Source organism: Paenibacillus sp. MAHUQ-63, from assembly GCF_028765165.1.
In the GTDB taxonomy this organism is placed as follows: domain Bacteria; phylum Bacillota; class Bacilli; order Paenibacillales; family NBRC-103111; genus Paenibacillus_E.
On the sequence record NZ_JARADB010000003.1, the window covers coordinates 709896 to 825238 of the forward strand.

Annotated in this window: 99 protein-coding genes, 1 pseudogene and 1 riboswitch (1 of these 101 only partly in view); of the genes and pseudogenes, 25 read left to right on the forward strand and 75 right to left on the reverse strand. The window is 48.9% G+C overall.

Annotated elements, in window-relative coordinates; genetic code table 11:
- The 5 genes from PUT07_RS19225 to PUT07_RS19245 form a co-directional block, all read right to left on the reverse strand.
- Nucleotides 1-500, reverse strand: partial view of a Ger(x)C family spore germination protein gene (locus PUT07_RS19225; protein WP_274469978.1) — the 5' portion only. It extends 718 nt beyond the left edge of the window; 500 of the gene's 1218 nt are visible here — the first part of the coding sequence; its start codon is at nt 498-500; its stop codon lies beyond the left edge, outside the window.
- Between the two features lie 53 nt (nt 501-553).
- A complete protein-coding gene (locus PUT07_RS19230) occupies nt 554-2920 on the reverse strand; it encodes a bifunctional diguanylate cyclase/phosphodiesterase (RefSeq protein WP_274469979.1) in 2367 nt (788 codons plus the stop codon).
- A gap of 183 nt (nt 2921-3103) precedes the next feature.
- Complete coding sequence (locus tag PUT07_RS19235; RefSeq protein WP_274469980.1) at nt 3104-4177, reverse strand: dihydrodipicolinate synthase family protein; 1074 nt, start codon at nt 4175-4177, stop codon at nt 3104-3106.
- Entirely contained in the window at nt 4177-5193 is a 1017-nt protein-coding gene (locus tag PUT07_RS19240) for an NAD-dependent epimerase/dehydratase family protein (RefSeq protein ID WP_274469981.1), read from the reverse strand. The genes PUT07_RS19235 and PUT07_RS19240 overlap by 1 nt, the downstream gene beginning before the upstream one ends.
- Before the next feature lie 877 nt (nt 5194-6070).
- Nucleotides 6071-7402: a hypothetical protein gene (locus PUT07_RS19245; protein WP_274469983.1), complete on the reverse strand. Its 1332-nt coding sequence runs from the start codon at nt 7400-7402 to the stop codon at nt 6071-6073.
- A gap of 322 nt (nt 7403-7724) precedes the next feature.
- On the opposite strand from PUT07_RS19245, the gene PUT07_RS19250 reads away from it, so the two are divergent.
- From PUT07_RS19250 to PUT07_RS19265, 4 genes are all read left to right on the forward strand, one after another.
- A complete protein-coding gene (locus tag PUT07_RS19250; protein ID WP_274469984.1) occupies nt 7725-9848 on the forward strand; it encodes a cadherin-like beta sandwich domain-containing protein in 2124 nt (707 codons plus the stop codon).
- A 196-nt stretch (nt 9849-10044) separates the two neighbouring features.
- Nucleotides 10045-10830: a YhfC family intramembrane metalloprotease gene (locus tag PUT07_RS19255; RefSeq protein WP_274469986.1), complete on the forward strand. Its 786-nt coding sequence runs from the start codon at nt 10045-10047 to the stop codon at nt 10828-10830.
- Between the two features lie 392 nt (nt 10831-11222).
- Nucleotides 11223-12215, forward strand: coding sequence for a helveticin J family class III bacteriocin (locus PUT07_RS19260; RefSeq protein ID WP_274469988.1), 993 nt, complete (start codon nt 11223-11225; stop codon nt 12213-12215).
- 205 nt (nt 12216-12420) lie between these two features.
- Entirely contained in the window at nt 12421-14946 is a 2526-nt protein-coding gene (locus tag PUT07_RS19265; protein ID WP_274469989.1) for a heparinase II/III domain-containing protein, read from the forward strand.
- Nucleotides 14947-15000: 54 nt separating this feature from the next.
- Here the strand turns inward: PUT07_RS19265 and arfA are convergent, their stop codons facing one another.
- From arfA to PUT07_RS19305, 8 genes are all read right to left on the reverse strand, one after another.
- Nucleotides 15001-16494: an arabinosylfuranosidase ArfA gene (gene arfA, locus PUT07_RS19270; protein WP_379240361.1), complete on the reverse strand. Its 1494-nt coding sequence runs from the start codon at nt 16492-16494 to the stop codon at nt 15001-15003.
- Between the two features lie 37 nt (nt 16495-16531).
- On the reverse strand, nt 16532-19636 hold the full coding sequence (locus PUT07_RS19275; protein ID WP_274469992.1) for a glycoside hydrolase family 2 TIM barrel-domain containing protein: 3105 nt from the start codon (nt 19634-19636) through the stop codon (nt 16532-16534).
- Between the two features lie 30 nt (nt 19637-19666).
- The gene (locus tag PUT07_RS19280) at nt 19667-21277 is read right to left on the reverse strand and encodes a response regulator (RefSeq protein WP_274469993.1); all 1611 of its coding nucleotides are present in this window, start codon (nt 21275-21277) and stop codon (nt 19667-19669) included.
- 7 nt (nt 21278-21284) lie between these two features.
- Nucleotides 21285-23036, reverse strand: coding sequence for a sensor histidine kinase (locus PUT07_RS19285; protein ID WP_274469994.1), 1752 nt, complete (start codon nt 23034-23036; stop codon nt 21285-21287).
- Nucleotides 23037-23127: 91 nt separating this feature from the next.
- A complete protein-coding gene (locus PUT07_RS19290) occupies nt 23128-24531 on the reverse strand; it encodes an extracellular solute-binding protein (RefSeq protein ID WP_274469995.1) in 1404 nt (467 codons plus the stop codon).
- A 151-nt stretch (nt 24532-24682) separates the two neighbouring features.
- Nucleotides 24683-25534, reverse strand: a complete 852-nt coding sequence (locus tag PUT07_RS19295; RefSeq protein WP_379240363.1) for a carbohydrate ABC transporter permease — start codon at nt 25532-25534, stop codon at nt 24683-24685.
- A 28-nt stretch (nt 25535-25562) separates the two neighbouring features.
- On the reverse strand, nt 25563-26456 hold the full coding sequence (locus PUT07_RS19300) for a carbohydrate ABC transporter permease (protein WP_274469997.1): 894 nt from the start codon (nt 26454-26456) through the stop codon (nt 25563-25565).
- Nucleotides 26457-26645: 189 nt separating this feature from the next.
- On the reverse strand, nt 26646-29819 hold the full coding sequence (locus PUT07_RS19305; RefSeq protein ID WP_274469999.1) for an alpha-mannosidase: 3174 nt from the start codon (nt 29817-29819) through the stop codon (nt 26646-26648).
- A 144-nt stretch (nt 29820-29963) separates the two neighbouring features.
- On the opposite strand from PUT07_RS19305, the gene PUT07_RS19310 reads away from it, so the two are divergent.
- A complete protein-coding gene (locus PUT07_RS19310) occupies nt 29964-30560 on the forward strand; it encodes a uracil-DNA glycosylase (RefSeq protein WP_274470001.1) in 597 nt (198 codons plus the stop codon).
- Between the two features lie 84 nt (nt 30561-30644).
- On the opposite strand, the gene PUT07_RS19315 is transcribed toward PUT07_RS19310, so the two are convergent.
- From PUT07_RS19315 to PUT07_RS19350, 8 genes are all read right to left on the reverse strand, one after another.
- Nucleotides 30645-31805, reverse strand: a complete 1161-nt coding sequence (locus PUT07_RS19315; RefSeq protein ID WP_274470002.1) for a sulfite reductase subunit alpha — start codon at nt 31803-31805, stop codon at nt 30645-30647.
- A gap of 177 nt (nt 31806-31982) precedes the next feature.
- On the reverse strand, nt 31983-32765 hold the full coding sequence (locus PUT07_RS19320; RefSeq protein ID WP_274470886.1) for a carbohydrate ABC transporter permease: 783 nt from the start codon (nt 32763-32765) through the stop codon (nt 31983-31985).
- Between the two features lie 132 nt (nt 32766-32897).
- Entirely contained in the window at nt 32898-33764 is an 867-nt protein-coding gene (locus PUT07_RS19325; protein ID WP_379240365.1) for a carbohydrate ABC transporter permease, read from the reverse strand.
- Between the two features lie 7 nt (nt 33765-33771).
- On the reverse strand, nt 33772-34818 hold the full coding sequence (locus PUT07_RS19330; protein WP_274470005.1) for an ABC transporter ATP-binding protein: 1047 nt from the start codon (nt 34816-34818) through the stop codon (nt 33772-33774).
- A complete protein-coding gene (locus tag PUT07_RS19335) occupies nt 34800-35672 on the reverse strand; it encodes an HAD family hydrolase (protein WP_274470007.1) in 873 nt (290 codons plus the stop codon). The genes PUT07_RS19330 and PUT07_RS19335 overlap by 19 nt, the downstream gene beginning before the upstream one ends.
- A 134-nt stretch (nt 35673-35806) precedes the next feature.
- Nucleotides 35807-37120 carry an ABC transporter substrate-binding protein gene (locus PUT07_RS19340; RefSeq protein WP_274470008.1) on the reverse strand — a complete coding sequence of 438 codons (1314 nt, stop codon included), beginning with the start codon at nt 37118-37120 and terminating at the stop codon, nt 35807-35809.
- Between the two features lie 204 nt (nt 37121-37324).
- The gene (locus PUT07_RS19345; RefSeq protein ID WP_274470009.1) at nt 37325-37957 is read right to left on the reverse strand and encodes a glycerol-3-phosphate responsive antiterminator; all 633 of its coding nucleotides are present in this window, start codon (nt 37955-37957) and stop codon (nt 37325-37327) included.
- 43 nt (nt 37958-38000) lie between these two features.
- Entirely contained in the window at nt 38001-38843 is an 843-nt protein-coding gene (locus PUT07_RS19350) for a metallophosphoesterase family protein (RefSeq protein WP_274470010.1), read from the reverse strand.
- A gap of 268 nt (nt 38844-39111) precedes the next feature.
- A riboswitch (SAM riboswitch) is annotated at nt 39112-39241 on the forward strand.
- A 93-nt stretch (nt 39242-39334) separates the two neighbouring features.
- On the opposite strand from PUT07_RS19350, the gene PUT07_RS19355 reads away from it, so the two are divergent.
- Both PUT07_RS19355 and PUT07_RS19360 read left to right on the forward strand, forming a co-directional pair.
- On the forward strand, nt 39335-39847 hold the full coding sequence (locus PUT07_RS19355) for a hypothetical protein (protein WP_274470011.1): 513 nt from the start codon (nt 39335-39337) through the stop codon (nt 39845-39847).
- Nucleotides 39848-40186: 339 nt separating this feature from the next.
- A pseudogene (locus PUT07_RS19360) lies at nt 40187-40400 on the forward strand (IS3 family transposase); the annotation flags it as partial.
- A gap of 56 nt (nt 40401-40456) precedes the next feature.
- Here PUT07_RS19360 and PUT07_RS19365 read toward each other — a convergent pair.
- The 5 genes from PUT07_RS19365 to PUT07_RS19385 all read right to left on the reverse strand — a co-directional run bounded on the left by PUT07_RS19365 (nt 40457) and on the right by PUT07_RS19385 (nt 47492).
- Complete coding sequence (locus PUT07_RS19365; protein WP_274470012.1) at nt 40457-41494, reverse strand: glycoside hydrolase family 88/105 protein; 1038 nt, start codon at nt 41492-41494, stop codon at nt 40457-40459.
- A gap of 107 nt (nt 41495-41601) precedes the next feature.
- Nucleotides 41602-43815: a helix-turn-helix domain-containing protein gene (locus PUT07_RS19370; protein WP_274470013.1), complete on the reverse strand. Its 2214-nt coding sequence runs from the start codon at nt 43813-43815 to the stop codon at nt 41602-41604.
- A 129-nt stretch (nt 43816-43944) separates the two neighbouring features.
- Complete coding sequence (locus tag PUT07_RS19375; protein WP_274470014.1) at nt 43945-45537, reverse strand: extracellular solute-binding protein; 1593 nt, start codon at nt 45535-45537, stop codon at nt 43945-43947.
- A 99-nt stretch (nt 45538-45636) separates the two neighbouring features.
- Nucleotides 45637-46524 carry a carbohydrate ABC transporter permease gene (locus PUT07_RS19380; protein WP_274470016.1) on the reverse strand — a complete coding sequence of 296 codons (888 nt, stop codon included), beginning with the start codon at nt 46522-46524 and terminating at the stop codon, nt 45637-45639.
- 11 nt (nt 46525-46535) lie between these two features.
- Nucleotides 46536-47492, reverse strand: coding sequence for an ABC transporter permease (locus PUT07_RS19385; RefSeq protein ID WP_274470017.1), 957 nt, complete (start codon nt 47490-47492; stop codon nt 46536-46538).
- A 294-nt stretch (nt 47493-47786) separates the two neighbouring features.
- Between PUT07_RS19385 and PUT07_RS19390 the strand changes: the two genes are divergently transcribed.
- Nucleotides 47787-48650 carry a helix-turn-helix transcriptional regulator gene (locus tag PUT07_RS19390; RefSeq protein ID WP_274470018.1) on the forward strand — a complete coding sequence of 288 codons (864 nt, stop codon included), beginning with the start codon at nt 47787-47789 and terminating at the stop codon, nt 48648-48650.
- 17 nt (nt 48651-48667) lie between these two features.
- On the opposite strand, the gene PUT07_RS19395 is transcribed toward PUT07_RS19390, so the two are convergent.
- The 7 genes from PUT07_RS19395 to PUT07_RS19425 all read right to left on the reverse strand — a co-directional run bounded on the left by PUT07_RS19395 (nt 48668) and on the right by PUT07_RS19425 (nt 59499).
- A complete protein-coding gene (locus PUT07_RS19395) occupies nt 48668-49495 on the reverse strand; it encodes a carbohydrate ABC transporter permease (RefSeq protein WP_274470887.1) in 828 nt (275 codons plus the stop codon).
- Nucleotides 49496-49568: 73 nt separating this feature from the next.
- The gene (locus PUT07_RS19400) at nt 49569-50450 is read right to left on the reverse strand and encodes an ABC transporter permease (RefSeq protein ID WP_379240052.1); all 882 of its coding nucleotides are present in this window, start codon (nt 50448-50450) and stop codon (nt 49569-49571) included.
- Between the two features lie 226 nt (nt 50451-50676).
- A complete protein-coding gene (locus PUT07_RS19405; RefSeq protein ID WP_274470019.1) occupies nt 50677-52488 on the reverse strand; it encodes a cache domain-containing sensor histidine kinase in 1812 nt (603 codons plus the stop codon).
- Nucleotides 52485-53501 carry a response regulator gene (locus PUT07_RS19410; RefSeq protein WP_274470020.1) on the reverse strand — a complete coding sequence of 339 codons (1017 nt, stop codon included), beginning with the start codon at nt 53499-53501 and terminating at the stop codon, nt 52485-52487. Before PUT07_RS19410 ends, PUT07_RS19405 begins: the two co-directional genes overlap by 4 nt.
- Before the next feature lie 91 nt (nt 53502-53592).
- Nucleotides 53593-55155, reverse strand: a complete 1563-nt coding sequence (locus PUT07_RS19415; protein WP_274470021.1) for an extracellular solute-binding protein — start codon at nt 55153-55155, stop codon at nt 53593-53595.
- 112 nt (nt 55156-55267) lie between these two features.
- Entirely contained in the window at nt 55268-57574 is a 2307-nt protein-coding gene (locus tag PUT07_RS19420) for a glycoside hydrolase family 95 protein (protein WP_274470022.1), read from the reverse strand.
- Between the two features lie 191 nt (nt 57575-57765).
- Nucleotides 57766-59499 carry an ABC transporter ATP-binding protein gene (locus PUT07_RS19425; protein WP_274470023.1) on the reverse strand — a complete coding sequence of 578 codons (1734 nt, stop codon included), beginning with the start codon at nt 59497-59499 and terminating at the stop codon, nt 57766-57768.
- A 201-nt stretch (nt 59500-59700) separates the two neighbouring features.
- Here PUT07_RS19425 and PUT07_RS19430 point away from each other — a divergent pair, with 201 nt between their 5' ends.
- The 5 genes from PUT07_RS19430 to PUT07_RS19450 all read left to right on the forward strand — a co-directional run bounded on the left by PUT07_RS19430 (nt 59701) and on the right by PUT07_RS19450 (nt 65752).
- Complete coding sequence (locus tag PUT07_RS19430) at nt 59701-61143, forward strand: ABC transporter permease (protein ID WP_379240056.1); 1443 nt, start codon at nt 59701-59703, stop codon at nt 61141-61143.
- Nucleotides 61144-61155: 12 nt separating this feature from the next.
- The gene (locus tag PUT07_RS19435) at nt 61156-62670 is read left to right on the forward strand and encodes an ABC transporter permease (RefSeq protein WP_274470024.1); all 1515 of its coding nucleotides are present in this window, start codon (nt 61156-61158) and stop codon (nt 62668-62670) included.
- A 114-nt stretch (nt 62671-62784) separates the two neighbouring features.
- On the forward strand, nt 62785-64614 hold the full coding sequence (locus PUT07_RS19440; protein ID WP_274470025.1) for an ABC transporter substrate-binding protein: 1830 nt from the start codon (nt 62785-62787) through the stop codon (nt 64612-64614).
- A gap of 87 nt (nt 64615-64701) precedes the next feature.
- Nucleotides 64702-65157 (forward strand): hypothetical protein, encoded by a 456-nt coding sequence (locus tag PUT07_RS19445; RefSeq protein ID WP_274470026.1) that lies wholly within the window; start codon nt 64702-64704, stop codon nt 65155-65157.
- 166 nt (nt 65158-65323) lie between these two features.
- Entirely contained in the window at nt 65324-65752 is a 429-nt protein-coding gene (locus PUT07_RS19450) for an SRPBCC family protein (RefSeq protein WP_274470027.1), read from the forward strand.
- Between the two features lie 279 nt (nt 65753-66031).
- On the opposite strand, the gene PUT07_RS19455 is transcribed toward PUT07_RS19450, so the two are convergent.
- From PUT07_RS19455 to PUT07_RS19490, 8 genes are all read right to left on the reverse strand, one after another.
- The gene (locus PUT07_RS19455) at nt 66032-67747 is read right to left on the reverse strand and encodes an adenine deaminase C-terminal domain-containing protein (protein ID WP_274470028.1); all 1716 of its coding nucleotides are present in this window, start codon (nt 67745-67747) and stop codon (nt 66032-66034) included.
- A 21-nt stretch (nt 67748-67768) separates the two neighbouring features.
- Nucleotides 67769-68830, reverse strand: a complete 1062-nt coding sequence (locus PUT07_RS19460; protein ID WP_274470029.1) for an ABC transporter ATP-binding protein — start codon at nt 68828-68830, stop codon at nt 67769-67771.
- A 15-nt stretch (nt 68831-68845) separates the two neighbouring features.
- Nucleotides 68846-69634 (reverse strand): ABC transporter permease, encoded by a 789-nt coding sequence (locus tag PUT07_RS19465; protein ID WP_274470030.1) that lies wholly within the window; start codon nt 69632-69634, stop codon nt 68846-68848.
- Between the two features lie 4 nt (nt 69635-69638).
- Nucleotides 69639-70460 carry an ABC transporter permease gene (locus PUT07_RS19470; protein ID WP_274470032.1) on the reverse strand — a complete coding sequence of 274 codons (822 nt, stop codon included), beginning with the start codon at nt 70458-70460 and terminating at the stop codon, nt 69639-69641.
- A gap of 27 nt (nt 70461-70487) precedes the next feature.
- Nucleotides 70488-71420 carry a nucleoside hydrolase gene (locus PUT07_RS19475; RefSeq protein WP_274470033.1) on the reverse strand — a complete coding sequence of 311 codons (933 nt, stop codon included), beginning with the start codon at nt 71418-71420 and terminating at the stop codon, nt 70488-70490.
- Nucleotides 71421-71492: 72 nt separating this feature from the next.
- On the reverse strand, nt 71493-72590 hold the full coding sequence (locus tag PUT07_RS19480; protein WP_274470034.1) for an ABC transporter substrate-binding protein: 1098 nt from the start codon (nt 72588-72590) through the stop codon (nt 71493-71495).
- Between the two features lie 266 nt (nt 72591-72856).
- Nucleotides 72857-73207 carry a DUF2294 domain-containing protein gene (locus PUT07_RS19485; RefSeq protein ID WP_274470036.1) on the reverse strand — a complete coding sequence of 117 codons (351 nt, stop codon included), beginning with the start codon at nt 73205-73207 and terminating at the stop codon, nt 72857-72859.
- Between the two features lie 409 nt (nt 73208-73616).
- A complete protein-coding gene (locus PUT07_RS19490; RefSeq protein WP_274470037.1) occupies nt 73617-74291 on the reverse strand; it encodes an O-methyltransferase in 675 nt (224 codons plus the stop codon).
- A 130-nt stretch (nt 74292-74421) separates the two neighbouring features.
- On the opposite strand from PUT07_RS19490, the gene PUT07_RS19495 reads away from it, so the two are divergent.
- Nucleotides 74422-75309, forward strand: a complete 888-nt coding sequence (locus PUT07_RS19495; RefSeq protein ID WP_274470038.1) for a LysR family transcriptional regulator — start codon at nt 74422-74424, stop codon at nt 75307-75309.
- On the opposite strand, the gene PUT07_RS19500 is transcribed toward PUT07_RS19495, so the two are convergent.
- A complete protein-coding gene (locus PUT07_RS19500) occupies nt 75281-75862 on the reverse strand; it encodes a cysteine hydrolase family protein (RefSeq protein WP_274470890.1) in 582 nt (193 codons plus the stop codon). The genes PUT07_RS19495 and PUT07_RS19500 overlap by 29 nt on opposite strands.
- Before the next feature lie 151 nt (nt 75863-76013).
- Between PUT07_RS19500 and PUT07_RS19505 the strand changes: the two genes are divergently transcribed.
- Nucleotides 76014-76436 (forward strand): Lrp/AsnC family transcriptional regulator, encoded by a 423-nt coding sequence (locus tag PUT07_RS19505; protein ID WP_274470039.1) that lies wholly within the window; start codon nt 76014-76016, stop codon nt 76434-76436.
- Nucleotides 76437-76496: 60 nt separating this feature from the next.
- On the opposite strand, the gene PUT07_RS19510 is transcribed toward PUT07_RS19505, so the two are convergent.
- On the reverse strand, nt 76497-76949 hold the full coding sequence (locus tag PUT07_RS19510) for a GNAT family N-acetyltransferase (RefSeq protein WP_274470040.1): 453 nt from the start codon (nt 76947-76949) through the stop codon (nt 76497-76499).
- Between the two features lie 139 nt (nt 76950-77088).
- On the opposite strand from PUT07_RS19510, the gene PUT07_RS19515 reads away from it, so the two are divergent.
- A complete protein-coding gene (locus tag PUT07_RS19515; RefSeq protein ID WP_274470041.1) occupies nt 77089-78003 on the forward strand; it encodes a hypothetical protein in 915 nt (304 codons plus the stop codon).
- Between the two features lie 56 nt (nt 78004-78059).
- On the opposite strand, the gene PUT07_RS19520 is transcribed toward PUT07_RS19515, so the two are convergent.
- Nucleotides 78060-78818: a cyclase family protein gene (locus tag PUT07_RS19520; RefSeq protein ID WP_274470892.1), complete on the reverse strand. Its 759-nt coding sequence runs from the start codon at nt 78816-78818 to the stop codon at nt 78060-78062.
- A gap of 103 nt (nt 78819-78921) precedes the next feature.
- Nucleotides 78922-79356: a protein-tyrosine phosphatase family protein gene (locus PUT07_RS19525; RefSeq protein ID WP_274470043.1), complete on the reverse strand. Its 435-nt coding sequence runs from the start codon at nt 79354-79356 to the stop codon at nt 78922-78924.
- Nucleotides 79357-79452: 96 nt separating this feature from the next.
- Between PUT07_RS19525 and PUT07_RS19530 the strand changes: the two genes are divergently transcribed.
- Nucleotides 79453-80088 (forward strand): peptide-methionine (S)-S-oxide reductase MsrA, encoded by a 636-nt coding sequence (locus PUT07_RS19530; protein ID WP_274470044.1) that lies wholly within the window; start codon nt 79453-79455, stop codon nt 80086-80088.
- Nucleotides 80089-80103: 15 nt separating this feature from the next.
- Here PUT07_RS19530 and PUT07_RS19535 read toward each other — a convergent pair whose 3' ends face one another.
- Nucleotides 80104-80703, reverse strand: coding sequence for a TetR/AcrR family transcriptional regulator (locus tag PUT07_RS19535; RefSeq protein ID WP_274470046.1), 600 nt, complete (start codon nt 80701-80703; stop codon nt 80104-80106).
- Between the two features lie 178 nt (nt 80704-80881).
- On the opposite strand from PUT07_RS19535, the gene PUT07_RS19540 reads away from it, so the two are divergent.
- Nucleotides 80882-81535 (forward strand): peroxiredoxin-like family protein, encoded by a 654-nt coding sequence (locus PUT07_RS19540; RefSeq protein ID WP_274470047.1) that lies wholly within the window; start codon nt 80882-80884, stop codon nt 81533-81535.
- Between the two features lie 60 nt (nt 81536-81595).
- Here the strand turns inward: PUT07_RS19540 and PUT07_RS19545 are convergent, their stop codons facing one another.
- Nucleotides 81596-82477: a putative RNA methyltransferase gene (locus tag PUT07_RS19545; RefSeq protein ID WP_274470048.1), complete on the reverse strand. Its 882-nt coding sequence runs from the start codon at nt 82475-82477 to the stop codon at nt 81596-81598.
- A gap of 272 nt (nt 82478-82749) precedes the next feature.
- On the opposite strand from PUT07_RS19545, the gene PUT07_RS19550 reads away from it, so the two are divergent.
- Complete coding sequence (locus tag PUT07_RS19550) at nt 82750-83304, forward strand: DUF3231 family protein (protein WP_274470049.1); 555 nt, start codon at nt 82750-82752, stop codon at nt 83302-83304.
- Nucleotides 83305-83427: 123 nt separating this feature from the next.
- Here the strand turns inward: PUT07_RS19550 and PUT07_RS19555 are convergent, their stop codons facing one another.
- A complete protein-coding gene (locus PUT07_RS19555) occupies nt 83428-84159 on the reverse strand; it encodes a DUF4253 domain-containing protein (protein WP_274470050.1) in 732 nt (243 codons plus the stop codon).
- 300 nt (nt 84160-84459) lie between these two features.
- Here PUT07_RS19555 and PUT07_RS19560 point away from each other — a divergent pair, with 300 nt between their 5' ends.
- Both PUT07_RS19560 and PUT07_RS19565 read left to right on the forward strand, forming a co-directional pair.
- Nucleotides 84460-84861, forward strand: a complete 402-nt coding sequence (locus PUT07_RS19560) for a VOC family protein (protein ID WP_274470051.1) — start codon at nt 84460-84462, stop codon at nt 84859-84861.
- Between the two features lie 158 nt (nt 84862-85019).
- Nucleotides 85020-86306 carry a galactokinase gene (locus PUT07_RS19565; RefSeq protein WP_274470052.1) on the forward strand — a complete coding sequence of 429 codons (1287 nt, stop codon included), beginning with the start codon at nt 85020-85022 and terminating at the stop codon, nt 86304-86306.
- A gap of 198 nt (nt 86307-86504) precedes the next feature.
- Here PUT07_RS19565 and PUT07_RS19570 read toward each other — a convergent pair whose 3' ends face one another.
- From PUT07_RS19570 to PUT07_RS19645, 16 genes are all read right to left on the reverse strand, one after another.
- A complete protein-coding gene (locus tag PUT07_RS19570; protein ID WP_274470053.1) occupies nt 86505-87506 on the reverse strand; it encodes a type I glyceraldehyde-3-phosphate dehydrogenase in 1002 nt (333 codons plus the stop codon).
- A 32-nt stretch (nt 87507-87538) separates the two neighbouring features.
- Nucleotides 87539-88105: an NADPH-dependent FMN reductase gene (locus PUT07_RS19575; RefSeq protein ID WP_274470054.1), complete on the reverse strand. Its 567-nt coding sequence runs from the start codon at nt 88103-88105 to the stop codon at nt 87539-87541.
- A 163-nt stretch (nt 88106-88268) separates the two neighbouring features.
- Nucleotides 88269-88493 carry a DUF896 domain-containing protein gene (locus PUT07_RS19580; protein WP_274470055.1) on the reverse strand — a complete coding sequence of 75 codons (225 nt, stop codon included), beginning with the start codon at nt 88491-88493 and terminating at the stop codon, nt 88269-88271.
- A gap of 170 nt (nt 88494-88663) precedes the next feature.
- Nucleotides 88664-90523, reverse strand: a complete 1860-nt coding sequence (locus PUT07_RS19585) for an FtsX-like permease family protein (protein ID WP_274470056.1) — start codon at nt 90521-90523, stop codon at nt 88664-88666.
- Nucleotides 90513-91268 (reverse strand): ABC transporter ATP-binding protein, encoded by a 756-nt coding sequence (locus PUT07_RS19590; protein WP_274470057.1) that lies wholly within the window; start codon nt 91266-91268, stop codon nt 90513-90515. Before PUT07_RS19590 ends, PUT07_RS19585 begins: the two co-directional genes overlap by 11 nt.
- A gap of 161 nt (nt 91269-91429) precedes the next feature.
- A complete protein-coding gene (locus PUT07_RS19595; RefSeq protein ID WP_274470058.1) occupies nt 91430-92425 on the reverse strand; it encodes a sensor histidine kinase in 996 nt (331 codons plus the stop codon).
- Between the two features lie 13 nt (nt 92426-92438).
- Nucleotides 92439-93131, reverse strand: coding sequence for a response regulator transcription factor (locus tag PUT07_RS19600; RefSeq protein WP_274470060.1), 693 nt, complete (start codon nt 93129-93131; stop codon nt 92439-92441).
- 89 nt (nt 93132-93220) lie between these two features.
- Complete coding sequence (locus tag PUT07_RS19605) at nt 93221-93943, reverse strand: class I SAM-dependent methyltransferase (protein WP_379240069.1); 723 nt, start codon at nt 93941-93943, stop codon at nt 93221-93223.
- 39 nt (nt 93944-93982) lie between these two features.
- A complete protein-coding gene (locus tag PUT07_RS19610) occupies nt 93983-94201 on the reverse strand; it encodes a hypothetical protein (protein WP_274470062.1) in 219 nt (72 codons plus the stop codon).
- Between the two features lie 467 nt (nt 94202-94668).
- Nucleotides 94669-95181, reverse strand: coding sequence for a hypothetical protein (locus PUT07_RS19615; protein ID WP_274470064.1), 513 nt, complete (start codon nt 95179-95181; stop codon nt 94669-94671).
- A gap of 61 nt (nt 95182-95242) precedes the next feature.
- On the reverse strand, nt 95243-95770 hold the full coding sequence (locus PUT07_RS19620) for an RNA polymerase subunit sigma (RefSeq protein ID WP_274470065.1): 528 nt from the start codon (nt 95768-95770) through the stop codon (nt 95243-95245).
- Between the two features lie 281 nt (nt 95771-96051).
- Entirely contained in the window at nt 96052-96213 is a 162-nt protein-coding gene (locus tag PUT07_RS19625; protein WP_274470066.1) for a hypothetical protein, read from the reverse strand.
- 255 nt (nt 96214-96468) lie between these two features.
- Entirely contained in the window at nt 96469-96951 is a 483-nt protein-coding gene (locus PUT07_RS19630; RefSeq protein ID WP_274470067.1) for a hypothetical protein, read from the reverse strand.
- Between the two features lie 211 nt (nt 96952-97162).
- The gene (locus PUT07_RS19635; RefSeq protein ID WP_274470068.1) at nt 97163-97678 is read right to left on the reverse strand and encodes a hypothetical protein; all 516 of its coding nucleotides are present in this window, start codon (nt 97676-97678) and stop codon (nt 97163-97165) included.
- Nucleotides 97679-97928: 250 nt separating this feature from the next.
- Nucleotides 97929-99359, reverse strand: a complete 1431-nt coding sequence (locus PUT07_RS19640; protein WP_274470069.1) for an aldehyde dehydrogenase family protein — start codon at nt 99357-99359, stop codon at nt 97929-97931.
- A 61-nt stretch (nt 99360-99420) separates the two neighbouring features.
- On the reverse strand, nt 99421-100596 hold the full coding sequence (locus PUT07_RS19645) for an MFS transporter (RefSeq protein WP_274470070.1): 1176 nt from the start codon (nt 100594-100596) through the stop codon (nt 99421-99423).
- A gap of 324 nt (nt 100597-100920) precedes the next feature.
- Between PUT07_RS19645 and PUT07_RS19650 the strand changes: the two genes are divergently transcribed.
- Nucleotides 100921-101586, forward strand: coding sequence for a TetR/AcrR family transcriptional regulator (locus tag PUT07_RS19650; RefSeq protein WP_274470072.1), 666 nt, complete (start codon nt 100921-100923; stop codon nt 101584-101586).
- A gap of 221 nt (nt 101587-101807) precedes the next feature.
- A complete protein-coding gene (locus tag PUT07_RS19655; protein WP_379240074.1) occupies nt 101808-102677 on the forward strand; it encodes a hypothetical protein in 870 nt (289 codons plus the stop codon).
- A 57-nt stretch (nt 102678-102734) separates the two neighbouring features.
- On the opposite strand, the gene PUT07_RS19660 is transcribed toward PUT07_RS19655, so the two are convergent.
- Both PUT07_RS19660 and PUT07_RS19665 read right to left on the reverse strand, forming a co-directional pair.
- Entirely contained in the window at nt 102735-103877 is a 1143-nt protein-coding gene (locus PUT07_RS19660) for a sensor histidine kinase (protein WP_274470074.1), read from the reverse strand.
- Nucleotides 103874-104566 carry a response regulator transcription factor gene (locus tag PUT07_RS19665; RefSeq protein WP_274470075.1) on the reverse strand — a complete coding sequence of 231 codons (693 nt, stop codon included), beginning with the start codon at nt 104564-104566 and terminating at the stop codon, nt 103874-103876. Before PUT07_RS19665 ends, PUT07_RS19660 begins: the two co-directional genes overlap by 4 nt.
- 171 nt (nt 104567-104737) lie before the next feature.
- Here PUT07_RS19665 and PUT07_RS19670 point away from each other — a divergent pair, with 171 nt between their 5' ends.
- Complete coding sequence (locus PUT07_RS19670) at nt 104738-105136, forward strand: DUF6223 family protein (RefSeq protein WP_274470076.1); 399 nt, start codon at nt 104738-104740, stop codon at nt 105134-105136.
- A gap of 76 nt (nt 105137-105212) precedes the next feature.
- Nucleotides 105213-105602: a DUF6223 family protein gene (locus PUT07_RS19675; RefSeq protein WP_274470077.1), complete on the forward strand. Its 390-nt coding sequence runs from the start codon at nt 105213-105215 to the stop codon at nt 105600-105602.
- Between the two features lie 417 nt (nt 105603-106019).
- Here the strand turns inward: PUT07_RS19675 and PUT07_RS19680 are convergent, their stop codons facing one another.
- The 9 genes from PUT07_RS19680 to PUT07_RS19720 all read right to left on the reverse strand — a co-directional run bounded on the left by PUT07_RS19680 (nt 106020) and on the right by PUT07_RS19720 (nt 115286).
- A complete protein-coding gene (locus tag PUT07_RS19680) occupies nt 106020-106601 on the reverse strand; it encodes a histidine phosphatase family protein (RefSeq protein WP_274470079.1) in 582 nt (193 codons plus the stop codon).
- Nucleotides 106602-106710: 109 nt separating this feature from the next.
- Nucleotides 106711-107697, reverse strand: a complete 987-nt coding sequence (locus PUT07_RS19685) for an aromatic ring-hydroxylating oxygenase subunit alpha (RefSeq protein WP_274470080.1) — start codon at nt 107695-107697, stop codon at nt 106711-106713.
- 427 nt (nt 107698-108124) lie between these two features.
- Nucleotides 108125-109417 (reverse strand): histidine--tRNA ligase, encoded by a 1293-nt coding sequence (locus PUT07_RS19690; protein WP_274470081.1) that lies wholly within the window; start codon nt 109415-109417, stop codon nt 108125-108127.
- Nucleotides 109418-109776: 359 nt separating this feature from the next.
- Entirely contained in the window at nt 109777-110283 is a 507-nt protein-coding gene (locus PUT07_RS19695) for a DinB family protein (RefSeq protein WP_274470083.1), read from the reverse strand.
- Nucleotides 110284-110625: 342 nt separating this feature from the next.
- Complete coding sequence (locus PUT07_RS19700) at nt 110626-111000, reverse strand: YciI family protein (RefSeq protein ID WP_274470084.1); 375 nt, start codon at nt 110998-111000, stop codon at nt 110626-110628.
- 833 nt (nt 111001-111833) lie between these two features.
- Complete coding sequence (locus PUT07_RS19705; RefSeq protein ID WP_158082244.1) at nt 111834-111998, reverse strand: hypothetical protein; 165 nt, start codon at nt 111996-111998, stop codon at nt 111834-111836.
- Nucleotides 111999-112164: 166 nt separating this feature from the next.
- A complete protein-coding gene (locus PUT07_RS19710) occupies nt 112165-113358 on the reverse strand; it encodes an acyl-CoA dehydrogenase family protein (protein WP_274470087.1) in 1194 nt (397 codons plus the stop codon).
- A 341-nt stretch (nt 113359-113699) separates the two neighbouring features.
- Nucleotides 113700-114260 carry a GNAT family N-acetyltransferase gene (locus PUT07_RS19715; protein WP_274470089.1) on the reverse strand — a complete coding sequence of 187 codons (561 nt, stop codon included), beginning with the start codon at nt 114258-114260 and terminating at the stop codon, nt 113700-113702.
- 168 nt (nt 114261-114428) lie between these two features.
- Nucleotides 114429-115286 (reverse strand): aldo/keto reductase, encoded by an 858-nt coding sequence (locus tag PUT07_RS19720; protein WP_274470090.1) that lies wholly within the window; start codon nt 115284-115286, stop codon nt 114429-114431.
- Between the last annotated feature and the right edge of the window lie 57 nt (nt 115287-115343).

The following is a 115343-nucleotide window of genomic DNA, read 5'->3' on the forward strand; positions in this document are numbered from 1 at the left end:
GCAAGCCCTTTGGATACGACCATCCAGACCGTTCTTCGAACTTGCGGCTGCCGGCGAAAGAAATCGTTCTCGTTCTGAATTCCCCTCTTGGCTACGGCTTCCGAGAGTACAATAACCCGCAAATGTCCGTAAAATAAACGATGCGAAAGCTGCTGCTGGAGATTCATCAGCGCATCATCAACCGTATGGCCGACGCTGCCCAGCACCCAAACCGGTTTCTGTTTGGACGGATTGCCGCCATCGCTGCCCGTTCCTAATGGAATGCGTCCCGGAACGGCAATTTGCACCGTTATTCGAATGAGATCCCTATTCGCGCCTTCATCCTGTTTCCGGATATGCGTAGCATTGCTGCTCTCCTTCTCATCGCCAGGCTTCGCCTCATCGATCCCGATCGCCAGAACGACGGCACGATCTTCGATTTCCAACCGGTCCCAGCAGCCTCCAAGCAAAGGAGCTATCAACACGAAAACAAGAATCTGTTTGATCAGATTTTGCCGCAAGTTGATCACCCCATCCAATCATCTATTCCATAATGTTATCTAAAAATGGAATTCTATGCATGGGAGGCGCCGACCAGCATCTTCATCAATTGATCCGCTTCAAGCGGCCTGCTGATCAGATAGCCCTGAATTTGATCGCAATGATACCTTTGCAGCAGTTGAAGCTGCTCCGGCTGCTCGACGCCCTCAGCGACGACAAACAGCCCGAGCTGATGCGCCATCAGGATAAGCGTAGAAACAATCACTTGACTGCGTTCGTCGTGATTCACGCGATCGATTAATGTTTTGTCCAATTTCATGCATTGTACGGGCAGCATGCACAAATATTTCATGGAAGAATAACCCGCCCCGAAATCATCGAGCGAAATAAGAAAGCCCATGGACCGCAGCTTGCCGAACACATCGATCACGCGCTCGACCATACCGATGGCCACGCTCTCCGTTACCTCCAATTCAAAATGAAACGGCTGTACCCCCTCTTCTTCAAACACATTCTGGATACACGCCAGAAAGTGGGGGTGAAGCAGTTGGGCGCCGGAAATGTTGATCGCGATCCGTATGCATACATGCTGCTGCTCATGCTCCCATCTCTTGAACTGCCGGCAAGCCTCACGCATGATCCATTCACCGACTTCATGAATCATGCCGGACGATTCCACAATCGGGATAAATTCAGCAGGAGATACCTGCCCAAGTACCGGGTTATTCCAACGCAGCAGCGCCTCTGCTCCCGTTATTTTTTTGCGCTCCGGTTCCCACTTCGGCTGGTAAACCAGCCGAAACTCTCCAAGCTCCAGCGCACTCTTCAGCTGCCTTTCGAGCAGCGATTTGCGGGCCCGCGGCGATTCGAACGCCGCGGAATACCATTGGTAATTGTTCTTGCCGGATTCCTTCACGTCCAGCATGGCCGTATCGGATTGCTTCAGCAATTGCTCGGCCGTAGTTCCATGATCTGGATATAGACTAATTCCAATACTGGCAGAAATAACGACATGTTGGCCCTGTATCAGGAACGGGTTGTGCAGACACTCCTTCAAACCGGCCGCCAGCTGCTCGATTTCCGTGGAAACCGAAATGATGCAGAACTCGTCGCCGCCCAAGCGGCACAGCCTTTCGCTATCCTTCACGCAAGCCCTCAGGCGCCGAGCAACTTGAATTAGAAGCAAGTCACCGACACTATGCCCCATCGTATCATTAATTGTTTTGAAACCGTCCAAATCAATGAACAGCACAGCGAACTGCGAACTTGTCCCCTTAGAAGTGCCAATCAGCTGCTCAAGCTGAAGATAGAACGCTTTGCGGTTCGCCAAGCCTGTCAACACATCGTGATGGGCTTGATACTGAATTTCCGATTGCGCATGCTCCAAGGACGACATCATATGATTCATAGACTTCTCAAGCTGCGAAATTTCATCGTTGCCGGAGACCCGTATGCGGATGGAAAAATCCTTGTCCATTTCAATCTTTTTCATACCGCCGATCACCCGGCTGAGTCGAATGAATATATTGTGTTCCAACAGAGCCATTGCAACGATGAATAGGGCAATTCCGGATAAGGTAAGGAAAATCAAAAAAAACTGCGTGTTTTTGCGCGCTTGCATATAGAGCTCTCTTGGAACTGAATAAGCCAGTAAAACAGCAGGTTTGCCCTCAATGTCGCTTAATAAAGCATAGCTCTTCATTGCATCCCCTTCGGTTGCCGTCCAAAATGGAATGTTCTGATACATCCGGATGTTCACGGTCGTACTAGAAGAAGGAACTTTGAACAAAGGTTCCACTAATGTGTACGTCAAGGGAATATCCGCTTTGGCCGAAATATACTGGATGTAACTGTCGTCCAGGAACCGGGCAAACAGCAGCGCCCCGCGGACAGGTCCCGCGTTATCGCTCGTCAAGATCGGATAGGAAGCGGCAATCATCGGCTTATGGTCAATCACGACCAAGCCTTCTTTGCGCGAATTGATATCCGAATGGGTTAGGAAAGAAGCATATTCTTTCTGTAAAGTTTGTATGTATGTATCCGTATTTGGCAGTCTCCTATTCCCGCCGAAATCATACGCTTTGGCAAAATAGACTTGCTTCTGATTATTCAACAGCACCGCAAGGTTGAGCCGGCTGGAAGTAAACAGAGCATCCGGATAATTGGCTGCCAAATAAGGATCGTTCATATCGGAGGGCGTTTCCTTTTGGATAAATTGATACGTTTCGTCCCAGCCTGAATAATTGATGGTCATAGCTCCAAGATTCGTATACTCGTCCGATAAAGCGATCAGCGCCCTTTTCATCCCTTCAAGGGAGTATTCCCGCTCCATCATCAAATAGTTACGAAGCATCATTCTGTCGGAAATGGTATAGAGGATCCCCATCAGCACGAGGGCGACAACTCCAACATACAGCATGAATTTACGGCGAAGTGACATACTCACACGCTTCCTTATTAATATCTGAAGGTATTTATATCGAGTGTTAGAGTTTCTATGTATAGGAAGCGCATTCCTCCAAATTTCGACAACAGCCATTATTATCCATAAACAAAGTATGAAAGAAGGGATCCGTGTGTTAGACAGAAAAAAAAGCCCCTGCAGCAGCAGGAGCAACCTCGTCTATTCGGACAACCAGTTAGCCAAATGGGTTTGCACGAAGGCATCATCGTTCAAATGCGGGTAGTCGCGATACATCCGGTCGATCTCTTCCACTTGCCCCGGGGACAGCTGTTCATGCGGATTGAGGCACCACGTGCCTTGCATCAGTCCCTGACGCCGCAGCACCTCATGAATGCCGGGGATGCAGCCCGCGAACGCGTGAGCCGGATCAAAGAAAGCCGCGTTCGTATCCGTAACTTCGATGTTGCGCGTGAACCAATCCAGCGCTATCCGTTCGTTTTTCCTCGCTTGTTTGATCTCATCCAGCAGCTCTACCGCTTTTTTCGTCCAAACCGCCCAATGACCTAGCAAGCCTCCGGCAATTCTTTTCTCAACCGGCTGGCCGTCGACCTGGAATCGGAATACGGTTAGCAAGTCATTCACGATATTATCGTCGTTGCCTGTGTACAGCGCGATTTTGTCGCGACGGTCCGAATAGCAGACGGCACGGGCCACATCAATCGTCTGATAGCGATTGAACGGCGCGATTTTGATCGCGATGATGCCGGGAATATTGGCAAACGCTTGCCAGAAATCAAAACTGAACACCTTGCCCCCGACCGACGGCTGCAAGTAAAAGCCGATTACCGGCATGCGCTCTGCGACCCTCGCCGTGCGCTCTAGAATTTGAGCCTCGCTCCACCCGCCGAGACCGCCCATCGACAGCAGGCCTGCGTCGTAGCCCAGCCCCACCGCCAAATCCGCTTCGTACAACGCCTGCTCCGTAGGGCCGCAAATGCCCGCTACTTGGATAAAAGGTCTCGCCAATGCAGCTCGTTTCACTTCTTCAGCCGCCATGCCCAGCACCTTCTCCAGCAAACGATGCTTCGGATCGCGAATTTCAAATTGCGTGGAATGAACCCCTACGGCGATGCCGCCTGCCCCGCTCGCGATATAATAACGGGTCAACGCCCGTTGGCTTCGTTCGTCCAGCAGCCTGTCGGCCCCCAATGCAAGCGGATGTGCCGGAATAACCAGACCGTCATGAAGCGCAGCTTCCTGCTGCACGGTTAGCTCCCGCCGAGTCGTCGCCATCAGAATTTCCCCTCTCTTTCCTGAAAATGCGTCGGCTTATTGATGGTCGCTCCGCCGTGCTGCACCCATTCCGCCACCCAGTCGAACATTTGCAGAAGCGAGACCCGCGGATATCCGTGGAGCTGCATGTTCTTGGACGCGTTACTCAGGAGCGCCGTAGACGACTCTTCGCCTTTGAATACAGGCTCGATGCCTAGTCTGAGGCCGAGCTGCTGGGCTGCATATTTAACCGAAATCGTTTCCGGTCCGGTGACGTTCAAGAAATTGGCCGGGCTCTGCGCCGCATCCAGGGATCGAAGCGCAATCTCATTGGCATCTCCTTGCCATATGCAGTTGAAATGGCCCATGGATAGGTCGATAGCGCGTCCATCTCGAATAGATTTGGCGATTTCTAGCAGCACGCCGTACCGCAAGTCAATGGCATAATTGAGCCGGTATATCAGCACTGGAGTGCCATTCTTGTGACTAAAGTGCTCGAACACGCGCTCACGCCCCAGACATGATTGGCCGTATTCGCCGACCGGGGCCGGGGCTACGCCTTCATGAGCGCCGCCGTAAGCGACGGGCGTGAAGGGGTACACATTGCCTGTCGAGAAGACAACGATGCGCGAGTCGCGGAATTTCTCGGCAACGCGTCCCGGCAAATACGCGTTCATGGTCCAGGTGAAATGTTCCTTGCCCGTCGTTCCGAACTTCGTTCCGGCCATATAGATAACATTCCGGACTTCGGGCAGCTCCTGCAGCGCTTGATCGTCAAGCAGATCGCAGGCAATGGTCTGAACGCCTAGCGCCTGCAGCTCGTCTTTTAATCCGGGTTCCGAGAAGCGCGATACGCCGTATACGGTTTTGTTCACGCCTGCTGCCGCAATGGCGTTCATCGCCAGCTTGGCGAGACTCGGCCCCATTTTCCCGCCGACGCCCAGCAGCATGATATCCCCTTGCAGCTCCTGCATAAAAGCGATTAATGCCGGCGACGGCTTCGCCATAACTTCGTCCAGTTCCTGCAGTGTTCGCATCCTTGCATTCCCCTCTCGTCATAACCAATTGGTGGTAATGAGGCAAGTATACAGTGGGTTTTATATAAAAGACAAATCTTTTAATTGTCTTTAAATGGACTCTTGGTAGACTGGTTACTGGTGGGGTACGACACTATTTGCGGCGATTGGATACTAGCGGGTGACGGCACTATTGGCGGGTGTTGGCACACGGGGCGGAACAGAATACTGGCGCGATAAGCTACTTTGGGTGGAAATTCGGATACCGGCGGGGATAAGGCACTCTTGGCGGGTGACGGCACACTAGTAAACTAGCTAACGGACACAGCGGCCGTTATTCGATGATCTTGCGACATTTGGGAATTCTAACGGACACTAGTGCCGCTATTCACCTGTTTTCACTCGATTTTGGCTGCGAAATCGGCAAATAAAGCCTTGGGTGTCCGTTAGAATCGGCACACCACGGTTTTCACGAGAATAACGGCTCCCGTGTCCGTTAGAATGCGTGCTGCATGAACTAACGGCTTATGGAGCAGGCAGCTGCCATGCCAGAATCTATATACTGGCGCGATAAGCTACTTTGGGTGGAAATTCGGATACCGGCGGGGATAAGGCACTCTTGGCGGGTGACGGCACACTAGTAGACTAGCTAACGGACACAGCGGCCGTTATTCGATGATCTTGCGACTGTTGGGAATTCTAACGGACACCAGTGCCGTTATTCGCCTGTTTTCACTCGATTTTGGCTGCGAAATCGGCAAATAAAGCCTTGGGTGTCCGTTAGAATCAGCACACCTCGGCTTTCATGAGAATAACGGCTCCTGTGACCGTTAGAATGCGTGCGATTTCAGGGGCACAACAACAAGCCCCTCCCGAAACTTCGCATAGGTGCGACCCGTCACACGTCCTCCAGAAAGGACAGCCGGAACAGCTGCTTGGGCCGGCCTTTGGGCACTTTGACCGATCCCGCTATCGTGATAAGGTCATGATCCATCCACTGCAGCAGCAGCCGGTGCGTGCTGCGAACGGTAATGCCGAGAATCGCCGCCAAATCGTGCACCTCGTATTCCAGCTTGCTCGTTCGCGCGACCGTAGCCAGCAGCCTGCTCAAGTAAGCGGAAGTCATCCCCGCTTCTTCGGCTTTCCGCAGCAGCGCGGGATCCGTCATCGACAAATCGCGGCTCAGCGAGTCCGCCATCTCCAGCGGACCGATCAGCGTTTTGTCCTCGCGCACGATGAAACAAGTGTTGCCGCCGGCCTCCTTGCAGCGGCGCAGCGCCAAGCGGGCATGCGTCCCCGCCTCATTCGCACTGCGTCCAAAGCCGATGCCCATGCTTAACGACAGCCCGAGCGACTTCCAAATCTCCCGGGCCAGAGGAACCGTTTTGTAACCGACGGTTTCCCGCTCAAAGATGCCCCGAGTCGTAAAAAACAAATACTCATCCCCGCCAAGAGGGGTCAAATAGCCGTCCAGCGATTCGACATAGTCGATCAGCATCCGATGAATGTCCAGCTTAAAGCGCTGAATATCATGCTCGGATCCTTTGAACCGGAGCCTTCTGCCGAAGTCGTCCACATTCAGCATGCCGACCAGAATTTGCGCTTCCTTGCTGCGCCTTGTTTCCGTGGAGAGCAGTGCGCGCTCCAGGACAACGGTTATATTTTGATCCGTCGGCTTAATCCATTCGCATGGAATTCCCCGCTCGCCAAGCTTGGCGGCAACCTCGCTCTCCGTCGTCAAAGCTCCCTGCGACACACCGCTTAGGAAAGCCTCCGCATGATAACGGACCAGCTCCTCTGCCGGCGGATAAGGCGGACCGTCATAAACGCGAAAAGCGCCGGGCGATTCCCCAATGTCTGCGGCGATGCGCCCGACAGCCGAAGTGGAGAACGAGTCGATGCTGTACGCCGCCTCGCTTCGCCCGGGCTGCACCCGCTTCTGGAGCCGGTACAGCGCACTGATGAAGCCCGTATCCGTTAACGGAACCGCGTGTACCGGCAGGTGCGTGATCACCTGGTCTTTGACTCTCCGGTACAAAGCCGGTCCGGTAACGAGCAGCGCCTCGACCTGATCCAGCAGAGCCTCCGCCGCAGCCGGCGCTTCTTCCTCCGAACAAATCCGGGCAACCGGATGAAGGGAAGGAAATGACGAGGTAATGACATGCAGCACCTGGTTAACCAAATCTTGCGATCCAAGCACGCCGATGAGAATCCGATTCGCATTTTCCATGACAGACGACTCCTTAACATGGGTAGTTAACCCATTATAACCATTAGCATTAAGTATGAACAAGGTATATGTGGGGCGAGCATCTTTGCGTAGGAACAAACAGGGTTGCCTAGAAGCTGCGCTGCAGCAACAGAGCGCAAGGCCACGACATGCCAGCCTATCGCTCTTGTTCATGAGGGCAACGCCGGTTACGACGCCTGCGGGTCGCGGGCGGTCTCCTCTCCTTCAAAATTTCTACCAAAAATTACCCGTTTCTATGCTATAATTAGACAATAAACAACATTATTCGCCAAACAGAAACTGAACGATCAGGAGGGAATTTGTGAAAGCTGCAAGATGGTTGATAACAAGTTTGACACTCATCATCGTTATGCTCGTCATTCCTTGGCAGGCGCGAGCGAACGGTGATTCCAATGCGGATTTACAAAGTATTTATCAAGGCTCGGGAAGCCTGTCGCCGGGCTTTTCTTCCGGCGTTACGGAATATTGGGTGCGCATGCGCAGCACGGATCCGAACTATTACACGGCATTCATTTCATCCAATTCTTCTGCTTCAATCGCCTACTCGATGAATGGCAGCGCTTGGACACCGATCGGTTACAACGTCTCTACCGGCTACCTCTCTACCAATCGCGGTGATAATACGATGCAGGTGCAAGTGACGGCAACGGACGGTACGACAACCAAAACGTACACCATTCACATCTACTATCCGCAGGCGGACGATGCCGAATTATTCACGCTATCCCTAGATCAAGGCACACTGAGCCCTCCCTTCCAATCCGCCGGCACGTCCTACTCGGCGACGGTTCCTTATTCGACCAGCCATGTCGCTCTGACAAGCGTACTGAAGGACCAGGCTGCCACGATGGAAGTAAACGGTATCGCTGTATCCAGCGGAACGGCAACCGCTCCGATCCCATTGGATGTTGGCAGCAATACCATTACGGTTGTTACTCGCTCGCAAGACACGACTCAGAGCATGACCTATACGGTTGATGTCACTCGTTCAGCCCCGAGCACGAATTCGAATTTAAGCATGCTGGCCGTGACGGATTACGAGTTGACGTATCCCTTTCAGCCCGCTCAAACGGCCTATTATTTGCCCGAACTGGCATATGCAGCTGACCAAATCATTTTAACGCCTACGGTTTCGCATCCGAATGCGACGGTGGAAGTCAAAGCTAACGAAGCAGCCTATGCCGCTGTAAGCAGCGGTTCTCCAAGCTCGCCATTGCCTCTGGAAGTGGGCAGCAATGTGATTTCTGTGAAAGTAACAGCACAAGACGGCTCTTCCAAGGTTTACACCATAACGGTGAAACGGTTGAACAATGAAGCGCATCTAAGCAATTTAACCGTATCTCCAGGTAACTTAAACGAGCAGTTCTCCAGCGACAAGCCGGATTATACAATGGCGGACGTTAGTTATTCCACCTCTAGCATAACCGTCACGCCTACGGCTGTTGATCCGGCAGGGGCTTATATCCGAATGAAGAACATAACCAATCCCAACTTCATCCCCGTAACTAGCGGGTACGGCATGAGTCTTCCCTTGGAGGAGGGAACGAATACGATTCTGGTGGAAGTTTGGGCGGAAGATACGAGCATCAGGAAGCAGTACACGATTACCGTAAAACGCAGAACCCCTTCGGGGAACTCTTTGAGCGGTCTAACCGCATCCTCGGGCAATCTCCAATTCGCCGAGCAAACGTCGGCGTATTCCATTACTGTCGGACAATCGGCTTCTTCATTGACGGTGCGCCCCGTGCTGTCGGCGGACAATCCGGATGCTTCGATCCGGGTCAGCTTGAATAACGGGGAATATTCACCCGTGCAATCCGGAACGGACAGCGATCCGTTATATTTACTGCCGGATACTCCGAATGTGATCCGTGTCCTGGTCACCGCGGAGGATGGGATAACGACACGTCTCTATACCATCTATGTGTCCCGGGCATATGCACCAATACTCGAACGTTGGGAAATGGAAGGAACGCAGGTCAAGCTGACGTTCTCAGACCCGCTGCTTAACGCGGTGACGGATGTGACCTATTATCAAATCTACAATGGGAATACCCCGCTCACCGTAACGGGAATTGTATACGCCGAAGGTGCTGCCGAGGTCAACTTGACGATCAGCGAGCAGCCGAATCCGACGGACCAACTCTTGTTCAATATCCTAGCCGGCGCGGTGACCGGCTCGAACGGCGAGACGAATGCGCCGATTCGGTTTTCACATGTGTATGGAACCGCACTGGAGCAGGCGCTCTATAGAATCCAATCATTCGACCACTCGCAGGACGGCATCCAGGTGAATGAAATCATCCAATACTTGATATCCCCTTATGGTCAGCTTGATGTGACCGGTGACGGCCAATTCGACAGGACCGACGTGCAGCAGCTGCTTCCGCACATTGCTCCGCTTCACGGCCATTCATATGAATAGATAGAAAATGACCGGCAAGCGCTCCCCGCTTGACCGGTCATTTTCTTTTGCCTTTGTGTCCAACATCTCAAAAAATAACTTGAAGTTATTTCCAAAAGTGATATCATATCAATATCACACTTCATGGGATTTCATTCAGATCGTGAAGCGAGCCCCCTTATTGGGCGGCAAATACATAGAACAAGGAGTGAAGGACATGGTCCATCAAGGCTCGATCATGGCAATGATCGTTCAAGTCATTATTGGAATTGCACTCATTCTTTTTCTGCTCCTTTACTACAAGCGAACGCTTCAAATCTCTTTCCGTGCGGTCGGTGCCGGCATCGTTGTCTTCCTTGTATTCTCGCAGGTTCTGGAACAACTGCTGCATGCTTACATGTTCTCAGGCAACCGCACCACAGCGCAATGGCTGGCCAACCCTTGGCTCATGGCCGTCTACGGCGGTCTTGCCGCAGGTATTTTCGAAAATGCCGGACGTTGGGTCGGGTTCTCGCTCCTTCTGCGAAAGCGCCAGGAGCGCAAAGACGGCATTGCGTTCGGGATCGGACACGGCGGCATGGAGGTGCTGCTGATTGGCGTCTTGCTGGGTATCGTCGGTATCGTGCTTGCTACCATGATGAACGCCGGTGTATTCGAGCAGTCCTTCGGCACCGAAGCGACGTCCGAGCAAATAGCGCTCTTCCAAGCCCTGAAAGACAAAATGCTGCAAACAACGCAGGTTGAATACTGGCTTGGGGCGTTCGAGCGCATTCCGGCGATAAGTATCCAGATGGCCTTATCTTTGATCGTTCTGTATGGCGTTCGGACGCGCAAGATCGTGTACTTGCTGTATGCGGTTCTGATCCATGCGTGTATCGATTTTTTTGCCGGCCTGTATCAAGCCGAGATGCTGCCGTTATGGTTCGTCGAAGTCATCGTGTGGGCCTGGGGGCTAGCCGCTATCTTCCTTGTCGGCAGATCTAAAGTCTGGTTCGCCCGATAACCGGTGTTCAGGTATCCCGCCCTGCGAGGCTCAAAGCCGAGGAGCCGGCCGCTCGATCGCTCGCTGCTAAGGCATGGGTATCTGCCAGCGGGTCCAGGTCCCTCGTGACGACCGAATCGCTTGACTTTCAGAATTCAAACTGATAGCATGAATTTGTAATCGCGACCATTCGCGTTGCGATACACCCCTAAGTAAATACTAAGGTGACGGTTGGAGTCCTTGAGAAACCCGAACAATTGGATTGGCTCGTTAACGAGCTGATCTTATTGCTCGGGTTTTATTGTGTTCACCGGACTCGTCCGACAGGAGGAGGTGCCGTTCGCAGCTTACGGCCAAACAGCATGCAGCATAGGATCAGTCGTAAAGAATTGCCCACCAAAGGAGGTATTCGAATGTTTCGAGTTCAAGCATTGAGCCTTATGAAATGGCGATTGAAACTTCTCTTCTCTGTTGTTCTCTCCATCCTGATTGGGGGAATGTCCGTTATGCCCGCGTTCGCAGCAACACCTCAGAAAACCGTCAACGCTTCGGCAACGCTCGCTTATAACCTCAAAGGCCTTAAACACAACGTGGCCGTTCAAAAAGCCTATATTGCGTCAACGTATCTTTACGTAACCCAGCGGTCCGGGGGCACCTGCTATCTGTCCAGATTGCTCATTAACGGAACCGACGCCAACTACGTTGATGAAATGACCGTCACCAATGCGGGGCACTGCCAAACGCTGGATATGTACACCTACAACGACATTAATTATTTCTACTTCAGCTCCAAAGCAGACCCCGATACAACGAATTACTGGTCGCTTCAAGTAGCCAGACTTCAATACGCAGCCGGTGCGACCTATGATTATACGGATCTTCACCGCTTCACTTATATGAATTATGCCAATAAGACCGGCACGAGCTTAGGCGAGACGTACCGTGTGGACGCCGGCGGCAACAGCACGCATACGGTTTTCCGTGTGCAAACGAAGAACGGCGACGTCACATGGTCCATTTATGACACGGTCGCCTTGAACCAACTGCTTGACGCCAACGAGCAGGTCCGCATGGACAGTGCGGCGGCGATGAGCGCGTGCGTGACCAACTTTACGCAGTCGGGCACTGCGATCGTCAGACCGAACGAATCTTTCCAAGGCGCCGATCTGTTAGGCAGTACGGAAATCTATACGTCCGGCGGAGCGGAAACCGAAACGCCGCAGATTGCGATGATGTCCAACACCGGCGCATTCAAGACGCTTGTCCGTATTACAAATGTGGGAACGCATGAGATCGAAGGCGTACAGACGAAGAACAGCAACGTCTACTTTACCATCGTTACTGACCCCGTGAATAAAACAAATACCCAAAAAATTTATTACGTGCCTGACAGTATATTCCGGTAACCCGAAAGTTAGAAAGCCATCACAGATAAGCATGCTGGATTTGCAGCATGCTTTTTGGTTTGGGCTGAGTTCTAACTAATTGGCGTGAACTTTTCAGTTGCTTTCCCCCACTTCCATCCGGGATTTGTCCCTCTCTCTCGCTCACAAGCTGATGCTATATTGGTAGAAACGAAAGTGAATCAACGTGATCGGGAGGTCCATACACATGAGAAGCCACACTACGAGGAAGACGGTCAAACGCCCTTTCGCCTGCTATGAGGCCGGGCAGTTGGCGAGCATCCGCAGCAGGATTGCCGCACAGCCGGAGCTGCGGGAGGAATATGAGCGTCAGGTGATGCTATCCGATGCCTACGCAAGAACGGAGAAGTCTTTGCCTATTCACCTGAGAGGCGCTTTCCGAACGGATCCGTTCGTCTTCCGAACACCGGCGAACGCCGGATGGATCCGGATCGCTATCCATATTCGGGGGAAGGGCGAAGCCCGAATCAAACGGCTGCAGCTGACTCATTCGGAACGGGGACTTTCGATTCCGCTGTCGAACGGCGGTTTCGCGCAAGGGCTAGCCGGGTGGTCCGTTACGTCGCGTGCCTCTTCTAGCTCGGCTTTCCTCCAACCATCCGAGGCCCCCGGACAAGGGCACATCTTCTGTGCGGAGAACACCACCCATGACGACTGGGTTACTTTGGCTTATGCTGAAGCGGTTCCCGTACGTGCTCTGGAGCATTACAGCATTCAGAAGATGCTTCGCTTGGACGAACCTTTATCCTTAGGCGTGTTCGTGGAAGTCGAGTTTCTGGATGCCGCAGGGCTGCCCATGACCATGAAGCTTACATCGCCGCCATTTAACCGCAAGACGCCTACGATCTGGGCCGCCCTGCTGGAGACAGCCGGAGCGGATGCCAATGTCTATATGGTGACGGGGGATGCGGCATATGCGGAGCGAGCCAAGCGGAAGCTCCTGTACATGCTGCCGGATATGTGCCAAGGCATGGATATATTCAAGGCGACAGGCTGGCATGTGGATGATAACTACGGAGCGGTCCATATCGGACGGGGCATCGCGGTGCTCTCGGTCATCTATGACCAGATCGCGGATTCCGGGGTCATTCCGCAGGAGGAAGACGCCGGAATCCGGTCGCACTTCCGTTACATGGCCGGACTGATGATGGATACCGGCTATTACCGGTTCGATCTGGAGCAGTTTGCGGATGAGAAGGGAGGCAAGCGCAGCAACTGGAATGCGGACCGCGCCACGTGCCTCGGCATCTATGCCTTGGTCTTCCCCGAGGAGGAGCAGGCGGACGCTTATCTGGCGCATGCCTGCGCCGTCGTCGATTGGCAGCTGGACCATGTGGTCGATCGGGACGGCGCATGGCCGGAAAATATCCGCTACCACGGCGCTGTGCTGCACCGCTACTTTCTATTTTTCACGCTGCTGCAGCGTCTAAGGGGGATTAATTATTGGTCCCGCGACAAGGTCAAGAACATGTACCGGTTCTTAATCGGCACGGTGACCCCGAAGGATGCCGTTCATGGCGGTCCGGGACGGGCATCCGCCCTCCTATCTCCTGCTGTCGGCGATTCGACGGTAGATGACCAGTGGTTCCGATTGTTCGCCTATGCCGCCCCTTTCTACGCGAATTCGGATTCGCGGCTAAGCCGGGAGATGATGTGGACTTGGCAGCATGGCGGCGGCGTGGTCCGGGATACGGGTGCACATCCCTGCACACTGCTCGCGCTTCTCTATCCGCAGCCGGAGCTTGCGCAGGAAGCGCCGGATCTGGCATCCGTTCATTATGAGGGGATCGGGTATGTCATCTTCCGGCAGCATTTCGGTAAGTGGAACCGGGAGAACTATGCTATTTTCGAGACATCCCCGCTCACCTATCATGCTCATCATGATGAAGGCCATTTCTCCCTATGGGCCAACGGCACCCCTCTGACCCTGGATCCCGGAACGGGCGGATATTACAACGGAGACCGTCACTGGTATGTGAACGGCCATGCGCATAACGTGGTTCAGTTCACGGACGAGGCGGGCACTGTGCAGAACGGACCGTTTCAGAGCATTTGCGAGGAGGTCGTCTTCTCGGAGCAGCTGGATTATGTCCGCAGCTTCATCCCGGATGTGAATGCCGAAGCCTACCGCCGCCACTTCGCTTATGTGAAAGCCGGCGCCGACGTCTATATCGTCTGGGATCATATCCGCAGCCAGAGAAGCAGCGTCTGGAATCTGCATACGATGAGCTCCTCGTCGGAGGTACAGGGGAATCGCATCACGGCACACGGCTTGAATGATATGAAACTGGAAGTCACCTTCCTGCAGCCGGACAGCCTTTCGGCAGCTACGGATTTGGGAGCTGTATCCGGCGGTTATCCGTTAGCGGCGCAGGAACATTTTCGAATAAGCGGCGATAACGGCAACGATTATTTGGCCTTGCTTTATCCGAGATCGGGTGCATCGTCGGGGCTGACCGTTACCGTACTTGATAGTCCGGTTGATCCCGAATCATCAGATTGCAGGATGTACAAGGTGCTCCGGGACGAGCAAGTATTGTTCCTCCTGCTTGTGAACGGAGCGGAACATGCACAAGCGTATTCCGTTCCATCCCGTTCTCCGGTATGGAGCCTCCATGACAAATCCCTTCATCCTCCGGATGCCAACGGGCACTGCAGCATTGAAGTAGCCGGCGGTAGACTGGCCATTCTTATGGAGTCCATATCCGGATAAACATACGAATAATCAAACAAGGTCAATCGACATCATTGACCTTGTTTGTTTTACCTATGCACGGATAACTTCCAATCGAATTACGTTCCAGGAAGCTTTGGACAGGCGGGCATGAATATGTCCGTCCTCGCATCTTGCGCTCCCGCGATTATGCGGGATAACCTGGTCCGGATGTCCCTTGGTATTGGTCGCTTTCAGATTGTCATGCTCAAGCACCAAATGCTCGACCAGTCTGACTTTACCGAAGCTGCGAAGATTAATATCCAGGTCCAGCGTATCTTGAAGATGCCGGTTCACGGCGAAAACCGTAATTTGATTTTGCTCCTCGTTATAGACGCTAATGGCTTCCAAATACGGTACGTCCGTATAATCTTTGGAGTCGTACTTGGGCGAGCGGATGACAGGGTGCAGCACTTTCCCTCTGCCGTATAGGGAAGCATGGAGGTACGGATAATACGTCGTTTGCAGCCAGAGAGGTCCTCCGTTCTCGGTCATAATAGGCGCAATGACATTGATCAACTGAGCCAAACAAGCCATTTTCACCCGGTCCGCATGCTTGAGCATCGTAATTAAGCAGCAGCCTACCACAAGAGCGTCCTCAAGGGTATACGTATCCTCGAATTCGGGCGGCGCCACCTGCCAGCGCTCATCCGCCCGGCTGGTGCCGATCGAATTCCATACATTCCATTCGTCCAAGGAAAGATACAGCTTCTTTTTACTCCGCTTCTTGGCTTTGACATAATCGCAGATGGAAGCTACAGTCCCGATGAATTGATCCATATCCATCGAACGGGCAAGAAAATTGTCCGATTCGTTCGCATTATTGTTGTAGTACGTATGCAGGGACAAATAATCGACTTGATCATACGTCAGATCCAGAACGGTTGCTTCCCAATCCGCGAAGGTCGGCATCCCGCTGCTGGAGCTCCCGCAAGCGACAAGCTCCAGATTCGGGTCCACCCACCGCATCACTTTCGCCGTTTCATTGGCTAACCGGCCGTACTCGACTGCTGTCTTGGCGCCGATTTGCCAAGGGCCGTCCATCTCGTTGCCCAAGCACCAGGTTTTGAATTTGTGAGGCTCCTTGTAGCCGTGAGAAATGCGCAGGTCGCTCCAATAAGAGCCGGATGGATGGTTGCAGTACTCCACCAGATTCCGCGCAGCATCCACGCCACGGGTACCGAGATTAACCGCCATCATGACCTCTGTGCCGGCAAGCTTGGCCCACTGGGCGAATTCATTCGTTCCGACCTGATTGGTTTCCGTCGTCCACCAAGCCAGCTCCAGCTTGCGCTTGCGCTCCGATTGCGGACCGACGCCATCCTCCCAATTGTAGCCGGAGACGAAATTCCCTCCGGGATACCGAATGATGGGGACTTGCAGCCGCCGAATGACCTCCAAAGCATCTCTGCGGAAACCCCGCTCGTCAGCCGTTGGATGGGAGGGCTCATAGATCCCTCCATACACCGCACGGCCCAGGTGTTCAATGAAAGAACCGTATATTCTCGGATCAACCTCTGCCAGAATGAAGTCTTTGTCTACAATCATGGATGCTTTCAGTGCCACTGCTCATTCCCCCAACGAATTATTGAATAATCCCTTTCAGCGTGAAGCTGTATGCATAGCTGCGGTTTGCGTAAAGCGTAAACTCAGGATGCGTCTTCGACAACCAGCTGTCGTCGCCGCCAACCCCCATCTGCCGGTAGTTCACGCGCAAAGAGACTTTGTCGCTGAGAGGCAGCTTGTACAGATGATCGTGCGCTTCCAATTCAGCCGGCGTATACGGCAGCGCGTTCAGTTCCACGGCCGGGGCGCCTTCGATCCGCAATCCGATGCCGTCGGCACGGGTGAGTTCCGCCCATCGCACCTCCGTTTTGTTCCCGCATTCCTGAGGGCGCAAATACGGCACGTATTGGTCAGCTACTTTCCCCTCATAAATACCTAACCTTGCACTTTCGGCGCGATCCCAATGATTCTCATGCGGGCCTTTGCCGTACCACTTCAGGTTCTCCAGGCTGCCGTCAAGCTGGAACATCATCCCGATCTCCGGAATTTCCGGCAGGTTATGGCCTGGCTGCAGCTCTTCGCGAATGCGAATCTCGCCGTTGCCCAACACGGTATATTGCAAGTGACACAATGAACTGCGTGTCGTCGGCAGCAGATACGATACCGCGATTTCAACCTTATGTGCATAGGTCTGAATATGCATGTCATGCAGTTGGCGCTCTTGTCCGGCTTCCCTCCAAGCGGCGCTGCGTTCAGGGAGCTTGTTCCCTTTATCGTTGTCGATGCTTGCCCGCCAGAAGTTAGGCCTCGGCGACTCTTTCATCAGCTCGACGCCTTGATAACGGTAAGAAGTCATATCGCCTGTCAGCTTGCTGAAAGTCACACGGAAATCCGCTCCGAATGCCATAAATGCGGCTTCCGTCTCTTCCGTCCGGAGGGGATGAGAGACCGCTTGTTGTGCCGGACGCGTCTTAACAGGGAGCACGTACTGTTCGAACGCCACCTCGTGACCTGCAGGCGCCCACGCCTGCTCGGCTTTCTCCACCAGTCTTACGGTCAATGTGCACTCTTCACCGTCGCGCATATCGGCAGGCTGTTCATAAGGAATTATAATTTCTACAGCATCTCCTGCTTCTGCAGCCAGTGCGGCATCCCCTTCCTGGATCGGCAAGCCGTTTCTCGCCACTTCCCACTTACAATCATAATCGATCAGGTTCGTAAACAAATAATTGTTCGTAACGCGAATCCGCCCTTGCTGTAAATCAACCGCCTCGAGCTTGACGTTCTGATAACATTTTTTCACTTCGTACAATTTGGGGGTTACCCGGCGATCTGCGAACAAAAGACCGTTCCCGCAAAAAGTGCCGTCGTTCGGTGTATCGCCGAAATCTCCGCCATAAGCCAAATACGCGGTGCCTTCCGGAGTTGTCGTACGAATAGCCTGGTCGATCCAATCCCAGATAAAGCCTCCCTGTAGAATCGGATATTGATCAAACAAATCGGTATATTTGACAAGATTCCCGCTGGAATTGCCCATGGCATGGCTGTATTCACACAGGATGAAAGGCTTCTTCGGGTTGGAGCGCGCATACTCCTCAACTTTGTGCGGCGGCGTATACATCTGGCTTTCCATATCGGAAGCCGCGTCCGATTTGCGGCAGCGCGTGACGCCTTCGTAATGAACGAGACGGGTCGGATCATTGGATCGGAAGAAATCGTGCATGCGGATGAAATTGTCCCCGCCCCAGGATTCATTGCCTAACGACCAGATGACAATGGACGGATGGTTTTTATCCCGCTGAAGCATCGAATTCGCCCTGTCGAGGACATTAGCCGTCCATTCCGGCTTACTCGCCGGGACGGTCCATCCTTCCTCTTCCTGGAAATTGGACCAGCTGCCGTGTGTCTCCAGATTCGTTTCATCGATCACATAGAGGCCATATTCGTCACACAAATCGTACCACAGCGGATGGTTCGGATAATGGGAAGTGCGGACGGCATTGATGTTATAAGCTTTCATCAGCTGAATATCGCGCACCATATCGTCATACCCGATGGCGCGGCCGGTCTCGCAGTTAAACTCATGGCGATTCACGCCTTTGAACAGGATGCGCTTGCCGTTGATTTTCATTAAGCCGTCGGCCAGCTCGAACCTGCGGAACCCGACGCGGCAGCTCACCGCTTCAACGAGCTCCCCCGAACGATCCTTCAGCGCCAGTACCAGCGTGTACAGATTCGGCGTCTCGGCGGTCCACTTCAGCGGGTTCTCCACGCTTGCGCCTAACTGCAGCTGCCGTTCTTGTCCGTCGTTCAACTCGACGTCCGCCGTCAGCGGCGCCAGTACGCGGTTCCCCGCCTTGTCATACAGGCTGGCTTCCAGCGTGTGGCTTCCCAGACGCTCGCCGAACGCATTCGTCACCGTCGCTTGGATGTGCAAATGGCCGTGCCGGTATGCGTCATCCAGATCGGCAACGACACGGAAATCATACACATGCGCTTTCGGCGTGCTGTACAGGAAGACGTCGCGGAAAATGCCGCTCATCCGCCAAAAGTCCTGATCCTCCAGCCAACTGGCATCGCTCCAGCGATAGACTTCAACAGCCAGCTTGTTCTCGCCGTCAAGCAGATAAGGGGTGAGATCGAACTCCGCCGGAGTAAAGGAATCTTCGCTGTAACCGACCATTTCGCCGTTCACCCAGACGTAGAAGGCGGATTCCACCCCCTGGAAGCTGATATAAACTGGCTGGCCATGCCAAGCTTCCGGTACAGTGAACGTTCGCGCATAAGAACCGACGGGATTATACTTCGTCGGGGCGAACGGAGGCTTAATATCCTCTTTCCCTTCCCATGGATACCTGACATTCGTATACTGCGGATAATCGTAGCCCTGCAGCTGCCAATGCCCCGGCACTTGAATGTCGTCCCAACCGCTCGTATCGAAGCCGGCTTCGTAGAAAGGGACGATCCGCTTGTCCGGGTTCTCGGCGAAGCTGAATTTCCATAAGCCGTTCAGCGAAGCCGTATAGTTCGAGCCGCTTCTGTCCCCCTTCAGCGCTTCTTCCAACGTCGCGAACGGCATTAACGTCGCGTGAGCCTGCATTCGGTTCAATTGGAATATTTCCGGGTTGTTATTCCATTCGGGATACCCGTTCTTCGGGGGCACATAAGAAAACTTATGACGCATGACTTGCACCTCATTTGCTAGATTTGAACTTCAATTTGTGTACAGCTGCTTAAATTCAGACGGTGTCATGCCGGTATGCTTTTTGAACAGTTCGCTGAAATGCCTTCTGTCCTCGTACCCGAGAGCTTGGGCGATCTCCTGCACCTGCTTGCCTTCGAGGAGCATGGCTTTCGTTTGTTCCATGCGCTCGGAGGTGACGAATTGGGTTACGGTCATCCCGGTTACTTTCTTGAACAGATTGGCAAAGTAACTGCCGCTCAAATAGACGAGCTTGGCATAATCATTGACCGTCATATTGGAGGCCACGTTTTGCCGGATATGGGCGATGACCTGCTCTACGACCTGGTTCACATCTTCAACATGGCGCTTCTGAATGATTTCGCAGCCGATCCTGCACATCTCCTTGATGTTATCCTGCAGCTCCTTCAGCTTGTACGAGGAAAGGTTCGTGATATGATACAGCTGCCGTTCGATCCCTTCCATCTCTTCGCGCGTCAATTTCTCCGAGAACACCCGATTGATGAGGAAGGCGAGCTCGTCGCACATTCCCTTCACGACCTCCGGAGCCGGAGGCATCGACGCATTGACGGTTTCCTCGAACAGTTCGTCCACGATACCGCTCGCCTTCTGCAGGTTCCCGGACCTGATGCAATAGAACAGCTCTTTCTCCTTCTCGGGAGAGTAACGGGGCAGCGATTGGGGGACGGGACTCATATGGCGGTAGCTGTACACGGTATTGCCGCCCGTATAGAAGTTATAGGAGAGGGCCGCGAATGCTTGGGAGTAGGAGTAGGAGATCCGGTGGATCTCCTGCACTTCTTCTCCAAGTCCTATCGAAATGGTATAGCGGGAATAGTGATTGACGTTCTCACGGCATTTCTCTGCAATGGCTTCTACGCTGATATGTTCCGGCGGATTGAATATGGCGACAAATCGGTTCGTGTGATCGCGGAATACGAATCCCTTGGTATGCTCCGTCAAGCTTTCTTCCAAAATGTTCTGGACCGTGAACCGGATCAGCTCCACCTCCTGGACCGGAAGCGCATCCGTCTGTTCGGTAAACTGATCGATTTCCATCAGCATGACGATGAATCGTTCCCGCTCAAGCGCGATGTTCAAGAAATCCCAGCGTCTCTGCGCTTGTTCCGGCGTCGTAGGGAATTGCAGCAGCAGCTGGAAGTATTCCTGCCTTAAATACGGCAAGCTTTCCCTCAGCTTTCTTTCCATTTCACGATAGCGCTGCTTCTCGGACATTTCATCCTCAACCGCCTGTTTGGCCTTGAGCACCACATCGATAATTTTCTGAGGCGTGTACGGCTTAACGATATAGTCGAATGCGCCCAAACGCAGCGCTTCTTGCGCATAATCGAAGTCGGTATAACCGCTGAGGAACACAATTTTGGTTCGCGGAAACATATCCAGCACTTGCCGGGTCATCTCCAGCCCGTCTTTTTTCGGCATGCGAATATCCGTCAGTACAATGTGGGGCTCCGTCTCCCGGATCAATTCGATCCCCTGCTCGCCATTGCTGGCCGTGCCCGTAATACGAATGCCGTAAGTCTCCCAATTGATTTGATTCGCGATGCCCTGCACCACGGTCTTGATATCGTCGATTACGCACATTCTAAGTTCGGTCGTCACTGCTTCATCACTCGCCTGTCAATGGTATAGTTAGTTTCACCGTGGTGGAGACGAAAGGTTCGCTGCTAAGCCGGATGTCCGCTTGGTTGCCGTAGTATAGCTTCAACCGTCCATATACATTGCGAAGCGCGTAGCTTTTGGGTGCCGAGTGCTCCCTTCGCATATCCGTATCAACGGACAGCACATCCATGCCTTCCCCGTTATCCTCCACTTGAAGATGCAGTTCGTCTTCGGTTCTCCAAATCGAAATCCGAATGTTCCCCATCCCTTCAATACTTTGAAAACCGTGCAGGATGGAATTCTCCACCAAAGGCTGCAAAATAATTTTCAAAACGGGAACCTCCAGCAAAGACTCATCTTCGAGCTTAATCGTATAATCGAACAGATCCTCGTAACACTGCTGCTGCAGCATCAAATATTGCCTTACATGATCGATTTCCCGGGCCAAAGTCGTCATCTCGTTACCGCCATTCAGACCGAACTGGAACATTAAGGACAGCGACGTAATCATTTCCGTTACATCCCGGTTCTGCGACGTTTCCGACTTCCAAATGATCGTGTTTAACGTGTTATACAGAAAATGCGGGTCGATCTGCGCCTGGAGAGCTTTCACCTCCATCTTGCGCTTCTCGTACTCGGCGTCCTTCACATCCTCAATGAGCGAAGCAATTTCCTCGAGCATCCGGTTGAATTTCAACCCGACCTGCGTCACTTCATCCTCATATTTGCTCGTAAAACGCACGTCGAGTTGATTTTGCTCAACCTTCTTCATCAACCCTTGCAGCTTATGCAGCGGCTTCAGCAGGAAGCTCGACATGACATTGGATAGCACGAAAGCCAATACGGCGCAGCACAGCATGATCAAGAGCGTAATCGTTTTGATCCGATTCACCTGATGGAGCAAATCCGACTGCTTCTGCACACTGACCATCATCCAATTGTCCGCAAGCGTGAGCCGCGAATAATTGACGAGGTAGTTGCTGCCGGCGATGTCATATTTGAAGAAACCGCGATCCTCGTGCTGCAGCTGGCTTATGAAATCGGGATCGCTTTGAAACAGCGCTTTTTGACTGCTTAACGGAAGTACGGTATCCCCATCTCTCGTGATGAGATAATAATTTTGGGATGGATCCAGCAGGTCATCCGTGATAACCCCGCCGATTAACTCCTGATTCACGTTCACCACCACGTACACATCCCGGACATCCGCCTCTGTGACGGGCTTCATCACCAGCGAAATTACCCTCTGTTTCCCCTGGAAAAGAGGATCTTCATGGTCTTCCACCCACACGACGCGGTCGGTTGTATTCAGATAGCGGGCAAAGATCGTCTCCTTGAAGCGCACCTGCCCGTTCCGCAAATCGTTCGTAGCATACATTTCGCCAACCGGTGTGTAGATCAATACGGATTGAATAGAGGGCTCGATCAGTTTCATTTGCCCAAGCGGCGTTTGCAAAGAAGAGAGCCGTGTATAGTAGGAGGCCGAATTATTCGATAAGACATCCTCCATCGCGTTCCTGAACGGATCGCTGAGCATCATCGACGAGGTGGTCACGATAATGTGCCTGAGCTTCTCGTCAAACACGCGCGCCGTTTTATTCAACGTATTCTGGCTGGATATGAACGCTTCGCTTTCTGTCGATCGAAAGGCGATCCAATAAGACATCATCCCCGTTATTGAAATGGAGATGACGGTCAACATCAACACCGAGATCCATAACCGCCGGCGGAGCGAAAGCCGGTAAAACCATGTATGCAAGCTGACTCCCCCTTCTCCGCACAATAATAAGGAAGAGCGCGCTGCTTTCGGCCGCGCGCCCCATTCCTATTGTATCCATTAAACTTTGCCCCTATTTCGCGAGGCTGCCCTGCAATTTGTTCGGATCGAAATTCGGATCCGCCTTCATCTTGGTCTCGCCCGCAGCACGCGCTTTCTCCAATGCCGTATTATAGCGGGTAGTCAAATCACTCAAAATTTTGTCCAAATCTCCGCCTTCGAGCATGTATTTAATCACGACGTTGCCTAATTTCGTGCCTTCCACCTTCGTCTCTACGACACCGCTTGGTGAAGGTGCATATAGAGCGTCATACTTCGTCGGCAAGAAACCTTCGATTCCCGGCATAGCCGGCTTCTGGGCCGCTGCGTTAACGTCCGGCACAATCGAGATCCCGAGACCCTTCTCGTGATATTCCTTCTGGAAGCTCAGGTTATAAATGTACTCCATGAATTTCCACGCTTTGTCTTTGTTCGGCGTGTTGGCGCTAATGCCGATATAGTTACCCGCATTGGCCAGGTTCACAGTCCCTGTCAGTTTCCCGTCAATCGTTGGAGGCAGTGCCGCGCTCCAGTTAATTTTGGTCGGGAATTGGCTTTGGTACACGGCAGGTTCGCCGGAGTGGTTGAAGTACATACCGATCTTACCAGCCGCGAATTGGGCGCGAAGCGGATCGATATCGAGCGATTCAACGCCAGGCAGCATGCTGCCGTCCTGCTTCATCTGCCGAAGTGCATCGACAATCGGCTTATACGCCGCAAAATCGAACTGGCCTGTTTTGTAATTGTAACCGTCGACTACGGAAGTACCGCTGAGCGAACCGATCGGATTGGCAATCCGCGAGAAGGCCGAGCTTGGATTTTTGAAGTTTTCCGCGAAGCCGTAAGCACCGATGTCTTTGCCGGCTTCCGTAATTTTCTTGGCATCCTCAACCATTTCCTGAATCGTTTTCGGCGGTTCGGTGATGCCGGCTTTTTTGAACAGATCGACGTTATAGATTAACCGCCAGTATTGCCCTGTGTTCGGAAGCGAGTAAATTTTGCCATCGACCATATTGCTTTCTTCTACAAGTAAATTATTATACCGTTTCTTCATTTCGTCTGTCATCATATCGTTCAGCGGCAAGAGATACCCTTTCTTCACGAAGCCGGGGAAATCGTTCGTCCGAAGAATATCCGGCGCCTGCTTGCTGGCGAAAGCAATATCGACCGATTGGTTGAAGTTATCGGCCATGACCGTCATCTCAACCTCGATGTTGTCCTTGTTCGTCTCATTGAACTTCTTGATGACTTCTTTCATATAATCGGCATCGTGACGGTCAATCGTCCAATAGCTCAGCTTCGTCTTCTGTCCGCTTGCCGCAGGGGCGGCACTCGCACCCGTTTTGGCAGCGGATGAATCGGTTTGGCTGCCGCATGCCGCAAGTGAAGCCACCAACGTAACTCCAAGCAGTGCGTTCAATACGATCTTTTTACTCATGTCGTGAAACCCTCCTGTTATCTCTTCCTGGAATGTGATGCACATCTCATGTAACTGTTTTCATGATAACTCGATATCCGGCTGAACCGTGAAGGACAAATCAACTTTCCAGGTGGGGGAAAATAACTGTTTTGTATGTTTCTGTATCAATTTAACCTTTCACACTTCCGGCCGTTACCTGGATGAACGACTTGTTCGCAAGCACATAGACGACCAGAATGGGCAGGAAGGACAGACAAGCGCCGGCCATCATAAGCTGCGCCTCCGCTGCTGCGCCAATGCCGTAGCGCAAATTCGCCAAGCCGACCGTCAACGTTTGCAGCTTCGGGTTCGTCATCGTGAAGACGAGGGGCAAAATATACTCATTCCATGCGCCGCGGAACGTGAACAACGCGGTAACGCCCAATGCCGGGCGCAGAAGCGGGAGAATAATCCGCCAATAGACCGTGAAGAAATTGCAGCCGTCGATGTATGCCGCCTCGTCCAGATCTTTGGGAATGGCCTTGAAGAAGCCGATCAGCATGAAATAGATCACGGCATGCGAGCTGATGAGAATAAGGATAACACCCCATAGCGATTTATTTAAACCGAGCTTCACCATGAGATTGAACTGAGGCATCAAAACAACGGCGCCAATGGAAATGAACATCGTGCTGGCCTGCAGAGCTACGTAAAGCCTTTTGCCAGGAAACTGCGTTCGATCCACGGCATAAGCCGACATCGTAGCCACTAGCAGCGTTCCGATCGTTACGATGATGCTGATAAAGAGGCTGTTCCATGTAAACTGGGCAAAATTAGCCTGCTTCCAGGCTGTGGCGTAGTTGGAAAATTGCCAGACGGTAGGCAGGATGGTAGCTCCCGTCGTCAGCTCCGCATTCGTTTTGACCGAACCCAAGATCGCCATAATAATCGGAAATATCGTGAAAAAGGCTACCGCTATCAAAAATATCCATTTGATGCCATGCCCGATGAAACGGCCGCCTCGGAAACCGCCGGAGTTCATGCTAGTAATCATTGTATACCCTCCCTTGTTAATCCTGATTCAAACGTTTGGACATCGCGAAGTACGCAATGGTAATGACCCCGACGATGAGAGCCGTTACGAAGCCTGCGGCGCTGCCGTATCCGATCTGCTGGACTGTCGGAGAAGCCGCCGAAACCGGGAAGAACAGCTTGTACACGTACAGGTACATGACATCGGTTTTACCGAAAGGTCCGCCCTCGGTCATGACCATAATGCTCTCATAGCCTTTCAGGGAGTTGATGATGGCGAGCATCACGATCATTTGCAGAACCGGTCCGAGCATCGGAATCGTAATGTACCAGAACTTCTGCACGACATTCGCTCCGTCAATCGAGGCGCTTTCGTACAGATCGTCCGGAATTCCTTGCAGTCCGGCAATGAACAGAAGCATATAGTTACCGATGGCGCCCCAGACGGCCATAATAATAACGGTTAACATCGCATAATCCGGTCCGAGCCAATCGATCGCTTTGGAGGTTAAGCCATACTTCAATAGAAATTGATTGAGCAGGCCGTTATACGAATTGAATATCGTGAAAAAGACGATCGCCATGACGGAAGTACTGATAATGGTCGGCATGAAATACACGGCGCGGAGCAGCACTTTGCCCCGGATGCCGCGATTCAGAATGACGGCAAGGATGAGGGAAAGCGGCAGGACGATAATCAATTTGCCGCCTGCATATATGAGCGTGTTGTACACGGAGTGCCAATACTCCGTATCACGCAGCAATCTTGTGAAATTATCGATACCGATAAATTTCTCTTCACCGTACCCCTGGTAATCGTAGAACATATAACGAAACGCCCATATAAGCGGGTATATGCCTAGCGCCAAAGTTAGAAACAGACTTGGCAAAATAAAAACATAGGAATTGAACAGGGAACCCCTTCTGCGCATATGACATCTTCTCCTTATACTTAAACTAGTAGTCTAAGCATATTACAAGCTCGCGGCGATGCGGGAGTGGTAATTCAACTGTGTCCGTGTGACAATTCAACTGTCTTCGACAGCCGGTCAACCGCCTGTCAATAAATACCGAAAGCAAACAGGCCGCAAAGGAATTTGCGGCCTTGCTGACGCTACAATTTATTGGAAATGGACAATAAAAGTCTTGATCTCATAAGGCTTCATAGGAACGCCTAGCTGAGCGCTCACCAACTTCCCGCCCTGCGGACGTTCGAGCAGATCGCATTCCTGCCAGGATGCGATCCGGGCATCGCTCGCGATCTCCAGCTGCCCGCTGATGCCTGCGAACTCGTGAATCCGCAAGATGACGCCGCCGCCATCCTCCGCTTCTTTCACCGCGTCGATCATGACATGATCGCAGGACAGACGGAATAAGCTGAATGACGCTTCGGCATCGGCACGCTTACCGCCGGTGCTCGTCAGCGGGTTATTCAAGGACCATGCGGCTTGCACCGTTCGCCCGTCATACCAATCGCCGGCATGCGGGAACAGCGAATAGGTGAAATGATGTTCACCGATATCGGCCGTAGGATCCGGCACCATGGCGGACTTGATCAGCGTCAGCCGCATCACGTTGTCTTTGATGTCATAGCCGTACTTGCAATCGTTCAAGAGGCTGACCCCGTACCCGCGTTCCGACAGATCGGCCCACTGATGGCCGACCGTCTCGAAGCGCGCGTAATCCCAGCTTGTATTCCAATGCGTAGGGCGCTTCACATTGCCGAATTGGATATCGTACGTCGCTTCCGTCGCCCGGATTCGCACCGGGAATGCCGCCTTCAACAGCTGGCGCTGCTCGTTCCAATGAACATGCGTTTTGAAATCTATTCGTCGGCTGTGCGCGTAGACGATCATATCTTGAATAATGGTCGAATCCATATACGCCCATTCGAAGCGGACGATCGCGGCCAGAGCCCCGATGTTCGTCACTTCCATGCGGGTCACCTGGGTCACTTCGCGCTTTTTCTCCGTGTAGAAAATGTCGATGTCCCATGCCTCGTGCCGGCCTTTCGGCTTATCCTCGAACACCTCCAGCCGGTTGCCGGTCTGCCCCTCTGCGAGGATGTCCCGCTTCGCCAGCCGGTCATAGAGCCGTTCGAGCTGACCGTTCGCATTCCATTCGATTTCATAGAAAGGCGTGACCAAACCACGCTCCTTCGAATGGAATACATCGGCATCAGCCTTCGGCGCAGGCGCATGGCTATCCGCGGCTTCCGCCGGATGAATCACCGCGTAGCCCATCGAAGGGATCTCCGCTACTTTCACCCATCGTTCTCCATCCACCAACTGTGTCTCCAGCGGACGATTCCGGGCATCCAACCAGACCTCATGAGCGGCAGCGTCCCCTTGGGGTAAGCGAACGATATCCGTCTGTTCCCAGGAAGCGCTGTTGAACACCGTCACTTCCCGGTCCCCGCCCTGTCCACCATCTGTCAAGTAAGCAAGGGATTGGTTCCGCACTTGCTCTCCGAGGGCAAGCGCTTCGCCATACTCGACCCTGCTGTCCTCATAAACCTCACGAATCGACGAGCCGGGGATGATGTCATGGAATTGGTTTCGCAGAATAATAGTCCAGCCTTTATGCAGAAGCTGAGAGCTTTCGCCGCTTGCCGCATGCGCGGCCGCGTTCGCAACGCCGCTCAACACTTGCAGCCATTCCGTTTCCCTGTACAGCAGCTCCAGCTTGCGATTCATCAGCTTATTGTAAGCTTGACTTGTATACGTACCGCGGTGCAGCTCCAAATACAGCTCGCCGTCCCATGTGTGCACGTAGGAATCGGTGCTTGCCACCCGCTGCTGCAGCTCGCGGAAATATTCGTCGGCGCGCCCCGTCTTCACGGCCGGAATGCCGGGGATTTGGTCTAATCGGCGCCGCATCTCCAGCATTTCCCGGTTGACGCCGCCTCCGCCGTCGCCGAACCCATAGGCAAGGAGCAGAGACGAATTCAGCGACTTATCGCGGTACGCGTCCCAGATACCTTGTACCGAAGCCGGCGTCACTTTCCCATTATACGTATAGTAAAAGGCCCCTTCGCTCGATCCGGGATCCGGCGTCGTAATGAAATGGGTCAGCACTTCCGTTCCGTCAATCCCCCGCCACATGAAGGTATCGTGCGGCATGCGGTTATATTGGTTCCAGCTGATTTTGGTCGTCATGAACGATTCGATGCCCGCTTTGCGCAAAATTTGCGGCAGCGCCCAGCTGTAGCCGAATACATCCGGCAGCCACAGGTACTTGCATTCAACGCCGAATTCTTCCCGGAAGAAACGGGTTCCGTACAGAAGCTGTCTGACCAACGATTCCCCGGAAGCCAGGTTGCAGTCCGCCTCCAACCACATCGCGCCGCCCGCTTCCCAACGGCCTTCCCGCACCCGTTCCTTGATGCTTTCATAAATTTGCGGATAATCTTCCTTGATGTACGCATACAGCTGCGGCTGTGTTTGCAAGAATACGTACTCCGGGTACATCTCCATCAAACGCAGTACCGTCGAGAACGATCTCGCCGCCTTCTCCCGCGTATGCTTCAGCTGCCAGAGCCACGCGACATCGATATGCGTGTGCCCGATGCATTGGACGACAACCGCATGCAGCTTGGGCATGGAAGCGAGCGTGCGGCTCAGCTGTTCCTGCGCCATCGCCACGGAGCTGTAGAAGCCGTCGCTTCCCGGCCTCGACCAATCGAGCAACAGGAAAGCCTGATCCAGCATAGTCAGCAGCGCGTGCCGTTCAGGACGGCTTTCCTCCAAGATCCGAACCGTCTCCAGCAAAGCTCTCGCCGTGTAATAAAGATCGTCGCAAGCTTCGTCCAGCCAGCACAAGGACACCCGTTCCAGCTGGCTTTCCATTTCACGGTAGCTCTGATAACCGCCCAGCCCGGACCATAAACGGAAGCGAAGCTGTACAACGGATCCAATCAGCTCGTCGGGGAAGAAGACTTCCTCATGATTGGAATCCACGCCTTGGAACGGCGCGCCATTCACATAAAGAAGCGATTCAAACCCGCTGTTCGTTCCGTCACCGGTTTGCCCCAGCTTGAACCGGCCAAGCACTTTCTTACCCTGCCACTCTGCCGGAATCTGCGGATCGGCGGCTAACCAATAATACACATCGCGCCCTTTCCAACGGTCTCCGATCTGAATGCCGCTCCATTCGCCGTCTTCCGCCGGGTAAGCGCCAATCGCTCCTTCGGCGTCGCGTTTGATTCGAATCGTATCTATAGCCCTTTCGCCGCGATAGCGGTAAGGTTCAAGTTCAAGAATTCGCGCCTGCAATTTCTCCACTGTCCACAACATGTGACTGCTCCCTTCAATCCTATGGCGATATTATCCCTGAGGGATGGATATGCTTATTCTAATCGATAATAACGTTATGCCGTGATAGGCAATCTGATGATGCATGGGGGGGAAATTCATTTTTATCGAAGAAAGGAGATCGCCATGTCACAGCAAGTGGATACCCCTTATGTGATCCTGCCCGAAGAAGCGGCACCGGTTAATGCCCAGCATTGCGAACGATGTGAGCTATCCAACCAGCGGAGTCGTGTCATTTGGGGGGAAGGCAATCCGGACGCTCCCATCCTGTTCATTCTGGATAATCCGGGAGCCCGGGAGGATCGGCAAGGCAATTCGTTTCTATGCGGTACACGCGAAACGCTGCAGCACGGCATGAGCTTAGCCGGCTTGAACATTGATTCCGTCTATGTGACGTATTTGCTGAAATGCAGACCCATCCGCGCTTATAATAAGCCTGCGGCTAGAGAAGCTTGTTCGCCTCATCTGCAGACGCAGCTCTTGAAGAAGAAGCCACGTCTATTGTTTGGATTCGGGAACGTTGTGGCCGAATCCGTATTTCCAGGGCAGGAGAATGCCACGGTGAAGGAACTTCGCGGGAGCTGGCACGAGTTCCAGGGGCTTCCCATCGGCTTTACGTACCATCCGTTAGCCGTCAGGAGGCGCCCCAATTTAATGCGTTATTTCATCGATGACCTGACCGCTCTCCAAAGAAGATGGGCAGAGATTGAATCCTCCCGTTAGGAAGTCAAGCATCCTTTCGCAAAAAAAGTGACTCCAACCGCCGCACGCGGATTGAAGTCACTTTCTCATTCTCGAACCTATCTATTAATAAACATCACGTTGGTAACGTCCTTGCTCTTGCATACCGTTTAGATACGCTTCGGCTTCTTCGCGAGTCATGCTGCCTTCTTTCTCAATAACCTCCAGAAGCGCATGATGAACATCTTTAGCCATGTTCAGTTTATCGCCGCAAACGTAGAAGTAAGCTCCTTTGTCCAACCATGCGAATAACTCCTGGCTGTTCTCGAGCATTTTGTGTTGGACATAAACTTTCTGCTCGCTGTCACGCGAGAAGGCTACGTCAATTTTCGACAAAACCCCGTCTTTCTGGTATTGCTCCAACTCTTCTTGGTACAGGAAATCCGTTGCCGCATGCTGGTCTCCAAAGAACAGCCAGGATTGGCCTGTCGCTTTGGTCACAGCGCGCTCTTCGATGAAGGAACGGAACGGTGCAATCCCTGTACCCGGTCCCACCATAATAATCGCTTGATCCGGGGACTCCGGCAGATGGAAATGTTTGTTCGCTTGAACAAATACAGGAAGCGTATCGCCTTCTTGGATGCGTTCGGCAACCAAAACGGAACAAACGCCTTTGCGCTCACGCCCATGAGCCGTGTAACGAACCGCACCGATCGTCAGATGCACTTCCTCCGGATGAGCGGCGATGCTGCTGGCAATGGAATAGAGCCGCGGCGTCATTTTTCTTAAAAGAGAGACGATATCCTGCGCCGAAGCTTTCCACGGACCATAATCGCGCAATAGATCAAGCAGATCGCGTCCATTCGTATATTCTTTCAGCTGATTGGCATTCTCCGCCAACAACAGGTTGTGCAGCTCTTGGTTATCCGTGAAAGCCACGGCTGATTGTACAATCTTCTTGGAAAGCAGCGTAATTTCGAAGTGCGTCGTCAATGCTTCCTGCAGGGGAAGTGTCTCGCCTTCTTTCCCCACTGCAACCGGTGTGCTTGCGTCCCACTTCATGACTTCAATCAGAGCGCTCACGAGCTCAGGATCATTCTGCGGGAGAATGCCCAGCGCATAGCCTGGCAGATAGGAAAGATCGGATCCTTGCAGCGACAGTTCGAGATGTCTCGTTTCTTTGTTCGAACCGGCACCGTTGAGGTTGACATTCTTGATCACTTTCGCTTGAAACGGATTTGTTCTTGAGTATGTTGCTGGCACTTTTTGGACATCAGTAGTTTGCATGCTCTTCACCCCGAATTTATATATTAACCTACATTATCATATTAAGACCAAATAATACATATTTTTTTGGAGATTTGTCTACATTTTTTGATAAAGTATTACAAACCGGCGGCAAATAAAAGAGACCCCGAACCGAGGCCTCTTCTCATCAACATTCCCTCCAACAGCAAGGATTATTTATTTAACCCCTGTATAAACAAATGCCCGAATAATATGTCTCTGCGCGAAAAAGAATGCGATCAGAATCGGCGTGACCAGAATCATGTTCCCGGCCATCAGCACGTTCCAGTTGGCTACGCCTTCTTCCTCGCGGATTTTGGCAATTCCCAGAGGCAGCGTTCTCGCCGTTTCATCCGTCGTCATGACGAGCGGCCAGAAGTAATCGTTCCAGTGGGCGATGAAGCTGAACAGCGCGAAGGTCGCGAGTACCGGCTTAGCCATAGGCACCATGAGCTTCATAATAATTTGCCACTCCTTAGCGCTATCCAGCCGCGCAGCTTCAATCAATTCCTCCTGCACCTGCTTGAACGACTGCCGCAGAAGGAAAATACCGAAGGCGCTGGATGCGAAAGGTAGAATCAGAGCGAGATGCGTATTCAGCAGCTTCCAGGCGCTCAGCTGCAAATAAACAGGCAGGAAAATCAATTGCGACGGAATCATCAGAGTCACCATCACGAGGCCGAACAAAACGCCGGAGCCTATAAATTTATAACGCGCGAAGGCGTAGGCCGCCGGAATAATCGTCAGCATCTGCAGGATGAGAATGCCGATCGATATGATGAAGCTGTTCTTAATATAATGCAGGAACGGGCCGGAGCCCCAAGCTTTGGCATAATTACTCCAGATGAAATCTTTGGGAATCCAGTTCGGCGGGAAAATCATCGTTTCAGGGAGCGTTTTGAGAGATGTCGATAACATCCAGACAAAAGGCATGGCGAACACAAGCACTAAGGCAATCATACCGATCACACTGATGACGCGCAGGGCGTAATGCAGGGTTCTCGATAAGATCTCTTCTTTGCTTTTGACATAGATCAAGCTGCGATCGGAATGTTGAATGGTCTGCTCGGCTTTCACGGGTTTCCCTTCTTTCTATTGATAATGAACGCGCTTGGACATCATTTTGAAGTAAATGATCGTCAGCACACCGACAATGAACAGTAAGATGACGCCTGCCGCAGAAGCATAACCGATCTTGAAGAAGCGGAACCCATACTCATAAATATAATAGACGAGCGTATTCGTGGAATTGACCGGTCCACCCTGCGTCATAATCGCAATGGTCTCGAACACCTGAAACGAACCGATCATGTTGATGATCACGAGGAAGAAGATCGTCGGCGACAACATGGGAAGTATCAGCCGGTAGAACGTTGTCCAAGGCTTGGAACGGTCAAGCGCAGCCGCTTCATAGATATCCTTGGGAATGCTTTGCAAGCCGGCAATGAACACCAGTGTGTTGTAGCCAAGCCCTTTCCAGACCGCAACGATGACGAGCGAGATCAGAGACGTATTCTGCGAGGAGAGCCAAGCCAGCTTCCCGAAGCCGAACAAACCGATGAACCAGTTCAATAAGCCGTACTGCGGATCCATGACCCAAGCCCAGATCATGGAGATGGATACCCAAGAGACGATATGCGGACTGAAGATCGCACCCTGGACGAAGCTGGGAAACAAGCCGGATTTATTTAACCAGAGCGCTAACAGCAGCGAGAGACCCGTGATGCACGTGACCGTTAAAATCGTGTAAATCGTTGAATTCGATATCACTTGAATAAATTCTTTTTCCGACAGAAGATCGGTAAAATTCTGCAGGCCGACGAAGTTTTTCGTTGGACTGATGAAATTCCAATCGTACATGCTCAGGTACATCATATAAAGGATCGGATATATAAAAAACAGGGAAAACACAGTAATCGCGGGTGTAACCATCGCGTACGGACGCAGTCTCTCCCACATTGTCATCTTATACACCGCCGCCTTCTATATCGCGAATTCTTTGGCCGTCATGACCGAAATAGTACAGTTTATCGTAAGGAACGACGACTTGGATATGATCTTCCGTTTGCAGCGTGGACAAGAACGCCTTAACGAAGAAAGTACCCATACGGGACTGAATCTGATAAATATTTTCTGCTCCCAGACTTTCTCTTGTCAGGATTTCCCCATGAATCACCCATCCGTCTTCAGGACGATTCGGCGGCATCACGACATGCTCGGCCCGGAAGCCGATATAACCGATCGATGCGGAAGCCCCCACCTTTAATCCTTGAACGTCGGCGAATGGAAAAATATTCATAGCCGGCGTGCCGATGAACTGCGCCGTGAATACATTATCCGGATCATGATAAAGCTTCAGCGGAGAATCCGACTGTTGTATCACCCCTTTGTTCATGACGACGATCTCATCGCCCATCGACATGGCTTCCACTTGATCATGGGTGACATAAACGAACGTGGTGCCCAGCCTTTTATGAAGCTGGATCAGCTCCGTTCTCATCTGGTTGCGCAGCTTCGCATCCAGGTTGGAGAGCGGTTCGTCCAGAATAAACACTTTCGGCTTCTTGACCATCGCCCGGGCAAGCGCCACCCGTTGACGCTGTCCTCCGGATAATTGCTGCGGCTTTTTATCCAGATGAGGCGTCAAGGCTACGATTTCGCAAATATCCCGGATCAACGCTTCGCGTTCCGGCTTCGGCACCTTCCTGTTCTTGAGCCCGAATTCGATATTCTCGCGCACCGTCATCGTCGGATACAGCGCATAGTTCTGGAAGACCATCGCCACGTCACGCAGTCCGGGCTGCGTTTCATTCACACATTTGTCGCCGATCCAGATCTGCCCCTCGCTCTCCTTCTCAAGACCCGCAATCATGCGCAAGGTGGTGGATTTGCCGCAGCCGGACGGACCGACGAGAACGGTGAACGAGCCGTCTTTAATCGTCAGATTCAAACCGCTGATAATCGTTTCTTCTTTATACTTTTTGCCGATATTGACTAGTTGGATCCTTGCCATACGCCCATCTCCTTTTCGTTCTGAATCGCACGCATCAGCTGGGCCAGCTCCTCCAACCGATGCAGGCGAATATCCCATTGCCGTTCGTCCCCGCTCCGGTATGGCGAGATAAAGCAAGTTCTGCCGCCGGCTTCATGAACCGGGTATAAGTCGTTCCAAGGATTATCTCCGATCGATAAAATTTCATGCGCGCGGACTCCCTGTTCAAGGAGCGACTGGATGTAGGTTTGTATGCCAAACGGTTTATCTGCACCACAGTAGATTTCGTCGAACATATGGTGTATTTGCATATAATGCAAAAAGTCGATCCCGGATTTTTCGTACGTATTGGTCATTAATACTTTGCGGTCTACAGCAGTGACATGCTGGATGGCTGCAAAGAGCTCGTGATGAAGCCCGAATTGATAAGGCTTAAGGAGCATCTCTTCGCGCACTTGCACAAAAGCCTGTTTCATTTTCTGTTCGGGAATATCGTACCTATGGCGCAGCGCCCCAACGATGACCCATGGGTCCCCCATGTAGATCAGATTCGAATCATGAATCGATAAGGACGCATACTTCGCTGCGAACTGCTCTCCGTCCAGCTCCTCGCCTTCCGGCGTAAAACCTTGAATCAACCTGCCGGCCCGATGGGCAAGCGCCACTCGGTCCGTTCGATGAAAGAATTGGCCTAACCGTACGTTGTGAGTACCGGATAAAATGTTTCTTGAGGCCGTAACGGCCTTGTCCGTTTCCGCTTCCCATTCGGTTCCTTCCAGCAAATAACGGATATAACGATCCATGAAGGTGTCTTCTTGATACAGCGTTCCATCCATATCGAAGATGATTACTTTAATGTCAGAGAACCATTCCACTGGTGAGATCAGCCTTTCTTCTAGATGAATTGAGAGCCTGCCGGCTTCCGCTTGCGTCCATGTCGGGAAGCCGGCACCTCTCTGCCGGACGGAACCGGAACTCCCTGTCCCTGTCCCTGTCCCGGTCCGGGTTATTATTTGCTGAGCAATTTGTTCGCTTTCTCCGCAGCTTCGTTCATCGCATCCTGCGGCTTGACACCCTTCTCGAGGATGGCTTTCGTCATAGCGTCGATAATCGTCTTCGATACCTCGGAATACGCATTGGCGTTAGGGCGAAGCACGGCATACTGCAATTGGTCGGAAGCTACTTTGTATTGAGGGAACTGTTTGTAATAGCTTTGTACCTCTTCGCTTTGCAGCGCGGACAGACGGTTCGGCAAGTATCCCACATACTTATGTTGATAGATCGTATTTTCCTTGTTGGTCATGAACTTCACGAATTGCCAAGTGGCTTCTTTCTCTGCTTCGCTAAGTTTGGACGTGATAGCCAGCTGGCATCCCCCGGTCGGAACGCCATAAGATTTATTGGCCGGCATGAAGTCGGTCGCCATCTCGAAATTGTTGCCTTTCGCCACTTCCAGGCTTGCCGAGACGCCTGCTGTAGATCCGATTTTGAAAGCGGAAATCTGATTGGTCCAATCCTTCTCGGCGTCAGCGCCTGCTGTCTTGCCTACCGTGAATTTGATAAGGCCGTCATCGGACATCTTCTTCCAGAACTCCACAGGAGCAACGCCTTCCGGAGAGTTGAACGCCGCTTTCTTCCCGTCCTCGCTCAGCACCTTGCCGCCGCTTTGCGCAACAAGCGCCTCGTATTCCCAGACGCCGACCGCCATCGTCAGAGGTGTCTTGCCTTTGGCTTTCAACACCCGCGAATATTGCTCGAGCTCCGTCCAGTTCTTGGGACCGGCAGGATCCAGGCCGGCATCCTTGAGCATCGTCACATTTTTGTAGAAGATCGGCGTGCTTCGCATGAACGGAATACCGTACAGCTTGCCATCCACGTAGGCGTTCCCCATAAGTCCCGGAATAAAATCTTTCAAATTCAGTTCGGCATCATCCCTGGTCGCCATGGGGGTCAAATCCACGAGCATGCCTGAGCGGGAGAAAATCCCCGTGGAGGCAATCTCCAGGTCGAACACGGCAGGCGCGTTGCCGGCGGCAAAAGCCGCTTGCACCTTCGCGTGCAGATCGTCGTAATTCCCTTGGTTCGCTTGCTGCACCTCAATTTTGTTCTGCGACTCATTGAACTTTTTCACCAGGTTTTGCTTCGCTTCTTCAATTTTCCCGCCGTTAGCTGTCCAGTATTTGATCACAATTTTCTTGTCCGAGGACGCGGACGTACTGGCTGCGCCCGAAGCGGCCTTGTCGCCTGCACCGCCTGCACCGCAAGCGGACAGCATGAGTACGGAACTAAGCGTCACGATGGATACGAATTTCTTGTTTAACATGGTTGATTCCCTCCCAATTTTTGAATGCACCCAGCAAAAAAGAAGCCTAAATCAACCGCCGACATGCTGTCGGCCGCTAATCAGGCTTCTCCACTACTCCAACCATTTTGTATTTACTTGTCTGCATTCATCATAATGGCTGAGTATTATCCGTGTGTTAAATGACTATGAATTTTTTGAAAATTTCCGGTCTGTGCCTACGGTTCACACAATGCTGCGAAGCTTCTTCTCATCCGGGGCAAAAGATTCACGCCATAACTCCGACTTGGAAGAAGATACGGCGGTGGCTCCATATTTGAAATCTTCCATGGCATGGCTTCGTTCGAACAGCAAACCGCCGGTAATGATCGGCAGGGAGGTGAACTTCTTGATCTCCCGGATCATCTCCGGAATTCGCGCCGGCATCACTTCGATGATATCGGGCTCGATTTGGGTCAGGCTCTTGGCTATGTTCTCCAACCCTTCGGTATCTACGAGGAAAAAGCGCTGAATGGCGAGCAGCCCCATTTTTTTCGCTGTTTTGACGACATTCGTCTTCGTCGTAATAATCCCGGTCGGTTTGATCACTTTGGCCAAGTAGTCCATGCCGTAGGCGTCCGTGCTTAAACCGCCTATTTTCTCCAAATGCAGGAAGACCGGCAGCTGATGACTTTTGAACACATCCACGTACCCTTTGATGACCCCAATGTGCCCGGTAAGCAGAAATACGCCGCTAAGTTGGTTTCTGAGCGATAAAGCAAGTTCGATCTGCTTCGGCTCCTTGATCGAGGCCACCATACGGTGTGCGCTTAACCGTTGGAAAAACAGCTCGCCTTCATCGTTCTTAAGCTTCTTCATCCATCAGACCTCCTGGTAAACGCCTGTGTTCGAACCGAAACCGCTATTTGTGTTCCGCTGCCAGCCGCAGGGAAACCGTACATGCCCGATCCGATTCTTGGCCGCGAGCAAGAGGGTTGTGTCTGAAGTGCTTCATGTTGTTGTACAGCATCTCGACATTGTCTGTGAGGGCCGCGTCCGCTACATCTACAGCACTAATGCGAATTTCATCCCGGTCGATCTCCACAACCCGCAAACCGTGCTGGTCAAGACACGCCGACAGCTGAACGAACGTCCAGTTCTGCTGATTCACGATCGAATCGATATGCGTATGGCCGTTGAAATAAATGCCGACTCCTTCTTTCTTGCTCAGCACCTTCCACATATCGATGTCCGGATGAATGGAGCCCTTATCCTTATCCGAATTCGTCGTCGTCTTATGTACCGGGTGATGGGCAAAAACTAATACCGGCTTCGTTCCGGATGCTTGGATGACCTCTTCGAACCAGTTCAGCTGCTCTTCGTCAACCCAGCCTCCCCAATCCTCGAAATCCATCTCTTTGGCCGTATCCAGAAACACGAGGTCAGCCACTTCCGTCTTAACGACATGATAGCGGGCTTGTCCGCTGATTGCGAGCACTTCGTTTCTCGTTGACGCATATAGATCGTGGTTCCCTAGAGCATGGTAAAACGTTCTGCCGCCATTGCGTAAGATCTCGTAGACTTCATTCAGTTCCGAGGAATGTCCGTAATTGGTGAGATCGCCCAAAGAAATATGAGCATCCCCTTCCACTTCCATAAATCGTCTCAAAAAGGTTTGATAGAAATCGTTACGGGCTTCCAACCATCCTGGAATTGCTTCATCAACCTCGTGATAATGTAGATCTCCCATTAGTACTAATCGCATGAGTTCTCTCCTACCTTCTATCAAATTTGATGTGACGCCATCTCCTGTAATGATAATGAACAAGTGTAAAATTTATTTACAAGTTTACTTTTATTTTTTGTAAATATTTTACGTTCAGGCGGCTGTCATGCAAAAAAAACGAGCCAATGCCGGTAACGGCATTGACTCGTCTCTTGTTCTTTGACATTCTCGTGTACAGGCATGATGGAAATTCCCTTGACAACAAGGCCTTTTATAGTAAGATAAAAACAATTGAATATGTTGAATTTTCTTATCAAGAGCAGGTGGAGGGACTAGCCCGATGAAGCCCGGCAACCGACAGACCTTCGTAACACGAAGGCGTGCACGGTGCTAATTCTTGCGGAGACGCTACGTATAGCGAATCCGGGAGATAAGAGCGAGGATCTGACATTGTATGCTTAAGACCTTTCTCTGCTTCCGGAGAAGGTCTTTTTTGCTTTATCATCCAACTTGTTTGCAGGAGGGATCCCATGTCGATCACGATGAAAGAACACACACCCCGCGAGCGGGATATTCATCCCCAGCGGCAAGATAGCCGAGAATGGTCTGATCCGGCGAACGGTCTCGACTCATTAGGGGCTTACAGAATTATTCGAATCGAACTATTTCGATATGACAGCGAGCTTGCAGCCAAGCGGCAGCTGGGAGACCAATCGCAGCTTTGCGGGCTCATGGCAATTACCACCACTCTCGGAGTCGTCGGCTTAAGAGAATTCGCGATTCCCTGCAGCAGCTTGAGAGGCGATTTCACGATGTGGGCTTCTCAGTTTCAGCGTTTGAAAGGTCTGAACCTGCCGGATAGCCTGGACTATGTTCAACGCAGGTATGAGGCGCTCGGACCCGAGAGATCCGAGTTCATGGAGTCGGCACTCCTGGATGCTGCCGGCAAAACGAAGCTTACTTTCATTACCGGCAAGGATGGAAGTGACTTCATGGAACGAGCCTACCTCCTGGCACATACGCAAGCGTATGTCAGGTTCTAAAATGAGCCGCAGCGACAAGAAAGCTCGGCTCCTCCAAGAGAGCCAAGCCTCTACCGAGAGTCCCGCCCATAGCGGGAATTTCTCCTGTTACATGCAGCCTGGCGGATCCTTGAATGCTGAATAACAGGAATTCCTCCCGTTATTCAGCCCTAACTCGCAGCCTTTACGCGAAATGGGGATAAATTAACGGGAGGAATTCCCTTTATTCGTACAACTGGGCTAATTTTCACGCGAATAACGGGAGAAATTCCACTTACGCCCTGCGGCTGACTAGGAAAAACCGTCAGGGAATATTAATGTGCCCCCCGTGAACAGGAGACTACGGTTGGCGCCCAAATCAGCATGTCGCGTCGCGGCAATTGTTTAGACAACGCCGTTATGGAAAGCTTCTTCTCGCATCTCAAAGCAGAAGCGCTCTACCCATATATCCGTTCGATTGAAGAAGCTCGACAACGAATTGAGGCTTTTATCCAATTTTATAATGAAGAACGCATTCCAATTAAAGCTAAACAAGCTGACACCGATAGAGTATCGGCACCAGCTTGCCGTATAGGGCTTTTTTTCAATGTCTACAATTTGGGGTCTTGACCAGCGGTCTTCCACGTTCATTTAAATTTTATTGACAATTTCCTTATTCTGAATCAGTGCGACCAGATAAGCCAGGGTCAATCCTTGGCCCCACCCTTGCACTCTCTTCTTGGAGATCACCTTGTAATCGTCAACGGAATACATGACCGCCGTACCTGCGGACACATTCCGGACGGATCCGTCTTCGTCGATATTGGCCAGAATGCCTTCGTACGCTTTGGCCATATAGTTTTGATGCATCGGATGTCCATAGCTAACCAGTGCGGCGGCAATACCGGCGGAAGCTGAGGTTTCTTCATAGGACGTTTCGTCATTCAGTACCGTACGCCACAGCCCGTTCGGGGATTGCAGCCTGACCAGAGCGCTTAATTGGTCGCCGAGCGCTCCCCCGATCTGCATCCACATCGGCATGAACGGATTCAACATTTTGTAAGCTTGTGCCATCGTATAAGCGGCCCATGCGTTGGCTCTGCCCCAATAAATCGCGGACAGATGATCTTGTCTGACATTATCCCAGGCATGATAGAACAGATTCGTCTTCGTGTCCTGCAAGTATTCTTCATGCCAATAAAATTGATTGAGCGCATCGTCGATATATTCTTTTTTGTCAAGCTTAAACCCTAGTCGCAGCAAGAAATAGGCTGCCATGAACAACGTATCCGCCCACGCCTGCTCCGGGAAATCGTTCTTGGAGGAAACCGTATGCTGGAAAACGCCCTCCCCGAACCGAATGGCATCCTTGCGCAAATACTCGGCTTTCATCAGCGCCAGATCGAGGTACTTGGAGTCGCCTGTTGCTTCATGCAGAGTCAGCATCGTATGTCCCATGGCACAGCTATTCACCATCATTGGCGGCAGCCCGAGCTCCAAATACTCGTCCACCCATTTGACGAGAAAGTCGATATAATCTTGGTTTCCCGTTACTTCCCAAGCTTTGCCGATTCCGTAATAAGCCACCCCGCAGGACCAGTTCCAAGTGAAATCCATGTTCATCGTTCTGCGGACTACACGGTCTATAAGTTCTTTGACTTCGTTTTCATTACATTCGAATTTTCGCATATGATCTATTCCTCCTATAGCGTCACTATCAAAAATAACATAATATTGGATGGAATTCTCCGCATTTATAACTGAAAAGCAGCAAACCCCGCATTTATTGCTCTCATCTAGGACAATTGGGATTCCCGGAACTGACCTGGCGACAGGCCGACACACTTCTTGAAGATCCGGCTGAACGATATCGAATTCGTATATCCGACCCGGACAGAGATGTCCTGCACGGTTTCCATCGTCTCGACCAGCAGTTTCTTGGCGAATTCCATCCGCAGCGAAATTAACAGATCGCTGAAATTTTCACCGAGCTCCTCCTTGAACAACTGGCTCAAATACTTGGAATTGATTTGAAAACGGTCGCTCAACAAGGTCAAGGAAAGGTTGGGGTCTGTGAAGTTCTCCGCCACATAGCTGCGAATTTCTCTCATCAAGGCGTGATGCCTGCGGTTCTGGGAAAGCTCGGACAATCGCACGGCCATTTGCTCTAACACGAGGCGGAAGCAAGTCTCGATTTGTTGAAGCGTCTCCGAATGCTCCAGGCCTTGCATCAATTCTAATTTCAAGCCGTTCTTCCAGTAGGCGTCCATTTCCGGTTGAATGCCTTCCAATTCGCGCTCCATCTGGAAGACGAAATATTGCAGAAGCCGTTCGATATCTTCTCTTTGCAAGCGTTGAACCCGCATTTCGTGGAACAGCTTGGCGAACGCGTCCGGCCATCCGGCCTCCGACATGCGAATCTGCCGTACGACGGTTTGGATGAGCTGAAGATAAGTGAACCATTCGTCCGATAATGTCTCATTGTCCTCCACCGTATCGATGATTTGATTAATTCCCAGCGTTACTTTCCGGTTGACTGCTCTGCCGGCCTCTTGATAGGAACGGCGAATCAACGCGACATCCTCAGCAACGCCGCCAACCCCAAAGGTAACGGTAAAATCAAGATGCGCCTCGATCCAGGAACGAATATGCTCCGCCAATTTCAACAGATGGTGCTCGGGGTCCTGATCCTCGTGCGAGATATGGAGCAGAACCAGCCTGTTTTTGGAGATCCATTCCATCATCACCTGCTGCTGATTCTGTTCGGCGAACTCCACGGCCACACTGCTGATGACGAATTTGAACAGCGATTGGTCTTTCTGATTATAGGTCGTCCCGAACTGGACATAATGATCGATTTCGAGCAGTGCGACGATAAAGCGGGTATCAGGCTGAATCCCATAATGCTCGCTTTCCAGCCTCCACACTTCCTGATCTTCCGCATATTCGCCATTGAGCAGATTTTGCAGAAATTGCTGCCTGCGGATCGCCAGATGCTCCACCTGCTTCTCCTGAAAAGCCATATTATTCGTAATGAGCCGCTCGATCGCATGATCGATGAAAGCAAATTCGTTCTTATCGCTCTTCAGGTCGTGCGACATGAAGGAGTGCGAGAACCGGTCGATCCGGTGCAATATCGCTTCGATCGGCCGATAACTCCGGCGGGTGACATAAAAGGTGGAACCGATGGCTAAGGCGATGGCGCCTAATACCGCAACAATCCATACCGCATTGCCGTGAAGTAAAATGCTGTACAGCCGGCCGCCTTTAATCCCGGTCTGATAAGTCCAGCCCGAGTAATCGGAAGTGACTGCGGCATGGACGCTTTGATCCTGGGAATCGAAGGCGATGTCCGGGAAAAAAGGCTGATGCCCTGCATCGTAAATTTGCGCGTTCGTTACCGTGCGGTCAATCATCCCGTCGACGAATTTGCCAATCGCCTCCAGATTGACATTAATGATCATGTAGCCGAGACTGCCCGTATCCAGCGGCACTTTTCTTCCCAGCGTGATCACTTTAAGATTCGTCTTGTTGCTCCCGTTTTTAACGCGTGGCGAGGACCAATTCACAGGATACGGTTGCTTTAACAACTCCAGAATATACGCACGGTCCGGGAATTCGTCAATCGAGCGAATCGTGCTTTGATCGAGCACCTTGCTATCTTTGGTTCGATAAAAATAAATGGAATCGATAAAATTGTGCTGAACCATCATTTCGCTCAAAATGTTGGATGCTGCATAACTGAGCAGCCGGTCGGAAGGCGTATCCAGGAATGCCTGCAGCTCCGCATTCGTCTCAATCACTTTCCTGGCATCGGCATCGATGGTTTTCAGGGAATTATCGATCATGTTGCTGATATATTCCGTCGTCACTTTGTTGGCCTGTATGGCGTTGCGCACATTGAGCTCATTGATGATCGTAACGAAAATCGAAATGAGGATCGAAATCGTAAGGAACAGTATGGGAAGATACGAAAACATCATGCGTTTGATATACGTGTTACTTTTCATCGTTTACTCACCCTGGTTAGCAGCATTTGTAGTTACCTTACTATAACACAATCGTATGAGCATGAGTGCGCTTCCAAATTAGCAAACGACCAACCCCCTATTGCGTCAGGGAGCCGGTCGTTCCTGTTCTTATTTTTTCTTCATTTCTTTATAAGCGGCTCTTTTCTCATCGATAACGGCTTGACCGCCAATTTTCAAATATTCTGCGGCAATGCTGTCGAAGGTTTTGCTGAAATCCTCCGGTTTCGCCAGTACACTCTTGACGACCGCTTCCTGTGCTTTGTCACCCAGCGTTTTGCTGTTCTTGATCTCGGCATCGATCGGACGATCGAAACGCGGATTGGTGTAGCCGTCATTCAAAGCGTTGATGATGGTTTGTTTCGCCAGCTCTTTGTAGTTCGGGAATTGAATGGATGCGGCCTCGATATTTTTGTCCGGCGCCCCGAAGTCCTTCCCGTTGCTTATCATCGCGATATCGGTGTTGTTATAGAACGTTTTCTTCGCTTCATCCGTTGTAATCGCTTTGGGGTATCCGTTCTCAAGCGTATAATGCTGGCCTTCAATCCCGTTCTGCAGCGTGAATAAGACCTCCGGCTTAGACATCCAGTCCAAATATTTGATCGCTTCGGCTGCATGCTTGCTTGATTTCGGAATCATCAGGTAGGCGCCGATCGGATCGTAAATCGCTTTGGGACGTTTGCCTTCCTCATTCGTGAACGGATCCATCCCCACATATTCGGCGCCCGGCACATTCTTCTTGAGCGAATCGAAGACGTTGCCGGTTCCCATTAAGTTCGGATGGGCAGCGAGCGCACTGAAAGCGCCGACCAAACCGTTGGAAACATCCTTCTCGAAATTTTTGCCGTCTTTGTCAAGCGCGAAGTCCGGATTGATCAAGCCCTCCTGGTTCAACTTATTCAGGAATTGAACGCCATCCTTGTAGCCTGGCTTCAGCAGCTCTGGCGTCGCGTAGAAATCTTCCTCCGATATTTTCTTGACGAACGAGCTGATGAGAAGCCCCGGAGAACTTATGTTCGTGCCGTTCATCGCGCTGAAATCGTAAGGGATCACTTTACCCCCGGTTTGCCCGGGATCTTTCTCTTTAAACGCTTTCAATGCTTGGTAAAATTCGTCCGTCGTTTTGGGCACCGGCATGCCCAGCTTATCTAACCAATCCTTGCGAATATAGGAGGTATGCGCATATTGCAGCGGCCGCTTCGCAGGAAGGGTGTACTGCTTGCCGCTAAATATACCGTAATTCAGCACTTCCTGGCCAAGGAACTTCTTCAAATTCGGCCCATTCTCGTCCAGCAGCTTGCCAAGATCCGTCAAACCGCCGTTCTTGACATAATTGTTAATCGTGTTCGTATCGTAAGTGAACACAATGTCCGGCGCATCGCCGGATGCCATCAGCACGTTGAGCTTATCCACCTCTTGGTTGCGCGGGACCGGAACGAACTGCATCTTGATGTTGTTCGGATCACCGAAGTTTTTCTGAATCCATTGCGTCCAGAAATTATTATCCACGGACCCTGCGCCTGCAGGCGCGTTCCCCCTGTCGAACATTTCGACCTTCAAGGTCACGGTCTCTTTGCTTGCGCCGCTTGTTGCGGCTGCCCCGGACGAAGACTCGTTAGAAGCGCTGGAGCAAGCGGACAGCATGCCGGTCAGTACCAGCAGGGCCGTGGAAGCTCCCAACCATTTGCGTTGCTTTGTTTTCATAGAACTCTAACCCCTTTCACAATGAAGATATATCGTATATGTTAACCTCGACCTGACAGAGGTGGTAACCGAGTTTCGTCTATTCCGGCACATGGCCGGCTACCCCTTCACCGCTCCGATCATAATGCCGGACACAAAATACCGCTGCAGCCACGGATACACGATCAGGATCGGCGTGGTGGCGAACATGATGCTGGCCGCCTTGATGCTCTCCGGGACGGACTCGATCTGTGAAGCGCCTTCCTGCGCCGTCAAATCCGTCACCATGCTGTTCATCACGACCTGATACAGCTTGAGCTGGATCGGATACATTTCCGCATGGGTGATGTAGAAGAGCGCATCCATGAAGCCGTTCCATCTGGATACGGCATAGAACAAGCTGAGCGTCGCGAGCGCCGGCAGCGACAGCGGCAGCACGATGCGGATGAGCGTCCCGATGTGAGAGCTCCCGTCCAAATAGGCCGACTCTTCCAGGCTGGCCGGTACCGAGGAGAAGAACGAACGCAGAATGATCAGATTAAATGCGGAGATCATTCCCGGTACGATGAGCGACGCCAGATTGTCGAGCAGCCCGAGCTGCTTCACGAGCAGGTAATCGGGAATTAATCCGCCGCTGAAGAACATCGTGAAGACGATAAGCAGCGTGAATGCCTTCCTGCCCTTCAAACGCTCTTTCGTTAACGGATATGCGGCGCATATGCTCATGACCATGCTCACGACCGTGTAAGTAACCGTCAGCACGATCGTAAGCCCCATCGACCATAGCATCCTTGTATCCGTGAAAACGATCTGATAGGCGTGAAAGTCCAGCTCCACCGGGAAAATGGTCACGAGATCCGATAAGATCGCATGCTTGGAGCTTAACGAGATCGAGATGATATGCAGGAACGGGAGCAGGCAGATGAGCAGCGCCACCCCGATCGTCAGGACGATCACGGCGTCCGTCAGCCGGAACTTCCTCGATTTGCGCAATAGTGTTGAGTTCATTGAGGTTCCTCCTACCATAATCCTTGCTCTCCGAATCGTTTGGCAATCGTATTGGCCAGGATGACGAAGATCAGTCCGACCAGCGCTTGGAACAAGCCCATGGCGGTGGCCAGCGAGAACTGCGCCGATTGCAGACCTGCTTTATACACGAAGGTAGAGATCACTTCCGCATAATCCATCACGAGCGGATTGCCCATGACGAACGGCCGCTCGAAGCCGATGGTCATAATATGGCCAAGCTGCATAATCAGCATTACGACAATGGTCGACCGGATGCCGGGCAGCGTGATATGCCACACTCTCTTCCATCTTCCCGCACCGTCCACCTCGGCCGCTTCGTACAGTTCCTTGTTAATGCCGGTTAACGCCGCCAAATAAATGATGGTTCCCCAACCGGCGCTCTGCCAGATTCCGGTTCCGAGATAGACGAGCAGCCAGTGGTTCTTCTCGGTCAAGAACGGAAAGGCCGGCAATCCGATGTCTTGTATCAGATTATTAACGAGACCGCCCTTCGTGGCAAACATTTGATACACGAGACCGCCGATAATGATCCATGAAATAAAGTGAGGCAGATACAGAATCGTTTGCGCCACTTTTTTGAACCAGATCACCCTCAGCTCATTGAGCAGCAGCGCTAAAATAATGGGAGCCGGAAATGAAAAGAACAAATCCAGGAAGTTCAGCAAGAGCGTATTTCGCACAACCTGGTAAAACTGGCTCATGGCGAACAGCTCGCGGAAATGATCGAACCCGACCCACTCGCTGCCTGTCACCCCTTGGAAAATACTATAATCCTGAAAGGCAATGGCCGCCCCGTACATCGGGACATACTTGAATACAATGAAATACGCAATAGGAAGAATAAGCAATACATACAATTGGTAATCTTTCAGAAACTCCGCTGCCCTCCGGCGCCTCTCGGCTGTCCGGACGGATGTCGGCTTCGTCTGTGCTACGCTCTGGTCCACGTGCATCCCTTCCTTCTCTCTGTCGCTAAGTTGGTAATCACACTATACGCGGACTGCTTATTTCCACACAACAAACTAATTTCAGAACATAAACCGATTTCCGAAACCCCTGCTGCAACGGGCTTTTGCGAGGTTCGGCACAACCTGAAATAAGCCCCGCCGGGTTACGGGGGACTTGTTCAGTTATAGCGCCATATACAATTGTCTTCTCTTCTTATGCTCGCATCCCCGTCTCAAAATCCGTTTATTTTGCTATAATAAATAGACCTAGCTCTTGTTACAAAGGAGTCTGCCATGACAACACCGTTTCTTCCTGACATGCTGCGGTTCGGCTCGGAAGACGACCCGTTACGAATCGAATTCGACCGTAGAACCGGCTATTACGCGATGGAAAACAACCATTACCATATCGAACATGAATTGTACTATCTGTTTCAGGGGGAGCGCAACTATTTCATCAAAGACTCCGCCTACCGGGTACAAGCCGGCGATATGGTGCTTGTCGACTCTAACGCCCTTCACAAGACGTCCGACCTGCGCGAACCCAACCATGAGCGGATTGTGTTATACTACTCGCCGTCCTTCTTCGCCGGTTATCAATCCGCGGAGAAGGAGCTGCTCCTGGCCCCCTTCGCACTTGGCAATCCGCTAATCCGATTGAACCTCCAGGAGAAGATGCATGTAGAAGCACTGCTTGCGTCCCTGTTGAACGAGCTGAACGAACAGCCGCCGGGTTATCAACTGCACATCCGGAACGTAGCCGTGGAGCTCCTGCTATTCACCTCCCGCTACATGCTGAAGCGGCAGAGCGAGCGGGATGACGAGCTTTCGCCGGTCCGGCACAAAGTGACGGATATTATTCGTCATATCAACCTGCACTTCGGAGACTCCCTCCAGCTGCACCTCATAGCCAAACAGTTCTTTATCAGCAAAAGCCATCTGAGCCGTGTTTTCAAACAAATGACAGGCTTCGGCTTCACCGAATATGTCAATATTACTCGGGTGAGAGAGGCGGAGCGCTTGCTGCGGGAGACGGACTGGAGCATCCTGCACGTATCGGAGCACTGCGGATTCGAGAGCTTCTCCCATTTCGGCAAAGTGTTCAAAAAGCTGTCCGGCGTCTCGCCGCGCTCCTACCGGAAGTTCGAGCGCCCATAGAGTAGGGCCGCCCTCGGTTACGATTTAATCGATCCGACCATCATTCCTTTGATAAAGTGCTTCTGAAGAAACGGATAGACCAGCATAATCGGGATCGTCGCCACAACGATCACCGCCATTTTCAGCCCTTCGGGCGAGACGGACAGCAGCAATTCGGAGGAGACGTCTGCCGAGCCCAAGTTGTCCGTAATCACGATTTCGCGAAGCCGTACCTGCAGGGGAATCAGCGATCTGCTGCTGATGTAGTAAATGGCTTGCGAATACATGTTCCAGTTCCCCACTGCGTACATGATGGCCATCGTAGCCATCACCGGCTTGGACAGCGGGAGAACGACGCTCGAGATCATACGAAACTCGCCGCAGCCGTCCATTTTGGCGGAATCGAACATTTCCGCCGGCAGCGTCATGAAGAAGGAACGCATGACGAACAAGTTGTAGGCGCTGATGGCGCCCGGAATGATCAATACCCACAGCGTATCGAGCATATGCAAATTTTTGAGGAGCAAATAATTCGGAATGAGCGGAGCGTGGAAAATCATCGTGAACAGCACAAGAATAAGCGCCGGCTTCCTGTAAATATATTCGGCACGGGACAATGGATAAGCCAAGCTTGCCGTCGCCGCCAAATTCATGAGCGTCCCGAATACCGTGATCACGACGCTGTTTCGGAATGAGACCCATATCGAGGGGTCCTTCAAGATCATATGATAATTCTCCAGCGTAAAGCCCACTGGCCATAGCCCTACGGCCCCGCTGTTAATGGCAGCCGCATCGCTGAAGGATTGCGAGATGACATTCAAGAGCGGCAGAAACATCGTAAGGCCGATGACGAGCAGGATGATCATATTGCATAGCTGGAAAGCACGCTGTCCTTTGGTGAGAATCACTTCTATTGTCCTCCTTCATCATCGAACTAAATTAGTACAAGCCGCTGCCGGTCGCTCTTTTACTCCAAGCATTGCCAAGCATGATGAGCAATAAGCCGATCACGGATTTGAAGAGTCCGATCGCTGTCGTATAGCTGTATTGGCGATCTATCAGACCTGCGCGATAAACATAAGTATCCAGAATTTGGCCGTTCTCACTGTTCAGCGAGTTTAAGAAGACATAGACTCTTTCGAACCCGAAGTCGAGGAAGCTTCCGATGTGCAATAAGAACAAGATCGTTATTGTCGGCATAATCGACGGCAGCGTTATCGACAGCACCTGGCGGAACCTGCCTGCCCCATCGATTTCAGCCGCTTCATAGAGATCCGGATTAATCCCCGCAATAGCCGCCAAATAAATAATCGTTCCCCAACCGCTATCCTTCCATATGCCTGAGGTAATCAGAATCGAACGAATATAGCTGTTCTCACCGAGGAAATAAATAGGCTCAATATGAAACAAGCCCAGGATGTGGTTGATAATGCCGGTCGTTGGCGACAGGATCCCGATGACAATCCCGCCGACAATGACCCAGGAAAGGAAATGCGGCATGTAGATGACCGTCTGCAGAACTCTTTTGTACCCATTGAACCGGATTTCATTTAACAACAGAGCTAAGATGATCGGCACGGGAAAAGCAAAGAGCAAATCATAAACGCCGAGCAATATCGTGTTCTTGAGAATGATGAGAAACTCATCATAAGCGAACATCCGTCGAAAGTGTTCGAAGCCTACCCACGGGCTGCCTGTTAAGCCTTTGAAGATATTGTAATTCTGGAAAGCAATTGACGAGCCGAGCAAGGGAATATATTTGAATATGACAAAATAAATAAGCCCCGGAATCGAAATGACATATAAAGGCCAGTGTTTCATGACAAAGGCTCTTTTCGCTTTTCGAGATGCAAATGTGTACACCGGCTGGCCGGCTGATTCTGTTTTGGACGCCATGATGTTCTTTCCTTTCTCTCCATCGGAATTTGATGGTCTCATCATACTATGGGCATCCAGGTGAAACCATGGAGAAACTTCAATTCCAGGTGTGTTTTTCAACAATCCAGGCATAAAAAAAGAACCGCAGCATGGCGGTCCTTCCCTACAATCAATTACCCCTGGCCAAGGTAGGCATGACCATGATCAGCTTGGTCCCCTTGTCCACTTGACTCTCGATCTGCAAGCCGTACTGTTCGCCGAACACCATCTGAATTCTCCGGTGGACATTCACCATGCCAATGCCGCCGATGCCTGTGGCAGCGTCCTTCTCTTTATCCGCGAGCTGGTTCGTGTGCAGCTTCTCACGCAGCTCCTCCAGCCTGGCCTCGTTGATACCGAGTCCGTTATCCTCCACGCTAACCCAGAACTTATCTTCATCCTCCCCTGCGTCGATGCGAATATAATGATAATCCTCCACGCCGTCTGCGAAAGCATGTTGGAAAGCGTTCTCGATCAGCGGCTGCAGCGTTAACCGAACCATGTTGTACAGCAAATAATCCGGATGAATCCGGACATCGATATCGAACTCCCTGCCGATACGATGCTTAAGAACGACGAGGTAGAACATAACATGCTTTAATTCGTTCGTGACGGTGATCTCTTCCAAATTCGTCTGTACCGAATAACGCAGCATATAGGCAAGCGCCTTGACGATTTCATATATTTCTTTGGAATCCCGGATGACTGCATAACAGACGATCGTTTCCAGCGTATTGTACAGGAAATGCGGATTTATTTGCAGCTGCAAAGACTGCAGCTCCGCCTTCTGGCGCTCCATCTGACTCTTCTGATCGCTTAACTCGGCTTGATAGACCTGATTGATAAGCTCCGAAAGGCGGGTCACCATGAGATTATAACGGCTCATCAGCTCCGTAACCTCATCCCGGTGCTCCGGAAGCGGAATTTGCACCCAGTTCCCTTGCTCCGTCTGGCGCATTGCACCTCGCAGCAAGCGTATCGGCCCCGTGATCGACCGGCCGAACCGGAATGCGATCCACAGCGCAATACCGAGCGTAAAGCACCCGACAACGATCGTCGTCGTCCGAATCGTATCGCTCGGTTTGCGCAGCTCCGCCACCGACATGGCGACAACCAGCCGCCAATCGCCATATGTGGAGCGCTTGCTCATGAACATTTGCGGCTTGCCGTCCAGAATCGCCGTGAAGGCATGCGAGCCTGCCTCCAGCACCTGGCTGCGTATCTCTTCGGGCAGCTTCGTGGCCGTTCGCTCCGTCTCCGGGTGATACACATACTTGCCGTTCTCATCGGAGATGAAGAAGTAGCCGTTCTCCCCCAGATCAATGCCCTTCCACAGCTCGGACAGCTCGGCCGCCCGCAATTCCACCACCAGAATGCCTCGGGGTTCCGTCGAGGAAAGTCCGCGAATCTGCCGGACCAGCGAGATATTGGGTTGTCCGGTCACAATGCTGTAGTTCAGCACGCTCAGGCTTCCACTCGGATCCGTATTGGCTTTGAGAAATTCCAGCTGTTGTTGAGCTTCCAGCTTGTTGAACGAGCCGCCAACGGAATCATTATAGAAATACATCGCATTGTTATGGAAGGAGATCATATAAATATTGGAAATTTCCGGGTTACGGGCGAACGCCGGTTCAATAATAAGCTCTTTAATCAGCTTGCGCAGCTCATAATAAGGGTATCCGTTCTCACCTTCAGGGAGGTCGATGAACCTCTTTACATCATTGCTGCTCAATAATGACACCATCGACCTCTCATAGCTCCGAATATACAGATCCGTATGGTGAGCGGCATTGCCTACCACCTGTGCCAGCTGCTTCTCCACGATTTGATCCAGTTCGTTGGAGGAGCTCCAGTAGGAGAAAACGCCGACGCTGGTCAAAGAAATCAGAATCACAACCAAATAGGACAGAAACAATTTAGGGTATAAATTCAATCTCTTCATTTCATGCCGAGCGTATCCCGGTAATCCGATGGTGAAATACCGAAGATTTTCTTGAAGGTTTTGGTGAAATGGGGGTAATCCTCGAATCCTACCTCTGCCGCAATGTCCACGGTTCGCAGGTGTGGAACCGCCAGCAGCTCGCGAGCTTTGTTCATACGTTTATGAATCCGGTAACTGACGAAGGTTTCATTCGTCATCTTTTTGAACAAGGTGCTGAAATAATTCGGTGTAATCCCTACCCGATCCGCCACTTCCTTGAGAGAAATATCGACGGACAGATGATTATCGATGTAAGATTTGGCTTCCTCCATGGGATCTTTGAAATTGCCCCGGCGCATAACCAAAATATCCGACATCACAGTTTGCAGCCGATCCTCGAATTCTTGATAAAGCTCCGCCTTGGAAGACGCTTCGAAGGCTTCCGTCATCTCGGTGCTGAGCTGCCGGTTCTTCTCTTGGAACTGTTTCTGCAGCAGCGCTGCCGTATCCAGCAGTTGACTCTTCAGCTGAGCCGCAGTCAAATGGGAGCCGGATTCTTTCCACTCCTCCATAATTTTCCGCAGCTCGTCTTCCTGAAGCAGCCAGATACTGTGTTCGATCCGTTCAACCCAGTCCACATAGCGTGTAACCGGAATATACCCTTGCGATTGCGATTTCATCATACTGTCGAATACATCATGCAGATCCGGCGGTGTAACCGGCTTAAGCAAATAGTGTTTGACTCCGTATGACAGGCACTTCTGCGCGTAATCGAAATCGCTGTAGCCCGACACAACGACCATCATAATATGCGGGTAATTCTCATAAACGTTACGGCAAAGCTCCAAGCCGTCCATCTTGGGCATTCGGATATCCGTCACAAGCAGGTCCGGTTCAAACTGCATAATGTACTCCAGTGCGTCCACACCATTGACCGAAGTTTCAATGTGTTGAAACTTGTGCGTATAGCTTTGCGCCATCATCATCAGGCCGTTGCGAATTACAGGTTCATCATCTACGATTAACAGTCTCATGCTGCCCAAGCCTCCGCCTCCGCTCCAAAGAAAAAAGGGACTTGTCCACCGCTTGCGGGAACAATTCCTTTTTTCCTGTGAACTGACCATCTTAATTTACATTTTTGGAAACGATAGCGCCATTGCCTTTCTTATAACGCTCCGTAGCTTCTTTTATAATATCATTGCCGCCTTTATTCTTATACTCTTCAATCACTTTCGGCCAATCGGAGATCGGCTCTTTGCCGTAAATCATCTTAACCATATGCTCGAGGATAAGTTTCGGTCCTACATCGTCGCCCGCAGGGGCTGCGTCCGGATACTTCGAGAACGATTCAAGCTGCGGTACGAAACGGATCGTGCCTAAGCCCTCCTTGGAGACGACCGTGTCCAGGTACTTGATCATATCGCGCCCGTCCGCGGACATCTCTTCTTTGGCTTTGTTGTAGACGACATCATGCACGAACCAGAACATCCCGCGGAATTGATCTTCCTCAATGGCAGCAGTAGCCGTTGGAGGCGTAAATTTGATTTGGCCATTCTCGGTCGTATACGTATCGCCTTCGATGCCGAAGGAGAAATATTTCTCGGCTTCCGGCGTCAGCATCCATTCGAAGAATTGAATAATCCCGATCGCTTTCTCCTTCGAGACCTTATTATTAATGTAATAGGACGTACCGATACTGGAGTAAAGCAGATGTCCGCCGAAGTTCTCCGGACCGCGAGGGGATGAAATAATTTCAATTTTCCCATCCGGCACCAGGTTCTTCAATTTGTTGCGATAATTGGACAAGCTTTGAGCATTCGCCGACCACATACCGACCTTGCCCGCTTCGATGTTTTTGTTATAATCGGTTGAACTGATGGAGGCGAAATCCTTGGGAATCAAGCCTTCGTCAAACATCGTCTTGAACGTCTGAAGCGCCTTGGTCATATTCTCCACATCGAAAAATTTCGGAACGACTTGCTCACCCTTCACTTCGAATTGCGCAGGGAGCACGTCGAACGCGCCGAGAATCGTATCGGCATACTTGAAATTCTCACGCATTTGGTACGGATTCTCAACCCCGTTGGCTTTGAGCGCTCTCATCACATTCAGAAATTCATCCACTGTTTTTGGTGCGGGAAGTCCTGTTTTGGCAAGTAAATCTGTTCGAATGAAGGTGGCACGGCGGGACGGATTGGAGAGCCACGATGGAATCCCGTAGATTTGACCGTTATAGCTGGTCTCTTGCCACGCTTCCTTTGGCACCGCTTTCATGATGTTTGGAGCATACTGCTTCAATAAATCGTCCAATGGCATGAAGACCCCGGCTTCCACCGATCCTGACATCCCCTTCGTCGTAGCGCCACCGACATTTTGCACGACATCCGGAATATCGTTGGAAGCGAACATCAGAGACATCTTCTGGTCGAAATCTTTCAGAGGAATCATCCGAAGATCGAGATCAACGTTCGTCAGTTCCTCCAGCTTTTTCACCCATTTCTCCTTATTCACATCTGGCGTTTGCTCGGCATATTTGAATCCGCTGGTGCTCATGGACATGGAAAATTTCTGTACGTCTTCTTTCTTGGCTGCCTGGCCCGCCTGCGGTTTCGGATCTCCGCTCCCGCACCCCATCAGCGCGCCAGCTGCCAGAACCAGGGTTAATGTAACAACCATCCCTTTTCTCATTCGTTTCTGCCCCATTCTTTATCGTAATTATCCAACGGAATCGGATATCTACATCTTACCCTCGCTGGGGACGATCAGGAATGTGTTTTTTACCACTGATGTTGTGTTTGTATTAACACTTGAGGAGCCGGTACGTATGTCCCCCCTGCACTTGGAAGCTTGTTAACGGATCCTTGCCGGACCGGGCGACCTCCTGTTCATCCAACATCACGACGATAGGGACGGTGCTGCGAACCGTACAGACACCACTCCTAGATGCTTGTATCGCCGCTTCGCTTAATTGCCCTTCGTCCCAAACCAGATCAACAACATAGCCGCCTCGCGCTCTAATGCCCTTGATACGGCCGGACTTCCACTCGTCAGGCAGGGCCGGCAGCAGATTAAGCTCGCCCATGTGGCTCTGGAGCAGCATCTCTGCAATGCCCGCTACCGCCCCGAAATTCCCGTCAATCTGGAATGGCGGATGTGCGTCGAATAAATTCGGGTATGTGGATTTCTCGAACAGATTCGACAGATAGGCGAGCGCCGAGCCGCCATCCCCGAGCCGTGCGAACATGTTGATGATCCACGCACAGCTCCATCCCGTATGGCCGCCTCCGTTCGCCAGTCTGTTTCGCAGCGTCACCATAGCGGCTTCCGCAAGCTCCGGCGTCGCATGGATGTCAATCTGTGTTCCGGGATGCAGCGCAAACAGGTGCGAGATATGCCGGTGGCCGGGTTCGAATTCCGCATAATCCTCGAGCCATTCCAATAACTGGCCGTTCGCTCCGATTCGCGGCTGCGGAAGCTTAGCCATTCGCTCCGTCAATTGGCTGCGAAAGTCTTCGTCGCACGACAACAGCCCGCTGCTTGCGATGCAAGCTTCGAACAAGGCGCGGACGATCTGCGTATCCATGGACGGGCCCATGCACAGAGTACCTTTCACTCCGTTCGGCAATATATAGCTGTTCTCCGGAGAAATCGAAGGCCCTGTCACATAGGTTCCATCCGGGGCTTCCGTCAAATAGTCCATGAAGAACTCCGCCGCTTCTTTTAACACAGGATAAGCCCGCTCCTGCAGAAAGGTCAAATCCAACGTATACGCATAATGCTCCCACAGATGCATGCTTAACCATGCCGCCCCCATCGGCCACAGGACGCTGGTGGCGAGAATACCCTCAGGCCGGGTCTCCCCCCATATATTCGTATTATGGTGCGCCACGAAACCTCCGCAGCCGTACAGCTTCTTCGCCGTTACTCTTCCTGGGACTCGCATTCTTTCCACCAGCCCAAACAGCGGTTCATGGCATTCCGACAGACCACAGACCTCAACCGGCCAATAATTCATTTGTGTATTAATATTAATCGTATACTTAGACTCCCATGGGGGCGTGAAGCTGTCATTCCATATCCCTTGCAGGTTGGAAGGGAGACTTCCGGGACGGGAACTGGCAATGGTCAGATAACGGCCATACTGGAAATATAGTTCCGTCAACCGCTCGCTTTGCTTCGGCCTTCCCTCCGCTGCCGCTTGCATGAGCTCGTCGGTTGCCAGTAGCTGCTCCTCTTCCGGTGACGACAAGCTGAATTCGACGCGTTCGAACAGCGACCGGTAATCCGCGGAGTGCCTCTGTTTCAGCTCGGCATAAGTGTACGCATCCGCTTCCTCCAGCTGGCGCAAGCAGGCTGCTGCCGGATCGGCCTCCCGGAATGTACTGTTGGCCGCAAATAGCAGCGTCACTTCGGAGGCGCCTTCCACGGAAATAAAGTCGCCGATCGTCTTGATCACGCCATCCGGAGACTTGGCTCTAAGCACGCCGCTGAAGGCAACTCCGTCCTTGCCGCATTCGCCGTTCATCACAATGCTGTCTGAGGACCGTGCATAGCTATCTCCCTCATAAGGACGCCGGTTCAAATTCACACAGAACGTAAGCCCGCCCGGCTTGCTGCAGGTCATATGAATGGCCATCACCTGGTCCGGGTAGCTTGCGAAGATTTCCCTGGTGTAAGCCGTATCGCCAACATGGTAAAGAACCCGGGTTATCCCTGTCTGCAGGTCCAATTCACGCAAGTAAGAGTGGACCTCTCCTTGCCTAATGTTGAAAAACAGCTTCATCTCCCCAAGCGGCTGATACGGATTATAATATTTGGGCGATGAGAACATGGACATCCTCGCTAGATAAGTCGCTTGCTCTACATCACCATCGAATAGCAGCTTGCGAATATGCGGGAGGTTCTCCAGCGCGTCCGGATTCTCTCCCACCTTGGGCCCGCCATACCAGATGGAATCCTCGTTTAACTGGATCTTCTCCTCCATGACCTGGCCGAAAATCATGCCGCCTAAACGACCGTTGCCTACCGGCAATGCCTCCGTCCACTGCTTGGCCGGCTTCCGGTACCATAATCTAAGTTTCTTATTCGCCGCTTCCAGGTTTCTCATAGTCTCTCCTTGTCAACATTTGTTATATGGATTAAAAGATAGCTTAACAAAACCTGACCGTTTTATGTTTGGCTGAATTACGATAAAATGTTGCTGCATTATGATTTGATTCTCATCCGCGCTTTCGGTCACCACGATTAAAAAAAGCAGCCATATCGGCTGCTCTGCATCATTCATACTTCTATTCTCCGTTACTCGCTTACCGCCAGCCAATGCCCGGTCTTCACTTCCACGAACCGCGACCGTTCCAGCCCGTACGGATCCTGAGTCGTAGGATCGATAGGCGGCACGAACTTCTTGCGGGACTCCACCGCTGGATCTGGCACCGGAATCGCAGCCAGCAGCGACTTGGTATATGGATGCAGCGGGTTTGCGTACAGCTCTTCGCTCTCCGCCAGCTCGACGATCTTCCCTTTATACATAACAGCCACACGGTCGCTGATATGCTTAACCATCGACAGATCGTGAGCGATGAACAAATACGTCAGCCCCAGCCGCTGCTGCAGTTCCTCCAGCAGCTTGACGATCTGGGCTTGAATGGAGACGTCGAGTGCTGACAACGGCTCGTCGCAGACGATAAACTCGGGCTCGACAGCCAATGTGCGGGCGATGCCGATTCGTTGCCGCTGACCGCCCGAGAACTCGTGCGGGTAGCGCATAGCATGCGATGCGCTGAGACCGACCATGTCCAGCAGCTCCTCGATCCTTCGCTGCCGCTCCAGCTTGCCGGTGGTCATCCGATGAAGGTCCAATGCTTCGCCGATAATATCGGCAATGCGCAGCCGGGGATTGAGCGATGCATAGGGGTCCTGAAAGATCATCTGCATGTAACGCCGCATCGTCTTCATCTCGCTGCGGGACAGCCGATTGATCGGGATGCCTTTGTACAGCACCTCTCCGCCCGTCGCCTCATGCAATCTCAGAATGGTCCGCCCGGTGGTGGATTTGCCGCTGCCGGATTCACCGACGACGCCAAGTGTCTCCCCTGCGCGGATATCGAAGCTGATATCGTTGACTGCTCGAATAATCTGTCCTTTGCCCAAATTGAAGTGTTGTCTGAGCGACCGGACTTCCAGCAGGGGAAGGTTATTGATTGAACGGCTGACAGCGGAGACTGGCTTGGCCTTCTTCTTCTCATCAAGCCGGGGCAATGCCTGCAGCAGACGAACCGTATATGGATGTTTCGGCGAAGAGAAAATTTCCTGCGTCGTGCCGGTCTCGACGACCTCACCGTCCTTCATAACGACAACACGGTCGCACATTCCGGCAACCACCCCCAGATCATGGGTAATTAAAATAATCGATGTACCGAGCTTGCGCTGAATTTCCTTCATCTGGTGCAAAATTTGCGATTGAATAGTGACATCCAGAGAAGTCGTCGGTTCGTCGGCGATAAGCAGTGACGGCCGGCAAGCAAGAGCAATTGCGATCATCACCCGCTGGCGCATCCCGCCGGAAAATTCATGCGGATACTGGAAATAGCGGGCTTCTGCGTCAGGAATGCCGACCAGCTTCAGCATCTCGACCGCATCCCGATGCGCCTGCTCCTTGCCGAGCCCCCTGTGCTTAATCAGACTCTCCTCAATCTGCCGTCCAATGCGCATCGTCGGGTTCAAGGAGGACATCGGATCCTGGAAGATCATGCCGATATCACGTCCGCGAATCTCCTCCATCTCCGAATCCGTCTTATCCGCCAGATTCTCTCCTTTGAACAGAACCTTCCCGTTCTTCACCTTTGAAGGAGGCGCGGGCAACAACCGCATAATCGTACGTGCCGTAACGCTTTTCCCGCTGCCGGATTCCCCTACGATGCCCAGCGTTTCGCCTTCATGTACCGAGAAGCTTACATGGCGAACGGCTTCAACTTCTTTATCCCTGGCATAGAACGAAACAGATAAGTTGTTTACTTCTAAGATTGACTTCATAGGATCACCTTTGTCTTATGAATAATTGGCAAAATCATTCTATTGATCTGAGTCACTTGCAAAAATATAAGTTTATCAAAATCATACAGAAAGAAATAATATTTCAAGTGTTATTGACAACTTTGATTGCTCAATTTAAAATCTACTATATCGATCGGAATAATGCAATATAAAACTAACCAATAAAAGGAGCACACAAACTTGAGCGGGCACACTGTCCCAATGGATTCCCGTTTAGTCGACCGACTCGGGAACATCTTCATCAAAATGCTATTGCATCCAACTTACCGCATCTTGCTCCTGCTGACCGGAGCTCCCTTGCATCCAGTCATCTATCTCGTCTACCTCCGCCGCAAGAAGGAGAGTAGGTATAAGAATGCGCTGGATAAGTTAGAGCGGGAATGGATTGCATCCGGCTGCAGGGACAAGCTGCTCACGGAGACGAAGGAACAGCTTGTACGCAAGCATCAATTTTTCGGACAAGCCGTTATGCCGGAGAAGCTGGAACGGGATGCTGACCGGATTGCGTCGGCCACATTCAAGGAAGCCTTATTAAGCGAGCTCACAGCCGGGTCCAATCGAGAGGACCAAACGCCGGTCACTTATGCGGATACGTTTGTCCGGTTAATCCGACACCCTGTGTTTCTCACGATATCGGTTATCCTTGGCTTCCTTATGTATGCGCTGATGTTCATCTATAGCAACCCTTATCTAAAATATACAATCGAGCGTCTTTGGATGACCGTCTTTGTTATTTTCGGAGTCGCTTTTCTCGTCTTCACCATTCTCTATGTATCGCCGATGAATCCAGCCGCCAACATTATTGGGGAGACCGCTACCGCTGAGCAGATTGCCGCATTCAACAAGGTATACGGACTGGACCAGCCCTATCTCATTCAGCTCTGGGATACGTTCCGGGGTATACTGACTTTCGATCTGGGCAAGTCATTCGCAGGCAATGAAGTGGTCACCACTTCCATCGCTTCGAAGTTTCCCGTGACACTGACGCTGACCGTCATCTCGACGGTCGCAGCCGTATTGATCGCACTGCCCATTGGGCTCATTTCAGCTACACGGCCTAATTCATTCTTGGACTACACGTTCATGCTTCTCGCTCTGATCGGACTATCGATCCCGAACTTCTGGCAAGGACTGATTCTGATTCTGAATTTCTCTATCAAGCTGCATTGGCTGCCCGCTACATATAATCCGCAGAACGCGTTGACAATGATCCTGCCGATTATCGTATTGGGAACCGGTCTTACGGCAGCTGTCGCCCGAATGACCCGCTCTTCTATACTTGAGGTCATTCACGAGGATTACATTACGACGGCGAAGGCCAAAGGACTGTCGCGCAGGCAAGTGCTGTGGAAGCACGCTGTCGGCAATGCCCTGATCCCTATCATTACAGTCATCGGACTTCAGTTCGGCGGAATGCTCGGAGGAGCTGCCGTGACGGAGAAGGTTTTCAATATCAGCGGGCTTGGAAGCTATATCGTAGACAAGCAGTTCATCCCTGATATCCCAAGCATTATGGGCGGGGTCATCTATACCGCCATCACGATCTCGATCGTCAACGTTATCATTGATATTTTGTACGCTTTCATCGATCCAAGAATACGTTCCAAAATGAAACAATATTAGCAGGTGAGCCGCATGATCCGACAACCCACTCTATCGAAACAACACATGCACTTCAGACTACGTTCCTGTGCCGAATACGGGCAAGCCGGCTTCGCCGGAATAGCTTCGTTGGTTATGGCCTTGGTACTGCTCATGAACAGCTTGCAGGGGGGCGAAGCATCGTTCGTGAAGCCTGTCGTCTTCGCTGCCTTTGCTGCCTATTTGCTCTTCGCGCTGCTCCAACTGGGTACAATGGCTCTGATCCGCAGAGACTTGATCCGCCACGGAGAGCTGCGCCGCACCACCCGCCTAACTGGCTATGTGCTGCTAACCAGTTTGCTGACCGTCAATATCTTTGTCGTAACGGCTGCCTTTCAGCTTATCAAGCGCCAAAAGAGCTCAGCTTACACACTCGCGGTCTACGCGCTGTTGACGACCGTATTCGTTTGCGCCGTATCGGCATTGAACGTCTTTAAGCCATATGTATCCAACTTATTCGTGCCCGGTATGTCTCTTCTGCTGGCGGCCGGAGCCGTTCAATTGATTGCCCTGCTGCTAGTCGCCAAATACGCAGAAAATAAGATCTTGCCCAAGTGGATGTGGATAGTCACCGCCCTGCTGTTGGTGACCTCCGTAACCGGTAATTTGTTCGCGCTGACGCTCGGTGTCCTGTTGATAGCCAAGCTTCGGAATACGGATGGTACGTCAGAATCGAAGCTGAATGAGGTCATCGACCGGCTGTCCCGCAGCACCACCTCAATGCTGGGCTTGTGGTTCATTGGCTTTCTCCTGGCTATCTCCTTGTGCAGCTACTTGACGTTCGATTATGGAATCGCCATCGACAATAATTACGGGGCGATCTTACAAGCTCCAAGCCTGGCTTATCCGCTAGGGACAGACAATTTCGGACGCTGCTTGTTCTCCCGGATCGTATTCGGCGCTCGCATCTCGCTCTTCGTCGGCATCCTCTCCACGTTGATCCCCGTCATCGTCGGCGGGGCATTGGGGGCGGTATCCGGTTACTATGGACGCCATACGGACAATCTCATCATGCGGGCGCTCGATGTTCTGTACGCCATTCCCGGCATCCTGCTGGCCATTGCGATCATCGCCGCTTTCGGCGCCAGTACGGTCAATCTCATCCTTGCGCTGAGCATAGGGGCCATCCCTACGTATGCCCGAACGATGCGAGCTACCGTACTGCTCGTCTCATCGCTTGAGTATGTGCAGGCTGCACGCGCCTTCGGTGCAGGAGATCTGACTATCCTTCTCAGGCATATCGTACCGAACGCCATTGCGCCGATGATTGTCAAGTCCACGTTGACTGTCGGCGGAGCTGTCATCTCAACGAGCTCCTTGAGCTATCTCGGGCTAGGCGTTGAACCGCATATCCCGGAGTGGGGCAATATTTTGAAAGTAGGCAGTTCCTATCTCGAAACACATGCCTATACGGCCATATATCCCGGCCTTGCCATCATTGCGTTGGTGCTGTCCTTCAACTTTCTAGGAGACGGATTACGCGATGCGCTTGATCCCAAGCTGGACTAAAGTTATGCTTCAGGAATTTCCATTCTTACTCCATAGCCGCTACGTTACGAAACATGCAGGATTTCGGTATGAATGTACGTTCATATATTAGATATTAATAGGAGGGCAAGTTCCATGATTAAGAAAAGTAAGATTATCTTCCCCGTTATCCTCAGCGCCACTATGCTGCTAAGCGGATGCAGCCTCACAACCAAGAATGAGGCTGCCGCAACGCCAGCACCAGGAAGTGAGAACGCTGCCGTCAGCAACACTCCCGTTGATATTGAGCTGTTGGGCACGAGCGCGAATGAGACTGACCTTAACATCGTCCGCGATCAACTGACCAAGAACGGCTTCAACGTCAAACTGAACATCCAACCGGATTACGGCACGTTCAAAGCCCAGCAGGACGCAGGCAATTTCGATATCGCCCTGTCCAGCTGGACTACCGTAACCGGCAATCCGGACTATGCGGTGCGTTCCCTCTTCAAAACTGGCGGCGACTACAGCATCATGAGCGATCCCGAGATCGACAAATTTATCGATCAAGCCGCAGCGCAGACACCGGAACAGTACGCGGAAACATACAAGAAATTCGAGCAGCAGCTCGTTTTTGACAAAGCCTATATCGCGCCGCTCTACAACTCGCTCAAAGCCCAGGCGTTTAATCAGGATATTCTAAAGAAAGAGTCTGTACGCCTCTCGAAATCACGTTCCCTTCCATGGGAGGAGCTGGACTTCAAGGATACCTCCAAACGTGCCAAGGATCCTATCATATTGCAATCATCGCTTCCTTCATTAACGTCCCTTGACCCGATTAAGGCTAACGATGGCTCCATTAATATTATCAACACGAACATGTACGTGCGCTTGCTGAACTTAGCAGACGACGACAAGCTGACCCCCGAAGGTTCCCTGTCGTATAACTTTGCAATCGCCGAAGGCAATTCCGACTATTATTTCATCCTGCGGGACGATATTCGATTCGCCGAGATTAAGGACAAGCTCGCGGCCGATTCCGGCGAACGCGTAGGCGGAGAAGATGTCATCTTCTCACTGAATCGCGCTAAGGACAAAAATTCCGTTCCGAATCACCGCACCTTCACTTTACATGAACATATCAAAAACGTTGAGCTTGTAACGGACCCCGCCGTTCTCGAAACCGTCAAAGTGTCAGGCAGTTCTGACACGGTCAAATCCGCATTGGAAAAAGGCCTTGATGCGAAAATTTCGTCATTGGTCTCCGACAAAGCCAAGGCCAGCAATAAGGAAGGCAAGTATCAGATCGTTAAGCTGACAACGACGGAGCCCTTCCCGCAAGTATTGAACTATCTCGCCCACCAATCGGCGGGTATCGTCTCGAAGAAGCAAGTCCAAAGCATTAATACGTACGATGTGGCGAAATACGACGTGAATAAAGATATCTCTTACGGCGACCAGGTAACCGTTACCGAAGGCGCCAAATACAATAATAAGTTGTATACAAGCGGTCCTTATATCCTGTCCTATAAAAACGATTATGAGGCTGTCTTCTACAAAAACCCGGGATACATGAAAGGCACGAAATACGAGCCCAAAGTAGACTCGATTAAAGTTCGCTTCATTAAAGACGCGGAAAGCTCCCTGTCGGCGCTAAGGAGCGGTGAGATTCATCTGTTCTACGGCGTGTCCGAGATTAAATTCGACGTTGTGAAAGCCGATAGCAAGCTTTCGCTCCAAACGATTCCTAGTAACGCTGTGTCTTACCTGTTGTTCAACACCAAGAATCGCGAAGTGGCGAAGAGTGCCGACTTGCGCAGAGCCTTGCTGTACTCTCTGAATCAAGACGAGTTCCTGGCTTATTACAAAAACAATAAGTTCAAAGCCGTATCGACGTTGAGTCCGCTAGTCAAAACGGGCTTGGAAGTCAAAGCCGATCCGGCTAAAGCGAAAGAGTTCCTGAGCAAATATAAAACTAGCAAGTAAACCGCATGCAAAAAAGACTGCCTCATTCTGAAAAATGACGTAGCAGTCTCTTTCTTGCATCGTACTCGCAGATAGGAGCGATTAAGGATGTCCTCTTCCGAAACAAACCTGGTTAAACTGTCCCAATGGGATGCGCTTATCCTGGAGTCGCTTAAGAGTCTAGGTTGGCAGGCCGATGAGCTGCTTCGCCGGGTCCGTGACGGCGAGCTCCCCACAGACGACAGCAAATTCAAATTCGACTATACGCGCTTAACCGAGCTGGCGGGCAGCGATTCGGCTGCCTTCGAACATGCCGTCCGGCATGGGTACCGAATCAAATACAATACACTTCGCGGCATCGCCAGCTGGCTGCTGCTCGCTTACGGGCATGAAGCCGAACTAAACCTGGAGCCAAGTCGCGAATCCGTCGTGGCTCATCTTACCGAGAAGGAGCGCGACGGATTGAAAGCTGTGCTTTCCTATGGATGGGTCGTACACGGCAAACATGACGCTTCACCCGAAACGACATCTACTTACATCATCGAGCCATTGGTCCGAGGTTGATGTTAGATATGACTAGACAGCCCTTTCGTCATTCATGGCGGAAGGGCTGTCTTGCGTATCCAACCGATTTCGTTATTGTTATTATTATTGTAAAACTTTCGATTCCCATCCTGGTAATGGTATAATTAGTCAGAAGTCCAAATCTCTATAGTGAGGCGGTAGGATAATGGAAACAGGTAACAAAGTGACAATAACGGTTGAAACCACAGTCCATGCACCGGTTGAGAAAGTATGGGCCAATTGGACGGAACCGCAGCACATTACGCAATGGTCTTTCGCTTCCGATGACTGGCATGCGCCGAACGCTGAAAATGATTTAAGGGCTGGCGGTAAATTCCTAACCCGAATGGAAGCTAAGGATGGCAGCTTTGGCTTTGATTTTGGCGGTGTGTATGATGAAGTGAAAACAAACGAATTGCTTGTGTACACGCTCGGAGATGGCAGACAAGTGACCATTCATTTTACTGCGCAAGGTAATGACACCAGAATTGTTGAAGAGTTTGAAGCGGAAGGAACGCATCCCGTCGAGCAGCAGCAAGCAGGCTGGCAGGCGTTTCTTGACAATTTCAAGAAATATACGGAGAATGCTAAGTAATCTTGGGCATACCCATAGAAATAAACCTTCCTTTCGGAAGGTTTATTTTTATGGCTCGAACACCTTAATTTTCCTTAAGTTCGCGCTGATTCTATCATAAATAAGTATATTGCCTGTGGAATCAATCGCATATTCGGGGGATATGCCTAACGTAAATCGTGATTCTTGGGGATACCCCGCCTTAGTAGGCATAGGTTCATAGTTACCGGTCAGATTGTTATAGAGTTCATCCGGATTCAACGCAAAAAGCCGCGATTGACGCAGCGGCTTCCTGCTGGATTATATACGATTGATAAGGAGAGGCACGACAGCCCCCTGATTCACGTCGATTAAGCCGAAGTCGGTGATTTTCAAAGCCGGACTGACAGGCAGTGAATGCGTGCTGATGGACATGATCGGATTATAATGGCTATAGCCTAACGACTCCATCGCTTTCCGCAATTGTTCCACTTCCGACGCAACCTCTTCGAGCGGCGCTTCGGTCAGAATCCCGCCAACCGGCAGCTTCAGACCGGCGATCACTTTGCCATCCTCTACGACGCTGAAGCCCCCTTGATTGCGAATCACTTCATTGGCGGCGATCATCATATCGCGGGCATTGTGTCCGACAACGAGCAAATTATGATTATCGTGGGAATAGGTCGTCGCCACTGCGCCGCGCTTAATCGTATCGCCGCCAATCAAACCGTAAGCGCGGTTGCCGTTTTTCCCATACCGTTCGAATGTAGCAATAAGTCCCTTGCCGCTTTCCTGCCAGCGGAGCTCCCCCGCGTGAACATCCACCTCAACGTGCTGTTCTTCCGTGAACGTTGATCCGTTCTTCACCATCATGGCGCGGCAAGCATAACGGCCATCCGCCGCTTCCGCCTTGACAGCGAAATCGGCTTCCGTTAACAGCGGCATATGGACGCTCTCATAATAATGCGCAGGAAAAGCTGGAGAGCTTGCCGTATACGTGTACGCCTCCTGAACATCATAGACCTTGCGTCCGTTCTTGAAGACTTGATCGATCGTCAAATGATCAAGATCGGTTACTAATTGAAAGTCACCGATTTTGCCCGGCGCAATTACGCCGCGGTCATACATTCGCATTCTTTTGGCCGGCGACAGCGTACTGGCATAAATCGCATGCTCCGGTTTCATGCCCATCCGGATCGCTTTACAGACAATATGGTTCAAGTGCCCCCTCCGCTCGAACGAATCTGCCATCACATCGTCGGTTACAAAGCAGTAATGCTCGGACACCTCATGCTCCATCAAATACGCCATCACTTCAGGCGTCATGGATTTCTCCTGAATCTCAATGAACATACCTGCCGCGATCCGGGCCTCCATGCCCTCAATCGTCTGGTGCGTATGGTCGGAATCGACCCCGCTGTAGATCATCCGGTGCAAATCCAGATCCAATAATTTCGGCACATGCCCCTCAATAATGAGATGAGGATAATTCTTACGAATATGGCGCAGAATTTGGTTCGTTTTGCAGTCCGGATCCGTGATCACGTCAACATAATTCATAATCTCGCCCAAACAAATAATTCGCTCCGTCCGCAGCAGCTCATCCAGATCCGCAATCTCGATCGAGCCCCCGGTCGTTTCCATCGAAGTGGCCGGTACCGAGCTTGGAATGGCATAGAACATATCCGCCGTGCAATTCTTGCTGGCCTTGATGAATTCCTTAACCCCGTCAAGACCGAACACGTTGGCGATCTCATGAGGCTCCGGCACGATCGTCGTCACACCGTTGCGAATGAGACCGTAGGAGAACGTCTCCGGCGTGACCATCGTACTTTCAATATGCAGATGGATATCAATGAGACCGGGGATCATGTAACGCCCGTCCCCATCTACGGTTTCGGCCGCTTCGAACGTGTCCGCGCCATTCTTCCCGATATATAGAAACTTGCCATCCAGCAAGGCGGCGTTGCCCTTAATGAATGTCTTGAAGTAGCTATTGTATATCTGTACATTCTCGATCAGCAAATCTACTTGCATATGTCTTAACCTCCAAGTACACTACTCAACTAATACCAATTTCTCGCTTGGAAAATGAAGCCCTACCTCTTGACCGTTCGCATACGGAGTTTCCATCTCTTTATTCACGGTGAAATCTCCCAGCGGCGTTTCAACGACATATTGATAGCTTCTCCCCAAGAAGGTGCTCACCTTCACACGGCCCGTCAAGCGATTCGGCCCATCCTCGATTTCGGCAGGCAGTCCGATCCCCACGTCGTCCGGGCGAATAGCCCCTTTCAGGCCAAGCTGCTCGCCTTTACCGGCATCCTTCGTTACCGTGAACATGCGTTCTTTCACCTTCAAGGCGATATGTTCGTTGGTATCAAATCTTGTATCAAAGGTGATGAAATTCGTAAACCCGATGAATCTGGCAACGAACTCCGTTTTCGGATATTTGAAAATCGTCGCCGGTGCGCCTAATTGCTCGATAATCCCTTTATTCATAATGGCAACTTGATCCGAGATCGAGAAACATTCCTCTTGATCATGGGAAACATAAACCGTGGTGATCCCCAGCTCCTGCTGGATCCGCCGGATCTCGACCCGCATGTTGATGCGCAGATTGGCGTCCAGGTTGCTTAGGGGCTCGTCGAAGAGCAGCAGCTCGGGCTCGATGACTAGTGCTCTGGCGATGGCTACCCGCTGTCTTTGGCCTCCCGAGAGCTCTTTCGGATAACGCTTCTCGAATCCGGACAAGCTGACGACATCCAGAATCTTCCGGACACGACGATCCAGCTCGGCGCCGCTCACCTTCCGAAGGCGAAGGCCGAAGGCGACATTATCATAAATCGACAAGTGCGGAAACAAGGCGTAGCTCTGGAAAACGAAGCCGAAATTGCGCTTGTTAACAGGGATGCGTGTGTAATCTTTGCCGTTTAAAGCGAATTTGCCGGCCTTAGCTTCCAGGAATCCGGCGATGAGCCGTAACGTCGTCGTTTTGCCGCAACCGCTTGGCCCTAGCAGCGAAATCAAGTTTCCTTTGTCTACTTGCAAGTTGAAGTCCTTCAAAATATATTGCTGATCATAGGCTACAGAAATATTCTCCAGCGTAAGCAATGCCATGGATGTAACCCTCCGTTATCGTTTGGTGAAGTAGGATAATCCCATCAACCGTTCAATGATGAACATAAGTACCGCGGTGAAGATCATGAGCAGGACCGAAATAGCGGCAATCGTCGGGTCAAAATGATTCTCCACATAGGTCAGCATTTGGATAGGCAGCGTGCTGACCCCCGGCCCTGTCATGAAGACCGAGATGTCGACATTATTAAACGATTCCAGGAAGGCAATCAGAATCGCCGCAATAATACCGGATTTGATGTTCGGCAGAACGACTGTGAAAAAAGTTTTCAATTGGCCGGAGCCCAGACTTAATGCCGCTTCTTCAATGGCAAAATCGAAATTCGCCAAGCTCGAGGCAATGACTCTAATAATGAAAGGTAGCATAATCACCGTGTGCCCGATCAGCAAGGCTGCATAGATGGGAAGGTGATAAGTGACGATCAAATACTTCAGCATCGTGAACCCCAGCACGATACCCGGAATAAGCACGGGAGAAATAAAAACGGCATTGAGCGCCTCTTTCCCCTTAAACGAAAACCGGCTTAACGCATAGGCGGCCGGAATGCCAAGCAGCAGAGCGAACAGATTGCCGATCAGCGATACGATGACAGAGGTGACCGCGGTCGTCATGAACATCTTGACTTCCAGAATGTTGCGGTACCACTTCAACGAGAATCCTGTCGGCGGAAATTTCAATACGCTTCCCGGCTCGAATGAAGCAAAAGCTATAATAACGAGCGGCCCGAGCAAGAATACATAGACAAGAAACGTAAATAAGGCCAGTCCTCGATTCTTTTCCCGCATATTACTACCCCTTCGGATTTAATTTGGTCGCCAGCTTGTTCATCAGTGCGATGACGACGAAGGTAATCACGATCATAATGACGGCGATGACGGAAGCAAGATACCAATCGTTGAGCGTAATCGCATTCTGATAGAGGAAGGTGGAGATGACCCGCTGCTTGCCTCCGAGCAATGCAGGCGTCGTGTACGCCGTCAAGCTTCCGACAAAAACAAGAATACTGCCTATGATTAGGCCCGGCACGCTGAGCGGCACGATGACTTTGACGAAGGCCGTGAACCGGTTAGCGCCCAAGCTCTCCGCCGCTTTGATCAGATCCGGATCAATATTCTCAAGAACGCCGACCAGCGTAATCAGAATGAGCGGCAGGAACAAATGGATCAGACCGATCATCATCGCTGCCGGCGTGTACAAAATATCAAGCGGCTCTTGAATGAGACCGATGGCAAGCAGCACATTATTAAGCAATCCTTTTTTTCCCAAAATGATCATCCAGCTGAACGACCTGACCACAGAGCTCGTCAACAGCGGAAATATCGCTAAGGCCAGCAGAACCGCCTTCATTCTCGGACTCTGCTTAGAAATGTAATAAGCGACCGGAAAGCCCAGCAAGATACAAAGCAGCGTGGTTACGAGGCTGACACGCAGCGTCGTCAACACGATCTTAAGAAAATAAGGGTCTTTGAAGAAATTCATGTAGCCACCGAACGTAAATGACCCTTTGTCAAAAAAAGTTGAACCTATCGTCAGAAGGATCGGGACTACCATGAATACCGTCAGGAACAAAAGTCCCGGCAGCAAAAGCAAATATAAGTACGTTTTTTTCATGCAGCTTACTCCTGTTCCTAAGGTTCGCTAAGCACGCAGCGTGCGGATGAAAAGTTGGAGAAATTCGTCGGCCGATACCTCTAAACACACATGAACATTAGCTTCTCGCGCCAGACGGCCTTGGAAATCGCAGACCGTTTGCCCGTCGCAGAGCTCGCTTCGCGTTTCAACATCAACATAATACTGTTTGGTTGTAACCAGCCCTTTATTCAGTGCCACCCCGACAGCAAGCGGGTCGTGCAAGGCACAAGCTCTAACTCCGTTGCGTTCATAGTAACGCTCCATATACGCCGCTGTGCTTTCTTTGACATACCGGCCAATCGGCGAGTCCCCGAGCTGGCGGATATGCTCCTCTGTCAGCAGCGCTTTCCGGGTTACATCCAACCCAACGAGCGTTAACGCCGGGAAACCCGCTTGGCAGACGATCTTGGCGGCTTCCGGATCGACGTACATATTGAATTCCGCCGTAGGGGTTACATTGCCGAAGCCTTGGACGACGCCGCCCATCACGATGACTTCCTGTACCTGATGAACGAGTTCAGGATACTTCATAACAGCCAAAGCCAGATTCGTTAACGGTGCTGTCATGACCAGCGTGACTTCTCCCGGATGGCGCTTCACTTGGTCGATGATGAAATCAACGGCATGCCCTTCTGCAGCCTGTATATGAACCGGCATATCGCTTAATGCGCCGCCAAGCCCGTCATGACCATGAACGCGATGCTCGAAAAAAGTTCCCCGCATCAAAGGCTTGTTCGCTCCTTTGATAACCGGGATCTCATGCTCCATGCCAAGCAGCTGCAGGATCTTGCAAGTATTCTTCGTTGCTTGGTCCAATGAGACGTTGCCGTTCACCGTCGTGATCCCAAGCACATCCATCTCTCCGCTGCGGACGGCGAGCAGAATGCCTAACGCATCGTCGATTCCCGTATCCACATCGAGGATGACCTTTTTTTTCATGACTGTGCCCCCTTCTAGTCCATTTGAAAAAACAAGGGTATATCCTGTTCATATACCCTTGTGTGCATGTATTTATTGAGCGACTTCTTTGTTCCAGCGGTCAATCCACGATTTGAGATGCTGATTGACGAATTTCATATCCAATTTGTGCAGCCCGCTCACGACATCGGCGCCGTAAGTAATCCCTTGCGCATCTTCAGCCGAGAGTTGAAGCGTCGTGTTCACCGGTGAATCCACTTTGGCCTTCGCCGATTTCTCCTGAACTTCCTTGCTCAAGTGCCAGTTGATGAAATCTTCCGCCAGCTGCTTATTCGCGCTTCCTTTGACTACGTTGACCGTATTCATGATGGCATAGGCCCCTTCGGTCGGGGAGATGAACTTCGTATCCGGCACGGCCGCCTTCAGATCCTTCACGTACATTTCCATAATCGGGCCGGCGGCAATTTCACCTTGGGAGAACATATTGACGAATTCGGACGTTTGGCCGTAATACTTCACGACGCTTTTGTTCAATTCTTTCACTTTGGCGAAAGCTTGATCCTCATTGAACGTCGTGTTCCCGGCTACCAAAGATGCCGCATCCAGGACCATCGGCCCCGTCGTGGACGTAATGTTAGGCATCGTCAGCTTCTTCGCGAGTTCAGGACTCCACAGGTCGCTCCACGACTTGATCTCTTTGCCCGCTGCTTTGGGGCTGTAGGCAATCCCCAAACGGCCTACCGTATAAGCCGGACCGTAGTCCTCTCCGAGCGGAGCTTTGGCGATATCGTAGATATCTTTTAAATTCGGAATGCGGCTGCGGTCGATTTTCTCGAACAATCCCGCTTCAATCCCTTGTTGGGCATAATAATCGGATAAATAGATAAGATCCACTTTGGAAGTGCCTTGTTTCACTTTATTCAAACGTTCGGAGTTATTCCCGATCTCCAGGACAATCTTCACATTATGTTCTTTCTCAAACGGTGCGTAGACTTCTTTCTTGAAGAAATCATCCGAGAACCCCCAAGTAGAAATAACCAATTGCGTAGGCTCCCCTTTGGCTGCTCCAGCAGGCGATGCCGCTGACGTACTGGCTCCCCCTTGTTCTTGCGAAGGCGCAGTTCCGCACCCCGTCAACGCCAAACCTACTACTGATAAAGAAATCAAACCTCGAAGCATTTTTTGTTTCATCTTCAACAACCTCCCAATTTCTTGTTCATATATAGTTTGATGCGTAAATCCCGTGTAAAATTTTACTAATATTCTACCCTTGTCATCGGCAGATCTATCCGCCTTGTTCCCAGCTATAGCTATAAAAAAACAGAAAAGTGCCCTTGGTAGAAGAAAAACTTCTAACAAGAGCACTTTCCATCGTAAACAATGTAAAGAGACATCTGTCTAAGGATATGAACCGGTTGGCTCTTAAGATAGATCAAAAGAGAATAACCGACATCTGACTATTTCGCTGGTTTGAGAATAATGTTCGTTATAGCCCATTGAGTCGGTGGATCATAGTCTCTTAAAACCGCCTCCATGGACAAACCGAGTTCCTGCTCCAGCCTTTCCCGGATTCGCTTCTTATAGATCGAGGACATATAGAAGTCGACCTCGTGCTTCAGCGTCGGGGCCTCGCCCTCCAAAGCAGTAGAGCGCGGTGAACGGCGATGCTTGGCATGAAAGGTAATGATGTTCTGTTCTATCGATACCTTGAGCAGCGTTGTGCCAAAACCGAATAATTCCTTGGATATCTCGTTATACAGGTGACATAGCTTCTTCTTAAATTCATTCGAATCATCCGGCAAGGACATGATATCACCTTCAAACACAAATAATAAACAAGTATGTGGGGCAACTATATTCATAATACAGAGATTTCTCGAATTTATCAAGACAATCGTTCGTGATTTTATCTGAATCATGCTTGCATTTACCTTCAGCCATTCAAAAACCGCTCGATTTCCGAATGTCATGACAAAAAAAAGAAGCTGAAACCATCAATTTCAGCTTCTTGCTTGCGTTTTACCTGAAAGGAGAACTCAACAAATTGCAGGCGATACTTCATTTCATTTTCAATTCCACAATGGATACACTTTATATAACGAACATTATCCGGTAAATCAGTCTTGCTTCCCGTTCCATTCATAACGCAATAAATGATAGTATGGCCATTGAATTAACGAATTATACATGATGCCGCAACAAATTTGATCGTTTCGTTTACGCGCTTGTCACGATCCCCATGACGAACCCGTCATATCCTTTACTTCCGACAGTCTGAATGGCGGTTGCCGTGATCCGCGGCTCATCGGCCAGCAATTCATAAAACGCTCTTACCCCCTTCACACGCGGATCCTCCGTATGTTCGTTAATGATTTCACCATCACGAATGACATTATCGCCAAGAATGACCGTACCGGGATGCGAGAAATGAAGCGCCCATTGCAAATAGTTAGGATTATTAGGCTTATCGGCATCTATGAAAATGAAATCAAAAGGAGCGACGCCCTCGTCTTTCATCCGTGCCAATTGTTCCAACGCATCGCCGACCCGAAGCTCGACAAGTTCATTCAACGAAGCGAGCGCCAGATTGGCCCGCGCCACCTCGGCATGATGCGGATCCAGCTCCAAGGTGACCAACTGGCCCCCGGCAGGCAGCGCTCGGGCTAACCATATTGTACTGTATCCGCCCAAAGTACCGATCTCCAAGATCCGTTTGGAGCCATGCATGCGAACCAACAGGTTGAGAAATTTCCCTTGATTCGGCGTAACGTCATAAGGCGGCAATCCTGCCTGTTGATTGCTTCGCAGAACGGACTCCAGAATATTATCCTGCGGAATCAATTGCTGAGTAATATACTGGTCTACATGTTCCCATACGTTGGCTTGATTCATTCCGATCACGTCTCCTCTTCTTTTGTACTTCTGCTATCAGTATAGAGGAGTTATAATCATAAATATAATATAAGATTAACGACTATTTATATATTATTTGTATAAGTCGCAGAGACAGGGGAAGATCGCAATGAACCTCCATGCCTTACGCTTGTTTCATGTCATCGCTACGACCGGAAGCGTGACACGCGCCTCCAAAGAGCTGAATATAAGCCAGCCTGCCATTACCGCCCAAATCAAAAAATTCGAGAAAGAGCTGCGTCTCACACTGCTGGAACCTCAAGGCAGAGGCGTAGCCTTAACCGAAGCCGGGAGCGAGATTGCTAATCTGGCGAAACGGCTTTTTGCCGTCGAACAACAAATTGAACAGTTCTCCCAGGATTACCGCAACGGGGTCAAGGGCTGCATTCGGATAGCCGCAACCTATTTGCCCGCTCATTTCCTGCTGCCTGTCTGGATCGCCAATTTCAAACAACAATACGAGCTGGTTGAAATGATGATTACCACGACGAATTCAACGGATGCTCTGAAGCAGCTGTTGCATGCGCACGTGGATATCGCCATTTACGGGGGAATCCCCGAGGTATACCCGGATACGATTCAGTCCGAAGAATTGTTTCAGGACGAGCTGTGGTTTGTCGTCGCACCTGCTCATCGCTATGCCAACCAGCGGGTTTCTCTGTCCGAGATGATGAAAGAACCCTTTGTCATGCGTGAGGAGGGGAGTTCGACGAGAGAACGATTATTATCTCTCTGCCGGACCTACAATTCCTGCACGCCGACGATCTCTTTGCAATTCAACGGGCTATATGAAGCGATAACGGCCGTTATCGCGGGTTACGGCGCAAGCTTCGTCTCGTCATTAGTTGTACGTGAACATGTTGAGCGCGGACAGCTATGCCGGGTTCATGTCGATGGAATCAACCTCATCAATTCGATTGCAATCTGCACGCGCAGAAACGAGCCATTATCTGCTTCTGCCATGAATTTTATCCATATGATTCGTGATAATCTATGATCGCAAGTACATCTTTGGTTGTACTAATCTGTGCGAACTCTTCATGCAAGTTCACTAGAGTCATCTCGTGAATGTTCTCTGGCGTGTGATAGGTTCCATCAGGTCCGCTGCGACCGAATGTCGCACAAGCATCTTCGACAAGGATAGGATTAAATCCTAAATTGCCGGCCATACGGGTTGTCGTTTCCACACAATGATTCGTCGTTAGCCCTACGATCACTATTTGCTCACACGCCATCTGCCTAAGTACTTGCTCTAGATTAGTGCCAATGAATGAACTGTTCACGTTCTTAAGGAAAATGTGCTCTCCACCCATCGGCTCGATCCCCGTTTTGAATTGGCAAGTTGGTTGATTGTGATAAAAAAGCGATGATTCTATTGGCGATACGTGCTGAACGAACATGACGGGTCTCCCTGAAGATCTCCAAGCTTTCAGCAATACCTTCATATTATCCTCTGCATCCTTATTATTTCGTTCCCCCCATTTGGGGTCGTCAAATGCTTTCTGTACATCAATCATGAGTAAGGGTGTTTTTGGTGCTATCAAGCTCATCGTCACAGTTTTGCTACCTCCGTAAGTTAATGCAATCATTCTACCGAAAAGATCAGCTCATTTACACAAGGATATGAATGTGTTTTAATGAATCGACTTATGAAAGCAAGGAATTTGCGAGGATATACTTATTAAAATAAAGGAGGCCCTCATGGACCAGGTTGACCTTAAAATTGTGTTGGAACTTCAGATGAACGCGCGCATTTCGATGACGGAGCTAGGCCAGCGCGTTGGCCTCACAGCCCCAGCGACTGCTGAACGCGTCAAAAAGCTTGAGGATCGTGGCGTCATCGAAGCCTATCGGGCGAAGCTATCTGCGGAAGCCTTTAATAAACGGGTAACAGCTTACATTTTATTTGAGACGGAACGCTGCAAAGCTTTCGCAGAATTCTGTAAGGAGCATCCAGAAGTGATGGAATGTCATCGACTTGCGGGACAATACAGCTACCTTGTTAAACTTGTCACCGAATCGGTACAAACTTTGGAAGCTTTTATCGACAATGCCATGCCCTATGGCAAATCGTCTACACATATCCAGCTCTCTTCCCCAGTTGACTACAAAAGCTTTCGCTAACTGCAGGATTACACTCCAAAAAAGGCAACCGGTCTGTTCGGCTGCCTTTGCTTTATAAACTTATAAGTCTTGAGATAATCGAATCATATCCCTACACGGAATTCCGTTCTCATAGATCTCTTCTTCGTAGTGTCTAATGAAAAAGTCCACATCCACACCAATAATTCTAAAGCCACACTTTTGATAGAGGGCTAATTGTCCAATGCCAGAATTCCCTGTGCCAATTTCAATTGTTTGATATCCTCTCTCCTTGGCTGCATGAACGGCATGTAAGACTAACTGCTTCCCTAGACCTTGTCCTTGCCTATCTTCCGTAACCGCAACGTTCACCAATTCAACCGTGGCAGGTCTTGTAGGTAAAAGCACATAAGTACCAATTATTCGGTTATCCTCTTCGGCTACAACACACTCCCCTCTTTTGACATATTCCTCTACGAGCTTTCGGGATGGGTCCGCTAATAATAACAATTCCATTGGATAATTTTCGTTCGAATTCAGTTTTCTGATGTTCATTTCTTTCTCCTTCTAGATTGGTAAAAAGCAAGATGATCGGGTTGTGCCTATCAATCTCTTTATTTTGCTCTCCATTCAATATTGAGGTACCATGAATTGTGGTAGTAACACATATAAGCTTTCAGTTAGGAGAACTGATATGAAAAACAAAGCAGGAAATATGCTAAAGGCGGCAGTACTTGCGTTTGCAGTCATTCTGGCGGCAGTTCCAACCTTCACCCAAACCGTTTCAGCGAATTCGTCCCTCCAGAGAAACCAGAGAACATCCTCAGTTTCTGCCGATCAACCGATCTACAAATACCCGTTTGAAGTGATGAAGGCAGTTAGAATCTATTTAGGCGCTAAGCCAAATTCGACAGAGATGGATCGTCAGATTAACACAATGTCAAAAACAGAAATCATGGATATCTACCTTGCATCCAAACACAATAAAGCAAAAGGGAAAGTCATAAGAAAAGCTGTAGATGATATTTTCAACATAAGTCTGGATACCATCTCCGCGAATGGGGAAGGAAATATCATGGCTAGCTACCCTGCAGACATCATGGAGGGCGTCCGTAAATCGTTGCATATTGATCCTTCATCTACAGAACTCGATGCCAAAATCATGTCTATGGCCAAAGTCGCCGTTATGGACAAATTCCTTCAATCCTTTGGCAAAGAAATTTCCGGATCGGAAAGCAGAAGGATGATTAATGAAATATTCGGTGTTAATCTGAATGGAATTGATTCATTAGCCAAAGCCCGTATATCTCTTTTCTCAAAAGGACAATGGATCACTCAAACTCCTACAGATATCTTCGTTATTCTTACAGGAAAAGGTGACGTCGATATAAATGTTGGTGTTACAGATTACTACAAGCAAAAAACAGGATCCGATCAGCTGCCGGTTGAGGTTCAGGACTTCCTGAAAAATCTTGGTTTTACATATCAAATTGAAACTAACTTCTATACGTACACGAATCCTAGCGGCGAATCAGTGCCTGATTCGTTCAAAGGTCAATTGATTGGGAAACTGGTTTCATACATCCATGATCATTATTTAACACTGTAATATGAATTACAAGAAACCAGCAAACTCAAGGGTTTGCTGGTTTTTTCATAACAAATTCATTCCTCTACGATTGCGACCGGGCGTGACCAGCCCGCACTCGCCTTTTCCACTTTGACCGGAAAGCAGCATACTTTGAAGCCGAACGGCTTCGGAATTTTTTCCAAATTGGCCAGTTTCTCGATCTGGCAATATTCCCGGTCCTTACCGACATAATGTGCGGCCCACAGGACACCTTCCCTTGGCTGCTTCTTGTAAGCTTCCGCTTGCAGGTTGAGCGGGATGTCCCAGCCCCAGCCGTCCGTACCGACTACCTTGATGCCTTGATCCAGCAGCCAAAGCGTAGCTTCGGCCGATACACCGGCGTGAAGGAACGCATAATGCTCGTGATACAACCGCTTGTCCGCATCGCTCCGGATGAGAACAATATCGTACGGTTTCAACGTGTACGCGATCCGTTTCAGCTCGGCTTTCAAGTCATCCGTCGTAATCTCGTAACCCGGCGGCTTCGTGCTGAAATCGAGCACGACCCCGTCGGAATAAAACCATTCTAACGGCAGTTCGTCAATGGTTCTTGCCTCTTTCCCTTCCGAAGTTGGCCAGTAGTGCCATGGTGCGTCGATATGAGTACCCGCATGCGTATTCAGGGTTACCGTTTCCGTCGCCCACGCTTTACTTTCCGGAAAATCCTCCTGCTTAAGCCCAAGTGCCGCCGCCGCTTGCTGTGCCCCGGCCTCATGGTTCGAATACTCGATCTTCGCCGGTAAAGGCTCGCGGATACGCGGGCTAATCGGCACGCTTAAGTCGATAAGCTTCATCATTGGTTCCTCCCTTGTCTCCCGATTCAAGCCCATTATAGCATAATCATCCAAATGCAGAACCTCCACCCTTGCGGGATGGCCTCTTCTCCCAAGAAAATGATCAATTCCCGTCAAATATTTTCTCTAGAGCTTCACGCTGCGGAGGCTTAATATTTACTTTTGGACGTATGCTTTTTGCCATGGCCTCAGCTTCGTCAAGGGTATTCGCTATACCTAAAGTGATGAGGGTTCCAGCAGCCACCGCGCCGGCCCGGCCGCCGCCGCCGCAGTGAAAGCCAACCTTCTTACCGCTTTTGTAGGCTTCAACCACATGGTTAATCGCTTTCTGGAACCATTCATCTTGGGGACCTTGTGCATTGTCTCCCAGCGGGACTTTAATCCATTCTACGTTAGCGTTTGGATCCGCACATTCCGTCGCTTCGCCGCGTAGATCTACAATCACTTCCACGTTTTCGTTTTTCACCATGTCTGCAACGTCCGCAGCGCCGCCGAAGAAGATCTTATCGTCAATGAGGCTTTGATAGTTTTTTGGCATGTCATTCTCCTTTAGTTTGGGTTTTCTAAGCAAGCTGTTTTCTCCGTTTTCATTATCGAGCTTCCAAATGGTATGATGAATATGGAGGTGGCCAAGATGAATGATGGCACAATTCAAACTTTAACATTGGGTATGGGTTGCTTCTGGAGCCCTGACGCTTTGTTCGGACAATTAACCGGCATCATAAGAACGCGTGTAGGCTTTGCCGGAGGGACGACGGATCATCCGACTTACCGGCATCTAGGAGACCATAGCGAAATGGTCGAAATGGATTTCGATTCTGGTATCGTAAGTTTGGAGACCCTGTTGAATGTGTTCTGGAGCAACCATAATCCATTGAATATCAACGATTACAAAGGCCGACAGTATAGATCCTTGATATTATTTCGAGATTCCACACAGAACGATGTCATCCAGGAGGTCAAGAGAAGCATCGAGGAACAAGGCCAAGGAATACTGGACACCGAGATTGCTCCTTTTACCGTTTTTTATCCTGCCGAAGATCGACATCAGAAATATTATTTGAAACGGTATCCAGCTGCGGTTGAAAAACTGAGAACGATCCTTCCCACCGATGAAGAACTGACGAATGCCACCTTGGCTGCACGCTTAAACGGTTTGGCTAAAGGTTATACCAATTTGGAGAAAATTATCAATGAAATCCGGACCTGGCAAATGAGCGGTAAGGAACAAGAAGAGATCATCCAGCTAATCAAACAAATAAAATGGTGAGGGCAACCGGGTTGTTCAATGGATCTTCGAGCAGAATTGCTCCAGGTAGGAAGAGAAACTGACCATATTCATTTTCATGTACCTGTTGTCTCCTTCCAGCTTGCTGAGCATAATGCCGCCTTCCAATAACGAAAAGGCAAACGAGGCTAATGCGTCCATATCTAGGTTTTCTTTGAATTCCCCTGTTTGTATCCCTTCATTAATGATCCGCTTCATCATGTCCAAAGCATCGTGTAGACCGTGTTGGGCTCTTTGACGCAATGTGGGATGTGTATCGTCACTCTCTACGGCTGTGTTCTGTAAGGGGCAACCGCCTATGAATGGGGGATTGTTCACAACATCCTCATATACACGGAAGAATGCGAGCAGTCGGCCCGCTGCGGACTCCTCTTTACTAATCGCTTCGGCTAAACTCCTGCCTACAACACTGGCGGCATACTGATAGGCTTCCAGGGCAATTTCGTCTTTGCTGCTGAAGTGGCGATAGATTCCTCCCTTCTGGATCCCGGTAGCGGCGATAATATCGTTTAATGACGAACCGGCGTATCCTTGTTGGTTAAAAAGCTGCGCGGATTTCATGATGATATGTTCCCGTGTTTTTTCCCCTTTTTTCATATATCCTCCCCTACGAGTGAGATTCTGTTTAATCATTATAACAAAATTTAGGATTACACTCTTGCCTTCCGCTCGGGATGTGATAAAATCAAAAAAGATACCACATGGTATCTTTTGCTAATATGTTTATATGGGTGTTGTCACGTCTCTAATGTCCACAAAAAAGGAGAGTTGTGCCATGACGCTTCAAGAACAATTGGATCAGCAAAAAGCGGGCTTTATGACAAGAGTACTTGCAGAGGTTCAGGCTGATATTTTACGGCTCGTGAAGGAGCAGCAGCAATCCGGTATCGATTTCGGCCTGAAGGAAGGGGCCCAAGCTCCGAATTTCACGTTGACCAATCCGCTCGGCGAACCAATCACCCTGTATGACGAGCTTGCCCAAGGGCCGGTTGTCCTGGCCTTCTACCGCGGCAGCTGGTGTCCGTTCTGCAATATTCAGCTCAGAGCCTACCAGCAATTACTGCCTGAGATGGAGAAGTACGGCGGCAGGCTGATTGCCGTCTCTCCGCAAAGCTCTGATAACACGCTATCCCAGAAGGAGAAAGAGGAGCTGACCTTCCAGGTGCTAAGCGATCCGAACGGCCTTGTCGCCGAAAGCTACAACCTTTTGTTTGAATTGCCCGTTTATCTTCAGCACACCTATCAAAAGCTTGGACGGGATCTCACCGGGTTCAATAACACAGACCGTTGGATACTGCCGGTTCCGGCGACGTTGATCATCGATAAGGAGCATATCGTGCGTCGCGCCTACGTCGATCCGGATTTCATGAAGCGGATGGAACCGGAGGAAATCATCGATCTATTGAAGAAAATGAACGGCGGGTATTGATCGTTCAAATTAAATAACGGCAGTCTTGTCAACTGCCGTTTCTTTGTATGCATTTGAGCTCTATCTCTTTCCAATCAAAATTTTAAAGTCCATAGTAACTTGTTTCAGATTCATCCGTGCGATTTTTTCTATGCGCTCCTTGGAAGTCCCCCAGGATAACGGCGTCATGCCGAGCAAAGGTTCGATTAAGGGCCCACTCAAGTTTACTTGATAGCGAATGCTTGCAACATCTAACAACTTGAACTGCTCGCTGAAATGACGAATTGTAAGTGAATTTGAATAAACCTGTTTATCGGATCCCTGATAGAAGATTTCTCTTAGTTCTTTCAGATAATCCCGTTCAGGGACGACTTTAATCACCAAACCATGATCCGTCATCAATCTCTGGAATTCTGAATAATTTGCCGGTGAAAGAATGTTTAGAATGAATTTGAATTGCTGATTTGCAAATGGGGAGTTCGCAATGTCCGCGACACACCAAATCACATCCGAATATTCGGCTGCAGCCAAACGAATCCCCTCTTTTGAAATATCAATTCCTACAGCCAATAGCGGGTTTAGTTTTTTCCGCTTTATTTCTATTAGTATGTTATTTAAGTGAGTGCCTTCCCCACAACCTGCATCCAGTATGCTTATAGGTTCATAGCTCGGGAGTTGACTCCTAATAATGTCACTTACCGCAGCATGTAAGGGATTAAATAAACCCCTTTTGCTGATCACCCTTCTGTCTTCAAAAATTTTTTGATCATACTTTGTATTACTGGCTCGGGACAGCAGGTTCATATATCCTTGTTTTGCTATATCAAAACAGTGCTGATTGCTGCAAACTAGACTTCGTAAATGGATCATTTGCATCTGTTTTTTACATAAGGGGCAAATAAATATCTCTTGAAAGCTTTCAATTTTACCAGCGCTCATCAACTTTTTACTTTTTTCGAACACAAAAAGCACCCTTTCATTCGTATTAGGTGAATGAAAAAAGGCACAGTCAAATAAGCCCTAGCCATTTTTGTAAAAAAAAGCTGGGTTATGTGAGCTGCACCTTACATTACCGTAAACGAATGAATTTGATGATCATGGGTTAACGCTCCTTCATTGTCCTCCATTAAAACATTCTTATATTAGCATGTTTCAGCTTGTAAGAGAATTGAATAAAAAAACCTTTCCTTGCAAAAAATAACTTTCGACATCATTACATATCAGGAGTTGAATCAATGACTAATATATTGGAATCAGCCATCGATACGATTAAATCGCTAACGGATGAAAAAAAGCCTCAACCCCTTCATGTAGGAGAGGTCATGGCTTGTTGGTTTTACTTGGCGGGACTTGAATTGGCCAAAGTAACGGTTCAATCCGGTATGAATACCACGAATGACACGGAACTTCAAAACATGCTGAAACAAGATTTGGAACTCAACAAAAGTCAACGGGAACAGCTCTATACCTTCATGCTGAAAGAAGGAATAACTTTACCGCCTGCTCATGAAGATATGCCCAACTCGGATCCTAACAGTGTCCCGCTTGGTGTGAAATTGAAGGATGAAGTGCTGGCCAATGAGTTATCTTTAAAAATAGCCAGTTTGATTATCCGTGCGGCAAGTGCCAATGCAGAATCGATTCGCACGGATTTTGGCATCATGTTCCTTCAATTCCAGGCCGAAAAAGTCATGCTGGGGGCTAAATTAAAACAATTAATGCGAACTCGCGGCTGGATTAAAATACCTCCGCTATTCATTCCACCCGGTTCCGAGCACTCACAAACGTGAGATTCACCTATACTGGCTCCTCTTTAGAGACGATCTGAAAGAGGAGCCTTCTGCGTTTGTATCCTATTGCCCCTTTATCAATGTTATGAACTAAAGTTTACCGTCAGTGTATTAACAATGTTCTTAGTCCCACCAAAAATACCATCGTGGGGAATTAATAAGTGATCCTGCTAGAGAATTTACTGTTCCCACCCCTTGCCAAACAATGTCACCACAAAACCCAAATTGTTCCCAAGCTAGAAATTCTGATTCTTCCTGTGTTTTAGGCGGTTTCTCAACAAGTAATTCCCAAACATCATGAGTGACTAATCCTGGTCTGGCTCCATATTTTTCATACCAGTATTTGAACACTGCAACTTGCTCCTCTGGTAAAGGACAAGAATTAAATCCGCCCATCGGTATCCAAGCGGCCACTTCCCAAGGTTTAATTGTAGGGATTTTTGCAATCATTATAGTCTGATTACCCACATTTTCGATTGACATAAAATCATTCATCTGTTCCTCTATAGAAAACTCACCAATGATGTCGTACTCTTCCTCCTCAGGCATGACTTCATCAATTCGTTTCTTTAATAATTCTATTGCATCAATATCATTCGCCTTGGCTATGATTGATTCTCTACGATACTTATCAGTCATGGTATCAACGATTTCAATCATAATCTCAGAAGGAATAATTATTAGAGGCGTATATCCTTCGTCTTCTCCCTTAATTAGAGCTTGCTGGTACTTAGTCATAATTCTTTGAACATCGTTTTCTCGAATAATTTGACACTCACAGCCTAATTTAGAAATGATCTCTTTTAGACTATCCTTCTTTTCCGTTTTTTTCCTGAACCTATCGAATATTCCCACGCCTAATTAACCTCCTAAATTAAATCTATAGGTATAGGTCTAACAATATCATTAATCGTTCACCGTTTCGTGGTTCTCTCAATGCCTTAATATCTCTATTGGTTATGCCATACAAGTTCAACACGATATCACGTAATCCTGTCCGTTTGCCCGTTTGACCGTTTCGTAGCCGACGCGAAATCCAGCAGACGCCGCATCCAAGCCCCCTATACAAGATTCGCTTCTGCTGCCAGAAGTAGAGTATAATAGGTGTAGTTGAGATTATTTTCCATTGAGATTATATTCCAGGAGGCTACCGCAATGTCACAGGAGATTTGGATTAACCTGCCGGTCAAAGATGTTGAGAGGTCAACTGCCTTTTTCAATGAGATTGGATTACATGCAGTGAGTTTTGGTAACGAGAGAGCCAAGCTTGCCATCGGCCAAACAACGATTCTGCTGTTCCCGGATGCGGCGTTCGAGAAATTTACAGGTTCAAAAATCGCAGATACTTCCCATAGCGCAGAAGTCATATTTTCAATTGGCGCTGAAAGCCGAGAACAAGTAGATGCCTTCATTCAAAAAGTAGAGTTTGCCGGAGGAAGCATCTTTGGCAAGCCGAGCGAAACGGACGGCTGGATGTACGGTGCAGGATTTGCCGACCTGGACGGTCACCGCTGGAACCTGCTGTACATGGATCAGAGCAAAATGCCGAAACGCTAATAAGGAAACGCCGGTCACCTGCTTAAGGTTACCGGCGTTTTTAGATGTACGTGCCTCCGATGACTTTCATAAATATGCTACCTGTGAGCGCTGCCTTCCGGTACAATGGACATGATAACTACTAACACAAACTGTTAGAACTAGGAGGAACATTCACGATGAACGATCAATTCGAGCAGCTTTTTCATTCGGCTCAGGCCCAACAGCTACTGGACCAGATGTACGGTAGCGAAGAACGAGAGGGACAGATCGACAGGTACAGGAGGTGTAAGGAAGGATACAGTACCCAATATGGAAGTACAGAGTCCTTGAAATACTTCAGTGCTCCGGGTCGCACCGAGATAGGCGGCAATCATACGGACCATAACAATGGAAAGGTGCTGGCGGCTAGTATTCAGTTAGATACGATTGCGGCTGCAGCAGCCGTGGACACCGGAGTGATTACCGTCGTTTCCGAAGGGTATCCAGGCATGTCAGTCATCCATCTAAATGATCTAGAGCCTCAGTCAGGCGAGGGCGGGACGGCTGCTTTGATTCGCGGTATCGTACACGGCTTCCAGCAGCACGGGTACCGAATCGGCGGATTCAATGCATACGTCAGCAGTAACGTGCTTCCGGCATCAGGTCTCAGCTCCTCTGCATCTTTCGAAGTTCTGGTCTGCCAGATACTAAGTACCTTTTATAACAACGGAGAGATGGATGCGGTCATGATGTCGCGCATCGGCAAGCATGCCGAGAATCTTTATTGGAACAAGCCGTCAGGAATGCTAGACCAGATGGCCTGCTCGCACGGCGGTATGATCACAATCGACTTTAAGGAGCCGACAGAGCCTCAGATCGAGCGTATTCCAGGTACTTTCGAAGCTGCAGGCTACAGCCTTGTCATCGTCAGCACCGGCGGTAATCATGCTGACCTGACGAAGGACTATGCATCGATTCCGAACGAGATGCGGGCGGTGGCGCAAGCCTTCGGCGTAGAGGTATGTCGCGATTTGACGGCAGAGATGATCTACGGCCGGCTCGCGGAACTCCGTGAAACTGCCGGAGATCGCGCGGTACTGCGGGCGCTCCACTTCCTGGATGAAAATGACCGCGTAGGGCGGCAGGTAGAGGCAATTCAGGCGGGCGAGTGGCAGAACGTGCTGAAGTATATTACCGCCTCAGGGAATTCCTCGTGGAAATGGCTGCAGAACATCTACCAAGAATCGGTGTCGCGCGAACAGGGGATTGCGCTTACGCTCGCCATTACCGAACGTTTCATCGACCGGTTAGGCGATGGTGCTTGCAGAGTACACGGCGGCGGGTTCGCCGGCGTCATTCTCGCCGTTCTGCCACATGCGGCGGTAGCGGAATACCGGGAACTCATCGCGCGTACGACTGGAACGGAAGTGTTCAAGATCCGGGTACGCGAAATCGGTGCGGTCTGCTTGAATACGCTCTTATAGGTTCCTTGGCTTAATCAACGATTGTATGCTTCCCTTATGCGAAAGGTTATTTATAACTCACCTGTCGTAAGGGGAGCATGCTTTTTTTGTTCAAGCCGAGTATAGACGAAAAAGATGCACCCAAGCATGTATGGGCTGCCACTTTCGGCTCCGCGCATACGATCTTAGATGCATCCGTTTCGTCATCCATTGTCCAGCTTATGATTTTGCGACAAGATAAGCAGCTACCTCAGCTAACCGAGAAGCATAACCCCATTCGTTGTCATACCAAGTAGCGACGGACAATAGTTCACCTTGTACTTGGGTCAATGGCAAGTCAATAATCGAAGAATGTGGATCCGCTACAATACGGGACGAAGCCCATTCCCCTTCCAATACATCAAGAACACCTTTCAATTCGCCTTCTCTTGCCGCTTTTCGGAACATATCGTTAATCTCTTGAACCGTGCACGGCTGTTCCGTTATCAAATTAAGCTCCGCGATGCTTCCCGTACGGGTCGGAATCCGATAGGCTTTGCCTGTGATTTGCAGGTCGTTCCAAATGAATTTCAGCGCTTTGGCTGCACCTGAGGACGACGGAATGATGTTCTCGGCGGCGGCCCATGAATCGCGGCGATCCTTCATCGGCTGATCCGTTAACGATTGCGTGTTCGTATACGAGTGCACCGTGGAGAATAATCCATATTTAATGCCAAAGTTTTCTCTGACCAATTTGACAACCGGTGCAAGCGCATTGGTCGTACAACTCGCCATGCTTATGATTTTATGCTTTTCCGGATCGAAGCTTTCTAAGTTGATTCCTTTCAGTAAGACGGCGTCGCAATCGTCTAAGGTTTTGCTCGGACCGCTGACAAGCACCCTTTTGGCCCCTCGCTCCAAGTGCAGTTCGGCTACGGCTCGCGTAACGGCTCGTCCGGTACAATCAATGACCAGCTCAACGCCAAGCTCACCCCAATTGGGTAACTCGCTGGCCGAATTTAAGAACCGGATCTCACGGTCGCCGATGACGATTGCACCTTCATGTGCAGATACTTGCTCATGCCAACGCTTGTAATTCGTATCCACTTCAAAAAGTGCGGCAAGCGTAGATTCGTCTTTAATATCTGATATCGAATAGGGTGTAAACAAATTTTGTTGCAGAGCTGCCCGAAGGAGCTGTCTTCCGATACGTCCAAATCCAAAAATCGCAATTTTACTCATAATAGCCTCCATATATGTTAGATTAGTTAATCTTACTGCTCATTCAGCCGTTGTACCTGATCCATCCATTGCACAAATGATTGAACGTACCGCTGCACATATTTGCGAGTCGTTTCATCTGTGAGCTTGCGGGTAGTTGAATCAATCTTATCTGTGATTTGCGAAATATACATTTTCTGAGCTGGCATCACATAGGACAAGGTGGCATCCAACGTTTGCCTGATTTGCTGCTGCGAAAGAATCGTCCCTTTGGCGCCAGGTGTTGCGCCTATCACACCTACAGGTTTATGAATTAAGACAGCCGTTTTGGTTGGTGTCGATGCCCAGTCCAGTGCATTCTTCAATACACCCGGTATGCCTGAATTATACTCTGGGCTAACTATGAGAAGACCATCTGTCTTCTGTAATGCCTCGCGAAAATGCCTAACTGAATCCGGCCCGTCCCCATGATCCAAATCCGCGTTATACAAAGGTAAATTAGCAATCGATATGTTTTCATATGCTGCGGAATCTACAAGGTCCGGTATCGTATTTGCTATCATTCGGTTGAACGAGTTTTCTCTCAAACTTCCTACAATAATCCCTATCCTTTTAGACATCAAACAACCTCCAGAATTCAATCTCAAAATAATCATACAATACTTTCCATAGTTCGTGTGAGGTAACTTTAGATAAGCGTACCGCCGCTGTTAACCTGGCAGGATGCCAACCACCAAGTTATCTCTATTTCAACATTCTTAAAATTAAGATATGTGGCGTGAATTATTGAGTATTAGCTATTTTTTGGGCAATAAGCTTTTTCGGCGTCACATCGTTCCCTAACTCATCCATTACAGAGACTCCCAACAGCGTCGAGAATAGTTGCCCGCGTAAAATCTGTAAATACTGCGTCCGGATTTCTGCCTGTTCCAATTTCTCGGTATCAGATAGGCCTGTGCTGCGCTCAATTCTGCTTAGTTCATTAATTCGGTTCAAAATTGGAATCATGTTCTTTACCTCCTCGAAGTCGATATCTTAATTTCGTTTATCTTAATTTAAAGATAACTGATTTAAAGATAATTGTCAATAGCTATCTGAAAGATTATTCATCGCACTTCGATTTCAAAGAAAAAAGCAACCGCATCATGACGGCTGCTGCTGTGGAGTTTATACCCGCTTCAACTGAAGCTTAAATGCTTTCTGATCACAGTCAAGTAATTCCTTCTAATGAATAAGAAATAACCGATCTGAAGGAGCAGGAAGATGCCCATCACGGTAACCGCGGCGGCGCCGACTTCCAGCTTAAACAGCCTCTGCAGAGTTCCTAGCGCAACGGCGGCATGAACCGATGCCACGATGTACGGGAACAAGAACAGTACGCCGATTTCTATCGAAACCATTCTTCTCATTTCTTTCCACGTTACACCGATTTTGTGCAATTGTTTATACTTCTGTTTGTCCGTTTCCTGATCCATATAAAATTTGTTGTAAATGAAGCTGCCTGAGGCCACGAAGAAGATGGTGCCTAAGAATACGGATAAGAACATCATCGTGCCGTAAGCTCTTTTTTCCGTTTCATAAACATGAGATTTGGACACAAATAACACTCTCTGGTTATCTCCATACTTCTTCTCATATTCATCATAGACGACATAAGTGCTAGACCAATCTTTTACGTCAAACAGATACTGGGGCTGAACTTCTTCCGAAGATACAAGTCGATCAAATGAACTATCGGAAACAACATATATCGCATGAAATTGATCTTGAAACAGCTTTGCTCGTATTTCTTCCGTTATAGGGATGCTGTTTCCCTTGATGACTAAATGATTAACGCCGACGTTTTCCTCGGGTGGAACGATGATGACTGCTTCTTGCTCCCGAAGAGCAACGGTTTTCAAGTTTAATGGCTTGGAGAGTTGATTATAAACGCTTGCTTTGATTACCGGTAATGCCGCCGCGTCCTCTTGGGAAACATATTTCGTATCTATCACTATTTTTTCATAGGGAAAACGATGCTGCTGCAGCTGTTCTTCAATCCAGCGGATTTCTTCTGCAGCGGAAGGATGACTACCTAGCGTTTGATAAGTGAAAGCCAGCGGATACCGCTCTTCGATTTGATTGAAGGTATTCGCCCAAAAGACATAGGAAGCGCCGCTCAAGATAATAGCAGCTGTCGATGTGATCGTAATGATGAAAAACATGCGGGTATTGTCACGTATTCGATAGAACAGATTGGATACCCAGATTAGATTCGTGTTTCGTAAATAAAAGAACCTGTTCTTTTTTAATAATGCGATCGCGTAAACGCTGGACTGCGAGAATAACAAATACGTTGCTATGACGACCATGCCGATAATAATTAAAATGAATTTCTCCAGATTCTCCTTGATCGGAACCAAGGATAAGGCATATCCGCCAATCAGCAGAAGGAAGCCGAAGACCGCGATCCCTTTGGAAAACTTGGGAATGCTCTTAGGAGCCCTCGTTGCTTTAAGCAGACGTAAAATATCTTGGTCCTTCACGATCCAAGATGTGAAGAAAGAGACGAATACACCGAGCAGCAGGAAGCATCCGAGCGTGATTAGCATCGCTTTTCCCGGGAAATAAAACGGCAAGGAAGAAAGCCTCAGCAGCTTCTCGATGATGATCAGGAACAGTTTGGAGAAAACCAAACCTGTTAAGATGCCGCCGATGGCTGCCGCGGCGCTGATGATCATATTTTCTATGGCGATCATCTTGAGAAGCTGTTTCCTCGACATGCCGAGCATATATAGGGTGCCGAACTCCTTGTACCGCTTTTTCAATAATACGCTGATGGAATAAAAGACAAAGAAAAACAAAAATAAGTAAGCAGTTATTTCAGCTCCCATAAGAGATACTTGAATATAGGATTTGAATGTCCCTTTATCGGGATGCAAAATAAACGTAGTCAGAGAGAAAAATAAGGTAACGGAGATCAACGTACTTAAGAAATAAGCGAAATATGCCTTTCCGTTGCGTAGAACATTTCTCGCCGCGAACTGCTTAAACTCCATGCGAAGCTCCTCCTAAAAGCGAAAGCACATCCAGAATTCGTTGATAGAACTGCACCCTGCTCCCACCGCTGTGAATTTCATTGTAGATCGTGCCGTCTTTAATGAAGATGACCCGATCGCAATAGCTGGCTGCCATAGCGTCATGAGTTACCATCATTGTGGTCAGCTGCTGTTCCTTATTGACCTTCTCAAACAGCTCCATGACGGTTCTTGCTGATTTGGAATCCAAATTTCCGGTTGGTTCATCGGCCAGGAGGAGAGAAGGATGATGAATGATGGCTCTAGCAATCGCCGTTCGCTGTGCTTCGCCTCCGGAAACTTCATAGGTTCTTTTGCCCAGCAGGTGATCAATACGCAGTGTTTTGGCAATAGCGTTCAGTCTACTTTCCTGCTCCATCACCGGGATCCGGTCCAACGTAAGGGGCAAAACCACGTTCTCCCCGATGGTTAACGTATCCAGCAGGTTAAAATCTTGAAAGACAAAGCCAAGCTCCCTGCGTCTAAAAAGCGCTAATTGATCTCCCTTCAACTGTAACGGATTGAGGCCTTTAATTAGAATGTCTCCTGCTGTGGGCTGGTCGACCGTCGAAATCATATTTAACAATGTCGTTTTGCCGCTGCCCGATGGTCCCATGACGCCCACAAATTCCCCGGGTTCAACGGAAAAACTGATTTGATTTAAAGCATGATGCAGCACTTCTTTGCCATAGGTTTTACTAACATGACTGACTGTTAACATGTCCATTGCGACGACTCCTTTGTATGATAACTTTCATCTATCTACACTTTACCTCGCCGCCTCCCTATGAGCGATTCATCTTGCTTACTCGAAGCTTACATTGTTGTAAGGTTCGAAGGATGCAAAAAGAACATGCACGAGAAGCAAGGCACGTTCTTCAGAAGGTACTAGCTATGATTCGCTTGGATATGATCAAAAAGAATGGTGACTTTCGTCCCCCGGTTCACTTCGGACTGAATATGAATGGGATGATGGAGGTTGTCGCATATCTTCTTGGCAAGATACAGCCCCATTCCCGTCGATTCTCCCATAATCCTTCCATTTTCCCCGGTGAAGAAAGGGTGGAAAACTCTTTTGATATCCTTCGGATGGATACCAATGCCCTCATCCGTGACTTCCAGCACACTATGCTCGTCTGTCTTATAAGCGGATACTGTCAAATATTTGCCCTTACCGCTGGAATACTTGATGCCGTTGATTATCAGTTGCTCGATCACAAATTTTATCCATTTGGCATCGGTATATACCTCAATGCTGTCATCCACATCTGCTTTCGGCAGGATTTGATTTTTAATGAACAGCTTTTTCTCCTGGCTGATGCTATCTACAATTAACGGCTTCAAACGGACCTTCTCGATTACAAAATCTCTTTCAAACGCATCGAGTCGCGCATAATATAAGGCCATATTGAGGCCTTTTTCCATTTTATAAACTTCTTCGCTCATGCTGTGCACATAAGGCGCTCTGCTTGCTTCCAGCTCAAGCCTGATGACCGAAAGCGGTGTTTTCATCTGATGCACCCATTGATTGATGAAAGTTAAGTGTTCTTGATGGTTCTTGTTGATTTGCTGTATGTTCTCTTCATATAAACGGTATTGCTGCTTGAAAAGCGCGGAAATCTGGCGCCCCCAAAATGAATCGCCTTGATCCACAGAGGACTCCTCGATAGATTGGAAACTACGGTGCAATAAGGCATAGACATCTTTAGTCTTCACATATTTCCAGCCTAAGCATACAAGAAGAATGAAAGAATTGAATAAGAATGCGTACAAAACATCTGCCAATCGAAAATCGCTTGCAAGAACGCAGTAAAAAGTGGTTAACATCACCGATAAATAGTAAACAGCGATATAACCCTTATGCTCATCTAAAAACAAACGCATATGCCACCGCCTTCTACCAGCTCTTGTTTAATTTGTAGCCCAAGCCTCTAACCGTTTCGATCCCATGCTCGATAGCAAGATCCTGCAATTTTTTTCTTAGCCTGGTGACATTGACGTTGAGCGTGTTCTCTTCCACAAAATCAGCGTGATCCCACATTTGTTCCAAGAGATAGTTCCTGTTCACTACCCGAGGGTAGGTTTGAATCAAGCTTTCGAGCAGGATCGCTTCTTTCTTGGTCAGAACGGCCGTCTTGCCTTGAAACACCAGCTCTAATCGTTCCGGGTATAATTGTAAACCGTCCAGTTCGATGACCCGCTCGCCGGCCGCATGAGCATAGTCTCCAAAGACTCGTCTGATTTGGCTGTTTATTTTGGCCATGACGACCTCGTAGGAGAATGGCTTCGTGATGTAATCGTCGGCACCGTTCTCAAGAGCTCTCACTTGATCCAGCCCGCTTTCTCTCGCCGATATGAATAGGATGGGGACCTTGGAAGTTTCCCTGATCCGCCTGCACCAATAAAACCCGTCAAACTTGGGCAAGTTAACGTCCAGCAGGACGAGATGAGGCTTGATGAGATGAAATTGTTCCATGATGCTTTCAAAATTCTCCGCCACGCTTGCCGAAAGTCCATATTTCTCAATATGCTCTTTCAGCAGACGGCTTATCGAGGTATCATCTTCTATAATGAATATTGTATAGTTCATAGCGAACGCCGCTCCCCCACGTTTAAAATCACTCCCATCATACCATTTTAACCAATCGTGTTTATAACCATAAGAGCGGGTATTGCTCTTCAATTACACCTACGGCTATCTTGTACTGCCCAGGTTACAACGTCACTTTTCAGTAACACTTCTTTACCGTCTCTAATAATTTCAATTTCGTAACCCTTAACAGTTTGTTTCAACACTCGCCAATTCTTATACAACATTTGGAGTTTGCTAACTAACTCATCTGTATCGAACAGTAATTCGAACATAGGATCTATCTGTGCACCTGTTCCTATAACAGTTTCACTAATGTTCGAATTAATAATCAAACAATGAATCCCTTGTTCTCTTGTTCCCTCTATCATTTTTGTTAGTACCCTATCGAAAGTTACCTTAGAATCCAAATGCTCTAACGCTGATACTGAAAATAAATAATCATAGGAATTAGGTAAAATGTTGAAATCACTAATATCAGAAATAACTGTTTCAATTCTATCGATAACCTCGTATTGCTTACCATAATTCTCAAGATTTCTTATAGCAGATTGAAGCAAATCCACACAGACAACTTTCCCGCCAGCATTCGTGAGCCTTTGGGCTAAGGGAATACTGTTTCTTCCGACGCCGCATCCTAGATCCAGTATCCGCAAGTCATTTTTCTCATCCAATCCTTCGAATAAATCTAGAATCGTTTTTACGGGTTTATGCAGCCAAGAACCATGCTGAAAAAGTATAGAATTTTCATAACAATCATCGTGATACTGTTTTTCTTTCGATCGAATTCTCTCAAGTCGGTTAACTGACAACACTTTCCCCCCAATGGTTTTTACATTAAAATCTCTACTTTATTTTGACTCATTTAAAACCCCGTAACCACCATCTGAATTAGCGCCATATTGGTTCTTTCTTATTGTATCAATAACGGTTTCATGAAGCTCTTTCTGGGTTTTTAGGCCTTTCGTTATTCCTTCCTGCCATTTAGCGAATGCCGGTGCTTCTAAGTGAGAAACTTGTCTCCAAGTAAATGGGCGAACCACTTCATTAGCATAGACGGCTAGAATCATGCAATCCCCTGTCGTATGAACTCCACACCATCATCCTGAATACACCATCCAAAGCTCCATACAAATTTGCTTTCGGATGCATTATAATAGCATCCTCATTTAGTACACCAACGCCTTTCTTGGTGATCTCCTCATAAGTAACATTCAAGAAGTTGTTCTTCTCTTTCTCAGTAATATTCTCGATCTATTTTACCATTTTCTTCTCTACCAAGTATTGGAACTATCCCACTCTTTAGTTCAAAGAAAAAAGCAGCCGTTCCCTGACCGGCTGCCGCGCTGCTAATCACTATCGTGTCCTGTTAATTGAATACTTGCGCTCTTGCTCAATTTCACTTCGGCGTTGTAATAATGCATCAATGTATTTTTCAAAATCATGGAAGTCGCGTACACCAATCGAAATCAACGATGCCCCCTTCCTTACGAATACATTCATATAATAATTTTACTTCCGTGCACCCCATAGAGGATTATGAGGCTGATTCGTTCCAATATCCCAATTTCAACTTCTCATCTACAATTTGAAACCGGAATTGCTGCTTTCCAATCCAAAATGGATTCGGATCGTTCGCTTGATGGCGTAGTTCAGCATAAGCATTAATGATGACTACGGGACCATCCGCCCGGATCTGATCCGTTGCCCTCAGCTTTAATGTTTCTCCCTCCGTAAACCGTACAGAGCCCGCCGTATCCACTGCCTCGAACTTATCTCCGTCCTTTTGCGGAATACGGTTGTTAAACACATACACATAATCATCCAATAAAGCCACTACCTCTTTGCCTAACGGTGATAATGCTTTACGCTCCTCTAAATCCATTACTTCTGGATTCGGTGGCACATGATCGGTATACGGTTTAAACGAATCGGAGCCTGTACTCGGCAGTACCGATATGGCGGGACTAGTCGCTCGTGGAGATTCCTCTCCCACGCAACCTGTCGCGCTGGCCAATACAATTAGAAAGACAAATATATATTTCATCATAGGATCTCCACCCGTTAGGTCATAAAGGCCACCGATCAACCGACAGCCTTGCGTTGCTCGTCTATTGAATAGGCGTAAATGAAACATTCCAAATACCATCATCATCTTTAATCATTTTAAATCCCGATTTGCTTTGTGCATCTTCACTTGACTGATACTCAATATACCCTTCAAAATCGCTTAATTGTACGAATCCCCCGTTTTCAATATTACGAAATGTTTTAAGAATTTGTTCTTTTGTTCCTCTATCGGAACTCGGGATTTTTTTATCCTCTTCCTTTGACCATTGAACATACCCGCTTTTATCTGTATATAGTTCATATGCAACCTCATTTTTATTGTCCAATCTGGCTTGAACATATAACTTTGCAATACTAATTGGTTCTAATACTTTCAAATGCTGTTCATTTAAGTCTTTTTGAAAGTTGCTATACACCTCATGTTCTCTGTCTGACAATTTAAAATCTGACGATGAGGTTGTAAGTGCTGTCTGAAGTGGTGATGTTTCAGCGTTCTTACTTTCCTTGCTAAAGCAACCTGTAATTGTGACAAGTATTACCACCAATGATAAAACTATATTCATCTTCATTTTCTAACTTCACTCCTTTACATACACATACCAATATTTCCCAACAAAGTGATAGACGCGATATCCATATATAAAGTTTCGAAATACAAAGCTCAATTAGATTTTTTTTAAACGCCAATAGCTTAATGAGGCCGCCGAGGATCGTAACAATTTCAGATAATTATCTCCTATCTATACAACATTTTTACACTTTCTAATTTATCTTCTATGGTTGCACTCACCAATATAGATCCAGTCATCATTTTATATAGAGTATACAGTTCCATATTGTAGGATGTTACTTATAAGACTTGTAATTTGTTATTACCATCAGTACTTATTAAATCATACCTTAAGATATCTCCTGCGTAAATAACTTCACAAGCACGCCCTGCTATGTTCCAACGTCCTGCCCCTAAGTTATCAACACTTCCGACAATGAATGCCTCAATTCCATTCATCATTTGTAAGCCTCCAATATGGTAAATACTGAAATAGACGTTATAAACATAATGATAGTTGCGTGTATCTGCCCGTTACTTAATGAAACAAGGGACAGCTGCCTGCCTCGGCATTCTGTCCCTTGTTTTCACACTATCGTGTCCTATTAATTCAATATCATCTAATCAGTGTCTACTTGCCTTCCCAACTGCTCGTCCCCGCTTCGTCACAACAAAAAAGGCACTGATCATTGTAATCAGCGCCTACATTGTGCATGTTCATTTGTCCGTCCGGTACCGCCGCTTGAACCTGCGGCCGTAGTCCTCCAGCTGACGAAACGGCAACTGGTGACACACCAGCCCGTTCACGAGAAGCTTTTCGGAACCCGGTAACGCACTCCATTTCGAGAAGAGCCTTTCCGTCTCCGATTGCACCTCCTCTACCCAAAACTGAACCTTCTCCACATCCGGACTGCCGGCTTTGATCATGTCTAGAAGCGCCACAAGACCTTGCACAAACAAGGTCGAACGTCGGTATTCCGGACGCAGGTACGCGACCTCCACTTGACAGATGTGCCGATCCTCATAGCCGTTAAGACCGGTTCCATAGACGAAACCGGCAGCTCCGACAACCTCGTAATCCTCTTCCGAGAGGATCAACATCGCCTTACCGAACATAAGTGGACTGCTCACAAAACTAAGTTGAACGGCAAATGCATACGACATGTTCAGATCGGCATAGTGCCGGAGCAAGAACTTCACGTAAATCTCATAATCCAGTTCCGTCGTACACGGTCGGCATAGATAGGACATTACTTAGCAGGTTGCGGCTGTACTTGTGGAATTGCTCTCAAGGTATCATTGAGAATAGCGAATCTTCCCAATTTACCGCCAGTTTTTTTGTCGATATTTGGTGGTGGCAAAAACATTGTGTGATCCTCCATTTCGCATTAAGTAGTATTTATTACCTACATTATACCTTGAAAAGTCGGGTTAAGGTAGTCCTTATTTGGTGAATTTTGACACAAAACACAGTCTCTTCTCCAAGTGGACTCTCTTGCGTATGGCTTATATTGGCAAATTTGGAATAAAGTTTGCATATGTATGTATTCTCCGATAAAGCGTTGAATCTGAGTTCCTGAACATTCGGATGCGCTTCGGCGATCAGTTCAACCATGTAATAGAGTCCTTTCACAAATAGGCGTGTCCCCCGGTGTGCTTTGTCCATAATAGCAAAATTTACGAAGGCGATTTCCTGATCGGCGAAATCTTTCTCAGGCGTGCCTTGATAATAAGTCATCATCCCCAGCACGTTATCGTCTGAATCCATGATAGCAATCAAATGGCCCTGCGTAATATGAGAACATAATAGGGAGACCATGTCCAAAGTACCATAAGAAGGATGCAATTCACGTCTGTTCTCAACAGCAAATAAACTGACTTTGGCCAAATCCTCGTCGCTGACGCAACGTTTGCAGTAGGTTGTCATCTATAGAGCTCCTTTCCCGGTATTGCCTTTCATGTACGGCTCATCCGTATTCGTTTCAACGTGTCACGACACAGACTAATAGGCTACGGCATAAGCGCCTTCAACTAGTCTCCGCCTTTCATTACTCATAGAGTATCGCAGTTTGTCGAAGCTGTAAACGATTGCGGGTTCATTCGCAACAAAAAAGGAGCCTCTCGCTTTTCGAGTGCCCCTTAGAAGCTTCACTTCTTTAAACTTACCCAATTTCAATTTAGTTACTTACGCCATGGCCTGTAATTGTTTTCGTTTCCAAACACTCTTCTATACCATATTCCCCATATTCCCGTCCAATTCCCGATTGCTTATACCCGCCGAACGGCGCTTTCATTTCGTGAACGGCCCCGTTAATGAGGATGGTTCCCGCCTCAATTTGGGAAGCAAGCTCATTCGCTTTCTCCAAATTTCCGGAGTGAATATAGGCAGAGAGGCCGTAGGCCGTATGATTGGCCATCTCAACAGCTTCTTCTTCTGTTTTATAAGTGAGAATCGCTTGTACCGGTCCAAAAATTTCTTCTTTCGCAATCGTCATTTCTTGCGTTACATTCGCGAAAAGCGTTGGCTTCACGAAATATCCGCTCTCCAGACCCTCGGGATGACCAAGCCCGCCGGTGACCAGTTCGGCGCCTTCGTCCAAACCGATTTGAATATATCTCTGCACATTCTGATATTGTTTTTCTGTAATAATCGGACCGAGCGCAGTATCTTCATGTGAAGGCAGGCCGACTTTCGCGGCTTCCAGCGCCGCTTTTGCCAATTGCTTAACCTCTTCAAGGCGGTGCTCTGGAACAAGAAGGCGAGAACCGGCGATACAAGCTTGACCGTTGTTAGTAAGAGCTTGGTTTACGGCAATCGGTATCGCTTTTGCAAAATCCGCATCGTCCAAGACGATAATTGGCGACTTGCCGCCAAGCTCCAGCGTGACTCGTTTCATGGTATCGACGGCGCCACGGCGGATCTCTTTCCCAACACGAGTTGAACCTGTAAAGTTAATCATGGCAACATCCGGGTGACGTGTCAACTCGGCTCCAACCGTGTGTCCGTACCCATTCACGATATTAATCACCCCTTTGGGCACACCTGCCTGGTGGAAAGCTTCGACGATCTCATCCGTCTGAATGGCGCTAAGCTCGCTTGGCTTAATGACAGCCGTACACCCCGCCGCAATCGCCGCAGATAACTTCGCTGTAATTTGAGAATAACTTGCATTCCATGGAGTGATAATCCCAATTACACCAATTGGCTCAGATACGATTTTGGCTGAGGCAATATAGCGCGTGAACTCAAATTTCTCTAAGGCTTCCTTCGTATTCAAGAAGTTGCTGGCTGCAAGTTTCACTCTGCCGACCGCCATTCTCCTCGGAGCGCCATATTCTTCGATATTGGCTTCAACCATGCTGTCCATGTTAGCCATGATTGCGTCGTGCAACCGCCCAAGGATTTCAAGACGTTCCTGAACGGATGTATGTCTGAATGTCTTGTAAGCTTCTTTAGCAGCTGCGATAGCTTTCTTCGCGTCTTCTTCATTTCCAAGAATGACTTTTCCGATAACTTCTTTGTTCGAAGGATTAATTAGTACCTGTTCGTCTGTCCCCAGTGGTTGAACAAATTCCCCGTTAATATAAATTCGATTAATTTTGCGCATATATATATCCTCCCTCTCCGGCCAATCATATTTTTTGATTATTGCTTCAATGTGGTACGCATTAATTGTTTCTCAGCTCCGCAGCTTGCGGTGTCTGTACTCTTTTGGCTAATAGAATCGATATCAAGGCAGATGCACCTAAAACGATGGAAATAAGTAAAAATGTTTCTCTTGTAGATTTGAATCCAAACAACGATGGCACAACATTCATGAAAAGCGGACAAATAAACTGGAACGTATAAATACTGGCCAATAAGATCGAAATTGCCATTGTGAGTCGCTCTTTCGATACCATTTGAGCTGTTTTCGTGAAAGACATCGGGAAGAAGAATCCTTGCGCAAAGCCTAGCAAAAAGACAGCAAAAGCAATCATCCATATATTCTGTGCGTAGCTTTCGACTAAAAATCCTAGACTATACAACATGATTCCAAATGCAACCATATAGCGATGGAATACCCGAGTAAGCATGGGAAACGCAAGTCCAGCAAGAAAAATACTAAACAAGGATAGGGCAGAAAAATAACCGACACTCGAAGCCGTACCGACACCTATTTCCGCTAAATATAAAGACATGCTGGTTGGAATCGTAAAATAAAGCAGGACATGCAGCCCACTTAACATGGCAACTACATAAAAAAATGCAGGAATCTTCGCCACTGAAGTGTTTACCGTGCTTTGAACTTGGACGGGCGGAAATTTCGGAATAAAGCAAATAACCAAGATCAGCAAGATAATCGCGTAGGAATAGCTTAAGAAAACGCTTCTCCAGCCGAATGAGGCAACAAAGCCACCGATCGATAGAAAAATAGCTCCTCCGATTCCATTTATAGCTGTAACCCAGCCGTTCATTTTGGTGCGTTCATCACCTTGAAAATTCTCAGCAATGAGGGCATTAAAGGTTGGTGAAATTAATCCGATACTCAATCCAAGAATAGCCCGGAAAACCAGGATCAAAGGAATGGAGTTAACGAATGAAGGTCCGATTCCTCCAATGATATAAAGCATTAAACCCACAATAAGTATGCTTTTCCTGGAAAATTTTTTGGCCAAAGTACTGGCGAATAGTAACGTAGGCAAAATAAATAAAGAAGATAAAGTGACTACCCATTGAATGAGCAGGGAACTGGTATCCGGGAAATCAAGTTTTAATAATTTGATTGCAGGAGCTGCCAGCATGGGTGCGAATGAAGCCGTAACTGCCAAGAATAACAAAGCTATTCTCGCGCTTGTTTTCATACTTATTTGTCCTTTCTTTCTTCAAATTCAAATGATGATTCCATTGTTTTCATTATCTACATATTTCTCCTCCTCGTTCCCACATAGTTAGAAATGCATCGTCGACATGATTCATTATATACAAAAAACATACATTTCGTCTATTATAAACATTCCGTTCATTTTGTATCGCCATAAAACAAATTATAAGACAGTGCAGATTCTCGTCTGCTCTGTCTCACCATTTTTAGACTAAATAAATATATAACGTCTTTTTTATTTTTAATGTTTATCGTTCAGATTTTTCATGTATAATAGAAGGAGAGTTCGCAGGGAGGCAAAACAATGAATAAACCAGTACATCAACCAGATGGAACGAAGATTAAATTACTTAAGAAGCTAATTACGTCTGTCATGAAAGATGGCTTTCAAAGCTTAAGGATGGATGATATCGCCAAATATATGGATGTTAGCAGAGCCACGATGTACAAGCACTTTTCTTCCAAAGAAGAAGTCATCGAAGGCGTCGTTCGAGTTTTTGTCGATTATATTAACGAGCTTGAAGATCCCAAGTTGGAAAATGACGATACCTCATTCGGCACCTGGTTTCAGCAATTGTTTGAACAATCCTTATCGCTTGTCGGCAAGATTACGGATGTTTTTTTAAAAGATCTTCAAGCAGCTTATCCGGATTTATACGATTTGCTGAAAGGAACTTTGAATAAGCGTGAGCAGCAAACACTGAAGTTTTATCAATACGGAAAAGACAAAGGTATTTTCAACCCGATAAATGAGAAATTCATTTTACTGCAAGATGATATTTTGCTTCGTGAAATCATTCAAGTGAAGTACTTACTCTATAATCAAATATCCATTCAACAAGTTTTACATGATTATTATCAATTTAAGAAGATTCAACTATTCAAAGCGGATAAGATGTCCATCGTCGATGACGCCAACATACATCCAATCATCGACCATATCGTTGAGAAATTTAACCGAACATTATAAGTTGCGAATACGGTTCACCGTTTCAGTCGATATAACTAAGGCCAACCTTTTGCGGGTTGGCCTTTTCTATTTCGTCGCTTACAAGCATGTCATTAAGACTTAAGTCCAGTATAAAGCTATAACTTGAGTCTAACTTTGTTTCATTCCCAAGTCTGTTACGTCGTACCATATTCTGCCTGTAAAGTGAAGGTAATAAATCTTTTATGAAAGGGTGTTCGGAATTGATAAATCAAACTTGGGGAACGAAGCCGAAAGTGAGGGTTTTTGAAGGGGAGAAATGGCTGGTGATTACCGGATTGCTCGGTTTTCTGCTGGCAGGGATTTGCGGGGTATGGGTCATATTTCATGGTGCAGAGATAGCTCCGCATGGGGATGTCTCCAAAGCAATCTCGTTTAATGCTGCACTCGGCATCTTTATTTTATCGACGGCAGCGATTAGTCCGTTTTCTGCATTAGGAACGAAAAGCAGAACGGTCTTTCGCTGGTCTTACATCGTGCTTGCTCTGTATTCCTACTTTGCCGAAACGGTCCAAAATTTTCGCGGCGTCAACCCGAGATTTGTGAAGAACGGTACAGCCTTCGATCAAGGGGTCGGTTCTATCTTCGCCTTTGTAGCGCTGCTACTGGTGCTGTTCTATTTGTTTCTGGCGATTCAATATTTCCGGAAAAAAGCTTACAAGCTCCGTCCCGAACTCGTGCTTAGCATCCGCTATGCGATGATAGCCGTAATGTTCTCGTTTGCGGCCGGAATCTGGATATCCGTCAATCAGGGCCGAACCGTCGGCCTGCATGGGAACATCATTTGGCTGCATGGCCTCGGTTTCCACGCTCTTCAAGCATTGCCGTTGGTTGCGTGGCTGACAAAGCGCTCATCGCTAACAACTACGGTTCCCAGCAAACCTATCCATATTACGGGCGGCGCCTATTTACTTGGATTAACAGCGATCGGCACGCAGACGATTCTCGGCTCCTCGATCTTGGAATGGTCTATACTTCCGCTTCTCGCCCTTGGTTTCTTTTTGATTTCATTAGTGCCTGCAGTACTTCTGGTTCGTTCGCGTCATACTGCCTCCATCAATAAGAGCTATTAAGCCCAGCAATTTCTTCTATACTGTATCACCATCAAGGTTGCGCCGGGTTATAACGATTTAAATATCATTCCCTTTAGGCAGATAAACGATAAATGTAGTACCTGCATCATGCTGACTCGCAACGCGAATGAAACCGCCGTGGGCTCTTACAAATTGATGAACGATAGATAATCCCAGCCCCGTTCCGCCTGTATGACGCGAACGGGCCTTTTCCACGCGATAAAAACGATCGAACAGGTGAGGAAGCTCTTCCGCGGGAATTCCGATGCCGGTGTCCATTATAGAGACACATGCATAGACCGCATTCTGGTCCATGACATTATCTTCAATAACGACCGAAATCTTTCCGCCTTCCGGCGTGTAACGGATTGCATTGGTCAGTAGATTGATAAATACCTGGGTGATCCGTCTCACATCAACCATAACTATCACTGGCCTCGTGCTCGACGAGAGGCAGATTGCCAGTCCGTTCTCTTCAGCCTCCATTTTCACATCATCCACGATTTGTTCAAGTCTATCCGTTAGATCGAGCGGTTTGCGATCCAAGGTTAACCGGCCCGCTTCAGCCAATGACAAAACATGTAGATCCTCCACCAGCAGGCTCAAGCGGATCACTTCGTCATGCAGTCTAAGCAGCGTTTCAGAAGGAATGTATGGACCGGCCTGTTGGGCATTTTCCAATTTTAGCTGCATAATGGAAAGCGGCGTACGAAGCTCGTGAGCAACATCAGCCACCAATCTTCTGCGGGCTTCCTCGGCTTCGTGCAGACGAAATGTCATATCATTGAACGTTCGGGCGACTTTCCCATACTCATCTTTCGTGTCTATTGGTACTTTGACGTTCAGGTCGCCCTGTGCAACCCGCTCTATGGCGGCTATAAGCTTTTTGAGCGGGAGGGTCAGCACACCCGATATCCAAAAATTGAAGAACAACCCAATTGCAACAAAAAAGAACAAGCGCACGCCGTGTGTGACATTAAGCAGTGCACTCAACCGCATATTTTCAAGGATATAAGATTTAAAGACTTCGATTTGCTCTTCGGGCGTGGCATTCAAATAATTGGCATCGATTTGTTCCCTTTTAAATTGATCGATCAAACCGCCTGTGTATACTTGCGTTGTAAGGGAGAAAGTGATGCTTACAATAAGCACGAGCAGTCCCATATAGGCAAATATTTTCATACGGACCGTCATCTTCATGAGCGTTCACCGAATCGGTAGCCGAAGCCATATACCGTTTGAATATATTGTGGACTAGCAGGATCGTCCCCCAGTTTGCGGCGAAGATTCCGGATATGGGAATCCATGGTTCTTTCGTATCCCATGTACTCATTCTCCATAGCAGCATTTAATAATTGCAAACGGCTAAAGACAATGCCAGGACGACTCGCCAGTGTGAACAGAATTTTGAATTCAGTAGGTGTTAATTGGATTTCCTGACCGTCTTTAAATACCTGGCACTTAGCTTCGGAAATAAACAAGTTGTCTCTTTCCAAGAACATCGCCCTGTCTTTGTCTTCAGGTCCGCGTAAGCGGCGAAGTAAAGCCCGAATGCGCGAAGTGAGCTCACGCAAGCTGAACGGCTTCGTCAAATAATCATCCGCGCCAATTTCCAAACCGACAATTTTATCCGATTCATCCGATCGCGCTGTGACCATAATAATGCCGCAATGTGAGGTTTGCCTGATTTCGCGGCACACGTCAATTCCGCTTATCTCCGGGAGCATCCAATCAAGAACCACGAGATCAGGCCGTTCAGACCGGGCTATGATAAGTGCCTCCCTGCCCGTACGGGCGGTCAATACCCGGAACCCTTCTCGTTGCAAATAGGTCTGAATCTCCTCCAGCATGCCCTGCTCGTCTTCAACTAGCAACAATTTCGGCTCCATTCCCATCACATCATTCCTTATAGACTTATTCTATTGACGAGAGTTATATCACTTACCGAAATTATACCGTGATTTGGTAGATTCTTAAAGAAATCCACACAAAGAGAGGAAGATCTGCATAAGTTCTCGACATTTGTTGTGTAAACTGGCTGTGAAAGGAGAGAAATCATCATGAAAGTTAAACTTGTTTCATTCGCAATTCTTTCTGTATTTCTACTAGTTGTCCCGACGATCGCCTTTGCTGAAGGGACTGGTGTTGGTTATGGCACTATCACCCCCGGGCGGCTCTTGACGATCGCGGCTGCGTTGATTGGGTTATGCAGCGCAGTTGCTGCTGGGATCACTCTCGCCCGTCCAACCGGTCGTTTGGCCACTGGAAAATGGTCGTCTGTTATGTCCATTGTGTTGAGTCTGTTTTGTGTGCTTCTCTCTGCATTTCATCTAGCCGTTACCCCTGGCGGTTTCAACACTGGCAACGGACGTGCTGGAGCGATCATAGCGATCGCGATCGGCCTAATCGGCTTGCTGCTTGCTGGTACGGCTTGGACCCGCTCTCTTCGTAACAAATAATTTGACGATTGTTCTGCCTCTCTTGAGAACGTGCTTTTTGGAGGGCGCAAGTAATGTCAGTGGAAGGAGAATAAGCGTGAAATTAAAACTTGTTTCGATCGTAATCCTTTGTGCACTTCTATTTGTGCCAACAATTGCCTCAGCTGAACAGGTCTACGGTTTTACCCCCGCACGAATCAAGATTATCGTTACGGTAGTAATGGGGTTGGGCAGTTTGGTCATCAGCTGGTGGTCCTTGGTCCGTGCCTCTGATCGTTCCGGCAAAGGGAATTGGCGAATTGGGACCATCGTGGCCGTCGTGTTGGCATTGATTGCCTATTTCATCGCTGGGCCGCACTTTAGTCACACTCCTGGCGATATTGGTTCCGGTAACGGGCGGGGCGGTGCCGCCTTCGCTGTCATACTGTCGATAATCTCGACTGTCCTCTCTGGAATGGCTTGGTACAGTTCCCGCCGTACCCGCTGAACCGATGTATATCATAAATAAAAAAGCAAGCGGCCACAGCCCCGCTCGACTCGGACTTCGGCCGTGAGGCTTGGACCCAGGCGTGCGACGGTACGATCCTGAAGCCCGAGCTGCCATGGGAGGGCGAGTGTATCGAAGCCGCCGCCATGTGCAAGCGGGAAGGCAAGCTGATCATGTTCTATGCCGGGGCCTCTAATAATTGGCCCCAGCAGATCGGATGCGCCGTAAGCGATGACGGTATCCGTTGGGAGAGGTTGTTTGGGACGGGTATATCCCTCAGCTTAGAAGGTAATGCGTGATTGCAGAAAGATCGTCCGGTATTTTTCCGGACGATCTTTTCTAGTCATCTTTTCTGCTTCCTAAGAACCACTTATCCGCCAAATTCACTCCTTTTTGATATTCAACTGTCGTGTCGCGCTAGCTTAACCCAATATCCTCATTCCACAGTCTAATTACTTCTTTTAATTCTAAATTTTCAAAGCTTAATTTATAAATATCTGGTTTCTTTAATTGATTTAAAAAATCCAAACCATAACTTGAATCATAATAATTCATCATCAAAGTCATGACAAGTCCATGTGTTCCAATAGCTATCTTTTTCCCAGAGTGTTCTTTCAATATGTTTTTTATCACTGAAATCGATCTATTCTGGCAATCAGAATTAGACTCCCCTCCCGGTAAAGAATAATCAAACTCATAAAATTTCTCTCTAATAACTGACATTAACTCACCATTTTCAATCATTTCACCTGCAAAATCCCTTTCCCTGAGATCTTCAAACGTTTTGATGTCTAATTCTAAGTGCTGTGCCAGTCCCTCAATACTCAGGATTGCTCGGTTATAAGGGCTAGATATAATAACATCTATACCTTCTTCTTTAAGATTTTCTGTAACTTTTTCAACATCGCCTTTGCCCTTAGTGGTAAGTCCTCTTGTTCTTTCGGTTCCTTCAGTGTATGGTGATTCGGCATGCCTAACCATATAGATGGTGGTCTTCATATAATCCTCCTTGAAATGCTAACTTACGTGTTTCAACTTATTGAACCACATTTTGGTTTTTTATAGTAAGAAAGTTAAGTAAAATTTTCTTTTCGTGAGGAGACCCCCACTAAACATAAATCCGGGGTTCGTTGCCAGCCAGAAACTTATACCACCGCTGCCGGAACCTAACCTGCGGACCATCAGCCGGCACATGCGCCTCCATGCGTAACGCCTCCGGGATTGGCCGAGGATGCTGACTTTCGACAATGTCTCGGTCTTCCTCAAGAACCCTAGAGCTGTATTTGGAAAATAAATAGTTCATCCCCGGCACGAACGTTGCAAAATTACGGCCTGCATACCCGTATATGGCGGTTATTTCCTCTTCAATTGGGGTGAACGTGATGTAATTGATGAATTTATTTTTTGCTTCCTGGATCGGGGTCAGAATCCATTGCTGGGGGAAGCGATATTTCAACTGAGCCCCTCCATTGCTGACAAGGATGTCGTCCCCTTCAGTTTCGAACGAAATACGGATTTCCACGGAAGAGTTTTTGCCAATCGTCTTGCGGTGAACGATGGGAACATGGGCTACGTCGATGACGCTTTCGATCACTCTCGTCAAATGCGCATTCCATTTAGCGTCGTATGCGGCCCATTTAAACGTGGGGTCATTCAGTTCGGCGAACAACTGGGGCTCCAACAGCAGCTCCTGAGACTTATCCCCTTTTGCTTGCGGGTACACCCATAGCAGTCCTGCCCGTTCTATGGCGGGGTATACAACCGTATGGGCGAATTCCGGAATCGCCCGCCCCGGGTGAGCCGGAATATCGATACAACGCCCGTCGGCATCGAATGTCCAAGCGTGGTAAGCACACCTCAACTGCCCTCCGCGACAGGATCCAAGGGATAAATCCGCCCCTCGGTGCGGGCAATAGGCATGTATCGCTTGCAATGCTCCAGCACTGTCTCGATACAACACGACATCCTTACCTAGAAGCCTACGCTTTATCGGCTTCGAACTCAGCTCCTTCGACCAACCGACAGCATACCAAGCTAGAGGAAACACGCGCTGATCACTTTCTTTAATTTCCCGATACAATATCGTATCAGACATGAGATTGTAGCCCTCCTATGTGTTAGCATACCATCAGTTCTACTTTATAGGCAGTTGGAGCATCATTTCGGGCATCTTCATTTAAGCATTAAGCTTATAGATGGTCCAGGCTAAAAGAGTGGCAAAGCAAGACCAAAGTAAATACGGAACCAGCAGCTAAGCTGCAAATTTAGAATAAGGAACACTCCAAAAATAAGTTCGTCCATTTGATTATTATTATTAAGTTACAACCAAAGGTATTACTATTCGGCCCATCCTAACAATCCTAAAACTCTTTCGTTCAATCCATTGTCAACTAAGGTTCAGTCCTCCAGCTGGACTTCCTGGCAGCAGATAATGTGTTTTCATTAATGTTAATGAACATTTCAGTAGGACAATCTTTAGCTTTACATTATTGATTTAGTTTACAATTAAGCCCCATAGAATTTTAATCCACAATCGTGATACTTGAGGAGATTAAGTCAATGACCTCCTGAATACTCAGCAATATTTCCTTCTGTTCGTCCATGTCCTTCAAACAAAGTTTCCCAAGTTTTTCTTCATTTTCACCTATCAGAATCACATATCGAATCCCCTTAGAAGAGGCTGCTGCAAGTGATTTTCTTAACTTTCTTCCACTTGTGTCTATACTTGTACGCAAACCATTTGCTCGCAATTTAGCAGCTGTTTTAAGCACTTCTGGAACCGTTTCCCCAATAGGAATTACTAAGACTAAAGGGACTGGTAGTTGAACTGGGCGATTCTTAAGCATCTCCATGATTGATTCCATTCCAAAAGAAATGCCTACTGTTGGATATTGAATATCGTCCCTACCGATTAACTGTCCAATAATGGCATCATAACGGCCACCACCGCCTAAGCTTGAAGTAAAAGAGCCAGAAGCGTCGAAGATCTCATAAACAGTTCCTGTATAAAAAGATAATCCACGAGATAGATAGGGATCAAACTTGCATATTTGCTCTAACCCCAAATTCTGGATGATATTCTGCAGATACTGGACTTCTAGTGACCCGGGGGTTTCTTGGATTCCATATTTATATGACACCATCTCAAAAGTTGGATTGCCTAATTCGATTAATCCTTTTATTGCATTGATTACTTGGGAATCTAAACCTTTGCTAACAAGCTCATTTATTACCCCGACATTCCCAACTTTTTCAATTTTATCGAGTGTCAACATAACAGATTGCTTTTCACTGGAAGGGACACCAATTGATTCAAGAACTTCACTCAAAAAACGTCTATTGTTCCACTTGAGAGTAATCGGTATCTCCAACCTTTTGAAAACCTCAACTGCTAACTGCATTAACTCAGCTTCTGCCTCAGGTCCTGCAATTCCAACTACATCAACATCACACTGCAAAAATTCACGTAAACGACCTCTCTTAACAGGTCCATCTCGAAATACCTTACCAATTTCGTACCTCTTATAAGGAAGCTCAATACCTGGATTTAATGCGATCACTTTTGCAAAAGGAATAGTGAGGTCATATCGAAGTCCAAGATTTCGCATACCTTGATCTGTTATTTGGTACATTTCCTTTAGTATTTCATCGCCGCCTGAATACTTCGATGCCAAAAGATCGAGCTCGTTTAGTATAGTGGAATCCATCCCATCAAAATCATACAGTTCAAACACTTCTTGAAGTGTGGATTGAACTTTTTTTCTAAGCGATTGTTCCTTTCCAAAAAAATCATAGGTACCTTTTACATTTTGCACAAGAATCAATCCTTTCAATTTTTTGATAAAATAAAAAACGCGCAGGACCTCATGGTCCTGCGCGCTCGATATGCCGCAGGGAGGCCAACGCGAAAAGCGTTAGCCCACCCTGGATTTTTTACAGGTGTGCTAACGCCTTTTGTGATGATGAAGTTGATTCAACATGATTCTTTTCATGAGGCTCAATCTCCTTTGACACTTGAATACAACGATTATAACGGATCACACCAACCCATGCAAGATTGATTCGGTGTGTCTGTCGCGGCCAGCTGGCTGTCCCTTGTTTTTGCATTATCGTTCCTCGCTAGCGGAGCAAAGAGGCAGACGCCGTGTCGGCACTGCCTCTTCAATATATTTCATTAATTGTTCGCGCGGGCTGCGCGCATGGCCGCGGTTTCCTCTTCGTTCGGTCCGTAGATGCCCGGAGCCGCAAGTCCCGCTTGACGCATCAGAATCGTCATCTGACCACGGTGATGGATTTGATGGCGGATCAATATTTGCAGCACACCGCCGTATGTCGTCTCGATAAAGCCGAACAGGACCAACTTCTCCAGCAGCTTGGCGTCCGTCCATTGCTCCTTCAACGCCGACGAGACTATGTCATAAACCTTGCGATAAGTCTTGGTGATTTCGGCTGCGGAAGCTGGCTGCTTCGAAAGGTCCGGACCTTCCATCTGCAGACTTGCCGCTCTCAGAAAAGCGCCGTAGCTGCCCACCAGATGCCAGGCCAGTTCGCCTAACGTCCGTGGCTGAGCCTCCGAAACGGCTTGCATCAGCGAATCGTCCGTCAGCTTGTCCAATACTTTCAATGTCAGCTCTGCCTCTTGCCTACTATCTTCTAGAAATGCATTTACGCTCGTGTACATCATCATCTCTCCTCATAGAGTTGGATTAAAATACGCTGCCGACGACAACCTTCATAGCTCGCCTTGAGGAAACGCATCTACCTGCAATCGATATGCATTGCAAGGTGGTCTCAGGAAATATCTTACATCACAACAGATACAAACGCCATTAAAAATTCATCGCCGATATATGCTTCGTCCTCTCCCCCTGTTCGTCTGATTGCTTAAAGTTGATACAAGAGCGTCTTCTCCTTGATGGTGCGGGTTTCTAACTGAATTTAACGGCAAGTTTTTAAGGCCACTCCTTGCGGAATGGCCCTTACTTTCATACAGTGAACGATCTTTTCCATAAAACAGTTGAGTCTAATCTCTCGAATCAAAATAGTGAATCGGACGGATCTCAATCCCCCATCCAAATTGCTCGCCCGAAGTCACTTGCACGGCTGGGTGTAAGGAAGCAATCTGAATCGCTTCCTCTATGTCCCGTGCTTCTATGAGAAAAGCACTGCCAATCATCTCCTTCGTTTCGATAAAGGGACCGTCCATAACCATCACTTTCCCATTCGCCCGCCGCAAGCATTTCGCTTCGGGTGCGAGACCTGCATCGATAATCACTTGCCCGCTCTTGTATAAATTCTTCAGGTGGGGCGGACATTCGTTCATTATAGCGTCAATCTCATCCTTTGGTCGGGCATCCATTTTATCTGAATCCAAGTAACCCAAACACAGAAATTTCATTTTCATTTCTCCTCTATCGTGAGTTTGGAGCATTCATTCTCGCTTCTATTTAATCGACGAACTGTATACAAGTAAATCGACATACCCTTAAAAGTATTTTATAAAAATCATCGAAGGCTTCTTTATCTTTACATAGATTGATCTGTGCAATGGCACGCAAATTGGAACATCCGAAATAGAACATGTCTTGCCGATCAGAAATGCATTTTCGAAATAACCATCAATTTTTACTATCAAATTTATCACCGCTAGTTTAATGAGTTATTTGTTTTTTAACAAAGCAGTTAAGTCAATTTCTTTCCCAGAATCTGCAGAGGTAGAATTCTTAGCTTTTCCATATTCAAAATGTTACGGCGATCTGCTCCTTGGTAATTATGCTAACGTTTCCCGATAGATTAACAATAACTACTCTTCACTAGACTTTTTGTTTTGTCTATACCGCACTATCGCCAGTGGTAAATTTGCCACTCCAAGGATGAAACAAGATACAATAGGTATTAACTGAGGTATAGTGGGATAATTCGGTTTTCCATCTCCTACAGGTCCTATTTTTGGTTGATGGGCATCCCACAAACCATATAAAAGCCCTACCACGGGTATCAAAATACAAATTACACTGGTAATCATGTGAAACACATACTTGTTCAATTATTCCCCCTCCATCCGATGTCGCTTGAGTACATCTCCTAATCTATACGTTTCCTCAAATAGGGAGTTACGTTAATCTGCCCGTTACTTCAATGAAACAAGGGACAGCTACCTGTCGCGGCGATCTGTCCCTTGTTTTTGCACTATCGTTCTCCGTTTCTTCAATGAATCCCGAACATTGTTTCCTAATTTTTCTCTAATATAACAAGTGAATAAACTGTTGCACCCATCTCACCACCTGACATAGCACTCTGAGATACAACCTTCCATCCCTCTTGTAAAAGCTGATTTAAATCACTTAAGTTATTCTTTTTATCGTTATAATAATGAACTACAATTGCCTTTTGCATGAATACACCTCCAGAACACCATCGTACCATACATATTATTCCATCAACCTGCCCGTTAGCATGGAAACGGCAGCCGATCGTAGCTCTGATTCCTTGGAATGCCTCGACGATTTGGCAATGGCGTGGAAGAAAGATGGCTTCATTTACATCCCCTCACCACCGGCTTTTATGTATTCGTAAGTTTCACTTCATCCAAAGCTCTCTGCGCCAATCCGTTAACCACGATGTCGTCCATCGGCGGATTATGCAGTCCTGCCCGCACGTCGCGGTACATCCGCTCCAATGGTAAACTGCGTGACAAACTCGCAGCACCGACGATACGCATCGCTGTATCTACAATCGAGATAGCTTGATTCGTGGCCACATGTTTGGCCAAGCCCAGCTCCGGCTTTAGCGCTTTGCGCTGCTTAGGTTCCCGGTCCCAGCGATCGGCAACCGAGTAAAGCACCATGCGAGCCGTTACAAGCGCGATTTCCATTTCGCCAATTTGACGCCGAATATTCGGTAATTCAGCTATCGGTGTGGTCAAGCTGTTCGGTCGATACTGCTGCGCGAAGTTAATCGCAAAGCTTCTAGCCGCATGTGCAATCCCGATATAACAAGCGGGAATATGCAATAGCCAGCCACCGTCGTCCGGTCTGCGCTCCTCGCGTGGTGCTCCCGAACGATGAACAAGCTGATCGTCTGGCACGAATACGTCTTCAAGCACCACATCGTGGCTCCCCGTAGCGCGCATACCAAGTGTGTTCCATGTTTCTTCTACACGTACGCCAGATCCGTAACGCACAAAAAACTCCCCGGTTTCCTCCGTGCCCTCAATCGCCGCCGAAACAGTAAAACATGTGAGTATCGGACTCAGCGTACTGTAGGTTTTGCGTCCACTCAGCAGCCATCCGCCCTCGGTGGCAACAGCCTTCGTTTCCGGTCTTCCCCCTCGACTCGGACTCCCTGTTGCCCGTTCCGTCGCCAAATGATTAATTAATGCACCTGTTTCTACCGATTCTCGGCAAAAACGTGCGTACAACGTTTCCGGCCAAGCATTCGTAAAGCGTAGCTGATGCAGCAAACCAACGTGCCAGCCCACCGCAAGCGTTGTTGAACCATCGCCTCGCGCGAGTCGTTCCTGGGCAAGTACCAATTCGTACAGCGACGCTTCCTCTCCGCCGTAAGCTCGCGGCACTGTCAACTGCAAGTAGCCTGCTTCACGAAGATCCGCGAAATTGGCGAACGGAAAGCTTCCCTCTGCATCATGATGTGCCGAACGACTCGCGAAGCGAGCGGCTAATCGATCAGAACGTTGCGCAATTTCCGCCTCTCGTTCATTACGAATATATATATCAGTTCCTATGCTTCCAGTCATTTCTCTCTCTCCTCTGCTTGTAAATTAAGTCCCTTAATTTCGACTTTTGAGATCAAAGGTATTTTATTGAAATCCTCAAACGTCTTTATCTCGTAAGTTATCTTCAAATATTTCGCATCCTATGAGTTCTTGTTCTGTGAAATTCTGTCTTCTAGCGGTAGTTGTTCTCCATAATTTTAACACAGATATTGATTGATATTATTGAAGAAATCTGCCCGCTAACGTAACGAAGCTGCCGATAGTGCCGGCAGCTTCAACTATAGTTCCCAGTTAGCTAAACATTCAATTTTTCGAGAAAGGAAAGCACGCTATCTTTCGTAGTTTCTTCCAGAATGGTTTTCCTATATGCATTGTTGTTTGGAACCACTAGATAGTTTTAAGTATTCATGCTTCAAAATACTCATCATTATACGATCGACATATTGACCATTTTTATAGACTTCGTCTCTTAGTATGCCATCCTTATTGAAACCAGCCTTTTCATAACTCCGAATAGCACCAGGATTATCAGCATCTACCGTCAAATACACTTTATGAAGGTTTAAACGCTCGAATGCAAAATCCAGGACAACACCTGTCACTTCTGTAGCATAACCTTGCCCCCATACCATTTTGTCCCCAATCCAAATACCAAATTCAGCATGCTTGGACCAAGGGTGGATATTAAACAATTGGGTATTGCCAATCGGGATGCCGTCTTCTTTTATTATGGTAAAATAGACAGATGATAGATCTGTTTGCGCGTACTTCCGTGTACGTTCTCTGACCACTTCCGGTGTTAGGGGCATACCACTTCCTGATGGTAACGTTCGGTTAACTACAGGATCGGACAGCCATTCATATCGCTTTTCCCAATCTTCTTCAACAACACGCCTTAATGTTACTCGTTGTCCGTATAGCATATTTCCCCTCCGTGTACCTAGATTGGTACTTATTTTGTATACAGTAAATCCATATGTAGGGTATTCGCGAAAGCTTTTTGACTATCCTGCCCGTTAGCGGGGAAAAGGCCGCCGGTTCATATTGGCTGCCTGGTTCTAGTCAGTATTAAGCTATAGTTCCCTGTTAGCTTAACTTATTCCGCCGAATGGGAAGTGAAACTCTATCTGTTCAAGATCTTCTTTTTCTAACTCCCAGTTCAATGCATTTAGATTATCTATAATATGTTCCTTATTCGACGCTTTGGGGATTGAAACTAATCCTTCCTGCCTTAACACCCAATTTAATGCTACTTGATGAGCAGTCTTATTGTATTTTACCCCTATTGAATCTAATACGTTTCTTTCCTGTGATCCGACCCTAGGGAAACCCTTCATACCAAATACACCTGGTGCATATCCAAATGGTGAATATCCCATAATCGTAAGCCCATTCTCCTTAGCAAAGGGCAAAACGTCACTCTCAATACTTCTATCATTCAAATGGTATCCAACTTGATTACAAACCAATGGTACTTTACCTAAATGGAATTGGGCCCGTTCCATTAAATTAATTGAGAAATTGCTCACCCCAACATATTTAACAAACCCCTTGTTCACTAGTTCAACCATTGCCCCCATTGTTTCTGAAACATCGTACTGATCACTCGGCCAGTGCTGTAAATACATATCGATATGACTTGTCTTTAAACGATCCAGACTTGCCTCAGCAGCGTTTAGAACACCTTTGTAGGAACAATTCCTAGCAGAAACCTTAGTCACAAGGAAGACTTCTTTTCTTATGTCTTGTATTGCCTTGCCTACAACTTTTTCTGCTCCGCCATTAGCATATTCTTCAGCAGTATCAATTAACTTTAGCCCATTTGCTATTCCGAAACGTAAGGCTTCAATTTCTTCTAACTCCCGATCTTTATCCTCACCAAATTTCCATGTACCTTGGCCTATAACAGGAATACTTATCCCCATTTTGCCCTGTTCACGAAATAGCATAACAATCCCCCTTAGAACGCTATTATTCAACTATAGTATAACATTCTTATTAGCGAG

Excerpts from the sequence above, each read along its gene's own strand:
- PUT07_RS19230 (WP_274469979.1), bottom strand. The coding sequence starts at position 2,920 with ATGTCACTTCGCCGTAAATTCATGCTGTATGTTGGAGTTGTCGCCCTC.
- PUT07_RS19235 (WP_274469980.1), bottom strand. The coding sequence starts at position 4,177 with ATGGCGACGACTCGGCGGGAGCTAACCGTGCAGCAGGAAGCTGCGCTT.
- PUT07_RS19240 (WP_274469981.1), bottom strand. The coding sequence starts at position 5,193 with ATGCGAACACTGCAGGAACTGGACGAAGTTATGGCGAAGCCGTCGCCG.
- PUT07_RS19245 (WP_274469983.1), bottom strand. The coding sequence starts at position 7,402 with ATGGAAAATGCGAATCGGATTCTCATCGGCGTGCTTGGATCGCAAGAT.
- PUT07_RS19255 (WP_274469986.1), top strand. The coding sequence starts at position 10,045 with ATGGTCCATCAAGGCTCGATCATGGCAATGATCGTTCAAGTCATTATT.
- PUT07_RS19260 (WP_274469988.1), top strand. The coding sequence starts at position 11,223 with ATGTTTCGAGTTCAAGCATTGAGCCTTATGAAATGGCGATTGAAACTT.
- PUT07_RS19265 (WP_274469989.1), top strand. The coding sequence starts at position 12,421 with ATGAGAAGCCACACTACGAGGAAGACGGTCAAACGCCCTTTCGCCTGC.
- arfA (WP_379240361.1), bottom strand. The coding sequence starts at position 16,494 with ATGATTGTAGACAAAGACTTCATTCTGGCAGAGGTTGATCCGAGAATA.
- PUT07_RS19275 (WP_274469992.1), bottom strand. The coding sequence starts at position 19,636 with ATGCGTCATAAGTTTTCTTATGTGCCCCCGAAGAACGGGTATCCCGAA.
- PUT07_RS19290 (WP_274469995.1), bottom strand. The coding sequence starts at position 24,531 with ATGAGTAAAAAGATCGTATTGAACGCACTGCTTGGAGTTACGTTGGTG.
- PUT07_RS19295 (WP_379240363.1), bottom strand. The coding sequence starts at position 25,534 with ATGAACTCCGGCGGTTTCCGAGGCGGCCGTTTCATCGGGCATGGCATC.
- PUT07_RS19300 (WP_274469997.1), bottom strand. The coding sequence starts at position 26,456 with ATGCGCAGAAGGGGTTCCCTGTTCAATTCCTATGTTTTTATTTTGCCA.
- PUT07_RS19305 (WP_274469999.1), bottom strand. The coding sequence starts at position 29,819 with ATGTTGTGGACAGTGGAGAAATTGCAGGCGCGAATTCTTGAACTTGAA.
- PUT07_RS19310 (WP_274470001.1), top strand. The coding sequence starts at position 29,964 with ATGTCACAGCAAGTGGATACCCCTTATGTGATCCTGCCCGAAGAAGCG.
- PUT07_RS19315 (WP_274470002.1), bottom strand. The coding sequence starts at position 31,805 with ATGCAAACTACTGATGTCCAAAAAGTGCCAGCAACATACTCAAGAACA.
- PUT07_RS19320 (WP_274470886.1), bottom strand. The coding sequence starts at position 32,765 with ATGATTGCCTTAGTGCTTGTGTTCGCCATGCCTTTTGTCTGGATGTTA.
- PUT07_RS19325 (WP_379240365.1), bottom strand. The coding sequence starts at position 33,764 with ATGTGGGAGAGACTGCGTCCGTACGCGATGGTTACACCCGCGATTACT.
- PUT07_RS19330 (WP_274470005.1), bottom strand. The coding sequence starts at position 34,818 with ATGGCAAGGATCCAACTAGTCAATATCGGCAAAAAGTATAAAGAAGAA.
- PUT07_RS19340 (WP_274470008.1), bottom strand. The coding sequence starts at position 37,120 with ATGTTAAACAAGAAATTCGTATCCATCGTGACGCTTAGTTCCGTACTC.
- PUT07_RS19345 (WP_274470009.1), bottom strand. The coding sequence starts at position 37,957 with ATGAAGAAGCTTAAGAACGATGAAGGCGAGCTGTTTTTCCAACGGTTA.
- PUT07_RS19350 (WP_274470010.1), bottom strand. The coding sequence starts at position 38,843 with ATGCGATTAGTACTAATGGGAGATCTACATTATCACGAGGTTGATGAA.
- PUT07_RS19355 (WP_274470011.1), top strand. The coding sequence starts at position 39,335 with ATGTCGATCACGATGAAAGAACACACACCCCGCGAGCGGGATATTCAT.
- PUT07_RS19365 (WP_274470012.1), bottom strand. The coding sequence starts at position 41,494 with ATGCGAAAATTCGAATGTAATGAAAACGAAGTCAAAGAACTTATAGAC.
- PUT07_RS19370 (WP_274470013.1), bottom strand. The coding sequence starts at position 43,815 with ATGAAAAGTAACACGTATATCAAACGCATGATGTTTTCGTATCTTCCC.
- PUT07_RS19375 (WP_274470014.1), bottom strand. The coding sequence starts at position 45,537 with ATGAAAACAAAGCAACGCAAATGGTTGGGAGCTTCCACGGCCCTGCTG.
- PUT07_RS19380 (WP_274470016.1), bottom strand. The coding sequence starts at position 46,524 with ATGAACTCAACACTATTGCGCAAATCGAGGAAGTTCCGGCTGACGGAC.
- PUT07_RS19390 (WP_274470018.1), top strand. The coding sequence starts at position 47,787 with ATGACAACACCGTTTCTTCCTGACATGCTGCGGTTCGGCTCGGAAGAC.
- PUT07_RS19395 (WP_274470887.1), bottom strand. The coding sequence starts at position 49,495 with ATGATCATCCTGCTCGTCATCGGCCTTACGATGTTTCTGCCGCTCTTG.
- PUT07_RS19400 (WP_379240052.1), bottom strand. The coding sequence starts at position 50,450 with ATGAAACACTGGCCTTTATATGTCATTTCGATTCCGGGGCTTATTTAT.
- PUT07_RS19405 (WP_274470019.1), bottom strand. The coding sequence starts at position 52,488 with ATGAAGAGATTGAATTTATACCCTAAATTGTTTCTGTCCTATTTGGTT.
- PUT07_RS19410 (WP_274470020.1), bottom strand. The coding sequence starts at position 53,501 with ATGAGACTGTTAATCGTAGATGATGAACCTGTAATTCGCAACGGCCTG.
- PUT07_RS19415 (WP_274470021.1), bottom strand. The coding sequence starts at position 55,155 with ATGAGAAAAGGGATGGTTGTTACATTAACCCTGGTTCTGGCAGCTGGC.
- PUT07_RS19420 (WP_274470022.1), bottom strand. The coding sequence starts at position 57,574 with ATGAGAAACCTGGAAGCGGCGAATAAGAAACTTAGATTATGGTACCGG.
- PUT07_RS19425 (WP_274470023.1), bottom strand. The coding sequence starts at position 59,499 with ATGAAGTCAATCTTAGAAGTAAACAACTTATCTGTTTCGTTCTATGCC.
- PUT07_RS19435 (WP_274470024.1), top strand. The coding sequence starts at position 61,156 with ATGATCCGACAACCCACTCTATCGAAACAACACATGCACTTCAGACTA.
- PUT07_RS19440 (WP_274470025.1), top strand. The coding sequence starts at position 62,785 with ATGATTAAGAAAAGTAAGATTATCTTCCCCGTTATCCTCAGCGCCACT.
- PUT07_RS19445 (WP_274470026.1), top strand. The coding sequence starts at position 64,702 with ATGTCCTCTTCCGAAACAAACCTGGTTAAACTGTCCCAATGGGATGCG.
- PUT07_RS19450 (WP_274470027.1), top strand. The coding sequence starts at position 65,324 with ATGGAAACAGGTAACAAAGTGACAATAACGGTTGAAACCACAGTCCAT.
- PUT07_RS19455 (WP_274470028.1), bottom strand. The coding sequence starts at position 67,747 with ATGCAAGTAGATTTGCTGATCGAGAATGTACAGATATACAATAGCTAC.
- PUT07_RS19460 (WP_274470029.1), bottom strand. The coding sequence starts at position 68,830 with ATGGCATTGCTTACGCTGGAGAATATTTCTGTAGCCTATGATCAGCAA.
- PUT07_RS19465 (WP_274470030.1), bottom strand. The coding sequence starts at position 69,634 with ATGCGGGAAAAGAATCGAGGACTGGCCTTATTTACGTTTCTTGTCTAT.
- PUT07_RS19470 (WP_274470032.1), bottom strand. The coding sequence starts at position 70,460 with ATGAAAAAAACGTACTTATATTTGCTTTTGCTGCCGGGACTTTTGTTC.
- PUT07_RS19475 (WP_274470033.1), bottom strand. The coding sequence starts at position 71,420 with ATGAAAAAAAAGGTCATCCTCGATGTGGATACGGGAATCGACGATGCG.
- PUT07_RS19480 (WP_274470034.1), bottom strand. The coding sequence starts at position 72,590 with ATGAAACAAAAAATGCTTCGAGGTTTGATTTCTTTATCAGTAGTAGGT.
- PUT07_RS19485 (WP_274470036.1), bottom strand. The coding sequence starts at position 73,207 with ATGTCCTTGCCGGATGATTCGAATGAATTTAAGAAGAAGCTATGTCAC.
- PUT07_RS19490 (WP_274470037.1), bottom strand. The coding sequence starts at position 74,291 with ATGAATCAAGCCAACGTATGGGAACATGTAGACCAGTATATTACTCAG.
- PUT07_RS19495 (WP_274470038.1), top strand. The coding sequence starts at position 74,422 with ATGAACCTCCATGCCTTACGCTTGTTTCATGTCATCGCTACGACCGGA.
- PUT07_RS19500 (WP_274470890.1), bottom strand. The coding sequence starts at position 75,862 with ATGAGCTTGATAGCACCAAAAACACCCTTACTCATGATTGATGTACAG.
- PUT07_RS19505 (WP_274470039.1), top strand. The coding sequence starts at position 76,014 with ATGGACCAGGTTGACCTTAAAATTGTGTTGGAACTTCAGATGAACGCG.
- PUT07_RS19510 (WP_274470040.1), bottom strand. The coding sequence starts at position 76,949 with ATGAACATCAGAAAACTGAATTCGAACGAAAATTATCCAATGGAATTG.
- PUT07_RS19515 (WP_274470041.1), top strand. The coding sequence starts at position 77,089 with ATGAAAAACAAAGCAGGAAATATGCTAAAGGCGGCAGTACTTGCGTTT.
- PUT07_RS19520 (WP_274470892.1), bottom strand. The coding sequence starts at position 78,818 with ATGAAGCTTATCGACTTAAGCGTGCCGATTAGCCCGCGTATCCGCGAG.
- PUT07_RS19525 (WP_274470043.1), bottom strand. The coding sequence starts at position 79,356 with ATGCCAAAAAACTATCAAAGCCTCATTGACGATAAGATCTTCTTCGGC.
- PUT07_RS19530 (WP_274470044.1), top strand. The coding sequence starts at position 79,453 with ATGAATGATGGCACAATTCAAACTTTAACATTGGGTATGGGTTGCTTC.
- PUT07_RS19535 (WP_274470046.1), bottom strand. The coding sequence starts at position 80,703 with ATGAAAAAAGGGGAAAAAACACGGGAACATATCATCATGAAATCCGCG.
- PUT07_RS19540 (WP_274470047.1), top strand. The coding sequence starts at position 80,882 with ATGACGCTTCAAGAACAATTGGATCAGCAAAAAGCGGGCTTTATGACA.
- PUT07_RS19550 (WP_274470049.1), top strand. The coding sequence starts at position 82,750 with ATGACTAATATATTGGAATCAGCCATCGATACGATTAAATCGCTAACG.
- PUT07_RS19560 (WP_274470051.1), top strand. The coding sequence starts at position 84,460 with ATGTCACAGGAGATTTGGATTAACCTGCCGGTCAAAGATGTTGAGAGG.
- PUT07_RS19565 (WP_274470052.1), top strand. The coding sequence starts at position 85,020 with ATGAACGATCAATTCGAGCAGCTTTTTCATTCGGCTCAGGCCCAACAG.
- PUT07_RS19570 (WP_274470053.1), bottom strand. The coding sequence starts at position 87,506 with ATGAGTAAAATTGCGATTTTTGGATTTGGACGTATCGGAAGACAGCTC.
- PUT07_RS19575 (WP_274470054.1), bottom strand. The coding sequence starts at position 88,105 with ATGTCTAAAAGGATAGGGATTATTGTAGGAAGTTTGAGAGAAAACTCG.
- PUT07_RS19580 (WP_274470055.1), bottom strand. The coding sequence starts at position 88,493 with ATGATTCCAATTTTGAACCGAATTAATGAACTAAGCAGAATTGAGCGC.
- PUT07_RS19585 (WP_274470056.1), bottom strand. The coding sequence starts at position 90,523 with ATGGAGTTTAAGCAGTTCGCGGCGAGAAATGTTCTACGCAACGGAAAG.
- PUT07_RS19590 (WP_274470057.1), bottom strand. The coding sequence starts at position 91,268 with ATGGACATGTTAACAGTCAGTCATGTTAGTAAAACCTATGGCAAAGAA.
- PUT07_RS19595 (WP_274470058.1), bottom strand. The coding sequence starts at position 92,425 with ATGCGTTTGTTTTTAGATGAGCATAAGGGTTATATCGCTGTTTACTAT.
- PUT07_RS19600 (WP_274470060.1), bottom strand. The coding sequence starts at position 93,131 with ATGAACTATACAATATTCATTATAGAAGATGATACCTCGATAAGCCGT.
- PUT07_RS19610 (WP_274470062.1), bottom strand. The coding sequence starts at position 94,201 with ATGATTCTAGCCGTCTATGCTAATGAAGTGGTTCGCCCATTTACTTGG.
- PUT07_RS19615 (WP_274470064.1), bottom strand. The coding sequence starts at position 95,181 with ATGATGAAATATATATTTGTCTTTCTAATTGTATTGGCCAGCGCGACA.
- PUT07_RS19620 (WP_274470065.1), bottom strand. The coding sequence starts at position 95,770 with ATGAAGATGAATATAGTTTTATCATTGGTGGTAATACTTGTCACAATT.
- PUT07_RS19625 (WP_274470066.1), bottom strand. The coding sequence starts at position 96,213 with ATGATGAATGGAATTGAGGCATTCATTGTCGGAAGTGTTGATAACTTA.
- PUT07_RS19635 (WP_274470068.1), bottom strand. The coding sequence starts at position 97,678 with ATGACAACCTACTGCAAACGTTGCGTCAGCGACGAGGATTTGGCCAAA.
- PUT07_RS19640 (WP_274470069.1), bottom strand. The coding sequence starts at position 99,359 with ATGCGCAAAATTAATCGAATTTATATTAACGGGGAATTTGTTCAACCA.
- PUT07_RS19645 (WP_274470070.1), bottom strand. The coding sequence starts at position 100,596 with ATGAAAACAAGCGCGAGAATAGCTTTGTTATTCTTGGCAGTTACGGCT.
- PUT07_RS19650 (WP_274470072.1), top strand. The coding sequence starts at position 100,921 with ATGAATAAACCAGTACATCAACCAGATGGAACGAAGATTAAATTACTT.
- PUT07_RS19660 (WP_274470074.1), bottom strand. The coding sequence starts at position 103,877 with ATGAAGATGACGGTCCGTATGAAAATATTTGCCTATATGGGACTGCTC.
- PUT07_RS19665 (WP_274470075.1), bottom strand. The coding sequence starts at position 104,566 with ATGGAGCCGAAATTGTTGCTAGTTGAAGACGAGCAGGGCATGCTGGAG.
- PUT07_RS19670 (WP_274470076.1), top strand. The coding sequence starts at position 104,738 with ATGAAAGTTAAACTTGTTTCATTCGCAATTCTTTCTGTATTTCTACTA.
- PUT07_RS19680 (WP_274470079.1), bottom strand. The coding sequence starts at position 106,601 with ATGAAGACCACCATCTATATGGTTAGGCATGCCGAATCACCATACACT.
- PUT07_RS19685 (WP_274470080.1), bottom strand. The coding sequence starts at position 107,697 with ATGTCTGATACGATATTGTATCGGGAAATTAAAGAAAGTGATCAGCGC.
- PUT07_RS19695 (WP_274470083.1), bottom strand. The coding sequence starts at position 110,283 with ATGTACACGAGCGTAAATGCATTTCTAGAAGATAGTAGGCAAGAGGCA.
- PUT07_RS19700 (WP_274470084.1), bottom strand. The coding sequence starts at position 111,000 with ATGAAATTTCTGTGTTTGGGTTACTTGGATTCAGATAAAATGGATGCC.
- PUT07_RS19705 (WP_158082244.1), bottom strand. The coding sequence starts at position 111,998 with ATGCAAAAGGCAATTGTAGTTCATTATTATAACGATAAAAAGAATAAC.
- PUT07_RS19710 (WP_274470087.1), bottom strand. The coding sequence starts at position 113,358 with ATGACTGGAAGCATAGGAACTGATATATATATTCGTAATGAACGAGAG.
- PUT07_RS19715 (WP_274470089.1), bottom strand. The coding sequence starts at position 114,260 with ATGCTATACGGACAACGAGTAACATTAAGGCGTGTTGTTGAAGAAGAT.
- PUT07_RS19720 (WP_274470090.1), bottom strand. The coding sequence starts at position 115,286 with ATGCTATTTCGTGAACAGGGCAAAATGGGGATAAGTATTCCTGTTATA.